The sequence below is a fragment of the Mesorhizobium sp. 10J20-29 genome, assembly GCF_054130485.1.
On record NZ_CP199156.1, the window covers coordinates 111,960 to 221,542 of the forward strand.

The following is a 109,583-nucleotide window of genomic DNA, read 5'->3' on the forward strand; positions in this document are numbered from 1 at the left end:
CGCTGAAGCGGTTCCACCTGACGGCCTTACCGCAAGGTGAAATGCGGCTATCCCTACCCGGCGTGGTGCCCGATGTATCTGCAGATTGATCGAACGCACGCTGCTCGGAATGTGCCATCGACCTGTAAGGAAGTTCAGGCCGACGCCGAATTGAGCTGTCCGGTCCGAAAGCGCCGGGGCTGGAACCCGGAAGCAACGCCTTGCGCAGCAACGCCTCGTCCGCTATAGCACCGCCACCCGCGTAGACACCCTTGGAGGCAACGCGGCTGAGAGCCGCCCTATCCGGCGGCTTTCGACGTTTTCGGTCGGCCCCGGCTGTCCGCGAGCGCTCCAGTTGAAACGAAAAGGAAATGCCATGAGCAACGCAAGTTACGAGCTCAAGGCCGAAGCACGCGAACAGGTCGGTAAGGGGTCCGCCCGTGAAGTTCGCCGCAACGGTAAAGTGCCTGCAGTAATCTACGGCGACAAGCAGCCTCCCCAGGCGATTGCGCTGTCCTACAAGGAAATCTACTACAAGATTCATGGTGGCGGCTTTCTGACCACCGTGGCGACCATCGACGTCGGAGGCAAGAAGATCCAGGTCCTGCCCAAGGACTACCAGCTGGATCCCGTGCGCGACTTCCCGATGCATGTCGACTTTCTGCGTATCGGCAAGAACACCGAGGTCAACGTCAACATCCCCGTGCACTTCATCAACGAGGAGACGTCGCCCGGTCTGAAGCGTGGCGGCGTGCTGAACATCGTCCGTCACGAGGTCGAGTTCCACTGCCCGGCCAACGCCATTCCGGAATTCATCACCGTTGATCTCCACGGTACCGAAATCGGCGACTCGATCCACATTTCTTCGGTTACGCTGCCTGAGGGCATCAAGCCGGTTATCTCCGACCGCGATTTCACCATCGCAACCGTCGCCGGTTCGTCCGCGATGAAGTCGGAAGCCGACGAAGCCGCCGAGGAAGCAGCCGAGGCTGCCGAGGCCGAGGGCGAGGAAGAAGCAGAGGGTGAGACCGAGGAGTAATCCTCGGTTCGCGCCGGGAGGGCCGCCACGATGCTGCTGTTTGCAGGTCTCGGCAATCCGGGAGCGAAGCATGCCGACAACCGGCACAATGTCGGGTTCATGGCGGCGGACGCAATCGCCCGCCGCCATTCCTTTTCGCCCTGGACCAAGAAGTTCCAGGGCCTCGTTTCGGAAGGCACGATCGGTGGCGAGAAAGTCGTCCTGATCAAGCCGCAGACCTTCATGAACAATTCCGGCCAGGCGGTCGGTCAGGCGCTGCGCTTCTACAAGCTCGAGCCTGCCGACCTCACGGTATTCTACGACGAGATCGACCTGCCCGAGGCAAGGGTGCGCATCAAGCGCGGCGGCGGTTCGGGCGGCCATAACGGCATCCGCTCGATCGACAGCCATGTCGGCCGCGACTATCGCCGGGTCCGCATCGGTATTGGCCACCCCGGCAGCCCCGAGAAGGTTCACCACCACGTGCTCGGCGACTTCGCCAAGGCCGACCTGATATGGCTCGAGCCGTTGATCGAGAGCATCGGCGAGCATGCCGACATGGTCGTGAAGGGCAGCGAATCCGAATTCATGAACAAGCTCGTCCTGGCCGTAAAGGGTGGAGCGCCCGCCGAGGCGTCGCGGCCGGTGGCCAGGCAGCAGAGCCACATCCGCCAGGCGAGACAGCAGGCGCCGGCGATCAAGGTACCGGAGGGCGGACCGATGGCTTCCCTACTGAAGAAACTATTCGGCAAGGACTGATCGCGCAGCGCCAGGGCGCGAATGTTTACACTCCCGGCCGGCCAAGCCTTGACGATGGGCGACCCGATCGCCCATAGCCCGGCTACTTCCGATCTCCAGACAGGACTTCAAGGATCATGGGTTTCAAATGCGGCATCGTCGGCCTGCCCAATGTCGGCAAATCGACGCTCTTCAACGCGCTGACCAGGACGGCGGCGGCACAGGCGGCCAATTACCCGTTCTGCACCATCGAGCCGAACACCGGCGAGGTTGCCGTACCCGATCCGCGGCTGAAGAAGCTCGCGGCCGCCGGCAAGTCGAAGGAGATCATCCCGACCCGCATCTCTTTCGTCGACATCGCCGGCCTCGTGCGTGGCGCGTCGAAGGGCGAAGGCCTCGGCAACCAGTTCCTCGCCAACATCCGCGAGGTTGACGCCATCGTCCACGTGCTGCGCTGCTTCGAGGACGACGACATAACCCATGTCGAGGGACGCATCGATCCGGTGGCCGATGCCGAGACAGTCGAGACCGAGCTTATGCTCGCCGACCTCGACAGCCTCGAGCGCCGCGTCGCCCAGTTCCGCAAGCGCGCTGCCAGCAAGGACAAGGAGGCGCTCACCGTTCTGCCGATGATGGAACAGGCCCTGGCGCTGCTGCAGGACGGCAAGCCGGCCCGCCTGCTGCTCGACGGTATAGCGACCGAAGACCTGGAAATCCTGCACGGCCTCAACCTGCTGACCTCGCATCCCGTTCTTTATGTCTGCAACGTATCGGAAGCCGACGCGGCGACCGGCAACGAGCACACCAGGGCCGTGGAAAAGATGGCGGCAAGCCAGGGGGCGCAGACGGTCGTCATTTCCGCCGCCATCGAAGCCGAGGTGGCGCAGCTCCCCGACGAGGAAGCGGCAGAGTTCCTCGCCGATCTCGGCCTGGAAGAACCCGGCCTCGACAAGCTCATCCGCGCCGGCTACGAGCTCCTCCACCTGATTACCTACTTCACAGTCGGCCCCAAGGAGACGCGTGCCTGGACAGTAAGCCGCGGCACCAAGGCGCCGCAGGCCGCGGGCGTCATCCACACCGACTTCGAGCGCGGCTTCATCCGCGCCCAGACTATCGCCTACAATGACTTCGTGACGCTGGGCGGCGAGGTTCCGGCCAAGGAAGCCGGCAAGGCGCGTGACGAAGGCAAGGAATACGTCGTCCAGGACGGCGACGTGCTGCTGTTCAGGTTCAACACCTAGCGTCATCGCCCGCCTGCGCGGCCGGGCCTGCCGGCGGCCGCCGGCCTTGACGCAAATCGGTGCCGGGGCTAAGCGCGGCAGCTGACTGACTGCCGTTTTCAGACACTTTGACACGCACCGGCGGCGTGTCGCTGCAGAGCAAGGGGGTCCGGCGATGATAAGACTATTCGTCGTCGAGAATGAGCGGCTGCGCATCGTTGACGATTTCGAAGCCAACAAGGACCGAATCGTCTGGGTCGACCTTTTCTCACCGACCAAGGAAGAAGACGCCGTCATCGAGGATTGGATCGGCGTTTCCATCCCCTCCCTCGAGGAGATGGAAGAGATCGAGATTTCCTCGCGACTCTATGTCGAGAACGGTGCCCAGATCATGACCGCGACGCTCCCGGCCCATGCGGACGGCGATCGCCCCAAGATGTCGCCGGTGACCTTCGTTCTGGCCGGCACGAGACTGATCACCGTGCGCTATCACGAACCGCGCGCCTTCCAGACCTTTCCGCAGCGCGCCGAGAAGGTCGATACCGGCTGCCACAGCGGCGACACCATCCTGATCGGGCTGCTGGAAGCGATCGTCGACCGGCTGGCCGACGTGCTCGAGCGGGCAAGCACCGAGGTCGTTGCCATCTCGCACGACATCTTCCATCCGTCCGAGAAGAAGGCGTCCAAGCGTGACCGCGATTTCCAGCTGGTCCTGCGCCGCATCGGCCGCAAGGAAGACCTCGTGTCGAAGATCCAGGACAGCCTGCTGACCCTGCAACGCCTCTCCGGCTTCCTCGCCAACGCCGCGATCCAGCACAAGAACCCCAAGGACATGCGCGCGCGCATCAAGACGCTGTCGCGCGACATACTTTCGTTGAGCGACCATGCCTCCTTCCAGACCCAGAAGATCAACTTCCTGCTCGACGCGACGCTCGGCATGATCAACATCGAGCAGAACGCCATCATCAAGATCGTCTCGGTCGCCGCCGTGGTCTTCCTCCCACCCACCTTGGTGGCCTCGATCTACGGCATGAACTTCGAACTCATGCCGGAACTGCGATGGATTCTCGGCTACCCGCTGGCGCTGACCTTGATGGTGGTGTCGGCGGTTCTGCCCTTCTGGTTCTTCCGCCGCAAGGGCTGGCTCTGACCGGAGGGCTTGCCTTGCCCGTTCTGCCCCGCCATCACAACCGCTCAATGTCGGACAGGGATCGCCATGCCAGCTAAGAAGTGGGCCTTCGAGGACTTCGTCGTCGGCGATGTGATCGAACTCGGCTCGAAGCGCGCCGTCGCGGAAGAGATCGTGGCATTTGCCGGCGAGTTCGACCCGCAGCCGATGCATCTCGACGAGGAGGCCGGCGCGGCGAGCATTCTGGGCGGGCTGTCGGCCTCTGGCTGGCACACCTGTGCCATGTTCATGCGCCTGTTGTGCGACGGGCTCCTCCTCGCTTCAACCTGCGAGGGCTCGCCCGGCATCGACTACGTGAAGTGGAAGAAGCCCGTGCTGGCCGGCGACGAGCTGTTCGCGGCGGTAAAGGTAGTCGCAACGCGGGAATCGAAGTCCCGACCGGCGATCGGGCTGGTCACCATCCATTCCGAGATGAAGAACCAGGACGGCGTCATCGTACTCGAAATGGAAAACACGATCATGTTCGGCAAGCGTGCGGCCGGAGCGGCAGCATGACGCTCGACAGCTATCTTGGCGTCGGCATCGTCCGCGAGCTCGGCACCCACCTCTTCGAGGCGGAAGCAATCAAGGAGTTTGCCCGCAAATTCGATCCGCAGCCGTTTCACGTCGACGAGGCGGCGGCCGCCAGGAGCGTTCTTGGTGGCCTTTGCGCCTCGGGTTGGCATACGGCAGCGGTATGGATGAGGCTGAGCGTCGACGCCGGCATGACGGCCCGCGACACTCCGTGGGACGGCCCCGGACCCGAGCCGGTCTTTGGCCCCTCCCCGGGGTTCAGGAACCTGAAATGGCTGAAGCCGGTCTATGCCGGCGAGACGATCCGCTTCACGCGCACGGTCCTCAATCACCGTGCGCTCGCGAGCCGGTCCGGCTGGCTCGTGCTGACCGTCCGGGGCGAGGCTTTCAACCCCAAGGGCGACAAGGTGCTGGAGTTCGACAGCGGTGTCATGGTGAGGGCGGGATGAAGCTACGCACGATATTTGAGGCGCTGGGTTTTCGCTCGCCGCCGAGGACCTACGGCCACCGTGTCGCCACCTTCCAGCTTGAGCGCGAGGGCAGCGTGCAGTTCGCACAGTGGCTTCATCCGAAATGTGCGCCCACCAACTTCGACCAGGCAGAGGTCGACGAGCTTCGCAATTACCTCCGGCCGGGAGACGCAGTGATCGATGTCGGAGCACATTCCGGCGACACCACCGTCCTCTTCGCACTGGCGGCGGGCGCCGAAGGCCGTGTCTTCGCCGTGGAGCCAAACCGCTACGTGCTTCCGGTGCTCCAGGCGAACGCAGCCTTGAACCCGAAGGCGGCGCCGATCGAAATCCTGCCTTATGCTGCGACCAGCGAGACGATGCCGCTCGTCTTCAACTACTCTGACGCTGGCTTCTGCAACGGCGGCGACCTGTCCGACAAGGGCATCTTCCGGGCCGGGCATCTCTACCAGCTTGATGTAGAAGGCCGAAATATCGCAGACGAACTGGCGGCAACGGCGCCCGAATGGATTTCCCGGGTTCGCCTGATCAAGACCGATACGGAGGGCAACGACCAGTCGGTTATCGAGTCACTCGCGCCCATCATCCGCGAGACGCGCCCCTACCTGATCAGCGAGATCTACAAGCGCTCCACGGAGGCTGAGCGACGCGCCTTCCATCGCCTGCTGACACAGGACCTTGGCTACCGCGTCTACCGGGCCGAACTCTATACAAGGCTCAGGGCCGAAGAGCTCGGCGCTGACGACATGATGAAGTTCGAGCATTTCGACATCTTCTGCGTGCCCGCAGACTGATCAGTGCCCTTCGAAGCCGACCAGGGTGCGCACGGTGACGCCCAGGTCCTCGAGCTTCTTGCGACCGCCGAGATCCGGCAGATCGATGACGAAGCAGGCGGCGACTATGTCGGCGCCCATCTGCCGAAGCAGCTTTACCGCGCCTTGCGCCGTCCCCCCAGTAGCGATCAAATCGTCGACCAGAATGACCTTCTCGCCTTCCTTGACGGCGTCCTTGTGCATTTCCATCTCGTCCAGCCCGTACTCCAGACTGTAGGCAACGCGCACCGTCTCGTGCGGAAGCTTGCCCTTCTTGCGGATTGGAATGAAGCCGGCCGATAGCTGATGCGCCATGGCGCCGCCGAGGATGAAGCCACGTGCCTCGATGCCGGCGATCTTGTCGACCTTGAGACCCGCATAGGGATGGACCAGTTCGTCGATCGATCGCCGGAAAGCCCCGGCATTGCCAAGCAGCGTAGTGATGTCGCGAAACATGATGCCGGGCTTCGGATAGTCCGGGATGTTTCGGATCGAAGACAGCAGCGTCTCTTCGAGGGATGATTTCATGTCTGTCGCCCCATTGCCCTTTATTGATGCCGGTGAACCCGGCAAAAGAAAAGGGCGCACGCGGCGCCCTTGTTCCCTTGCGATCGGCCGCGCGTCAGTGCGCGACGTCGCTCCAAACCTTGCGCTTGGTTAGATAGACCAAGCCGCCGAACAACAGCAGGAACACCATGACGCTGAAGCCGGTCTTCTTGCGGTCCTCGAGGTGCGGCTCGGCGGTCCACATCAGGAAGGCCGACACGTCGCGCGAATACTGGTCGACCGTCTGCGGCGTGCCGTCGTCGTAGGTGATCTGGTCGTCCGACAGCGGCGGCGCCATGGCCAGCGACTTGCCGGCGATGAAATACGGGTTGTAGTAGGTCCCCTCGGGTATCTGCATGCCCGCCGGCGGCTCCTCGCCGTAGCCGGTCAGCAGTGCGTGAATATAGTCCGGACCGTTCTCCGCATACTGCGTGAAGACATCGAAGATGAAGGTCGGAAAGCCGCGCTCGACGCCGCGCGCCTTCGCCATGAGCGACAGGTCCGGAGGGGCTGCGCCATTGTTCGCGGCAGCGGCCGCGATCGCATTGGGAAACGGCGCGGGGAAGTGATCCGATGGAATGCCCGGCCGGTCGAACATCTCGCCGTCATTGTTGGGCCCGTCCTGGACCGTGTATTCGGCGGCGAACGCCTTCACCTGGGCCTCGGAATAGCCGAGATGCTCGAGCGTGCGAAACGACACGAGATCCATCGAATGGCAGGCCGAGCAGACCTCCTTGTAAACCTTCAGGCCGCGCTGCAGCTGCGCCTTGTCGTAGGTCCCGAAAGGACCGGCGAAGCTCCAGCTTTCCTCGGTCGGCTTGTGGATCGGGAAATGCGTCGGTTCGGCCGCATTGTGTGCTTCCTCGGCCCGGGCAACCCCCGCTGCGCCAGCGGCGGCAAGACCTGCGGCCACCAGAACGCTGAGAATCCTGTTCATGCGAAATATTCCTCTCAACATTCTCGTCCGATCAGCCTTTGGTCTCGGGCGCAGCAACCGCGCCCTCCGGATGGCTTATCGCGCCGACACGGTTCTTTGCCAGCACGGCCTCGGTAATCGAATTCGGCAAGCGGCGGGTCGGCTCGATCAGGCCGAGGAGCGGCATGATGACGACGAAGAAGCCGAAATAGTAGAGCGTCGCCAGCTGCGACATGATCACGTAGACGCCCTCGGCGGGACGTGACCCGAGCCAGCCCAGGAAGATGGCATTGGCGGCAAACAGCCAGAAGAACAGCTTGTACCAGGGCCGGTAGACGGCCGAGCGCACCTTCGACGTGTCGAGCCACGGCACGAAGAACAGCACCGCGATGGCACCGAACATGGCCAGCACGCCGCCGAGCTTGGAATCGATCGGCCCGATGTTGAAGGTGATGGCGCGCAGGATCGCGTAGAACGGCAGGTAGTACCATTCGGGCACGATGTGGGCCGGTGTCTTCAGCGGATCGGCGATGATGTAGTTGTCGGGGTGGCCGAGATAGTTCGGGATGTAGAAGACGAAGTAGGCGAAGAACAGCAGGAACAGCACCATCGCGAACGCGTCCTTGATGGTCGCATAGGGCGTAAAGGCCACGGTGTCCGTCTTCGACTTCACCTCGATGCCGGTCGGATTGGTCTGCCCAACCACGTGGAGCGCCCAGACGTGCAGGATCACCACGCCGGCGATCATGAAGGGCAGCAGGTAATGCAGCGAGAAGAAGCGGTTGAGCGTCGGGTTGTCGACTGCGAAGCCGCCCAGCAGCAGCTGCTGGATCCACTCGCCCACCACCGGAATGGCGGTGAAGAAGCTGGTGATGACGGTTGCGCCCCAGAACGACATCTGGCCCCAGGGAAGCACGTAGCCCATGAAGCCCGTCGCCATCATCAGGAGATAGATGATGCAGCCGAGGATCCAGAGAAGCTCGCGCGGCGCCTTGTAGGAGCCGTAGTAGAGCCCGCGGAAGATGTGGATATAGACGGCGATGAAGAACATCGAGGCGCCGTTGGAATGCAGGTAGCGCAGGAGCCAGCCCGAATTCACGTCGCGCATGATCTTCTCGACCGACTGGAAGGCGAGGCCCGTGTCGGCGGCGTAATGCATCGCAAGCACGACGCCGGTCAGGATCTGCGAGACCAGCATGATGGCGAGAATGCCGCCGAATGCGTAGGCGTAGTTCAGGTTGCGCGGCACCGGGTAGGCGACGAAGGAATCGTACACCAGGCGGGGTAGAGGCATGCGTGCGTCGACCCAGCGGCCGAGACCGGAGGCGGGCTTGTAGGTAGAGTGTCCACCGCTCATTGGATAATTCCCTTCTGCCTCAACCGATCAGAATCTTGGTGTCGGACGTGAACTTGAACGTCGGCACGATCAGGTTTTCCGGCGCCGGGCCTTTCCTGATGCGGCCGGCCGTGTCGTAGACCGAACCGTGGCATGGGCAGAACCAGCCATTGTACTCGCCGGCCTGGCCAAGCGGCACGCAACCGAGATGCGTGCAAACGCCGATCATCACCAGCCAGTTTTCCTTGCCCTCGCCCGCCGAGCGATCGAGGTCGGTAGCCTGCGCCGACGCGTCGATGTTGGCGTTGCGCGCGAGCGGATCCTTGAGTTCCGAAATCGGCACGCTCTTGGCGGCTTCGACCTCTTCCGGCGTGCGGTTGCGGATGAACACCGGCTTGCCGCGCCATTTGACCGTCAGGGACATGCCGGGCTCGACCGCCGAGACGTCGACCTCGATCGTCGCCAGCGCCAGCGTCGAGGCGTCGGGCCGCATCTGGTCGATGAACGGCCAGGCAAAGGCAGCAGCGCCGACGGCGCCGGCCATTCCGGTAGCGATGTAGAGAAAGTCGCGGCGATTGGGGTCGTGGGTTTCGGTTGCGCTCACGGCACTACGTTCCTTTCACCTCATCCTGACCGGTGGGCGGGATTCCCCGCTCCCCTGCGACAGACCGCATGCGCATGGCAAACGGCCGGCCAATCCCCCGGCAATTTCGAGTTTGGTTTATGCGGGCAGCCCCTTTTTGTCCAGTCGCCAGCAGGGGGAAGGGCAGATTGTCGCGGCGCTCCTGTGGACGTGTTGGCCGCGGCTCTCAGGACGGCAACCGGCGGCACTTCGCCGCCCCGCGTTTTCCGGGCTTTGGCTCGATGCCGTGGCGCGTGTTTGCACCGTAGCCGAGGCCGGCCAGGACCGTTGCGTCCGGTTGGCTAGCGGGCTCCGAGCCGCACCAGCACGGCCCGCGGAATGGCTAGCTCCCGGATCACCGAATCATGGCGCCGAAAGCCGCAGAGTTCGCGCTGGATGAAATAGGCATGTACCGCATCCGCCGCGGCCTTCAGCAGGGCCTCTCGCACCTCGCCGTCCCCGACATGTTCCTGCAGTCGCGCAAGGCTCGTTTCCACCTTCGCGCCGGCGCGGCCGAGGGCAGCAGCCTTCTCGGCGAGTATCTCGTGGCCGAGCAGGTCGAGCCCGGCATCGGCCGGCAGGCCCGGCCACATGGACGACATGCGTGTCGACAAGGATGCCTCTCGTTCTTGCTCTATTCGGCCGCCACCTGGTCGCCCAGAAAGCCCCCCGACTGGCGCTTCCACAGTTGGGCATAGAGCCCGCCCTTCGCAAGCAGCTCGTCGTGTGTCCCCTGCTCCACGACCCTGCCCTCGTCGAGCACGATCAGCCGGTCGAGCGCTGCGATCGTCGACAGGCGGTGGGCGATGGCGATCACGGTCTTGCCCTCCATCAGACGGTAGAGATTGTCCTGGATCGCCGCCTCGACCTCCGAATCGAGCGCGGAGGTCGCCTCGTCGAGAATCAGGATCGGCGCATCCTTGAGCATCATCCGCGCGATCGCGATGCGCTGGCGCTGGCCGCCCGACAGCTTGACGCCGCGCTCGCCGACATGCGCCTCGTAGCCGCGCCGGCCGCGCGGATCGACGACGTCGGCGATGAATCCGTCGGCCGATGCACGCTTCGCGGCATCGACGATGGAAGCATGCGAGGCCCCTGCCCGGCCGTAGCCGATATTGTCGGCGATCGAGCGGTGCATCAGCATCGCGTCCTGGCTGACCACGCCAAACTGCTGCCGCAGCGACGCCTGCGTCACCAAGCGGATGTCGTGCCCGTCGACGAGGATGCGTCCGCCCTCGATGTCGAAGAGCCTGAGCAGCAGGTTGACCACCGTCGTCTTGCCGGCGCCCGACGGGCCGATCAGCGCCACGCGTTCGCCCGGCCTGATATGAAGGTTGAAATTGTCGATGATCCCGTCGGTCTTGCCGTAGTGGAACGAAACATTCTCGAACCGGATGTCGCCCCGTGCCGGCGGCAGGACCTCCGCGTCGGTGGCATCGCGCAGCGCCGGGCGCACCGAGATCGTGCGGGTGGCGTCCTGCACGGTGGCGTAGTTGCGCACCAGACCGTTGATGTTGAACATCATCCAGCCCGACATCTGGTTGAGGCGGAATACCAGCCCGAGCGCGGCCGCGATGGCGCCGGTCGAGATTCCGCCTCCCGTCCACTTGACGATGCAGATCGCCGCGATGGTGCTCATCATGATGCCGTTGATGATGGCGATCGCCGAGCGCACCGTGGTGATGGCGCGCGTCAGGCGCACCACCGCCAGGAAATAGCTCTGCAGCCCGTCACGCACATAGGCGTGCTCGCGCCGTCCGCTGTCGAACAGCTTGACCGACATTATGTTGGTGAAGGCATCGACCAGGCGGCCGTTGAACACGGACCGTTCGTCGGCGGTCGCGCGGCCGGCCCGGCGCATCTCCGGCAGCAGGTACCAGACGATGCCGGCATAGCTTGCCACCCAGAGTGCCACCACCAGCCCCATCCACGGATCGACCGAGCTCAGGATGGTGATCGCAAGGATGACAAAGGTCACGAAGGCCCACATCGTCTGCAGCACGTTGACGATGAAGTCGCCGACGGCCTCGCCGCCCTGCATGATCTTGGTGGCGATGCGTCCGGCGAAATCGTTCTGGTAGAAGTCGTAAGGCTGCTCGATAACGCGCCGGAACGACTGCCAGCGCACCATCGCGTAGAAGCCCGGCACGATAACCTGTTGTTCGACCAGCGCCGAGCCGATCAGGACGGCGGTGCGGATCACCAGCAGCAGGGCCAGCAGGCCGGCGAGCTCGTGCCAGTGATCGGCAAACAGCGTCTGCGGCGTGGCCGAGTCGAGCAGGTCGATCAGCCAGCCGATCGACCAGTAGAGCGCGGCATCCACGGTGCCGACCAGTCCGCCCATGACGAGGAGCAGCGCGAACGGCCCCTTCGCCTGCCTGGCGAAGTAGAGGATGAACTGCCAGGCTGTCGCGGGAAGCACCTCGCGGTCGGTATCGTGAAAGGCGTCGACGGCGCCTTCGAAGCGCCGCCAGAGGTTTTCGCGAAAGCCGGGCTCGTTGATCATCACTCTGCCGCCTGGCCGGTCTCGGCCGTCACGAGGCCCGCCTCGGCGGCGTCGTCGAACAGCAGGAATCCGCCCGACTGGCGCGCCCAGAGCTGTGCGTAGAGCCCACCCTTGGCCACGAGCGCGTCATGCGTGCCTTCCTCGATGATCTCGCCCTGGTCCATCACCACAAGCCTGTCCATGGCGGCGATGGTGGAGAGCCGGTGCGCGATGGCAATCACGGTCTTGCCTTCCATCAGCCTGTAGAGGTTTTCCTGGATCGCCGCCTCGACTTCCGAATCGAGCGCCGAGGTCGCCTCGTCGAGGATGAGGATCGGCGCGTCCTTCAGCATAACGCGGGCAATCGCGATGCGTTGCCGCTGGCCGCCCGACAGCTTGACGCCGCGCTCGCCGACATGCGCGTCGAGGCCCTTGCGTCCCTTGGCATCTGCCAGCCCGGCGATGAAGTCGAGCGCCTCGGCCCGCCGGGCCGCCTCGATCATCATCGCTTCGGTCGCGTCCGGACGGCCGTACAGGATGTTGTCGCGCACCGACCGGTGCAGCAGCGACGTGTCCTGCGTCACCATGCCGATCTGCGCCCGCAGGCTGTCCTGCGTCACGCCGGCGATCTCCTGTCCGTCGATCAGGATGCTGCCCTTCTCGAGGTCGTAGAAGCGCAGCAGCAGGTTGACCAGCGTTGACTTGCCGGCGCCCGAACGGCCGACGATGCCGACCTTCTCGCCGGGCCTGACGGTGAGCGACAGGTTCTCGATGACGCCCTTGCCCTTGCCGTAGTGGAAGCCGATCGACTGGTACTCGATCTTGCCGGCCGAAACCGAGATCTCCTTGGCCCCTGGGCGATCCTCGACCAGGCGCGGCAGCGATATCGAGCTGATGCCGTCCTGCACCGTGCCGATGTTCTCGAACAGCGCCGAGACCTCCCACATGATCCATTGCGACATGCCCCAGAGCCGCAGCACCAGTCCGATCACCACGGCCACCGCGCCGATCGTGACCAGCTCGCCAAGCCACAGCCAGATCGACAGCGCCGTCACCGAGAACAGCAGCAGCGAATTGAGCAGGTAGAGCACGCCGTAGAGCTGCGTGACCAGGCGCATCGAGCGGTAGACGGTGTCGAGAAAACCCGTCATCCCGTCCCGCGCGTAGCTCGCCTCGCGGCGGCTGTGCGAGAACAGCTTCACGGTCTGGATGTTGGTGTAGCTGTCGATCACCCGGCCCGTCATCATCGAGCGCGCATCGGCCTGCTGCTCGGCCACCTTGCCGAGCCGCGGGATGAAGTAGCTCAGCAGCAGGACATAGCTGACAAGCCACACGGCGAGCGGCGCGGCAAGCCGCCAGTCGGCCGTCCCGACGATGACCAGCATGCCGAGAAAATACACCGAGACGTAGTTCAGCACGTCGAACAGCTTGATGATGCATTCGCGCACGGCCAGCGCGGTCTGCATCAGCTTGGTGGCGATGCGTCCGGCGAACTCGTCCTGGTAGAAGCTCATCGACTGCTTGAGCAGGTAGCGATGCACCTGCCAGCGGATGCGCATCGGATAGTTGCCCATCAGCGTCTGCTGGTTGAACAGCGAGTGCGCAAAGACCGTGACAGGCAGGGCAATCAGCACGATGGCGGCCATTCCGGCGAGCCGCCAGCCCTCGGTCTGAAGGAACGTCTCGCGGTTCTGCACCGACAGCCAGTCGACGATCGAGCCGAGGAAGCCGAACATCCACACTTCCGTCAGCGCAATCAGCGATGTCAGCAGCGCCGACACGGCGATGTAGGGCCAGGCGCCCCGCGTGTAGTGCAGGCAGAAGGCAACCAGCGTGCGCGGCGGCTCCACCGGCTCCTGCGGCGGGAACGGATCGAGGCGTGCTTCAAACCAGCGGAACATAATCTGTCTCTTTATCCGTGACGTGATCCCCGCGCTGCCTCAGGCAGCGCGGGACTTCGAATTGCGTTGGTTCTCGCCGACCCGCATGGGCACACGCGATTCTTCCGCGTCACTGTTGCCAATGTAGGTCACCGAGGCGAATTCGCCGACAGGCGTTTCGGATTCTCCTGCCAAGGCTGCGCTGCCGGCGGCCCCTGCCGGAAAGAATCCGAGCAGCCGACCGACCATCTCGACGAAGATGCCGATGGTCGGCAGCGGCGCGAGTTCGGGCGTTTCCGGCATCGGCAGGTCGTCCAGCATGCCGCGATGCTGGCGTCTTTGCCGATCGGACCGGTCGGCCGGGTGGCGGTTCGCGCCAATGGCTATGTGCCAGGCATCGAACTTGGCGCGGTGCAGGCGTACCGCGCTTGAGGGTGGTACGGATGGGTAGTCATGCGGGGCGCGTCGCCCGCGCGAAAAGAGGCGCAACATGGCTTGATTCCTTCGGGAACGAAAAAATGTTCCGGCGGAAATCGAGACGAGGATGCTCTAGGATGTCAGAGGATGCGTCGAACCGAAGCCGCCGTCAGGCAGTAAGCCCACGGGTGGGGCGGTGAATATCAATAGTCATCATGAATTCCATTGACCCCTCCATCGGTTCGAGTTGACACGGCGCGTCCTATAGACCCGACAGCGTGAATTGGCTACTGGCCAGAAACGCGATTTGCGACGTTCCGTCGCAGCTGTTGCGTCTCTGCCACAGATGGAAGACCGATGAACGTCAAGTCCGGCATCCGCGTCGCACTCTATCAGCCCGACATTGCCGGCAACACCGGCACCATCCTGCGCATGGCCGCCTGCCTCGGTCTGGCTGTCGACATCGTGGAGCCGGCGGGCTTCGACCTCTCGGACCGCAACCTCAGGCGCGCCGGCATGGACTACTTGGAAATGGCGGCGCTGACCCGGCATGTCGACTTCGACAGCTTCGAGGCATGGCGGCGGGAAGGCGGGCGTCGGTTGCTTCTGTTTTCGACCCGCGCCACCCTGCCCTATTGCGATTTCACCTACGAGGACGGCGACATCCTTTTGTTCGGCCGGGAATCGGCCGGCGTGCCGGATCGCGTGCACGAGTTGGCAGACGCCAGCCTCTTGATCCCGATGAAGGGCGGAGGCCGCAGCCTCAACGTGGCGCTGTCGGCTGCCATGGCCGCCGGCGAGGCGCTGCGCCAGGTCGGCTGACCCGGTCAGGTCGGCTGGCCAGTTCGGTACTGCATTGCCGGCCGATCCGGCTCTTTCGGCATCCTCGGGCATCCAAAATCCTCCGCTTTGCACAGTCGAGTGTCTCTTGCTACAACCTCAACCAAAGTTGAGGTCAAGCGGGAATGTCATGCTCAAGGAACTGACGGTTGGCGAAGTGGCGCGTCGCAGCGGCGTGGCCGTTTCCGCGCTGCATTTCTACGAGCGGCGCGGCCTGATCGAGAGCCACCGCACGGCCGGCAACCAGCGCCGCTACGCGCGTGACGTGCTTCGACGCATCGCCATCATCCGCGTCGCGCAGGATGTCGGCATTCCGCTGGCCGAGATCGCCGAGGCACTGTCGGCCCTGCCGGATGGACGCACGCCGAGTCGCGAGGACTGGAGCGAGATGTCCGCGGGCTGGGCGAAGCAGCTCGACCGCCGCATCTCCCAGTTGAAGAAGCTGCGCGACGGTCTTGCCGACTGCATCGGCTGCGGCTGCATGTCGATCGACAAGTGCCCGCTGCGCAACCCTCAGGACCGCCTTGCCGGCAAGGGACCCGGAGCCCGCCGTCTGCAGCTCTAGAAGCCGGAAGGCGCGACTTCCAGGCGCTGGAATCGCGATCGGTTTTGCCGCGCGGAGGGCCTGAAAATTTTTGCTCGGGCACCTCTTGAAACGGCAAAATTCCGCTATTAGCTCGATTGCGCGCGATGCCGGAAAACCGGGTCGCGCACCCCGCATCGGCCGATACTGCCGGTTCGGTGCGGAGGAACCTCAACAATCTGTTTGTCCTTGAAGGAGAACGACATGGCGTTCCGTCCATTGCACGACCGTATCCTGGTCCGCCGCATCGAAGCCGACGAAAAGACGGCTGGCGGCATCATCATCCCCGACACCGCAAAGGAAAAGCCGCAGGAGGGCGAGGTTCTCGCCGTCGGCCCCGGCGCGCGCAACGAGTCCGGGCAGCTGGACCCGCTCGACGTGAAGGTCGGCGACCGCATCCTGTTCGGCAAATGGTCGGGCACGGAGATCCGGCTCGATGGCGAGGACCTGCTGATCATGAAGGAAAGCGACGTGATGGGCATCATCGAGAACGTCGCCGGCATGAAGAAGGCCGCCTGATAGGCGACCCGGGCTGTTTAGAGAAGCTGCCTTAGAAGGAGTGTTCCAATGGCTGCAAAGGAAGTGAAATTTCATACCGACGCGCGCGAGCGCATGCTGCGCGGCGTCGACATTCTGGCCAACGCCGTCAAGGTGACGCTCGGCCCCAAGGGCCGCAACGTGGTCATCGACAAGTCGTTCGGCGCGCCGCGCATCACCAAGGACGGCGTGACTGTCGCCAAGGAGATCGAGCTCGAGGACAAGTTCGAGAACATGGGCGCCCAGATGGTGCGCGAGGTCGCCTCCAAGACCAATGACCTGGCCGGCGATGGCACCACCACCGCAACCGTGCTCGCCCAGGCGATCGTGCGCGAAGGCGCCAAGGCGGTTGCCTCGGGCATGAACCCGATGGACCTGAAGCGCGGCATCGACAAGGCCGTGGACGCCGTGGTCGCCGAGCTGAAGTCCAAGGCCCGCAAGGTCACCCGCAACGACGAGATCGTCCAGGTCGGCACCATCTCGGCCAATGGCGATGCCGAGATCGGCCGCTTCCTGGCCGAGGCCATGGAGAAGGTCGGCAACGAGGGCGTCATAACTGTTGAGGAGGCAAAGACCGCCGAGACCGAACTCGAAGTGGTCGAGGGCATGCAGTTCGACCGCGGCTACCTGTCGCCCTACTTCGTCACCAACCAGGACAAGATGCGCGTCGAGCTCGAAGAGCCCTACGTGCTGATCCACGAGAAGAAGCTGTCCAACCTCCAGGCGCTGCTTCCGGTCCTGGAGTCGGTCGTCCAGTCCGGCAAGCCCCTGCTGATCATCGCCGAGGACGTCGAGGGCGAGGCACTCGCCACGCTCGTCGTCAACAAGCTGCGCGGCGGCCTCAAGGTTGCCGCCGTCAAGGCACCGGGCTTCGGCGATCGCCGCAAGGCAATGCTGGAGGACATCGCCATCCTGACCGGTGGCACCGCCGTCTCCGAAGACCTCGGCATCAAGCTCGAGAACGTCACGCTGCAGATGCTTGGCCGCGCCAAGAAGGTCGTCATCGAGAAGGAGAACACCACCATCGTCGATGGCGCCGGTTCGAAGAACGAGATCAACGGCCGCGTCACGCAGATCCGCGCCCAGATCGAGGAGACGACCTCCGACTATGACCGCGAGAAGCTGCAGGAGCGGCTGGCCAAGCTCGCCGGCGGCGTCGCCGTCATTCGCGTCGGCGGCTCGACCGAGGTCGAGGTCAAGGAGCGCAAGGACCGCGTCGACGATGCGCTGCACGCCACCCGCGCGGCGGTCGAGGAAGGCGTGCTGCCCGGCGGTGGCGTTGCCCTGATGCGGGCGGCTAGCGCACTCGACAGCCTGCAGGCCGACAATGCGGACCAGAAGACCGGTATCGACATCGTACGCCGCGCCATCGAGGCGCCGGTTCGCCAGATCGCCGAGAATGCCGGGGCCGAGGGTTCGATCATCGTCGGCAAGCTGCGCGAGAAACCGGATTTCGGCTTCGGCTGGAATGCCCAGCTGAACGAGTTCGGCGACCTCTACAAGCAGGGCGTCATCGACCCCGCCAAGGTCGTGCGCACGGCGCTGCAGGATGCCGCATCGGTGGCTGGCCTGCTGGTCACCACCGAGGCGATGGTGGCCGAGAAGCCGAAGAAGGAAGCTCCGATGCCGGCAATGCCCGGCGGCGGCATGGACTTCTGATGAAAGGGCGCCCGCGCAAGCGGGCGCCTTTTTTCACGTACCCAAGGATCGGAGGGGAAATGGAAGGACTGGAAAACATTCCCGCACCCAGTGTGCCGGTCACCGACATGGCCTACGAGGTGCAGCTGCGCGCCGCACTCGGACCGGTGCTGGAACGCGTTCTGGACATGGCTGAATCCTGTGGATGGGACCGCCGCAAGGCCGCCTATACGATGATGTTCCTGGCTGCACGCGCCCTGCCCGACGGCAAGGCCAGGCAAGGCTGACGACGCAAGGGTCCGCCTCGCACGCACCTGAACCCAGTCGGGCCATGGGATTGCGACGGCGCGCTTCCCATGCTGACATCGGCCTCTGCAGGAGGTCTGACCGGTGAGCGAGCGCGACAGGATGAAGGCGGGTGAGTGGTACACCTGCATCGACGACGAACTGGAGGGCATGCGCGTCCTCGCGCGGCGCGCCGTCTTCGAGCACAACCAGATGCATCCCGATGCGCGGGGCGACATGGCGCCCTCGCTGCGCGACCTGCTCGGCGATGCCGGGACCGGCGCGCGCATCGAGGCGCCCTTCCATTGCGCCTACGGCTTCAACATCGCGCTCGGCCGCAACACAATCCTCAATGCCGGCTGCACGATCCTCGACACCGCGCCGGTCTTCATCGGCGACCAGACGCTGCTCGGTCCAAATGTTCAGATCTATTGCGCAGAGCACCACAAGGACGCGGCCGAGCGCGCCGCCGGGCTGGAGATCGCCCGCCCCGTGCACATCGGGCACAATGTCTGGATCGGCGGCAGCGCCATCATCCTGGGCGGCGTCACCATCGCCGACGGCGCCATCGTCGGCGCCGGCTCCGTCGTCACCCGCGATGTGCCCGCCGGCGCGACGGTCGTCGGCAATCCGGCACGCATACGGCCGGTCGGCAGCTAGCTATCCTGTTCCCGAAAAGCTCAGGGCCGCCCTGCATGGCAAGGCGGCCCTGAAAAAGCTGAACTGGGAGACGGTGAAGCCTAGAACAGGCCCTCGATCTCGCCCTTCGCGTTGAGCATGATCTTCTCGGAAGACGGCACGCGCGGCAGCCCGGGCATGGTCATGATCTCGCCGCAGATGGCGACCACGAAGCCGGCGCCTGCCGACAGCCTGACCTCGCGCACCGGGACCGTGTGGCCGGTCGGCGCGCCGCGCAGGTTCGGATCGGTCGAGAAGGAATACTGCGTCTTGGCCATGCAGACCGGAAGGTTGCCGTAGCCGGCCTTCTCCCAGGCATGCAGCTGGTCGCGCACAGACTTGTCGGCAATCGCTTCCGAGCCGCGATAGATGCGCTGCACGACCGTGTTGATCTTCTCGAACAGCGGCATGTCGTCGGGATAGAGCGGCGAGAACTGCGCCGAACCGGATTCCGCGATCTCGACCACCTTTCGGGCAAGGTCCTCGATACCGGCCGAACCCTTGGCCCAATGCTTGCAAAGAATTGCCTCGGATCCCTGCGAGGCGACGAAATCCTTCATCGCCTGGATCTCGACTTCGGTGTCGGTGGTGAAGTGGTTGATCGCAACCACCACCGGCACGCCGAACTGCTTCACATTCTCGATGTGACGGCCGAGATTGGCGCAGCCCTTCTTCACCGCCTCGACATTCTCAGCGCCGAGGTCTTCCTTCTTGACGCCGCCATTCATCTTCATGGCGCGCACGGTGGCGACGATGACCGCTGCCGCCGGCTTCAGGCCCGCCTTCCGGCACTTGATATCGAAGAACTTTTCGGCACCCAGGTCAGCGCCGAAACCAGCTTCGGTGACGACGTAGTCGGCGATCTTCAGCGCCGTGGTGGTGGCGACCACCGAGTTGCAGCCATGCGCGATATTGGCGAACGGGCCGCCATGCACGAAGGCCGGGTTGTTCTCCAGCGTCTGCACGAGGTTTGGCTGCATCGCGTCCTTGAGCAGCACGGTCATGGCGCCATCGGCCTTCAGGTCGCGGGCATAGATCGGCGTCTTGTCGCGGCGATAGGCCACGATGATGTCGCCGAGGCGCTTTTCCAGATCCTTGAGGTCAAGCGCCAGGCACAGGATCGCCATGACTTCCGAGGCGACCGTGATGTCAAAGCCGGCTTCGCGCGGAAAACCGTTGGCGACACCGCCAAGCGACACGTTGATCTGGCGCAGCGCGCGATCGTTCATGTCCATGACGCGGCGCCAGACGACGCGGCGGCTGTCGATGCCGAGTTCGTTGCCCCAATAGATGTGGTTGTCGATCAGGGCCGACAGCAGGTTGTGCGCCGTGGTGATGGCGTGAAAATCGCCGGTGAAGTGCAGGTTCATGTCGTCCATCGGAACGACCTGCGCATAACCGCCGCCCGCAGCGCCGCCCTTCATGCCGAAGTTCGGCCCGAGCGAGGCTTCGCGAATGCACACCATGGCCTTCTTGCCAATGCGGTTCAGCCCGTCGCCGAGACCCACGGTCGTGGTCGTCTTGCCTTCGCCGGCAGGCGTCGGGTTGATGGCGGTGACGAGGATCAGCTTGCCGTCCTTGTTGCCCTTCACGGACTGGATGTATTCAGCCGAGACCTTCGCCTTGTCGTGGCCGTAGGGCAAAAGCTGTTCGTGCGGGATGCCGAGCTTTTCGCCAACTTCCATGATTGGCTTCTTGTTGGCGGCGCGCGCGATCTCGATGTCGGATTTCACTTCGGCCATAACGGCTTGTTCCTCGGTCTGGACGGTTGGGACGATCGGTGGATTGTCTGGTTCAGGCGGCGCCAGGCCGGCGCGCACCCGATGCACGATGTAACCTTCTCATGGCGTCAAGGTCAACCAACATGCAACATTGTTTCCTGTAAAGAAAATTCGACGTGCTGACCATTGGCTTGCGGCTCGGTTTTATCCGGGACGGACGCGCGTCGCAAACAAGCCAGAGCAAGGCCCGCCGCGCCGTCTCAAAACAGCCGCCGAATGCGCGAAATGCGACCCACCCAAAACAATCTACACGTATTTGGTGTATTTTTGCCATTTACAAACCTGAGTTGAAGTTGCAACCTTCCTTTACGGCAACCTTTGGTTTGGCGAGGGCGATGATGGAAAGGGAAGTTAAACCCGCGGATACCTATGCGGAACGCGTCAAAAAGCTCATTCCGGCGGAGGTGAGCGCAGCGTTTCTGGCGATCAACGCGATGATACCACTGGACGATGACTACCTCATCTATGTGATCGGATTTTTCGTTGCGCTGGTATTGATATCCATCGTGTACCTCCGTGCGCTGGAGCAAGTGAAGAGTGCTGCCCAGATCGGCTTCGTCAGTCTGGTTGCCTTTCCGGCATGGGCGCTCAGCATCTCTGTAGACCGCTTCGATTTCATGCAAAACAAGCTGTTTCTCGCATCCGGGATTCTCGTCCTAGTGACCCTCATCATTCCACTCATCTTGAAGAATCCGAAGCCATGAGAACCCTTCGCAATGCGTTTCTCATCGGCACGGTGCTCTCCGTCTTGATGGTCCCGAATTCAGCCGATGCGCAACGCAGGGCCCGTGCTGGCTTTTACGCCGACACCGCATTCGGCTCGCTTGCCTGGATAAGTCGCGTGGCCACCAGATCGGCTGCGCGCCGCTCGCGCATTGTTTTCGATCTCTCCGGGGAGAATTGCACTTCGGTCCCCGCCAAGGGTCCGCAGTGGTTTCTCATCAACCACAGCAGCGAGGATCAGGTCGGCAAAACCGGCTATTTCTCGGTCAGGATTCTCTATTCTTTCGAACCCGATGCCCCGCCTCCGGCCGGCTATGCCGGCATCCATCTGCACCGCAACAGCAACTGGTTCGACGCGAACAACAAGCTGGCAAGCGAGGAGTTCGAGCGTGATTCATTCCAGATACCACTGAACGACGAGGCCTTTATCGCGCTGCACAGTCCCTATGAAGGCATGAAAGACGAAAACCTTGCCAAGCTGGAGAAGGCGATAGGGCGATGGCACATGAAACCAACGCCCGATCAGGAGAGCAGTTGGGCCGACCGACACCTCTACGGTACGATGCTGCGGGCCTATTCAAGCGCAAAGACCGGCGCCATTAGCGCCCGTCTGATCCGCTTCACACCCACAGCAGGCAACGACAGTTCGGATCCGGTCGTGTTCTGGCTCGACCCAAGGGGCGCGACCTTCGCCACGATACTGGTAGAGGCTCCACGGAACCCGGGTTCCTATGTGCAGCGCGTCTACACAATTCGTTTCGATGACAGATGTCAGTAGCCGGCGGGCCGAATCTCCTGACTGACCGTCCTACCGGTCGAGAACCGAGCGCAGTTCGACGAGATTGGCGCGCGCGCCCAGAACATAAAAGCCCATTGTCGCCAGATGCGCGGGCATGATCCAGCCCGATTCATTTCCGTTCGAAATGATGAAAGGCATGATGTTGAGGGCGGCGCGCAGGCGTTCCTCGCTGCGATTCCACAACGGCGTCAGGCCGCGCGTCGCAATCACTTCCTGGAAGTCCGCGCGCGAGGCATGGATGATGCCGTAATAGGCGTAGAGCTGGCCGTAGGCGAACCAGAAGCGGTCGTCGGCCCGCGTGTCGAACCAGCCGGAATTGTATTCCTCGGAACGGATCCTGAGCATGTCGGAGGTCGAGCCGATGTCGCTGGCGATACGATCGAGGAATGTGACCAGATTGTCGGCGCGCGCGTCGAAAGTGGCGTTGCAGGCCTCCAGCCGCTGGTTGAAGGCGCGCAGATTGCCGATGGCCGAGCGATAGAAGCTGGGCGTCGGCGTCTTCGGGCCGAACGGGCTGATGCCGAAATACCAGGTCTCTTCGTCGAAGGTGACGGCACCGCGCGCATCCTGCAGGTCCTGGTCGATCTGCGATGTGCCGCGCACGCGGCCGAGCGTGTCGACCAATTCGATGGCGGTGCGCCGGATCGCCTGGTTGACGCCGAGCTGGAAGGCCGCCTTGTTGTCAAAGAAGGGCGTGTGGCGCCACGGCACGCCGAAGAAGCCCGCCTTGGAGAGGATCATCGACGGCACCCAGGCATTCTGGTTGACGTTGAAGTCGATCAGGTCCGCGGTGACGTCGGTGATGGCCGAGCGCGTGCAGGTCTTGGCTGCGCCGGCCGTGGCAGCCGCGCCGGCGACCGGGGGAGCTTCCTCTCCGGCCGAGGTCGCGCGGCCGGAGAGGTCGTAGGCAACGACATAATCCGGGTTGAAATTGGTCCAGCGCTGGGTGACCCAGAAGAAGTAGGCATAGAGGCCGACCAGTACCACTAGGGCAAGACCGAGGATCGACTTGAGGATCCAGCCGCGCTGCGTGTACCAGCGCCCGGCCCACAGGAATGGCCACAGGATGATACCCACGACGAAGCCGATGCCGCGTCCGATCCACTGGAAAATCCGGGTGAAGAAGTTCACGATCGGATCAAGCATTCTGTCACCCCCTAGTCGACTAGCCCGTAGAGACGCGCGCGAAGACCCGCCTTGTCCTTGAGATATGTACTTTTCAGCGTGTCCACAACATGGCGCCGCCAGGGTTCCGGAAAGCCCTTGTAGTCCGCGTAGAAGCCCTGCTTGTTGAAGATATAGCGCGAGACGAAGTCGCTCGGCACGAAATCGGAAATCAGCCGGTTGGTCAGCCAGGCGTCCGGATGGTCCGGCCTCGCGCGCACCACGAGGAAGCGGTGCTGCGGAAACACCTCATCGATCTTCAGCTGCCCGAGCTGCGCGATCTCGCGCTTGGCGGCATTCAGAAACGGAAAGATGCCGTCCTTGTTGATCAGTTCGGCATGGTTGAGAATCCAGGCCTGCAGCCAGACCTTGTCGACCTCGGTCAGGTCGCGCTTGGGCTCGGTCCTGCCGATCAGTGAGCGGATCGCCATTTCGGCGCGGTGCTCGAGATAGTTCGAGGTCTCGATCCACGATCCGCGCGGCAGCTCGATGCGCCCTGTCGACGCGAGAAAGCCGAACACCCGGTCGGCGTCATGGATCGACAGATAGCTCACCTGCCATGGCCGAGACCGGCGAAAGCCCGGCGCCGCCGGGTCGCTGATCACCGTCGTCATGTCGGGGTCGACGAAGACGTACACCCCGCCGAAATGGCTCGTCCAGAAAGCGTTGTGCCGGAAGATCACCTGATCGGGGACCAGGGCATTCTCGCGGATGTCGCCGCAGACCTTGGCCAGTTCCACCATGCGGTTCAGCATCGCGTCGTCGCGCCAGGCGTCCGGCTCCTGCTCCAGCCTGTCGGTCAGCTTGCCGAGTTCGGCGGCCTTGCCCAGCACGTCTTCCGCCGACAGCACGCGAAACTCGACCTGGTTGATCGACAGCAGGTCCTCGATATCTTCGACCCGCGCGACCGAATCCTCGATCTCGCCGTAAATGACATCCTTGATCGTCAGCGCATTGATGGCGCGCGCGTTCTTCACGAAGAACTCGTAGACCAGTTGCGAGGTGTTGGAGAATGCCGTGTGCACCACCGGCAGGTCGGCCTGCGCCGGCGTCAGGATGATGAAGCGGCGGTTGATTTCGTAGGGGTCGAGATACAGGAGATCTCCGAGTTCCTCAGCGATCTGCGGCGAGAACCCGGTACGATCGATCTCGAAGCTGTCGAGCTTCGTCGGCTGCAGCCCGAACGCCACCATCGCCTTGTTGTAGCGTTCGATCAGATGCGGCTGGTCGACCGTCAGCAGCCGGCCGTAGATCAGTTCGTTGTCGCGCAGCAGGTCCATGATTGGCTCAGCCATCCTGCCATATGCGCCGGCAAGGGATCAGGGCAGCGTCACGCATTCCACTGCCCCTTGGCCTTCATCGTTTCCATCTCGCGGACGGCGCGTTCACGCAGCCGCGCGTCGCGCAGAAGGTTGGAGACCGCCACGTCGTCGGAACGGTCCGAGTAGCGGAATTCCGAATCCGCGTAGCGGTTGATCTCCTGCATCACCATGGCCATCGAGAACGGGCCGCGCAGTTCCTCGATCATCGCCTTCTTGTCGTCGTAGCCCTTGTGCATGAAGGTTTCGGGCTTCTCGAACCACTCGTCCGGAAGTTCGATGTCCATGGCACGCATCTTGATCGCATCGGTGACGTTCTTGATCGCGCGGCCGGTAAAGCGCGGTTCGGCCTCCTTGATCAGGTGCAGGTAGGCGCCGATGTCCGACATCGTCTTGGGCTCGCCGAATTCGTCGAGATAGCGGTCATAGACCTTCTTCAGCCCCTCTTCCTGCGGCTTGGAGTGTTCCTCGTAGGCAGCCGTGACAGCCTTCTGGATGACCTGCGCCTCGAAAAGTTCATGGTCGCCGAGCGGGATCTTGTGGTTCTTGCCGGCGAGCAGCACGAAGATGTCGATATAGTCGTCGCGCGTCTGCGGGCCGTCGACCAGCCACCGGGCGCCGGCGCGCTGGCGCAGTGCGTCGTCGACGTTTTCGGGGTAGTTCGAGAACATGCCGAAGGAACAGTTGCCGCGCACCACGGTGGTGGCGCCGGCAAAGCTTTCCATCAGAACGCCGGTTACCTCCTGCTGGCCGGCCGAGGCGCGGTCGTCCGAGCGCTTGGCGGCGACCTGGTCTATGTCATCGATCGTGCCGAAGCCGATGGCGCGCGGATTGATGACGTTGGTGACGAACTGCTTGCAGTTCTGGCCCGACTTGCCCTGGTAGGACGAGATCTGGTCGACGCCGAAATTCTCGTAGTGGAACGGGTAGCCTGCGACCTGACAGTAGTCGTTGATCAGCCCGGCGAGCATCTGGATCAGGATCGTCTTGCCGGTGCCCGGTGCGCCGTCGCCGATGAAGGTGAAGAGAAAGCCGCCGAGCTCCACGAACGGGTTGAGCTGGCGGTCGAAATCATGTGCCATCAGCATCTTGGCAAGCTTCATCGCCTGGTACTTGGCGATGTGGTTTCCGATGATCTCGTTTGGCTTCTTGAAGGTCATCACCAGCTTGGTGCGCTTCTGGCCGGGCGCGACGTCGAAGCCGTCGAGCGTGAAATCGTCGGACTCGATGCGGATATGCGCATTCTCGAAGGTGCCGAGCCCGTCGAAGCGGCCCTTGCGCGAGAGCAGTCCCTCGATCGCCGTCCGTGCGAAGCTCTTTGCCCGGACCGAAAGTTCGGCGTCGCTCTTGGCGCCTGCTAGGGCGCTGTCCAGCCCGGCAATCAGCGACTTCAGCGCGTCCTGCGGCGTGTCGAACAGGAAGTCGGGCTCCTCGATGTCGTTCGGCGCCTCGCCATCCGCCTCGATGAGCTGCAGCAGGTAGGATGCGAAGCTGAACGCCGATATGTAGGCCGACGCCGACAGAAGCTTCTTGAAAACCGAGGCATCCTCGCCTTCGAGCGGTGCGCGCGCATTGCGCGCCTGAAGGCTTTCCAGGTCGGAGCCTTCCGCAAAGACCGCGGCGACGGCCAGCGCGACCGAGATGCCGCGCCGCGCCCGGTAGAGCAGCGTATGCTGAGGGATCGACATCAGCTGGTCGTCGGGCCGAATGGCCGCGACCGTCTTGCCGAGTTCAACCTCGCGGGTACGGCGCACCGAGCCGGTCGAAACCGTCGACACGAAACGGCGGCCGGTGCCGGCGATTTCGGTTCCCGACCGTCCGGAAGAATCCTCCAGCACGACAATGCGCGTGATCATCGACTGCGCGGTCGCCCGGTGCTTCTCGATGTCGGCTTCGGAAATCGTGGTCAGGCCGGTGTCCATGTGAGTTTCCTCAGATTGCTCCGTCGCGAGGCACGATATGCGCCGGGTGCTCAAACATCGCTGATCACCTGCCCGTTCGACAGGATGTGAACCTTGTAGTCCGCAAAAATCTTCTGCGCCTCGCCCACCGCGTAGAGCGCCTGGTAGGCCTCGTGCGGTATCAGCGCATGCTTCTCGTAGCTCGATACCCCCTGGCGCGCGGCTTCCAGGTCATCCGTGTTGATGAAGAATTCCTCGCTCGCCTGTTCGCTCGAGAACAGTCCCTTGCGGCCTGGCTTCTCGGCCTTGGAGAACATCTCCTGAATGGTCCAGGTCAGCAGCCAGGCGCTCTCGGGTTTGCGTACTTTCGACAACACCTCGGTGACCGTCGAATTGTTTTGCGTGATGCCGGCCGAATAGAACGGCCCGAGCACGATGCGGCGCACCTGCTTGGGATGCAGCTCGGCAAAATCCTTGTCGAGATTGACCGCGATGGTCGCCGGCGACAGCGTGTAGGCCGAGTTCTTTTCGGTGAAATCGTCGAACCGATGGGCGAGTTCCGGGTTGAGCAACCCGTCGACCGGCAGCGGTATCTCGACCTTCTCGTTCATCTTGCCGCTGTCGGTGACCAGCTGGCGCACCATCGCTTCGGAGGAATCCTCCACCGTCGCCATGTAGATCAGCGGCAGGTTGGCGCTGCCATCGAAACTTGCCCAATGGACGAGATAGAAGGGCCGCCTGGTTTTCGGATTGACCGAGACCTTCGCCGTCTGGGCCAGCGTCATCGGCCCGAAGGCGAGCTCGGCGCTTACGTCCTCGAGATAGAGCCGCTCGGCCATTGACCGTCGCAACGCGGTCGGGAATTCCTTGTGGCGCAGGATGAAATCGACCATCTCTGCGCGCAACTCGTCGGCCTTGGGGATCTTGGCGAGACGCTCCGGTGCCGTGCGCCGGTCGTTCTCGAGCTCGAGGAGGTTCTGGAAGACCGGAAACCCGCTCTCTGCGCGCGAGATCCGGAAACTGTCCATGAAGCCCAGCCGGTTACGCCAGCAGGTGAAGGAGATTTCCAGCCGCGCGATGTATTCGGCGACGATCTTCGCCACGATGCCGTGCCGGTAGAGCGGCGAACGGTCGTCGCGCATGAAGATCTCGAGTCCCCGCAGGGCCGCGGAGATCGCCTCGAAATAGCGCGCGGCGGCGTCATTCTCGGGTGTCATTCAGATCGATCCGGCCCAGGCTTCGAGGCCTCAGGGCTGCACGTAGTTCGAGGCATTGTGCTTGCGCATCACCTCTTCGAAGCGGCGGGCGAAGGCGTCGTCGGCCAGCTTTTTGCGGCGCTGGATATCGGCGGTGGCCACCATGTTCTTCTCGTGCAGTTCGAGCAGGTCGCCGATGTGCTTCTGCGAGGCTGCGCCGATGCCTGCCATGGTTTCTTCGGCAGTGTTGTCCACCTTGCTGCCCAGCGTGTTGATCTTGTGCGCGACGTCCTGCTGGGCGGCGGTCTTCAGCGAGTCTTCCAGCGCCTTGTACAGCACGATTCGCTGCTCGGTATCGATCGTAAGCTTGTTGATCAGCGTGTTCTGCGCGGCGATCTGGTTGTTCAGCGAATCCACGAAGGTCTGGAACATCGAGGTGTAGCGCTCGAGGGTCTGGCTCTCGGCCAGCAGCTCCTGTTCCTTGGCCTGCTTTTCGTTGTATTCGGTCGCCAGCTTGGAGCGTTCGCTCTCGAGGTCGGCGCGGTCCTTCTGGCTGGTCGAGGCGGCGATGCGGTTCTCCACGTCGAGCAGCATCGGGTTCAGCTCCTCGATCCGCTTCTGCACGGCTTCCAGCGTTGCCATCGTCGTCTTGCGCCGCTCGATCACCTGCGACAGGCTGGTTTCGGAGGTCTTGTAGCGCTGGTCGAGCACCTCCTTCTGCGCCTTCAATATGCCGACGATCGTGTCCGACTTCGCCAGCAGTTCCTGCAGGTTGCCGGCGAGCGACATGTTGCGCACCCGCTCGGTGCGCATGCGCTGCTTCGATTCCGCCGAGAAGATGCCGATGAAGGTCTCCCAGCCGGTGAAGCTCTTCATGTTCTCGAACTCGGCGCCGAACACGTTGGTAGCATCCTCAAGCCCGATGATCAGGTCGGCAATGTTGCCTTCCATCACCTTCTGCTGCTTCAGCACGTCCTCGATGCGGGCATTCTCGATGTCGAAGTCGACCGAGCCGATTTTCTCGTCAGACTTGGCGAACTGCTCCAGAACGATACCGGACTTGTCGATCTTGGAGCGCATCTCCTCGACGACCTTTTTGGTTTTGGCAATTTCGGCGTCGAAGTTCTGCAATGTCGCCATCTTGGCTCTCCCCGGCTTCTTTGGTGAGCGGAATATATGGGCGGGGCGGAGCGATTGAAAGCCAAGAACCGAGCCGCATGCTCGAAAACCGGAATGCCTTCGGACATGGAGGCCGGCAGTCCGGGGACGGGCCTTTGTCGCTATGCGGTCAGGCTGTGCCGCAAAGCGACCCGTCGTAACGCTTGAAACAGCGGGAAAATGATGTTTGGCTTGCGCGATCCGGCCGGACGGCGAACACAGGACCGCCAGGCCAGAAGAATTTCAATGGGAGAATCCACATGTCGCGTATGAACTCACTAGCCGCGGGCCTCGGCCTTGCGGCCTTTCTATCGTCGGGCGTGGCTTTCGCTGCCGACCCGGAAAGCTGCAAGGAAGTCCGGCTCTCGGACGTCGGCTGGACCGACATTCAGGCGACCACCGGTGTCGCCTCGGTCCTGCTCGAAGCTCTCGGCTACGAGCCGGACGTCAAGGTCCTGTCCGTGCCTGTCACCTATGCATCGCTGAAGAACAACGACCTCGACGTCTTCTTGGGCAACTGGATGCCGTCGATGACGGCCGACATCAAGGAATACACCGACGAGGGCTCGGTCGAGACCATCAGCCAGAACCTCGAGGGCGCCGGCTACGGCATCGTTGTTCCGACCTATGTTGCTGAGGGCGGCGTCAAGAGCCTGAAGGACATCGGCAAGTTCAAGGACAAGTTCAACGGCAAGATGTACGGCATCGAGGCCGGCAATGACGGCAACCGCATCATGCTCGACATGATCGCCGACCCGGAGAACGGGCTGGATGGCTTCGATCTCGTCGAATCCTCGGAAGCCGGCATGCTCACGCAGGCCGAGCAGTCGATGAAGAACAATGAGTGGATCGCCTTCCTCGGCTGGACCCCGCATCCGATCATGGGCGAGATGAAGATCACCTATCTCGACGGCATGGGCGATTCGGGCTTCGGCGCCGCCACCGTCCACACCAACGTGCGCAAGGGCTATCTCGAGGAATGCCCGAACGCCGGCAAGTTCATCGGCAATCTGAAGTTCACCCTGTCGATGGAAAACGAGATGATGGACGAGATCCTCAAGGGCGGCGACGCCAACACTGTCGCCACAGCCTGGCTGAAGGCCAACCCCGACGCCATCACGCCCTGGCTCGAAGGCGTCACCACCTTCGATGGCGGCGATGCATCGGCTGCCGTCAAGTCGGCGCTCGGCATGTAGGCCAACCAACCCGGAGACGGGAATGATCAGGGCAGCCGGGAGATGTTCCGGCTGCCCTTTCCGTTTAGCCATGCAATGATAAGCTAATGGACGTCGTCCCAAAAATGGTAGGGGGCTTTGGGCTAGCGACGTGAAAGAGCACGAGTTGGGCCGCGTCGCATGAATTCGTTTCGTAGCGACGCGCTTTAGCGTGCATGGGGCAATCCGCGCGAGGGGGCGATATGGATCCGGTTTCTGAATTTCTGGTCGATTACAAGATTCCCATTGGCGCCTGGGGCAAGGACTTCTTCGAGTTCCTGACCGACAATTTCAACACCTTCTTCCGCGCCTTTTCCAACGGCCTGAACTTCCTGCTCGAAGGCATGGTGGACATCCTCCTGATGATGCCGCCGGTCGTGCTCGCACTGGTCATTGCCGGCATCGCCTATCTGCTTCAACGGTCGAAGCCCCTGGCGCTCGGCGTCTTTCTGGGCCTGGCCTTCATCATCAATCAGGACCTCTGGAAGCAGACCGTCGAAACGCTGGTGCTGGTCGTCGCCGCCGCCGCCATGTCGATGGCCATTGGTGTGCCCATGGGCATCTGGGCCGCGCACAAGCCGAAGGTCTACCGCGTGCTGCTGCCGGTCCTCGACCTGATGCAGACCCTGCCGACCTTCGTCTACCTGATCCCGGTGCTTACCCTGTTCGGCCTCGGCAACGCGCCGGGCCTGATCGTCACCATCATCTTCGTCATCCCGACCTCGGTCCGGCTCACCCACCTCGGCGTCACTTCGGTGCCGACCGCCATCATCGAAGCCGGCGAAGCCTTCGGCGCCACCAAGCGGCAATTGCTGTGGAAGGTGGAACTCCCCTCTGCCCTGCCCACCATCATGGCGGGCCTCACCCAGTCGATCATGCTGTCGCTCTCGATGGTGGTCTTTGCCGCCCTCATCGGCGCCGGCGGCCTCGGCACCGAGATCAACCGCGCACTGGGTTCGCGCAAGATCGACCTCGGTCTTGAGGCGGGGCTGGCCATCGTCATTCTGGCGATCATTCTGGACCGGGCCACCCGGATCGGCGTCGGAGGCAAGAAATGAGCGTCGCGGTCGAATTCAAGAACGTCGACATCATGTTCGGCGACGACACGACCAAGGCGGTCGCCATGCTCGACAGGGGCGCGGACCGCGCCGAGATCCTGGAGGCTACCGGTAATGTGCTTGGCTGTGCCGGCGCCAACCTGACCGTTCAGGAGGGCGAGATTTCCGTCCTGATGGGCCTGTCCGGCTCCGGCAAATCGACCTTGCTGCGTGCTGTCAACGGCCTCAACAAGGTCACCCGCGGCGAGGTCATTGTGCATGACGGCGACTGGGCGGCCGATGTTGCCTCCTGCTCTGCCCAGGAGTTGCGCAAGATCCGCCGTGAATGCGTCGCCATGGTGTTCCAGCAGTTCGGTCTGCTGCCCTGGCGCACGGTCGAGGAAAATGTCGGCTTCGGCCTTGAACTTGCCGGCGTGCCGGAAAAGGAACGCAAGGAGCGCGTCGCCAAGCAGCTCGAACTCGTGCATCTCGACCAGTGGGCCAAGAAATACGCCCATGAACTGTCGGGCGGCATGCAGCAGCGCGTCGGCCTCGCGCGCGCCTTTGCCACCGAGGCGCCGATCCTTCTCATGGACGAGCCCTTCTCGGCGCTCGACCCGCTGATCCGCACCAAGCTGCAGGACGAGTTGCTGCAGCTGCAGGACGAACTGAAAAAGACCATCATCTTCGTCAGCCACGATCTCGAGGAGGCGCTGAAGATCGGCACCACCATCACCATCATGGAAGGCGGCCGCATCGTGCAGAGCGGCACGCCCGAAGACATCGTGCTGCAGCCCGCCAATGATTACGTGCGCGACTTCATCGCCAATGTGAATCCGCTCTCGGTGCTCACCGCCTGGAACGTCATGCGCGACAAGCGCGACCTCGAAAGCGCCGGCGAAGGCGGCTGGCTGTGGCTCGACCGGCGTGAAACGACACGCTTCAAGATCGATGAGAAGGGCCTAGTCGTCGCCGCCGAACGCAACGGCCAGCCGGCAATCTGGGTGTCCTGCGATCCGATAGAAAAACTGCCGGAGGATTCGCACGAGGTCTACTGGGCCAATCCCGGCACCTCGCTCAAGGCCGTCATGCTTGCGATGCACCGCTCGCAGACCGCGCCCGTGGCGCTGTTTGACGAAGCCTCCCGCTTCATGGGCTCCATCGGCGTCCGGGACGTACTGTCGGCGGTTCTGCGGAGGTAGCTCGCCCGGTGAAGGATCGGCCGCTGCGATCTTCGCTGGCGGTCGATGAGCAGTTCAATGCCAGCATCTGAAAAAACCCCTCCGGTCTGCAATGCGCTATGGATCGGACCGACTCTCGGTCCGGTCGAGGCCGCCTGCCTGTCCTCATTCGTTGATGCCGGTCACCGGGTCGACCTGCATGTCTACGACGAGCCGGCGGGGGTGCCGCCCTGCGTCCGCCTGGTCAACGCCGCACTGACCCTGCCGCGAAATCATCTGGTCAGGCATCGCAGGACGGGCAGCTACTCGCTCGTCTCCAACCGGTTTCGCTACGCGCTGATGGCCGCCGGTCGGGGCCTGTGGATCGACAGCGATGTCGTATGCCTGCGCGCCATCGAGGATCGCCCGTACCTTTTCGGCCGCGAGGACGAGACCACGATCAACGGCGCGGTGCTCAAGCTGCCCGCGAATGCCGCCGTGCTCGAGGATCTCCTCGGCGTTTTCGAGACGCGCCGCTGGGTACCACCCTGGATCCGCAGCCGGAAGCGGTTGCAATACCGGCTGCTCTATCGGCTGGGTGGCCGCTTCGGCCTGGCCGACATGCCGTGGGGAACGGCAGGGCCCCGCGCGCTCACGCATTATCTCGCCCGACACGGTCTCAGCGGCCACGCCACCCCGCCACACATTCTCTACCCGGTCGGACCGAACGAAACCGACCTGCTCCTTCGGCCGGACGCCGCCGTGCTGCGCCCCCGCATCAAGCCCGACACGCTGTGCATACATCTATGGAGCATAGCTGCGCGCCGAAACCGGCCCGGCAAGCAGTGGCTCGCTCGTCTCGCGCCTCGCCGACGGCACCTGGCGCCAGGCCCTCGGACTGGCCGATCCGGTTCGGCCGATGGCTTGGTAGAGGTCCTTTCGCAGAGCGCGCCTAGAGCTTGCGGCAGGCCTCGCTCTGATAGGCGACACGCGCACAATATTCCTGCCGCGCCTTGCTGACCAGCGCCTCGCCTTCGCTGACCATGCTGCGCCCGTCCGCGACGTGATCGTCGCCGCTGTCTGCCAGCTTGCGCGCGCGCTTCTGCTCTTTCTCGCCGAGAGCAATCTCGTCGGCGCCATCGGCAATCATTTTCTGGCCGCGTTGCAGGTCGGCAGTCGTTTGCGCGCTGAATTCTCCGCTCGCGCGAATCTGCTCATCAAGTGGATGGGCGCGCGTGCCGCAACCGGCCAATATGGCGATCACGAGCATGAGCGCAGGGAGTTTGCCGGAAAATTGCATGATCGAATCTACCTTCCTCTTTGGGGAGGCGGCAGATCGCAAACGTGCATCAATCTGTAAAGCTAATAATTGTCATGCTTTAAGTGAGTTTCTCTCATTCTTTCGTGCATCCTCCGGTACGCTGACACCGAAATGCCTCCGGCGGCCTACTCGCTTTCAACCAGGAACGTGCCCAGCCTGAACGCCTCCTTTTCCTCGATCCCGGCATCCTCGAGCAGGTCGACCTGATCGTCGTCGACCTTCTCGGCCACCCTGCGCAACAGCTTCAAGGCAGGCGCGATGATCTTCGTGTCCTTCTCGGGATTCCAGACGGTATAGACCGGAAACGGAAAGGCCGGCGCACCACTGACAATGTGCAGCGTGCCGTTCGCGATGAGGTCCTCGATGAAGCGGGCCGGAAAGTAGCCTGCCCGCTGGTGCTCGACCACGTAGCGCGCCGCGAGCGTGCCAAGCGCCAGGCTGACATGGGTGGAGCGGAACTCGGGGTATTGCATCTGGTGCGCCTGCACGAACTCCGGGCCCCAGTCGATGAAGACGTAGTCTCTGTCGAGGTTTGCGTCGTAGTTCGGATTGGTCGAAGCGAGAACCAGCGTGTCCTCCATCAGCACCTCGACCTCAAGACCCGGCCTCAGTTGCGGCGTGTACATGATCCCGATGTCGAGGACACCGTCGAGCATCATGCGCAGCAGCCGGTCCGGCATCCCCATTTCGGCGCGCAGCGAGACATGCGGAAACTGGCGTTCGAGCAGGCGCAGCCAGCGCATGGTCAGCTTCGGCCACAGGCTGTACTGGCTGCCGATGATGAGCATGTCCTGGAACCCCTCGGGCACCGCAACGTGATAGCGGGCCTCCTCCCAGACCTTCAGCAGGGAGCGGGCGAAACGCTCGAACTGCTGGCCGGCGGGTGTCAGTTCCGCCCCCGTCTTTGTGCGCAGGAACACCTCGCGCCCAAGTTCTTCCTCGAGCCTCTTGATACGCAGGCTTACCGCCGATTGCGTGACATGCAGGCGCCGCGACGCGTTGACGAAGTTTCCCGAAGTCAGGACTTCGAGGAACGTCCGGGCGAGTTCGATGTCCATGTCTGCTCTCCTGTCATGAGCACGCCGGCTGAGCGCCCGCGTGCGCGCGAACAACCAACCTCTATCAAGGATTTCTCGTTTAACCCATATGAATTATTCGTTTTCCTCGTTCATCTCCATCGACTAGTGCTGCACTCCTCAACAGGAGTTTTCACATGACCAATTCAACACACCGCAGCCATTTCCTGGCATTGACCCTGGGTGCAGCGGCCCTCTCGGCCGTCACGCTCAATGGCGGAAACGCAGCTGGAGCGGTCGATGCATCGAAGTTCATCAAGCGCGGCACGCTTACCTGCGACGTTGCAGCCGGCGTCGGCTTCGTCGTCGGGTCGTCGAAGGCGCTAACCTGCTCCTTTGACGTGAAGGGCGAAAAGTCCCCGCACCGTTACAGCGGCAAGATCAGCAAGCTCGGCCTCGACGTCGGCTTCACCGGCGAAGGCAAGGTTGTCTGGGGTGTCTATGCCGACCCCAAGACCAAGCTGAAGGGCAAGCTTGCCGGTTCCTACAGCGGGCTTTCGGCTGAAGTGACCGCCGGCCTCGGCCTTGGCGCCAAGGCGCTGGTCGGGACCCAGCAGGAAATCGCCCTGCAGCCGCTCAAGCTCGACGGCCAGACCGGCCTCAACCTCGCCGTTGGCATCGCAAGCGTGACGCTTGCCATCGCAAAGTAGGTCGATCGTACCTGCGACGGCCGCCTCCGCCTCCATCGATCCGGCAGGCTGGTTCTCGCCTGGGTCCTGAGGGAAGCGGCACCTTTTTGCCCTCCGCGTTGCATGCGGAGGGCATTTTTGTTTCAGCGGAAAGAACCGGGCCGCACGGGCGCAGTCCGTCGTTGTGCAACCGGCAAGCCTGGCCTATCGATGAGCTCGATAGGATCAGGAATTCCAGCATGACCTTTATCAATACCGTCGCCTATGAAGACGCCAGCGGGCGGCTGAAGCAACTCTACGATCGCATCAAGGGGCCGGACGACAACGTCGACAACATCATGATGGCGCATAGCCTCAGGCCGCACACCATGGACGGCCACATGACGCTCTACAAATACGTGCTGCACCACTCGGCCAACACCGTGCCGAAATGGTTCCTCGAGGCACTCGGAGTTCTGGTCAGCCACCTCAACGCCTGCAAATACTGCGTCGAGCATCATTTTGCCGGCATGCGTCGCCTGCTCGGCGACGAGGCGCGCGCCGCGGGCATCCGCGCGGCCATCGAAAGCGGAGATTCTGCAGGCGCATTCGACGCGCGGGAGCAGGCCGCCCTCGCCTATGCCGCAAAGCTTACCCTCAGCCCTGCCGAGGTCACCAGCGGCGATGCCGAGGCCCTGCGCAAGGCAGGTTTCGACGACGGACAGATCCTCGAAATCAACCAGGTCGTCGCCTATTTCGCCTATGCCAACCGCACGGTCCTTGGGCTTGGCGTCACAACCGACGGCGACATTCTTGGCCTGTCGCCGGGCAATTCCGCCAATCCCGAGGACTGGTCGCACCGCTGACAGCCGCGCCCGTGGCGCTGTTCGACGAAGCCTCCCGCTTCATGGGAGCCATTGGCGTCAGGGACGTGCTGAGCGCGGTGCTGCGGAGATAGGGAGCTACTCCACGATTAACCTCAATGAGACCTGATCGCTCCAGACAGTGGAGCGGACGTCGCTGATCGCATACCCGGCCTCAGCTGCGAGCGGCGAGAATACGCCGATGCCGCGCGGAATGATCTCGAACTGGCTGGCGCCAATCAGTTTGGCCCGCGCTTCGTCGTTACGCGTCACCGAGCCGGCGATGCACCGCGCGCCGACTCCATCCGCTCGAAGCGCCTTCAGATTGGCGACGATGGCCGCGTCGCTGCCATATTCGAACAGACCGCCCTCCGACGAGGCCACGAGGACCGCGTCCTGTAACCGTTCGACGATGGCCGAAAGCGCAGATGTGCCGTTCCAGTCGTAGGATGTGTGGGCGAAATCGATGTCTAGCCCGCATAGCGGCGCGCCCTCTGCCGTCAGCTGCAGAAGGGCATTGTTACCAAAGCGCGGTCCGGCATCATCAAGGTCTAGAACATGGAGCGCGATGCGCCGGCGCAGGAGATGCGGCGCATCGCGCGCCATGAGGATAAGCGCGTTCATGCTGTCAATCGCTGGCCCGCCAGCAATGTTGAGCAGCACGAGTGGCCTGTCGCCTGCACCAGCCAGTTCGCGCACTAGGCCGTCGGCCAACAGCCCGGCGATCTGTTGCGTGCGCAACCGCATGTAGATGGCATGTGGTGATGCGGCAAACTGCCGGTCTGTGGGCGTGTCGTAGGGCGCCAGCAGATTGTCCGGGCCAGTCTTCATCACATAGGTGCTCATGCCATCGAGGAACGCCGAATCTCCACTTCCGAACATGGCATTGACGAGCCGTGATCTCTTTGCCGCCGCCTTCAGCATGAAGCGCATCAGGAAACCCGGCACCATGCGATGTCGACGTTCGTGCCGCACAAGGGCTGCATGCAGGCTCGCAGCACTCGCGGCGTCCTCGGCGATCGCAAACCTCGGATGGGTCACATCTATGACCGGCAGATCGAATCCTTCGTCTGTCCGGGCAACCGCAATGCCGATCTTTCTGAGTTCCTCAGCCATAGCAGGCATGCTGATTTTTCCTTGCTGCGAGTGCGCACCGGGCCTCATTGGCGTGGTGGCCAAATCTTATGTCGGCGATTTCTACCCGGATAATAAACTGCAGTCAATTATACCCGGGTAAAATTATCCGGTGCAGCAGATATTCGACCTGCATCGTGGCGATCGTCGGATCGGCCCCAGATATCTGGTCCGAGCGTGATTGAGGGGTCCCGGCGTGGATGAATTGTGTGGTTCCGAAGCTGGCAAGACGTGCACGGCGAGGCCTTTCTTCGGCAGCGATCATCATTTCATCCACACCCCCGCGACCTCCCGCATAATGCTGGCATCTCCTGTACGGGAACGCGGGGTCGCGAACCGGGCGAGCGTGGCAGGGGACGGCGCCGGGTGGCTGCGCGAAACGGTGGCGCGGTTTGGACATTATCATCCGAAGACCCGGGCCCTGGCTGAGGCATGTGCGTGAAACTCGTTGCTCCCTCGGGCAGGGCAAGAACGTCGGCGGGGCGCAGAAGCTGCGCCACATATTTACTTAGAGAGGCTCGGCCAAGCGCCCCGCTTCCCGACTTCTCCCTCCGTGGCTGGGAGCGTTCTTTGACAAAAGCCAGACGGTGTGTGCCGGGCGTGGCAACGGGAAACTGTAACCTTCCAGCCGTCACGCCCTCGCCAGAGGAGCGTCGTCCTGTGGCATCAAACTTCCTACGCCGCCGGCTTGACGTTCTGGTTCAGCCGGAACTGGTTCTTCGGGTCGTAGCGCTTCTTGATCGAGGCAAGCCGCTTGTAGTTGCCGCCATAGGCTGCTTCGACCCTGCCGCCCTCGTCATCCGGCATGAAGTTCACATAGGCCGTGCCCGCCGCATGCGGCTTCATCGCGTCGAACAGGCTGCGCGCCCAGCCGATGAAGGCCGCATCGTCACTGGCATCCCGCCAGCGCGTATGCACGTTCATCACGAAATGCGCATTGCGCTGCGGAAACGCCGTGGCGTCCGGCGCCACACGGTCGGCCTGGCCGCCGACATGGGCGAGAAACACTTCGCATTCGGGGCCAGGAAGCGCCCCTACAGCCGCCAGCAACACCCCGAGCGCCGCGTCCGACAGTTCGGTCAAATCGTGGCTCTTCCAGTAGTTGCGCGCGCCGGGTGTCAGCAGCGGATCGAAGGCCTGCTGCCAGCCGGCGAAGGGATTGGGGCCGACGACATCGACGATCGGCTTGCCGATCGAGCGCAAGGCAGCCGTCGCCTTCTCGCCGGCCTGCATGTCGCCGCAGTAGCACATGGCAAGGATCAGGACTTCCTTGCCATGCCACTCCTCGGGCAGGAAGGGCAGCGGCGGCGCCTGGCGCATGACCACCCAGCAGGTCAGTTCGTCCGGCGCGGCCGCCACCACCTTCCGGTACTGTTTCAGCACCGCCTCGGCATCGGCGAAGGGATGCACCACCAGCCCCGCGAGTACTTCCGGCCCCATCTTGTGAAGCTTGAACTCGAAGGAGGTAACGACGCCGAAATTGCCGCCGCCGCCCCGCAGCGCCCAGAACAGGTCGGGATTCTCGCTTTCGCTGGCGCGCACGGCTTCGCCATCGGCCGTCACCACCTCGGCCGAGACCAGATTGTCGATGGTCAGTCCGAACTTGCGTGTGATCCAGCCGAAGCCGCCGCCGAGCGTCAGGCCGGCGATTCCCGTCGTCGAATTGATGCCGGTCGGCACGGCGAGGCCGACGGCCTGGGTCTCCCGGTCGACATCGGCGAGCGTAGCCCCCGGCTGGACGACGGCGCGCTGTGCGGCCTTGTCGACGCGGACTGCCTTCATCTGCGAGAGGTCGATCATCATTCCGCCGTCGCAGACGGCGTTGCCGGCAATATTGTGTCCGCCGCCGCGCACCGCGACCAGCAGTGCGTTGTCGCGGGCAAAGCGCACGGCCTGCGCGACGTCGCCGGCATCCTTGCACTGGACGACAAGACCGGGCCTGCGGTCGATCGTGGCATTCCAGATGGTGCGCGCATCGTCATAGCCGGCATCGCCGTCGGCAAGGACGCTGCCTCTCAGCCTGCCTGCCAGCGCATCGATCTTGGCGGCAGAGACTGCCGCGGTTCCCGAGTCGAGGGTCGTAAGGTTGAGGTCGTTCATGACAGTTTCTCCCTTTGCGGCGGTGAACTTGTGTCCGCCGCGCACGCAATACTGCCCCTAGGGAAGAATGACGCAAGTTCAGGAACTGAACCGGGCCTCCCGGCTGGACGATGCTGCCGCTTTGTGCAACGCTTTCCGGGTTGCGCTCCTGCCGTCAGCACGCCAGATGCCCCAGACCGTCACCACACCCGGCGTCAAGCCCAAGCCGAAAGTCGAGCGGCCGAAGCTCTTCAAGGTCATCCTGATCAACGACGATTTCACGCCGCGCGAATTTGTCGTGCGGGTGCTGAAGGCGGAGTTCCGGCTGTCGGAGGACCAGGCCCACAAAGTGATGATCACCGCGCACAGGCTCGGCGTCTGCGTGGTTGCCGTCTATACGCGCGACGTCGCCGAAACCAAGGCGACGCGCGCGACCGATGCCGGCAAGGCGGAAGGCTATCCGCTGATGTTCACGACGGAGCCCGAGGAGTAGCTACCGCCCCTCGCGGTACCACATCGAGCCGAGCGCCAGAAGCAGTAGTCCGAGCCCGAAGAAACCGCCGAACAGCGGCACCCGGGAGACGGACTTCAGCACGCTGTCGTTTGTGGTCCTGAGGCCGATCCAGTCATTGCCGGAGGCGTTGGATGCCCCCCGCACGGGCACGATGCCCGGCAGCGATACGCCGGTCAGGCCGGCGATGCGCCGCACCGAGCCGCCGGTTTCCTTGGCGACGGGACCAAGCACCTCTTCGGTCGAAACGGTATCGGCGAATTCCGGCGCATTGACGGGACCGACATGCGCCAGCGCGCTGAGGTCGCCATTCCCGATCTGATAGAGGCCGATCTCATCGACTTCGGCGCTGCCGGTGAACACGCCGGGCGATGACGACGCCAGTGGCACGGTCAGCGTCTTGCCGGACGGCATGATGACCTGCGCAGGACCGGCCTCGTCACGCATGGTCTGGCGGATGATGTCGAGCGTCATGCCGCGGCCACCTGCGGTCAGCCGCTCTTCCTCGAGTTCGGGCTCCTTCATCAGCCAGTGCGCGATGCGGCGGTAGAGCGCGACATGCGGGCCGCCGCCTTCGAAGCCCCGCGCCCACAGCCAGCCCTGGTCGGACAGAAGCATGCCGACGCGGCCCTCGCCCTTGCGGTCGAGCAGCAGCAGCGGCCTGTCGTCCGGCCCCTTCATTACCGCCTCGCCTTCCGGCTGGTCGATGCCAATCAGCCTGAACCAGCGGCTCCAGTGCGGCGGTTCGGAGGCTGAACCGTCCAGCCCTCGTGTCACCGGATGACGCTGCCCGAGCTCGGTCAGCCGCGGGTAGAAGGCCTGTTCGATCACCTGCCCGGTCGGCATGGCAGGCAGCGCCGACATCAGCGGCGTGCGCGCGATCGACTGCTCGCCGGCATATTCCGGGCCGGCGGCGATCAGCAGCGCGCCGCCCTTTTCGACATATTCCGCGATGTAGTCGTAATAGAGGATCGGCAGCACGTCGCGGTGCTGGTACCGGTCGAAGATGATCAGGTCGAAATCGTTGATCTTCTCGACGAAGAGTTCACGCGTCGGAAAGGCAATCAGCGACAGTTCGTTGATCGGCGTGCCGTCCTGCTTTTCCGGTGGCCTGAGGATGGTGAAGTGGACGAGGTCGACCGAGGCGTCGGATTTCAGCAGATTGCGCCAGGTGCGTTCGCCGGCATGCGGTTCTCCCGAGACGAGCAGGACGCGCAGGTTCTCGCGGATGCCGTCGAGAATGGCGATGGCGCGGTTGTTGGTGTCGGTGATCTCGCCATCGGCGGCGTCGATCGCCAGTTCAACGATATTGCGGCCAGCCCCGGGAATGACGATGTCGAGGACCATCTCCTCGCCAATCACCGCGCGTTCCGTCGATACCGGCTGTCCGTTGATCGACACCCGGACGTCGACCGTTCCGCGCTCGCCGTTGGCCGACAATACGCGGTAGCTCATCTGCAGCGGCTTGCCGACCAGACCGAAGCGCGGCGCGTTCTCGAAGCGGATGCGACGGTCGCTTTCGTCCTCGTCGCCAGTGATCAGCGCATGCAGAGGCGCCGGGAAATTCTTGGCCGATTCCGGCACGTCATGCACCTGGCCGTCGGTGATCATCACTGCACCAGCGATGCGCGAGGGTGGCACGTCGCGGAACGCTCCGTCCAGCGCCGAAAATAGCCGCGTCTCGGCGCGCTCGTCGGCTGCATCAGCGCGCCCTGCTTCGATAACGCGTACCTCGAACTGCTTGAAGCGGGCGAGGCGTTCCCGAAGGCCGGCAAGTGCCGCACTCGTCTCCTCCTGCCGCGCGCCGATGTCCTGGCTCTGGCTGCGATCGACAATCACCGCGACCACGCTCTTCAGCGGATCGCGCTCCTCGTCGAGCAGAACCGGATTGATCAGCGCCGCGGCAAGCGCGGCGAGTGCTGCTAATCTGAACAGCGCGCCACGCTGGCGTAGCCACAGGCCAGCCAGGACGATGACCGCGAGGGGCACAAGGATGGCTGCCAGGAGCGGCCATGAAAGCAGGGGTTCGAAGGAGAGCGAATAGTTCATGATGTGGCGCTCACTGCCCGAGCCGTTCGAGCAGCACCGGCACGTGCACCTGGTCCGACTTGTAGTTGCCGGTCAGCATGTACATCATGATGTTGACGCCGGCACGCAGCGCGTAGATTCGCTGCATCGGGTCGGACGGCACTGTCGGCAACAGCGGGTCGCCGTTCTCGTCGATCGCCCAGGCCCCGGCCAGGTCGTTGGCGGTGATCATGATCGGTGAGACTCCGTCGCCGGTACGCACCGGGCGGTTGTCGTCATTGCTGGCTTCCAGCGACGCCTCGACCCAGAGCGGGCTGCCGTTGAAGCGCCCGGGAAACTCCGGAAGGATGAAGAACGCCTTGGTCAGCACGTGATCTTCTGGCACTGGCTCGAGCGGCGGAACGTTGAGGCTGCCAAGGATATCGCGCAGCCGCTCGGTGGCAGAGCTTGCAGAGCCCGCCGAAATCCCGGTCGAGAACTGGTCGCGCGTGTCGAACAGCACCGTGCCGCCGGACTGCATGTAGGCGTCGACCCGCGCGATCGCCGCTTCGCTCGGCATCGCGGCCCTGGCATCGATCGGCCAGTAGATCAGCGGATAGAAGGATAGTTCGTCGGTGGCGATGTCGACGCCGGCAGGCAGGCCGGGCTCCAGCGCGGTCTTCTCGATCATGAAGCGCGACAGGCCGGCAATGCCGGCGCGGGTGACCGCATCGACACCTGGATCGCCCGTCAGCACATAGGCGATGCGGGTGGTCGAGATGGCCTCGACCGCTTCGGCGTCGCCGGGTTTGGCGTCCTGCGCACGGGCATGGTCGGGGAAGAACGCGAGGCCCAGCGCCAGGAGCAGCGCTGCGGCCGGCGCCCCTGCCGAACGCATGGGGCGGCGCGGGCGCCGCGAGAAGACACCGCCCATCCAGAACACGGCGAGCGTGTCGAGGAGCATCAGCAGGAGCGCGATTGCCACCAGCGGTCCCTTCAGGTCACGCGAATCATCCAGAGCATAGCGCAGTTCGGTAAGCGGCGCCGAAACCGACGGCCTCACCAGCGGTTCCAAGGTCGCGTCGGTGGGCAGCAGGTTGTGCGCCACGACGCCCTCTTCCGTGCCGTAGAGACCGGGCGGGTTTTCCAGCGTCACCGGAGCGGACGCGGCATTGACCTGCAGCGGCCTTGTATCGGGCGACGGCGGCGTCAGCGTGCCGTTTGCGGCGATCATGCGGTAGGGTGCCAGCGACGCGACTTGCCCGTCGGCACTGTTGGCCACCGCGCCCTGGTTGCGCGACAGTTGTACGATGCGACGCAGCATCTCGACGAAGCTGCCCGAGATCGGCAGGTTTGACCAGGTCGCCTCGGGCGTGACGTGGAACAGCACCAGCGTTCCCTTATCGCGCTTGGCGCCGGTGACCAGCGGCGTTCCGTCGCCGAGGCTCGCCCAGGTGCGTTCGACGATGTCCGACGTCGGCTCGGCCAGCACCTGGCGCGAAACCGTGACCTCGGCTGGAGGTGGCAGGTCACCGAATGGCCCGGTCGCCGGGAAGTCTGTCACTGGCTGAGGGGTCGTCCAGGAAAGCGCGCCGCCCATGGAGCGTTCGCCGATCCGCAGCCGGACCGGCAGCAGCTCGTCGTCATTGCCTGCGGCCGCGAGCTTCGAGCCGGCAAAGCGCACCAGCGTGCCGCCATTGTCGACCCAGTCGATCAGTTGCGCGCGCGCCGCGTCAGGGATCGTCCCCACATCGGCCAGCACGATCATCGCCGGCTTCTGCTCCAGAAGCGCCGGAATGGCCTCGGCGAGATCCTGGCTCTCCGGTTCCACAAGATCGGCAAAGGGCTGCAGCGCCCGCCGGATGTAATAGAGCGGCGACAGCAGCGGCTGTGCCTGATCGGCCTCGGATTGCGACAGCAGCCCGACCCGCCGCCGCTTGGCGTTTTCGTCGAGCACGCGGACCGCAGCCGCCTGGGCCTCGCCGTCAATCGCTATATGGGAGAAGTCGTTGCGCAATTCGAAGGGCACGGCCATCTCGCCGCTGCCGACCGTGTCACCTGCGCCGAACGAGATCGTCGCATCGGCGATGCGGCGTCCCCTATCGTCAAAGGCGCCGGCCGTCACCTGACGCGGCGCCGGATTGCCGGGCGCGCGCGTTGCCGACAACGTGAACCCCGACACTTCGTTTTCCGCGGACGTCAGCCCGACCATCCCGAGACTGTCCGGCACGGCCCAGAGCATGCTCGCCGGCTCCTCGTCGAGCAGCGTCGCAAAGGCTTCCCGGTCGCCCGGCGCCGCCAGCCCGTCGGCCAGCACTGCGATGGAGGCGCCCGGCAGGGCGTGCAACTCGCCGGCAACCCGCGCAAAGACGGCCGGCCTGTCGACTGGCACCGGGCGCGGCTCGGCGACATTCAGCTTGTCGAGTGCCGCAGCAGCGTCAAACGGCCCGATATCGGCATTGGGTTTTTCGGCTGTAAAGGCGAGGACCACCGGCACGCCATTGGAATTGGCATCGGCGATCAACCGTTTCGCGGTGGCGACCCGGCGATCCCAGTCGGGGGCGCTGGCCCAGCCATTGTCGACGACCAGCGCCAGCGCCTCGCCGCCGGTCGGCAGCTTCTCACGCGGGTTCCAGATCGGCTCGGCCAGGGCCGCCACGATGAGGGAGGCCATCAGCAGCCTGAGCAGTGTCAGCCACCATGGGCTCTGGTGCGGCGTCTCTTCCTTCTTCAGCACCCGGGCAAGGATTCGGAGCGGCGGGAAAACTTCCGTCTGCGGCTTCGGCGGCGTCAGGCGCAGAAGCCACCAGATCACCGGCAAGGCAAGCAGGCCCCAAAGGATCGCCGGAAAGCCGAAACTGAGCGGGAGCCAGCTCATGCCGCGTTACCGGAGGCAAAGCCGCTTTCGGCGGACATGGCCATGTGCACCCGCACCAGCGCATCCGAGGCCAGCCGGTCCGTATGGTTGACCGTGTAGCTCCATCCGAGGCGCTTGCACCAGCGCACCAGTTCTTGCCGGCGCGCCGCATAGGCCAGACGGTAATCCTCGCGCACGTTCTCGGCGCGCCCGGCGGTAAGCTTCTGGCCGGTTTCGGGGTCGGAAAACTCGGTGCGGCCGGCATAGGGAAAGGCTTCCTCGGCCGGGTCGGCAACTTCGATGAGATGCGCACGCACGCCGTGCCGGGCCAGCACGTCGAGCCAGGCCATGGTTTCCTCGGGCGGATCGAGAAAATCACTGGCGATGATGATGTCGGAAAAGCGGCGGATGCCGGAAAGCTCGGGCTTGGCGGGCAACTCGATGGCGTGGCTGAGATGCGAGGCCAGCCGCTCGGCGCCGTTGCGGGCGGTGAACGGATCGGTCAGTCCCGGCCAGGCGATGCGCTCGCCGCTGCGCGACAGGAGTTCGGCCAGAGCGAGGATCAGCACAAGCGCCCGCGATTCCTTGGAAACCGTCGCGCTGGATGACTTGTAGAGCATCGAGGGCGAAGGATCGGCCCACAGCCACACCGTGTGCGCTGCCTCCCATTCGCGATCGCGCACATAGGTGTGGTCGTCGCGGGCCGAGCGCCGCCAGTCAATGCGCGACATGGCCTCGCCCTCCACATAGGGCCGGAACTGCCAGAAATTCTCGCCGATGCCGCGCTTGCGGCGGCCGTGCCATCCGCCGATCACCGTGTTGACTATGCGCCTTGCCTCGACCAGCAGGTCGGGCACCAGCGAGGCGCGGACACGGCCACGGGCAAGCGCGTCGCGTGTCGAAACCGGGGCGGAGGCTTCGCCGATGCGGGCCATCAGGAGATCCTCGCCGCGGATGTCTCCATCGTCAGCCCTGCGCCTTGACGAGCCCGGCGATGACGTCGCGTACCGTCATGCCCTCGGCGCGGGCTGCGAAGGTCAGCGCCATGCGGTGCTGCAGCACGGGCTCGGCAAGTGCATGAATGTCGTCGATCGAAGGCGCGAGCCGCCCGTCGTAGAGTGCTCGCGCACGCGCGCAGAGCGTCAGCGCCTGACTGGCGCGTGGCCCGGGGCCCCACGCAATATGCTTGTCGGCATCGGCGTTGCCCTGCCCCGGCCGTGCCGAGCGCACGAGCTTCAGGATCGCGTCGACCACGCTCTCGGGCACCGGCATGCGCCGGATCAGGGTCTGGATTTCCTTAAGCCGCTCAGGGTTGAGCACGTTCTGGGCCTTGGCGTCCTCGACGCCAGTGGTCTCGAGCAGGATGCGCCGCTCGGCCTCGATCTCGGGATAGAGAATGTCGATCTGCATCAGGAAGCGGTCGAGCTGCGCCTCGGGGAGCGGATACGTACCCTCCTGCTCCAGCGGGTTCTGCGTTGCCAGCACGTGGAAGGGCGACGGCAGGTCGTGCCGCGCGCCGGCTACGGTGACATGGTACTCCTGCATCGACTGCAGCAGGGCCGACTGGGTGCGCGGGCTGGCCCGGTTGATTTCGTCGGCCATCAGCAGCTGTGCGAAGATCGGTCCCGGAATGAAGCGGAAGGAGCGCTTGCCGCCCTCGTTCTGTTCGAGTACTTCGGACCCGAGGATATCGGACGGCATCAGGTCGGGCGTGAACTGGATGCGGTTGGAGTCGAGCCCGAGCACCACGCCGAGAGTTTCGACCAGCTTTGTCTTGGCGAGACCCGGTACGCCGACCAGCAGCGCATGACCGCCCGCAAGCAGGGCCACAAGCGTGCGCTCGACGACGCTCTCCTGACCGAAAATGACGCGCCCGACGCCGTCCCTGATACGCGAAATATCGGCGAGCGCCTTTTCGGCCTCGGCGATCATTTCCTTCTCGCTGATCGGAGCCTGCTTGACCATTATGCTCATGCCGTATCGATCCTCGATTTGTCTGGAACGCCGGCCGGCAAGTTTCCAGTGCCGCGATTCGCGCCTTGGCCTGGCGCTCGACTTGAACTTAATTCACTGCCTCCGGCTGACAAGCGGAATAACAGTGACTATTTCGTGACCATGACTGATGAGAAACCACCGACTGAAACGGGACTTGCAGAGGCTGGCGACACCGCCGGTCTCTCGGCGCTGATCGGCCGCGCGACGCGCGCCGGCAAGGGCCTGCCGCCGGTCGAGCGCTGGAATCCCCCGTTCTGCGGCGACCTCGACATGGAGATCAGGCCTGACGGCACCTGGTTCTACCTCGGCACGCCGATAGGTCGCATGCCGCTGGTGCAACTCTTCTCGACCGTGCTCCGCAAGGACGATGACGGCAAGACCTACCTCGTAACGCCAGTGGAAAAGGTCGGCATCCGCGTAATCGATGCGCCATTTCTGGCCGTGGAGATGAACGTTTCGGGCGCGGGCGACGCACAGATCATCACCTTTCGCACCAATGTCGGCGACGTGGTGGAGGTGGGGCGCGAGCATCCGCTGCGGTTCGTCGACGAACCGGATACCGGCGGGCTGAAGCCCTATGTGCTGGTGCGCGGGCGGCTGGAGGCGCTGGTTGCAAGACCGGTCATGTATGAACTCGTCGCGCATGGCGAGGAATTGGAGATCGACGGCAGGACCATGTTTTCCGTGCGGTCCGGGGGTGAGACCTACCCGATCATGCCGGCCGAAACGCTGAAGCGGCTCAGCGCGTGAAGGACAATGCCACCCTGCCGTTTTCGGCGCAGGACTTTCGCCTTCGCGCCGCCCGCGAACGCGCGCCGCTCGATGGCGATGATTCCTACGGCGACCACCGCTTCAACCCGCAGCATCCCAGGCTGGCATTGCAGCGCGAATTGCGCGACGCGGCGGTTCTGATCCCGGTCGTCGATCGTGGCAAGGATGCCACCGTCATCCTGACCAAGCGGGCAGAGAGGCTTAAGAACCACTCCGGCCAGGTCGCCTTTCCGGGGGGCACGATAGACCCGACCGACATTTCGCCGGAAGCAGCCGCCCTGCGCGAAACCGAGGAGGAGATCGGCCTCGATGGCAGACATATCGAGGTCATCGGCCGCCTGCCGGACTACGTCGCCGGCAGCGGCTATCGCATCGTGCCCGTGCTCGGCATCGTCGAGCCGCGATTCGACCTGTCGATCAATGCCGACGAGGTTGATGCCGCCTTCGAAGTGCCGCTGAGTTTTCTCATGGATCCGGTCAACCACCGCCAGGACAGCCGTATGTGGAATGATCGCGAGTGGTTCTTCTACGACATGCCCTATGGTGGCCAACGCATCTGGGGCGTGACGGCGGGCATCATCCGCACGCTCTACGAAAGGCTTTATCTGTGACGGTCAGCATAGCGGGACGCGCCGAATGGCTTGGGGACGACCGGCTGCAGCGCCTGCTTGCTGCGCTCGGGGCCGATGGCGACGAGGCCATGGTGGCTGGCGGCGCGGTGCGCAACGCGTTGCTTGGACAGGAAGTCGCCGACATCGACATCGCCACCACCACGCCGCCGGCCGAGACGATAAGCCGGGCCGAAGCCGCGGGCTTTCGCGCCATCCCAACCGGGATCGAGCATGGCACCATCACCGTGGTCGCCGACAGCCGCCCCTTCGAGGTGACGACCTTGCGCGCCGACGTCGCGACCGACGGCCGTCGCGCCAGGGTCCGCTTCGGCCGCGACTGGAAGGCAGACGCAGAGCGCCGCGACTTCACCATCAACGGCCTCTATGCCCGCGCGGACGGCACGGTGGTCGACCTCGTCGGCGGCCTGGCCGATCTCGAAAGCCGTACCCTGCGCTTCATCGGCGATCCGGAAGCCCGCATCCGCGAGGACTACCTGCGCATCCTCCGATTCTTTCGCTTTTTCGCCTGGTACGGCTCCGGTCGGCCCGATGCGGAAGGGCTCAAGGCCTGCGCCCGGCTCAAGGAAGGTCTCGGCCAGTTGTCGGCGGAACGCGTCTGGGCCGAACTCAGGCGCCTGCTCTCGGCGCCCGACCCGTCGCGCGCACTGCTCTGGATGCGCCAGGCCGGCGTGCTGACACGGGTGCTGCCTGAAAGCGAGAAATGGGGCATAGACGGCGTGCATCCGCTGGTTGCCGCCGAGGACGATCTGGGCTGGCGCCCCGATCCCTTGCTCCGGCTGGCGTCCATGGTGCCGCCCGATGCCGCGCGGATGGACGCGATGGCCAAGCGCCTCAGACTGTCGAACGCCGACGCCGAGCGCCTCAGGTTGTGGGCTTCGGCCCGGCAACCGGATCCGAAAGCCACTGAGGCAAGCCTCGCTGTCGAACTCTATGCCGGCGACAGGCAGGCGACCGTCGACAGGCTTCGCCTTGCGCTCTCATCGGCGCGCAACCGTGCGCTTGAAAGCAATGACGCCATGATGGAGGCGGGCGGCTGTTCCCGACTGCTGAAATTTGCCGAAGGCTGGCACCGGCCGGAATTCCCGCTGGGCGGGCGTGACCTGCTTGCCCTCGGCGCCACACCGGGCCCAGAGGTCGGCGGAATGCTAAGAACCCTGGAAGATCGATGGGTCGAAAGCGGATTTGCGATGGATCGTGACGCGCTTCTCCAGCGCGCCACGGATATTATGAAGGACAAGGGTCGCGCGGGAAAACCCGCCTAGGCGGCGTCGCGGACCTTTTCGATGCGCGAACGGATCGCCTCGATCATCGTCTCGCGGATCACCGTTTCGCCATGCGTGACCCGCATGTGCTCCGCGGCGCGGCGCATGATCTCTGCTTCTTCCTCGTGGCGTGTGTGCCAGTCACAACCCGGGACGAGCGACCCGCATTGAAATTCTTTCATCGGATATCTCCTTTCCTGGTTCGTCGGAGGGGAAGCTTAGCACAGAATCTGGCAAAAGCGTGCAATCGATGCCGAAAAGCAGAGCGCGTCCGCTCCGCTTTTCGACCGGCCGTCACTTGATGATGGTTACCGTGTCAGCCATCTTCTTGGTGCCGTTCATCTCCCAGTTGATCGACACTTTCTCGCCGGCCTTCAGGCCGGGATTCTTGAGCGTCTTGCGCAACTGGTAGGTGTCGCCGCCGGCGAGGGTCAGCGTCATCGCCTTCGAATCGAAGGCCTTGACCGTTCCGGTCGCATGCTGGACCGCCGCGAGGGACAGCGCTGAGGTTGCGAGAAGGGCAGCGACGGCTGCCGGGACAAGAAGCATGCGCATGGCAGGCTCTCCTGAAAGTGCGGTAGCGCCCGACTAGACGCCATACCGCGTCTGCTGTGGGCCGTCCGGTCGCGTCGTGTCGCGGTCAGGGGGATGATCCGCCGGCGCTTCCCGGCCCGGCATTAGAAATAAACCTGTCGTGGCAATGGGATACTAGACGAAAAAGAAAATCTGCGCCGCCGCCACGGCCACATTCGGCCGCCATTTCCGACCTTTGTGGCGCGATCGCGGCGGCCGGGATCGCGGCTTTCGGCCGCAGATCGTTCCGGTCGCGTCGGAGGAGGCTTCCTCAGGCCTTGGCAGGCCGCTTCTTAGGCTTGAATTTCTTCTTTGGCCGGTCGGCCGGAGCGCCGTCATCGGGCTGCCGCGGCGCGTGGCTCGCGGGTCCCTTGCGGTGCTTCTTTTTCTTGCCTTCCCAGGTACTCGTCGGTTCAGGGGCCCTCTCCGGGGCGGGGGACCGCTCCGGGGCACCGGCCTCGCCTGCAGGCTGGATCACGACACCCTTCTCGCCGGTGCCATGCGCCTTGACCGCCTTGGCAAAGCCTTCGGCGCGGTCGGAGACGATCTCGAAACGCGATTCAGTATCGAGGATGCGGATCGAGCCGATCTCGCGCTTTGTGACATGGCCGGCCTTGCAGATCAGTGGCAACAGCCAGCGCGGCTCGGCGCGATGCTTGCGGCCGACCGAGATCGTGAACCAGACGCCGTCGGTAAAGCGCGTATCCGGCCGCTCGCCCTTGGCCGGGTCGAACTTCGGCGCCGGCCCGTCGGACAACTCTTCGGCCGATGGCCGCGCCGCAAGCTGCTGGCGCAGGAACGCCGCCGCCACCTGTTCGGGGCTGTGGGTGGAAAGCAGTTCGCGGACGAACTCCATCTCGTCCTCGCCGGGCGCCTCGGTCAGCACCGGGTCGGCAAGGATACGCTCGCGGTTGCGGGCGTCTATCTCGGTCGGGCCGGGTGCCGGCTGCACCGTCGCCTCGAGCTTGGCGAGCTTGAGCAGGCGGGTGGCGCTTCCGCGTCGATGGAAGGGTACGATCAGCGCGCAGACGCCCTTGCGCCCGGCGCGACCGGTCCGGCCGCTGCGGTGCAGCAGCGTCTCGGGATTGGTCGGCAGGTCGGCATGGATGACGAGGTCGAGATTGGGCAGATCGATACCGCGTGCGGCAACGTCGGTCGCCACGCAGACGCGCGCGCGGCCGTCGCGCATTGCCTGCAGGGCATTGGTGCGTTCCGCCTGGCTTAGCTCGCCCGACAGCGACACGACCGAAAAGCCGCGATTGGCGAGCCGGCTGGTCAGGCGCCTGACCGCTTCGCGCGTGGCACAGAAAACCAGCGTGTTCTGCGCATCGAAGAACAGCAGCGAATTGATGATGGCGTTCTCGCGCTCGGACGGCGCAACCAGGATGGTGCGGTACTCAATGTCGTCGTGCTGGTCGCCTTCGCCGGTAGCGGTGATGCGCAGCGCGTCGCGCTGGAAGCGCTTTGCCAGTTGCGCGATGGCTTTCGGCACCGTCGCCGAGAAAAGCAGCGTGCGGCGGTCGGCCGGTGCGGCGGCCAGGATGAACTCGAGATCCTCGCGGAAGCCGAGGTCAAGCATCTCGTCGGCCTCGTCGAGCACCACGGCGCGCAGGGCCGAAATGTCGAGCGAACCGCGCGTGATGTGATCGCGCAGGCGGCCGGGCGTTCCGACCACGATATTCGCGCCCTGTTCCAGCGCGCGCCGTTCCTGGCGCATGTCCATGCCACCGACGCAGGACGCGATGCGCGCCCCCGTATCGCGGTAGAGCCATTCGAATTCGCGCCGTACCTGCACCGCCAGTTCGCGTGTCGGGGCAATGACCAGCGCGCTTGGCGCGTCCGCGCCCTCGAACCGCTCCGCGCCGTCGAGCAGCGTCGGTGCGATGGCGATGCCGAAGGCGACCGTCTTGCCGGAGCCGGTCTGGGCCGAGACCAGAAGGTCGGCGCCGTTGGCTTCAGGCGCCAGTACGGCGGTCTGGACGGCGGTGAGCGTGTCGTAACCACGCGCTGCGAGCGCCCCGGCCAATGCCGGAGCCATGTCTGGGAGATTCGTCAAAAGAAGTCTTTCCTGAAGGTGCGGGGCGGCCATCAAAGGGCTATGCGCCGGCAATTGCTGCTTCACCTAGTAGTTGGCGGCACTAACGTCAATGCGTGGAAGCGCCGCATCGGCCCGGATCAGGGCCACTTGACCGCGGGTGGCATGCTCGACAGGATCGAGTTCACATTGCCACCTGTCTTCAGCCCGAAGATCGTGCCGCGGTCGTAGAGAAGGTTGAATTCGACGTACCGGCCGCGCCGGATCAGCTGTTCCTCGCGGTCGGCTTCCGTCCAGGCGTCGTTGAAATTTCGCCGCACGAGGCGCGGATAGATGTCCAGGAAGCCGCGTCCGACATCCTGCACGAAGGCGAAGTCGGCATTCCAGCCACCCTTTTCCTCGCCCGAATGCAGCCAGTCGAAGAAAATGCCTCCGGTGCCGCGCGGCTCGTTGCGGTGCGGCAGGAAGAAATACTCGTCGCACCATGCCTTCAGCCGCGCGTAGTCGGCGATCGGAGCATGGTCGTCGCAGGCCTTCTGCATCGAGGCATGAAAGGCAACCGTGTCGGGATCCTCCTGGGTGCGCCGGCGATCGAGCACCGGCGTCAGGTCAGCGCCGCCCCCGAACCATTGCCGCGAGGTGACAACCATCCGCGTGTTCATGTGCACGGCGGGAACGTTGGGATTGCATGGATGGGCAATCAGGGAGATGCCCGAGGCCCAGAAGCGCGGATCCTCCTCGGCGCCCGGAATCTGCTTGCGGAACTCGGGCGAAAATTCGCCGTGCACCGTCGAGGTATGCACGCCGACCTTCTCGAAGACGCGGCCGCCCATCATCGACATCGTGCCGCCACCGCCCTTGCCGTCGTCGCGCTGCCACGGCGTCCTGACGAAACGCCCCGGCTCCCCCGCGGCGCCCGGGCCAGTCAGTTCATCCTCGCAGTCCTCGAACGCAGCGCAGATCATGTCGCGCAGCTCCTCGAACCAGGCCCGCGCCTCGATCTTCCTGTCTTCGATATCGGCCGGCAGGCCAGTTGGGATTTCGGGGCGTTCCATGAACTGTCTCCGTCGGTAAGCCCCGCGCGAAAGGGCTCGTCTTTTGACTCGTAATTTTCTGGGCGATCCCTAATCTGTTGAACGGATGGGTCAAGGAGTTCGTTATGCGCACGCCGGCCAGACCACCACTCGACGGGCTGAAAAAGCGGCTCGACCGTTCGCGCGCCGAACGTGAGCGAATGCCTCGCGACGGCTTCCTGCGCGAAACCTTCGTGCTGCCGCGCCCCGATGCGCGCGACAAGGCGCGCGAATGGTTCGACCGCTGGCCCAAGCAGGCCTACTGGACCGAGATCGAGAGCTGGTTCGAGCGCCCGGGCGGCGTCATCGAGTTCACCATCCGCCGACTGCCGGCCGCCGACTGAGCGGCCAAACGATTCGGCCTGCCGGGTCAGGCCGGACTGGCGCGCCACGCAAGTTTCGCGACATGCTTCCGGATGTCGGCCGGCCAGCCGCCGCTGTGCTCTCCGAACGCTTCGCGGTCATCAGCAAAGAGCGCGCGGCTCGCTTCCTCAAAGCCTGGCAGGTCGCCCGCCATTGCCGACATGAAGCGGTAGGCGGCCTCCCGGTCCGCCCGGGCGCGGCCCTTGCCCTCTTCCGAGCGCATCGCCGCCTCCGTCAGGCGCCTGAGCGCATTCGACGCGCCGCCGGGCTGCGCCGACAGCCAGGCCCAGTGTCGCGGCAGCAAGGTCACCTCGCGGGGGACCACTCCGAGCTTCGGCCGCCCACGCCCCGGCGACTTCACCTCATCGCTTTGCGGAGCATTTCGCGCCTTAAGCCGGGCCAGGACCTCCGCATCGGAGCCACGAAGATCAAGGTCGATAACGCCGCCAGTCTCGTCATCGAAGACCAGCAGCGGCTTCTCCGGGTCGCACGCGACAGCCTGCCTCGCCGCGACGGCCACCTCGGCAAGCGGTCCCGCCGCAATGGCTCTTGTGCCCTGGAAGGCGATACTGGGCGTTGACGGCGATACGGACATGAACTGGTTCCTCAATGAGGCTCCTTCTACCCGGATAAAAATTATTGCGTCAATATTACCCGGGTGATATTCCCCCGCCACTAATTGACGCGGCAGGTCGCCGCCAGCGGGAAACGCCATGAAGAACGAACGCAAGAAGGCTGCCATCGCGGCCTACAAGGAACGCAAGGTGGTCGCCGGCATCTACGCCGTGCGCTGCAACCCCACAGGCGAGCGCTGGCTGGGTGCCGCGCCGAACATCGCGACAGTGCAGAACCGCGTCTGGTTCGGCCTGCAGATGGGAACCAGTCCGCACCGACGCCTGCAGACTGCCTGGCGTGAGCATGCCGCCGACTTCGCCTTCGAGGAGATCGAACGCATTCCCGAGGAGGAGGACGCCTACTTCCGCGACCGCAACCTGAGCGACCGCCTTGCCCACTGGTGCGAGGCCTTGGCTGCCCGGCCGCTGGGCTGAGGCTGCCTCTCGACGCTAAAGCTGCCCCCTTAACGAGACCACTCTGGCTCAAGCCCTGCCCGTTGCGGGCGCGAGGGACTTTGGGCATGGTTCGGCCGAATTCAGGACGGACTCATGCAAAAATCAGTTGAAGAACTTCCCGGCGACACCGAAGGCGTCGTCTACCGGATTCCCGTGTACCGGTTCGCCGGATCGTCGGCCGGTGCGCCATCGTCCTATATCCAGGCAGCGCTCCATGCCGGCGAGCTGCCGGGCGTGGTGGCCATCCATGCGCTGATGCCCAAACTGCGGCAGGCCGAGGCCGAGGGCCGCATTCTGGGCGACATCACGGTCGTGCCGGCTGCCAACCCGGTCGGGCGCGCGCAATATCTGTTCGGCGATCTCGAGGGCCGCTTCCATCTCGGCACCCGCACGAACTTCAACCGCGACTTCCCGCTGCTCGACCGGCCGGAGAAGAGCGCGCTGCCGCCGGCGACGCCCGCCGCAACCGCTGACGTGCGCCTAAAGCGCCTGCTGGTGGAATTGTCGGTCGGCCACGATATCGTGCTCGACCTGCATTGCGACGACGAAGGCGTGCCCTACTTCTATGTCCCGGCCGAGCTGTGGCCGGCCATGCAGGATTGCGCGGCAGCGATGGGCGTCGAAGCCGTTGTCCTGTGGAAAGGCTCCTCTGGTGCCGCCTTCGAGGAAGCCGCGATCCATCCCTGGCTGCAACTGCCGCCTGAAGAAGCCGATCTCGACCGCCGCGTCATCACCACCGTCGAGTTTCGAGGCCAGCGCGATGTCGACAGTGCTTATGCCGAGTCGGACGCGCAGGGCATCTATCGGCTTCTCGCCACGCGGGGCGTTATTGCCGACAAGGAGGCCGCGGCGCCGAACAACTTCGATGGCGTGGTCGCGCCCATCGAGAATGTCGAGATGATCTCGATGCCGCGCGCCGGCGCGATCCTGTTCCATGTCGAGCCCGGACAGCGCATTGCGAAAGGCGCGCCGCTCGCGACCATCGTGCATTCACCGGGCGAACCGGATGGCGCGATCGAGATTCAGGCGCCGCAGGCCGGCTACATCCTCACCCGTTCCATGCACCGTTCCGGCCGCGCCGGTGACGACATCATCAAGCTGGTCGGAGAAGCGCGCAGCACCAAGCCTAAGGACGGCGCGCTGGAAGACTAGGCCCGAATGCAGGAAAGCCCGGGGCAGTGACCCGGGCTTTCTCTTTGGTTCAGTTTCCGGCCTTCGTCAGATGACAAAGAACCAGTTCGAGATCAGCACCACGGCAGCACCCGCCGCGAGCGTCAGGTAGGGCAGGATGCCCGCCTTGCGCACGACCAGATCGGACTGCCTGATGCCGAGATCATCAAGCATGTGCGTCGGGAACTTGCCGCCATCCTGAACGTAGTGGCGGTACCAGAACACCGGGATGATCAGTGCCGCTGCGATGAGACCCGCCCACAGTGCCCAGGGATTCCAGACCTTGGCGCCCGCTCCCATGAACATGGCATTGACGTAGGACAGCATCGCGCCGATCGCGATCAGCACGGTCGGTGCCTTCCACGGTCGGACGATGTGGCCATTGTCCATGCGATGGATCCAGCCGGCATTGAGGTTGAGGAAGTTGAAGATGATGTAACCGCAGTTCGAGACGGCCAGGATGAAGAAGTAGCTGGTCGCGTCGGCAGCGGCGATGGCAAGCAGGCCAAGGTTGAAGACCAGGTCGGTCCACATCGCGGCGGTCGGCGCGCCATGCGGATTGACATGGCTGAGGTAGCGCGGCAGCCAGCCGTCCACCGAACCCTGGTAAAGGGTACGCGAGGAACCGGCCATCGCCGTCATGATCGCCAGCATCAGCGCCAGGATCATCAGCATGATCATGATGGAGGTAATGATGCCGGCGCCGCCGACCATCTGGGCCATCGCATTGCCGACGCCGGATCCATCGACGATCGGACCGGCCAGCATGCCCTCAAGTCCAAGCACGCCCTGGAAGGTGAACGGCACCAGCGTATAGAGCAGCAGGCAGAGCAGGCCCGAATAGAGGATCGCACGAACCGTGTCGCGGCCCGGATCCTTGAACTCGCTGGTGAAGCAGATCGAGGTCTCGAAGGCATAGGCCGACCATGCGGCGATAAACATGCCGCCGAAGACCAACGTCCAGCCGCTGATGCTCCACGTACCTGGCTCGGGGGCATAGGCCTCCGCCAGCGGAACCAGCGGAGAATAATTGTCCCAGTTGATCTGGCCGGTGATGATCGGGACGATGCCGACGATCAGCATCGGGATGATGACGATCAGGCCGATGTATTTCTGCACATTGGCCGTGCCGAGAATACCGCGATGCTGGATTGCGAAGACGATCAGCATCAGCACCACGCCGATCCAGAACACGGCGTTGAGCGAGAAGCTGACCGGGCCGAGCGAGCCGCTGTAGAGTGTCCAGTCTCGGATGGCCGGCGTCCCGGATGCGGTCAGCGCCGCGATGGCGTCGGCCGCGGACCTGCCGGCATTGGCAGGATCGCCAAGCCAGGCAACGACCTCGGCCGAGCTTTCGGAGAAGCCGGGGATCGGTGCCAGGGCACTGAGGATGTAGGCCGCTGCGATGGAGCAGCCGAGGGACAGCACGGGCGTCCAGGCCAGCCAGTTGCACCACACCGACAGCGGCGCGATGAATTTCGAATAGCGCAGCCAGGCCGTCGCGCCATAGACCGAGGCACCGCCTGATTTGGACGGAAACAGCCCGGCTATCTCGGCGTAGGTGAAGGACTGGATCAGCCCGAGAATCACCGAGCAGGTCCAGATCACGAAGGCCAGCTTGCCGGTCGTTCCGGCAATGCCGCCAATGGAGAACAGCACCAGCGCGGGCACGCCGCTTGCGACCCAGAATGCACCCGTCCAGTTGATGGTTCTGTGCAACTGGCCCGGCCCAGGCGCTCCAGTCGCAGTCGCGGTAACCGTCGTACTACTCATTTTCCTACCCCTCCAGATGCGCACCAGGTGCGCTGGTCAATCCGCCCTGATGCAAGTCGCCATCCCCGGACCGGCAACAGGAATTTTCCACAGATTCCATTTATTTTCTTCTGAGTGAAGATTGACACAGGCATCGGCAAGGTCAAGCCTTTGTTCGCGTGATCAACCGAAGCTTGATCCGCGACCCGAATCCCGTTGCGCGGATCGTCAATCGCCGCTATGGGAAATTCATGACCGCGCACGTGAACGTATCGACTTGGTGGTGGGCCTGCTGACAGCGGCCTGAAAGCGTGTGCGCGTGTAGTTTTGGTGGCCGCAACGGAATATCCGGGCGGCCATTTGTGTTTCAGGTGCGTGCCCGACCCCGCGCGGGAACGGTTGGAGACGGGAATGACGATCGAGCAGCTTGAAGACGGTGGGGAGCGTTTCGTCACGGCCGGTGGCGTGGCGATCACCCGGCAGCGCCATGAAACACCCTATGCCGGCGCCATCGAGGCCTATATCGACGGGCTGAACGGCCGCCGCGGCGCGGTCTTCTCCTCCAACTACGAGTATCCCGGCCGCTACACGCGTTGGGACACGGCGATCATCGATCCGCCGCTGGTCATCTCGGCACGCGGCCGCGCAATGCGCATCGAGGCGCTGAACGAGCGCGGCGAGGTTCTCCTGCCGCTCGTCCTCGACACTGTTTCGAACCTGGACGACGTCACGGTTGCGGAGTCGTCTGCAACGCTCGTTCGTCTGGACATTGCGGCGCCGGGCCGCGTATTCACGGAAGAGGAGCGCAGCCGCGTTCCATCGGTGTTCACCGTGCTGCGTGCCCTCACCGGTCTCTTCCGGACGGACCAGGATTCGAACCTCGGCCTTTACGGCGCCTTCGGCTACGACCTTGCCTTCCAGTTCGACCCGGTCGATTTCTCGCTGCAGCGCGCCGACAGCCAGCGCGATCTCGTGCTTTATTTGCCCGACGAGATCCTCGTCGTTGACCATCACCAGGCGCTGGCCTGGCACGACCGCTACGACTACGCCGGCGACGGCTTCACTACGGAAGGGCTGCCGCGGGGCGGCAGGGAAGAGCCTTTCAGGCCTTCCTCCAGAATCCCGCCGCGCGGCGACCATGCACCCGGCGAATATGCAAAGCTCGTGGAGAAGGCCAAGGAGAGTTTCCAGCGCGGCGACCTCTTCGAGGTGGTGCCGGGCCAGATGTTCTACGAACGCTGCGAGACGCCGCCCTCCGAGATTTCGCGCCGGCTGAAGCAGATCAACCCGTCGCCCTACTCGTTCTTCATCAATCTCGGCGAAGGCGAATACCTGATCGGCGCCTCGCCCGAAATGTTCGTGCGCGTCAACGGACGCCGCGTCGAGACCTGCCCGATCTCCGGCACCATCAAGCGCGGCGACGATGCGATTTCGGATTCCGAACAGATCCTGAAGCTGCTCAACTCGAAGAAGGACGAGTCCGAACTGACCATGTGTTCGGACGTCGATCGCAATGACAAGAGCCGTGTCTGCGAGCCGGGATCCGTGCGCGTCATCGGCCGGCGCCAGATCGAAATGTATTCGCGCCTCATCCACACCGTCGACCATATCGAGGGCCGGCTGCGCGAAGGCATGGACGCCTTCGATGCCTTCCTCAGCCATGCCTGGGCGGTGACCGTTACGGGCGCGCCGAAACTCTGGGCGATGCGCTTCATCGAAAAGAACGAGAAGAGCCCCCGCGCCTGGTACGGCGGGGCGATCGGCATGGTGCATTTCAACGGCGACCTCAACACCGGCTTGACCTTGCGCACCATCCGCATCAAGGACGGCATCGCTGAAGTCCGCGCCGGCGCGACGCTGCTGTTTGACAGCTCGCCCGAGGAAGAAGAAGCCGAGACCGAACTGAAGGCATCAGCCATGCTCTCCGCCATTCGCGACGCCAAGGCCGGCAATGCCGCCACTGCCGAACGCCAGACCTCCCGTGTGGGCGAAGGCGTCAACATCCTCCTCGTCGATCACGAGGACAGCTTCGTGCACACGCTGGCGAATTACTTCCGCCAGACCGGCGCTACCGTTTCAACGGTCCGCTCGCCGGTCGCCGACGAGGTGTTCGACCGGCTCAAGCCCGACCTGGTCGTACTGTCGCCCGGCCCCGGCACGCCGAAGGACTTCGACTGCGCGACGACCATCCGCAAGGCGCGCGACCGGCACTTGCCGATCTTCGGCGTCTGTCTCGGCCTCCAGGCGCTCGCCGAGGCCTATGGCGGCGAACTGCGCCAACTTCACGTTCCCATGCATGGCAAGCCCTCGCGCATCCGCGTGTCGAAGCCGGGCATCATCTTCTCCGGCCTGCCGAAGGAAGTGACCGTCGGCCGCTATCATTCGATCTTTGCCGACCCGGTCAGGTTGCCGGCTGAATTCGAGGTTACCGCCGAGACCGAAGACGGCATCGTCATGGCCTTCGAGCACCGCAAGGAGCCCATCGCCGCGGTGCAGTTTCACCCGGAATCGATCATGACGCTCGGCCAGGATGCCGGCATGCGCATGATCGAGAACGTCGTCGCCCACCTGCCGCGCAAGGCCAAGGTCAAGGCGGCCTGACCGGCCGATGCCAGCCAAGCGGAAGGTCGCGGCTCTCGCCTTTTGGTCGATCATCATCGCCTTCGCGGTGATGGGGCTGAAATTCGTCGCCTGGCGGATGACCGGCTCTGTAGCGCTTTATTCCGACGCGCTGGAATCGATCGTCAATGTCATCGCCGCGCTTGCTGCCTTCTGGGCCATCCGCATCAGCCACAAGCCGGCCGATCAGAACCATCCCTTCGGCCATCACAAGGCGGAGTATTTTTCCGCCGTCCTGGAAGGCGTCCTGATCGTCCTGGCGGCAATGCTGATCCTCGCCGAAGTCTGGCGCGCCTGGCAGACGCCGGTGCCGATAGACCAGCCGTGGGAGGGACTGACGATCAACGGCCTGGCAGCGGCCGTCAATCTCTTCTGGGCGCAGCTTCTTATTCGTACCGGAAGCGCCGGGCGCTCGCCCGCACTGGTTGCCGACGGGCGTCACATCATGACGGACGTCGTCACATCGGTCGGCGTCATTATCGGGCTTGTCGGGGCAGTGCTGACAGGCTGGACAATCCTCGACCCCGCGCTCGCCATCATCGTGGCTCTCAACATCCTCTGGCAGGGCTGGCAGGTAATCGGAAATTCGATGCAGGGTCTGATGGACCGTGCAGTGGACAAGGACGAGCACTTCCGCATCCGCGACATCATCTCGCTCAACTCGAAGGGCGCAATCGAGGTGCACGACCTCAAGACCCGCATCGCCGGCCGCGCCACCTTCATCGAGTTCCATCTCGTGGTCGATGCGGGCATGACCGTTGCCGAGAGCCACGTCATCTGTGACCGCATCGAGGAAGCGCTCAAGGCCGAGATCCCGAGCGTGCGCATCATCATCCATGTCGAACCTGACGACGAGGCAAAGTTGCCTCTGGGGACCGGAGCCGTCCCCTTTGCCTAGCGCTGCCGCGAAACCTTGCACTAGAGACGATTGCACCTGACATTTCCGGCCTGCCGGGTTTAAGAACACTCCAGATGCAAGCGCCCGCCCCGCCCTCTCCACCGCAAAGTCTCGGAAAACTGCCAGCCGTCGCGCAGTGGATCGTGCTGCTGCTCGTCTCGCTTGTGTTCGCCGCCATCCTCGAATTCGCCGGCATGCCTGCGGCAATGCTTATCGGCCCGATGCTGGCGGCGATCCTCGCCGGCACCAACGGCGCGACGGTCAGGGTGCCGAGCTATGGCTTCGCCGGCTCGCAGGCACTGGTCGGATGCCTTGTCGCAGCGTCACTCTCGCCTGCCATCTTCGCGACCTTCCTGCACGAGTGGCCGCTCTTCATCGGCGTCGTGACGGCCACCCTTGTCGCCTCGAGCTTTCTCGGCTGGTTCATCAGCCGCTTCAAGATCCTGCCCGGAACCACCGCGGTCTGGGGTTCGGCCCCCGGCGGCGCCACGGCCATGGTGCTGATGGCCGGTGCCTTCGGCGCGGACGCCAGGCTCGTCGCCTTCATGCAGTATCTGCGCGTCATCTTCGTCTCGATCTCGGCGGCGATGATCGCGCGCCTTTGGGTTGACACATCGGGAGTCGAGGCGCCGCCGAGCGTCTGGTTTCCGGCCATCGAGTGGCCCGCCTTCGCCGCGACGCTTGCAATCGCGGCGGCCGGCGGCCTCGCGGGCCGGCTGTTGCGCCTGCCTTCACCCTATTTCCTGGGTGCTGCCATCCTTGGCGCCATCATCCATCTCGGGCTCGGTGCGCCGATGCAATTGCCGGTCTGGCTGCTCGGCACGTCGTACATGCTGATCGGCTGGGCGATCGGACTGAACTTCACCCGCGCGATCCTTCACCATGCCGCGCGCGCCCTGCCCCAGATCGTCGGCTCCATCGTTGCGCTCATGTCGTTTTGCGGCGGTCTCGCCTGGCTGCTCAGCCACGAGCTCGGCATCGATCCGCTGACAGCCTATCTCGCAACCAGCCCCGGCGGCATGGATTCGGTGGCGATCATCGCCGCCGCCTCCGACAGCGTCGACCTGTCCTTCGTCATGGCACTGCAGAGCGCCCGGCTGGTGATTGTATTGGCCCTCGGCCCGTCGCTGGCGAGGCTTGTCGCACGCTGGATCAAGACCTGACCGGCTGGCCCCGAGGCGCACTCTTGCCACGTCACCGGCCCTGATGTAATAGACGCGCCATGTCAAAGCGCCAGGCCATTGCCATGTCCCGTCAGTCCGCCTTCGCGGTCGAGACCGTTCGCGCGCTTTCCTCGGCCCTTCTGCTGCTCGGTCTTATCGGCGATCGTCGGGCCAGCTGAAGGAGCGCCCGGCGGTCGACCAAGCCGCCCCGCGCAGCAAGCTCCTTGCCAGTCACAATTTCCTGCATGAAGATTTGATAGGCCTCGCACGCTTTGAAGGCGGCGGTGCCGGGAGCAGACAAGATGGACGCAAAGACTGAATCAACGCCGGTAAAGGGCATGCCCGACGCCAGCAGCAAGTACCAGCCCTACCCGGCGGTCGGCTTGACCGACAGGACCTGGCCCGACAAGCGCATCGAGAAGGCGCCGATCTGGTGCTCGGTAGACCTGCGCGACGGCAACCAGGCGCTGATCGACCCGATGGGGCACGACCGCAAGGCGCGCATGTTCCAGCTCCTGCTCGACATGGGTTTCAAGGAGATCGAGATCGGCTTTCCGTCGGCCTCGCAGACCGACTTCGATTTCGCCCGCTGGTGCATCGAGGAAGGCGGCGTACCGGAAGACGTATCGCTTCAGGTGCTGGTGCAGTGCCGGCCCGAACTGATCACGCGCACCTTCCAGTCGCTCGAAGGGGCGACCCGGCCGATCGTGCACTTCTACAATTCGACCAGCGAGTTGCAGCGCCGCGTCGTCTTCGCCAAGGACGTCGCCGGCATAAAGCAGATCGCCACCGACGCGGCCAAGATGATCACCGACATGGCTGCCAAGGCCGGCGGCGGCTACCGTTTCGAATATTCGCCGGAAAGCTTCACCGGTACCGAACTCGAGGTAGCGCTGGAAATCTGCAACGCCGTCACCGAGATCGTGCAGCCGACGCCGGACAACAAGCTGATCATCAATCTGCCGGCAACCGTCGAAATGTCGACGCCCAATATCCATGCCGACCAGATCGAATGGATGTGCCGCCAGCTCGACAACCGCGAGAATATCCTGGTCTCCTTGCACCCGCACAATGACCGCGGCACCGGCATCGCCGCCACCGAACTCGGCCTCCTGGCCGGCGCCGACCGCGTCGAGGGCACCCTGTTCGGCAATGGCGAGCGCACCGGCAATGTCGACCTCGTCACCCTGGCGCTCAACATGTACACGCAGGGCCTCGACCCGATGCTGGACTGCTCGGACATCAACCGCATGAAGGGTGTCTACGAGTATTCCAACCAGCTGCGCATTCCCGAGCGCCATCCCTATGTCGGCGACCTCGTCTACACCGCCTTCTCGGGCTCGCATCAGGACGCGATCAACAAGGGCATGAAGGCGATCAAGCAGGCCAACAAGCCCTACTGGGAAGTGCCCTATCTGCCGATCGACCCCAAGGATGTCGGCCGCAGCTACGAGGCCATCATCCGTATCAACTCGCAGTCCGGCAAGGGCGGAATCGCCTATGTCCTGCAGGCCGACTACGGGCTCAACCTGCCGCGCAACCTGCAGGCCGAATTCAGCCAGGACATCCAGTCGATCACCGACGTGGAGGGCAAGGAGGTGCCGGCCAAGCGCATCCACGACCGCTTCCTCGAGCTCTATGTCGACCAGCCGGGCGCCCGCCTGAAGTTCCTCGATCACCAGACCTTTCCCGATCCCGACAGGAAGGGAAATCGCATCGTCGAGGCAACGATCATCGACAACGGCAAGGAAGTCACGATCTCGGGCACGGGCACCGGGCCAATCGACGGCTTCGTCGACGCGCTGTCGCGTCACATCGGCGCTGCGCTCTCGGTGCTCGACTATTCCGAGCACTCCATGCAGCGCGGCTCGAATGCGGCGGCGATCTGCTACATGGAGGTCGAGCATCCGGGCGGCAAACTCTTCGGTGTCGGCATCAACACCAACATCGTCGCCGCCTCGCTCGAGGCCGTCACCTCGGCCGCCAATCGCGTAATCGGCCAGGCGTGACGCTGGCTCCCCCGCCTTTTGCATCCGACTCCGGCGGGGGAGATACGGCCCTTGTGCTGCTGCACGGCTTCGGCGCCTTTCACGGCGTCTGGGACGAAGCCGTATCCAGGCTTGGCGGCGCCGTGCGTACGATCGCCTATGACCTGCCCGGCCACGGCGGCTCGCTGTCGCTTGCGGCCGGCAAGGCGAGCAGCACCGCCCGTCTGCTCATGGCCGACCTCGCCGGCCGCGGCATCAGGCATGCGCATCTCGCCGGCCACTCGATGGGTGGTGCGATCGCAACGCTCGCCGCCCTTTCCCATCCCGACGCCGTTTCCTCGCTGACGCTCCTCTCGCCGGGTGGCTTTGGCGTAGAAATCAATGGCCCGCAGCTGCGCCACTATGCCCAGGCCGTTTCGCGCGAAGACATTCGAGCCTGCCTCGCGGCAATGTCGGCTCCCGGATTTGACGTACCCGAACTGGCGGTCGAGGCCCTGCAGCAGATGCGGAAGGTCCCCGGCCAGACGGCGAGCCTCGTCGAGATTGCCGGGATGATAACGCGCGGCAACCGTCAAGGCGAAATCCCGCGCGAGGCCATCGGCGGCCTCCCTATGCCGGTCAGGCTGCTCTGGGGCGATGCCGACCCGGTGCTGCCTTTCGCACAATCGAACGGGCTGCCGCCGCGCTTCGACGTGCTGCGCGCGGCCGGTGCCGGCCACATGCTGATCGAGGAGCGGCCGGGCGAGGTGATCAGCCTCCTCGCAGCCTCAACCGGCGCGGCAATGCCTGCCGGCGACTGAGCCTGCAACCATACGCCGCTTGAGTGCCGGCACAAAACCACTATGTTAACCATACCTTAACCAAGCCCCGCGGGGCTGGAGCCAACGCCATGAGTGACCCAGGCGACAATCGGAAGGCCGACGCGCCGGTGCTGCGCCTGGCCGACGTGATCCGCGATGTGAAGAACGCGGCGGCCGACCGCGACGACGTCGTCGTGGAACTGCGCGAAGCGAGCCGTACGCGCCTCGAACTGCTGGCTGCCGAACTGGCGCCCGTCTTCGGAGAGGTGCCGGCTGACATCGACCTCTTCGATTTCACCATTTCATCCGGCCTGCAGCCGCGCCTGTGGATCGACGCGGTGAGCCATGTCGCGATGGGCCGCGACCGCCGCACCTATCGCTTCGTCAAGGACACGCGGCGCGGTCGAGTCGTGCTGTCGGAGTCGGCCGCCATAGGACCCGTCGCCGAGCAGGTGGCGCGCTATGTCGCCGAGCGCATCATCGACCGCGAACGGTTGCTCGACGGCTCGGCGGAGCCGGCACTGCACGGGCTCGTCCGCCCCGAACATGCCGAGACGCCCGAAGCATCCGCCGACACTGGCTGGCGCTCCTTCCTGTCGGGACTGGGACTGGTTGCCGCCGGCGCCCTTGTCGGACTCATCGCCTCCGTCATGGCGCTCTGGGACCGTCTGATGGCGAGCTTCGGCTCCTGACCGACCTGCGCTAGAGCACCTCCGAGGGCGTCAGCAGCCGGGCACTGGAAATCTCGCAGATCGGTACGGTCGGCCCGGTCAGGCCGCGGCGTTTCAGAGTCAGCTTCCAGGCTCCCGCCTCGCCGGAAATCTCGAGCAGGTTCCATTGCGCCGGCGCCTTCGATCCGCCGACCGATTGTCCGGCCGCCGATACGCCGACCACCGGCATCTTGCGCTCCTTGCCCTCGATCCAGTTCAGCGACGGGTCGTGCGAATGGCCATGCAGCACGAGCTCGGCGCCGTGCTTGCGCACCGTTTTCTGGAAATTGCCGATGCCGAACAGGCGCTTGTGCGCCGCCACTGCCCCGCGCACGGGCGGATGGTGGATCATGACGACCCGGAACAGGCCCTGCCTTGCCGCCTCGTCGAGCAGCCGCGCCAGACGATGCGCCTGGACCTCGCGAAAGAAGCCGCTCGCCATGAAGGGCGCGGTCGCGCGCGCACTCGACACGCCGATCAGCGCGACCTTGTCGCGCACGCGCATGTAGGGAAAGTGGTTCCTGTCGGTCGGTGCCTGCAACCCGTCGCCGGTCATCCAGGGGCCCCAGGAGCGGCACACCTTGTCGAAGGCGCCGGGTACGTAAGCATCGTGGTTGCCCGGAACCACCGAGACATCCTCGGGCGCGCCGAGCGCCGTCAGCCATGCGCGCGCTGTCGCGATCTCGCCGTCGAGAGCCAGGTTGACGAGATCGCCAGTGATCGCCAGGTGGTCCGGCGCGTTGGCCGCAATGTCGGCGGCAATCTGGTCGATGACGCCGTCATGAAGGTTGCGGCGCCGGTTGCGTTGCCAGTTCACGTAGCCGATCACCCGCTTGGATGCGAGGTCGCGATAGGTTACAGCGGGAAGCGGCCCCAGATGAACGTCGGAAATATGCGCAAGCCTGAACATCATGCCTTTGTAGGGTACGCCGCGCCTGCTTTCCACCCGCGGCCGGCCCCATGACGGAGAAGAAATCCGCGGCCGATCCGTTCCGCCAGACCGGCTGGCCCGGCCTGCGCGCAAGGCTCTTTCATTTTTACTTTCTCATGGCGCGGCCCATGACGGTCGGCGTGCGCGGCCTGGTCTATGACGGCTCGAACAGGTCGGTTTTCCTCATCCGTCACACCTACGTGCCTGGCTGGCAGTTGCCCGGGGGCGGCGTCGAACTGGGCGAGACGGCGGGCGAGGCGCTGGAGCGCGAGTTCGAGGAGGAAGGCAATATCCTCTTCACGGCGCCGCCTGTGCTGAAGTCGCTTCATTTCAACCGCGGTGCCAGCCGCCGCGACCATGTCGCCTTCTACCTGATCGAGGCATTCCGGCAGACCGAGCCGAAGCTGCCCGACCGCGAGATCGCCGAGGCCGGGTTCTTTCCGCTCGACGCATTGCCAGAGAGAACGACCCCGGCAACGCTGAGGCGCATTGCCGAGATCTTTGGCGGAGAGCCGGTCTCGCCGCACTGGTAGCGTCAGGCCGCCTTGGCCAGCCTTCCGCGATTATGCGGAGCGGAAAAGTCGAGTTCCGGACCAACCGGCACGATGAGCGTCGGGTTGATCGTCTCGTGGCTACCGTAGTAGTGCGACTTGATATGGTGCATGTTCACCGTGTCGGCGACTCCTCGAACCTGGAACAGTTCCCGCAGGTAGTTCGACAGGTTCGGATAGTCGGCGATGCGCCTCAGATTGCACTTGAAGTGGCCGAAATAGACCGCGTCGAAGCGGATCAGCGTGGTGAAAAGCCGCCAGTCTGCCTCGGTCATGTCGCTGCCCGCAACGTAGCGCTGCCGCGACAGGATCGTGTCAATGCGGTCGAGCGCCGAGAAGACTTCGCCGAAGGCTTCCTCATAGGCTTCCTGGCTGGTCGCGAAGCCGGCCCGGTAGACGCCGTTGTTGATCGACGGATAGACGAGCGCGTTGATGCGGTCGATTTCCGGCCTCAGCCTTTCGGGATAGAGATCGATCGAGCCGTCGCCCCACTCGTCGAAGGCCGAGTTCAGCATGCGGATGATTTCCGAAGACTCGTTGGAAACGATTGTCTCCTCCTGCTTGTCCCACAGCACCGGCACGGTCACGCGTCCGGAATAGTGGGGATCTGCCTTGGTGTAGATCTGGCGCAGGAAGTCGAGGCTGTAGAGCGTGTCGCCAGTGGCGCCGTCCTCCGCCAGGAACGTCCAGCCCTCCTTGCCCATGAAGTGGTGAACGACCGACACGGAAATGACATCCTCGAGCTTCTTCAGCTTGCACAGGATCAGTGTGCGGTGTGCCCAGGGGCAGGCCAGCGAAACGTAGAGATGATAGCGCCCAGGCTCGGCCTTGAATCCGCGTTCCCGGCCCTCGGCCGGCTTGCCGTCGGCGCTGATCCAGTCACGCCACTGCGCTTCCGAGCGAACGAACTTGCCCCCCGTTTCCTTGGTGTCGTACCATTTGTCGGTCCATTTGCCGTCAACGAGCAGGCCCATGATCATTCTCCTGTTTCCCGAGATGTAGGGCGCCACGGCAAGCATCGAAACCCCGCAGCACTGAACAGTTCGTCAACCGGCCGGCAAGACCGCAATGGACGCGCTGCCGATTTGGTGCTAGCGGAAACGTCCCATGACAAGCATCTTTGCCGAATTCCGGTTTGACCGACGACGAATGGAAGCCCGCGCCTGAACGGCGCCGATTGGCCTACGCCGCCGCTTGGCGGTCACCTTCCTTGTCTGACCGGAACGCAAAGACCATGACCCCTGCCGACGTGACTTACCTGCCGGAAGCTCCGGCGCACGATGCCGAGATCGAAGACATCAACGCGGAGGCCTTCGGGCCGGGCCGCTTCGTCCGCGCCGCCTACCGCATCCGCGAGGGCGGTCCGCACGAGCGCGACCTCTCCTTCGTCGCGTTGAATGGCGGCGTGGTCATCGCCTCCGTAAGGCTGACTCGTATCGCTGCAGGCGCTGGTCGCGCCCTGTTGCTAGGGCCGCTCGCCGTCCGCCCCGCCTTCAAGAATGTCGGCATCGGCCGCAAGCTCGTTAGGATCGCGCTGGAAGCCGCCGAAAAGGCCAAGGCGCCGGCGGTCCTCCTGGTCGGCGACGAGCCCTATTACGGACCGCTCGGCTTCAGCAGGATACCCCGCGGTCAGATCGTCATGTCCCGCCCGGTCGACCCCAACCGGCTGCTCGCCGTCGAATTCGTCCCCGGCGCTGTCGCGCGCCTCGCCGGCGAGGTCTGTCACGCCGATCTCGCCAGGGTTGCGGAAGACGAGCCGCTGGCCGAAACTGCTGCAATGCAGTCAAAGGCAATGGCATGAATCCAAAGGGTCACACGGCAATCGTAACCGGCGGCGGCTCCGGCCTCGGGGAGGCAACCGCTCGGGCGCTTGCCGCAGCTGGCGCCAGCGTCGCGATCCTCGACCTCGGCCTCGACGCAGCCGAAAAGGTGGCGTCGGATATCGGCGGCATTGCGCTGAAATGCGATGTGGCCGACGCAATCAGCGTGGAAACGGCTCTAGCCCAGACCATCGAGCAACTGGCCTCGCCGCGCATTCTGGTCAACTGCGCCGGCATCGCGATCGCGTCGAAGACGCTCGGACGCGACGGCCCCCATCCGCTCGATGCCTTCCGCAAGGTTGTCGAGGTCAATCTGATCGGCACGTTCAACACGATTCGGCTGGTCGCGGACCGCATGGCCTCGCTCGATCCGCTCGACGGCGGCGAACGCGGCGTCATCGTCAACACCGCTTCGATCGCCGCCTATGATGGCCAGATCGGCCAGGCGGCCTACGCCTCGTCAAAGGGCGGCGTCGTCGGCATGACGCTGCCGATCGCGCGCGAATTTGCCAAGCTCGGCATCCGCGTCATGACGATTGCGCCCGGCATCTTCAGCACCGCGATGCTGCGGGGCCTGCCGCAGGAGGCGCAGGATTCGCTCGGCGCCTCCGTGCCCTTCCCGTCCCGGCTCGGCGATCCTTCGGAATATGCCGCCCTTGCGCTCCACATCGTCGGCAACCAGATGCTGAACGGCGAGGTCATCCGCCTCGACGGCGCGCTGCGCATGGCGCCAAGATAGGCTCGTTCTCGCGCTCGGCCTTCCGAGACATGCGGCAGCCGATTGGGCGGCTGGACTAGATTTTTGGAGCAAGCGTGACCAAGGACAGCAAGGACGTCATTCGCGAGACCGACGCGCAAGCCATCCGGCTGGCGCATCAGTTGGTGCGCACGGCGCGTTCGGGGTCGCTCGCCGTGCTCGATCCCGCTACCGGTTATCCGCTCGCCAGCCGTGTCGGCGTCGCTACCGATGCCGACGGCGCGCCGCTCATCCTCGTCTCGCAACTCTCGGCCCATACCCCGGCGATTACGGCAGATCCGGGCTGCTCTCTCCTTCTCGGCCAGCCCGGAAAAGGTGATCCGCTTGCCCATCCGCGCGTCACGCTAGTCTGTCGCGCCGAACGACTCGAACCCGGTTCGCCGGCCGGCACCCGGGCCAGGCGCCGCTACCTGAACCGCAACCCCAAGGCCCGTCTCTATATCGGGCTCGGAGATTTCGCCATCTTTCGCCTTGAGCCCGAGCGCGCCAGCCTCAATGGCGGCTTTGGCAAGGCTTATTTACTCGACCGCGACGACCTGCTTCTCGCCGGGCCGGCGGTCGACGCCTTGGCTGAAGCCGAGCAGGACGCGCTCGATCACATGAATGCCGACCATCTCGATGCGATCGCTGCGATTGCCCGTCACCTTGCCGGTGCCGCAGACGCCGACTGGCGGATGACCGGCATCGACGTCGAAGGCTTCGACATTGCGGCCGGCGACGATATCGACAGGGTCTTCTTTCCCGAACCCCTCGCCAATGCCGGCGCGCTACGAAGCGTGCTTGTCGATCTCGCGCGCAACGCGCGCGGGCAGTAGCAATCCGCGCCGCATCCTGCATAGTCTTCCCATGCAAGCCATCCGCATTGACGACCCGGCCGATTCTCGCGTCGCGCCCTACCTCTCCATCCGCGAGCGCGATCTTGCCGGCAGGCACGGCCGCTTCATCGCCGAGGGCAAGGTTGTTCTGAACGTGCTGTTTTCCTCCGCGCGCTTCACGCCGGAATCCGCGCTGGTACTGGAAAACCGGCTGCCCGGCCTGGCTGGCACCCTGGAACAGGCGCCGCCCGACATGCCCGTCTATGCCGCCTCTCAGGCCGTGATGGATGCCATTGCCGGCTTCCACATTCACAGGGGGATTCTTGCCGTCGGCAGGAAGCTGCCGCCTCAGCCGCCTGAGGAACTGATCGCGGCGCTGCCTGCGCAGGCCTTGGTCCTGGTGCTGGTCGGGCTCGCCAATCACGACAATGTCGGCGCCATCTTCCGCAACGCGGCGGCCTTCGGCATCGACGCCGTCCTGCTTGACCGAGCTTGCTGCGACCCGCTCTACCGCAAGGCGATCCGCGTCTCGGTCGGGGCCGCGCTGAAAATTCCCTTCGCGGTCGGCGAAGACGCGGCAGGCCTTGCCGGAATGCTCGCCGGCAACGGCTTCGAGCAACTCGCCCTGTCGCCTGCCGGCGCGGCAGATATCAGGGCTATTCCGAGGCCGGAGCGCCTGGCGCTGTTCCTCGGCACCGAGGGCGAAGGACTGCCCGAAGCTCTGCTCTCACGCCTCGCGACGGCGCGAATCGGCATGTCGCCGGGCTTCGACAGCCTCAATGTCGCCGCCGCCTCGGCCATCGCCCTGCACCAGTTCAGCCGTTATTGAGCCTCAGCCGCCGCCGCGGCCTTTTGCAGCGCGCGCACCCGGTCGGCCAGGCTGACAACCTTGCCGTCGCCATTGGCCGCGTGGGCCCCGGATCCGCGGATCGACTTGGCGATCGGTGATTCCGGCCCGTCGAGCGCCGCCGTCAGCCGCACCACTTCCGCCGCCAGATCGTTCATCTGCTCGCGTAGCATCTCGCTGGCGCGCCGCTCGCCAGTCCAGTCCTCAGACTTCGTGCGCTCGTGCACTGCGATGTCCACCTTGAGCTTCCGGTTCTCGCGCGTCAGCAGCTTCAGCCGTTCTTCGAGCAGATCGCGGTCGGCCGATACCTTGGCGAGCGTCTTCTCCATGTCCTTGTGCTTTGCACCGGAGAGATAGGTCGCCATCTTGGCCTGCAGTTCGGAGTAGTCGGCCTCGACCTTTGCCTTTTCGGCCTGCGTTGCCACGAGTTTGGCATTGACGCGATCCTCCGTGGCGCCGCTGCTCTTCACGCCCTCGCGCAACCTTGCCATTTCGCGTTCCTGGCGATCGAGCTTGTCGTCGCGGTCGGCGATCGTCGCGAGCAGCCGCTCGATCCGCGCCTCCAGCGCCAGCGCGCGCTCCTGTTCCGTCTTCAGTGCCTCGCGCGCCGACCTGCTCTCGGTGGCGACTTCCTTGTTGCGGCGGTCCATGTCGCGCCGCTCGCTGCGCAGCGTCGCCATGTCGGCCGACAGTTTCTCGATCTCGCCCTCGCGCGCCACCAGTTCGAGCTGGCGGTTCGAGGCGGTGAACGTCGCCTCATCATACATGCGGCCGAGCTTCTCGATTTCCTCGGCCCGCTGCTCGAGTGTCTGCTCGGCCTGGGCGAGTTGTTCGGCCAGCACCTGCAACTGGTCTTCGCGCTTGCGCAGCTCGGCGCGCACCTCGCCGGCCTGGGCTTCGAGCCGGGTCAGCGCCTCATGGCGCTCGTCGCGCTCAGACATCAGCCGCTTGAGTTCTTCGCGGTTGCGGTTGATCTCGACGATCTGGGCGGCGGCCTTCTCCCGGAAAGTCTTGAAGTTGATTTCCAGCCGGCGCGTCGCCATCGCGAACTCCGCCCGCATGCGGTCCTTGTCGGCCTGGATTTCCGCCAGCGTCAACGGCACCGACGCCTCGATGCGCTTGCGCGTCAGGAAGGCGGCGCGGCGCCAGACGGCCGGCGCAACGATCAGGGAGATAAACCCGGCAGACAGGAAGCCGAGTACGAAGAACAGGACAGACTGCATGGCTGAAGCATTTTCCGTTTCGGCCGGCGACAACCGGCCTCAACCGATTGTGCCACGCCGCACGGTGCAAAATCCAGTGCCATGCTGAAACGCGATGGGCGCGAACCGTGCCGCACCCGCTCTTCTCTGAGCGAGCTGTTCAGCCTGGAGCGACAGCCATCCCGTTCTCCGAGGCGGCGTTTTGCCTCAGAACGGGTTCCATGTCGGCTTCTCGGTCAGCTTCAGATAGCCGACATTGACGCCTAGACGCGCACCGACACCGGTGCGTACCGGAACGAGCAGCATGTTGCCGTTCTTCAACACGTTGAAGCCGACGCCTGCCACCACATAGGCCGAGCCCGCCACGCCGCCGAACCTGTTGTAGAGGTTGGAAACATCGTCGAGATTGTAGACGAGGATCATGGTGCGCGAACCCTGCCCGCCGAAATCCCAGCCGAGCGAGGGTCCCTGCCAGAAGACTTTGTGGTCGCCGGCGTTCTTGGTGTAGAGCGTGCCCTCGCCGTAGGTCAGGCCCCCGACGATCGCGCCCGAGCCTTCTTCGCCGAGGACATAGCCGTTCGGCAGACCATAGGAGGAGAATATTTGCTCGATCACGCTGGCCAGCCCGCCTGACGTGGCGCCGAAGAAGCGATGGCCGGAATCGACGATCTCTTCAGCCGTGTAGGCCTGCGCGCGCGTCGGCGACGCAGACAGCGCCAGAATGCACGACAGCGCAAACAGTGACGCGATGAGCCGGAAAACGATCCGGTCGTTCAGTCGGGAAAACATGCTTCCAATCTCCGTCCGGGGAGCCGATTCGCCGACGCCATGCCCTGCTGCGGCTCTTGTGGCCGCTTGATCTCGGATCAGCCGCCAAACTAGGCCGCAATCCTTTTTCAACCATTAAGCATACCCGAAATCATGGCGGTTCAAGGGCCGTTCCCGGGCGATCGGCGCCAGGCCCCGCTGCCGGTGTTAGCAAGTCGTCGCCGATGGGCCGGGTTTCCTTGCCGCGACGCGGCGTGCTGTGTACCAAAGTATTCGCTGCAAGCCTTGATTCGCGGTTTGGGGAGGCGATCCGCGGCTTTCTTTGACCTCTAAGGGGACCATTGCGCATGTCAGAACTTTTCACCCTCACCGCACCCGACCTGGCCGCCCTTCTGTGCAGCCGCGTCTGCCACGACATCATCTCGCCGGTGGGCGCCATCAACAACGGTCTCGAGTTGCTGGACGAGGGTGGTGCCGACGAGGACGCCATGAGCCTGATCCGCCAGAGCGCGCGCAACGCGTCGGCAAGGCTGCAGTTTGCCCGCATCGCCTTCGGCGCAGCCGGTTCGGCCGGCATGCAGATCGATACCGGCGACGCCGAGGCCGTTACCACGGCTTTCATGCGCAACGAAAAGCCCGAGCTCGTCTGGAAAGGCGAACGCGCCCTGCTGCCCAAGAACCAGGTCAAGCTGTTGCTCAATCTGGTACTCGTGGCGCTCGCGGCCATACCGCGTGGCGGCAAGATCGTCATCTCGCTGGAGGACGTCCATACCCACCCGAAGTTCACGCTGTCCTCAAGCGGCCCGATGCTGCGCGTGCCACCGAAATTTCTCGAACTTCACTCCGGCCGCAAGCCCGAGGAAGCGATCGACGCGCATGCGGTGCAGCCCTACTACACGCTGCTCCTCGCCCATGAGGCGAACATGACCGTCTCGATCCACGCAAGCGCCGATGAAGTCGTACTGACAGCAGCGGCAACCCAGGCGTAGTATTGACGCCCGGTTATCGAATAAAGGCGCTACGGGCAGCGGGTTTCCGAAAATTTTACCTTACCGGTTTTATGGTTGTTCATACAGATGGGCTACCGTCCAGACTAATGACGCCCGAGCCTCTGGCCTAACGGGCGCGACCATGAGGACCGGATAATGAAGCGCTGCATGTTCGTCGACGACTCGGCTGTGATCAGGAAAGTCGCCAAGCGGATCTTGGGCGGCCCGGACCTGCAGATCATTGAGGCCTCGACGGGCTTCGACGCCATAGCGCTGTGCACCAATGACATGCCCGAGATCATCGTCGTCGACGGCGCTTTGCCCGACATGTCGGCGGTCGAGTTCATCCGTCGCGTTCGCGCCATCGAGACGCCGGTCAAGCCGCAGATCGCGATTTGCCTGACCGAGGTCGACATTGGCGCCATCATGCGTGCCAAGCGCGCCGGCGCCCAGGGTTATCTGCTTAAGCCGTTCAACCGGCCACAGCTGCTCGACCGTTTCCGCAGCCTGCAAGACGCAGCCTAGAGCCGCATCCCAGCAACCACTTCTTCCATTCCGACACGCTTCCCGGCACGTCGCGGCCATCCGCTGCGACCACGCTTCGCAAACAGCAAAAACCCGGCAGAGCCGGGTTGAAGCCTTTGAATCTTCCTGAGAACTATCAGGCGCTGACGCGAATTTCTTCCGGTTCCCGCAGCACATAGCCGCGTCCCCACACCGTCTCGATGTAGTTCTGTCCGCCGGATGCGGCATCGAGCTTCTTGCGCAGCTTGCAGATGAAGACGTCGATGATCTTCAGTTCCGGTTCGTCCATGCCGCCATACAGATGGTTGAGGAACATTTCTTTGGTGAGCGTAGTGCCCTTGCGCAGCGAGAGCAGCTCCAGCATCTGGTATTCCTTGCCGGTGAGGTGCACGCGCTGGCCGCCGACCTCGACCGTCTTGGCGTCGAGATTGACCACCAGGTCGCCAGTGGTGATGACCGACTGGGCGTGACCCTTCGACCGGCGCACGATGGCGTGAATTCGGGCGACGAGCTCGTCCTTGTGGAACGGCTTTGTCATGTAATCGTCGGCGCCAAAGCCCAGGCCGCGCACCTTGTCCTCGATGCCGGCCATGCCGGAAAGGATAAGAATTGGCGTCTTCACCTTTGAAAGGCGCAGTGTCCGCAAGACTTCATAGCCTGACATATCAGGCAAATTCAGATCCAGCAGAATGATATCATAGTCATAGAGCTTACCCAGATCGACGCCTTCTTCGCCCAGGTCCGTCGTATAGACATTAAAACTCTCCGACTTCAGCATCAACTCGATGCTTTGTGCGGTTGCACTGTCGTCTTCTATCAGCAGAACGCGCATGCTATTCCCCTTATCCTGCCGTCGGACCGATTTCGCGAGCCTTCCGGTACCGGAGCAGTGTGTGCCTGTTTCGCAGGCTGCCACCGAATGGTTAACAAAACCTAATCCCCCGCAGCTCGCGATAACAGATTCTTCAGCCCCAGCATATACCCTGTTGAATCTAAAGCGGATTCATTCCGCCATCTTCTTAACGTGCAACATTAACAATCCAAACTAACCAGCTCGGCGTACAATCTGCGCGTCACCCGGGATTTTTACCCCGCCTTAAGTCCTGACCCGTATGATTAACAATGCGCGTAAACGAATGGTTACCGGGGCCGAAAAATCTTAGGAGTCTGTTTCCTATGATGCCGGCCGCTTCGATTAACCGCGTAGTGGTAGTGAGTATGAGTATCTGCGTATCCGGGAGTTTCAGACGATGAAAACACGTGAGAACCTGGTTCGGCTGAAACAGTTTCAGGTGAACGACAAGCGGAGGCAGCTTCTGCAACTCGACATGATGATTGCCGAGTTCGAGCGCATGGCGGGTGAACTGGAGGTCCAGATCCTCGCCGAGGAAAAGAAGGCCGGCATTACCGACATCACCCATTTTGCCTATCCGACCTTCGCAAAGGCGGCCCGCCTGCGGCGCGACAACCTGAAAAATTCACAGCATGATCTCCTGCAGCAGAGGAACGCTGCCGAATCATTACTAGCCGAAGCTGAAGCGGAGCTTTCCAAGGCGGAGATGCTCGAGTCGCGTGACGCCAAGAATCGCGACCACGACAGCGGCGCGCGCAGCGCCATGATCGGCTAGCGGCAACCCGCCCCTCCACTTTCGCGGGACCGCCTGATCGGCTAAGGCTCGGCCATGCGCCTTGCTTTCCCGCTCGTCCTGTTTCTGGCAACCTTCTGTCTTGCGCTCGGCATCGTGCTGCCATTGGTGCGCATCGAACGATTGTTCGTATTTTCCGACCAGCCCTCGCTGATCGCCATGATCGCGGGCCTGTGGATTGAGGGCGACCGGCTGCTCTCGGCCTTGATCGCATTGTTTTCGGTGATTTTTCCCTGCACCAAGCTCTGCCTGCTGCATCTTGCCGCCCATGGCAGCGAGGGCCAGGGCGCGCGCGTTCCGGCCTGGGTCAGGGGCATGGCAAACTGGTCCATGCTCGACGTCGTGCTGGTGGCCCTGGTTATCTTCGCGGCCAAGACCAGCGGCCTCGCGACCGCCTTCACGATGCCTGGCCTTTGGTTCTTCGCCGCCTCGGCGGGTCTAACCGCCGCGGCGTCGCAGATGGCCAGGCGGCCGGGTCATGCTTCCTAGGAGATCGGGACGGCGTCCCGCGGGTGTCAGTGGCGGTATTGCTGGATGCGCGTGGTGCGCAGGCCGGCCAGGCCGTATTCGTCGATCGAGGCCTGCCACGACAGAAACTCTTCCGTCGTCAGCTTGTAGCGCTGGCAAGCTTCTTCGAGGCTGAGCAATCCGCCCCTGACGGCAGCCACCACTTCTGCCTTGCGCCGGATAACCCAGCGCCGGGTGTTGGTTGGCGGCAGGTCCGCAATTGTCAGCGGGCTGCCGTCCGGCCCAATCACATATTTGACGCGAGGTCTAATCAGATCGGTCATCGTACTCTCTACACAACCACAAAACTCTAAGACGCAATCGAAGTCACATTACCGCCACAGCTTTAAAAATTGCCTAAGCGAGCCCTAATGGATAAGTAACGATCCTGAATCCCCCGTTAGTAAATTCACCGGCAGTTTAACCGTCCCGGCTTTCGGCCGCCAAAATCTGTCCGGCTGGCAACCGGGCGCGGCCTGTCCTATATTCGGCCGGACGGGCTCAAAGCCCATGAACAATGCGGAATGTCATGCAGATCAACAGCCTAGACCTGCCAGGAAGGCCCGAGGACACGCGAGTCGTGGTTGCCATGTCGGGCGGCGTCGATTCCTCTGTCGTCGCCGGCATCCTGAAGCGTGAGGGCTATGACGTCGTCGGCATGACGCTGCAGCTTTACGATCATGGCGCCGCCACCCACCGCACAGGGTCGTGTTGCGCGGGCCGCGACATCGACGATGCAAGGCGCGTGGCCGAGAAGCTCGGCATTCCGCACTACGTGCTGAACTACGAGGAACGCTTCCGCAAGGCGGTGATCGATACGTTCGCCCAGAGCTATGTTGCCGGCGAGACTCCCATCCCCTGCGTTTCCTGCAACCAGACCGTCAAATTCGCCGACCTCCTGACCACCGCGCAGGAACTTGGCGCGGCAGCACTCGCCACCGGCCACTATATCCGCTCGCGGCAGAACGGCGCGCACCGGGCGCTCTACCGTCCCGTCGATTCCGACAGGGACCAGAGCTACTTCCTGTTCGCCACCACCCAGGAGCAGGTCGACTATCTGCGCTTTCCGCTCGGCGGCATGCCCAAGCCGCAGGTGCGCGCCATTGCCGAGGAAATGGGGCTGGTCGTCGCCGACAAGGCCGACAGCCAGGACATCTGCTTCGTGCCGCAGGGAAAATACGCCGACATCATCGCCAAGCTGCAGCCGGCCGCCGTCACTCCCGGCGACATCGTCCACATAGACGGCCGCACGCTCGGCCGCCATGAAGGCATTCTGCGCTACACGGTCGGCCAGCGGCGCGGCATCGGCGTCTCGGCTGGCGAGCCGCTCTATGTCGTGCATCTCGATGCCGAGCGGGCCCGCGTCATCGTCGGTCCGCGCGAGGCGCTGGAGACCCGCAAGGTTTTCCTGCGCGACGTCAACTGGCTGGGCGACGGTTCGCTCGATGCCATCCCGGCCGACGGGTTAGAACTCTTCGCCAAGGTGCGCTCGACCCGGCCTCCGCGCCCGGTCATCCTGCACCATGGCGACGGCGCGACCTGGGTGGAGCTCAGCGAAGGCGAATCCGGCATCGCGCCGGGCCAGGCCTGCGTCCTCTACGCCGGCGAGGAGAATGATGCCCGCGTGCTCGGCGGCGGCTTCATCGAGCGCTCCGAGCGCGGCAGGGAAGCCGAGGCGATGCTGTCGAAGCTTGCAGGCATTCCCGCGGAATAGCCTTTCCCGCGTTTTACCACCTGCGAAGCGTTTCGCGATGGCCGGCCAAACGTTCTCGCCCTTCAGGAGTGGCCGACCGTCCCGGCCGTCAGGATGCGCAGCACGGCGACCGCTTCCTCGCCGCTGGTGCGCGGCGCTGATCGCGTCTTCATGCAGGACAGGAAGTGCTCCAGCTCACGCGTCAGCGGCATGCCCTGCTCGACCTCGACATAGGACGGCTCATTGTTGGTGAAGGCCCACTGGCCGCTGTCCTGCCATACCGCGTGGCGGTAGACGGCGAGCTTCTTCTCCCACGGCTCGACGTCGTCGAACACCGCCATCGACTTGGTACCCACGACGGTGAGGCGCCGTTCGCGGTAGGGGTTGAGGCGCGAGGTGAAGAGATGGCTGCGCATGCCGTTGGGAAACCGCATGTGCAGATGCGCGAAGTCGGACAGGTGGTCGAGCAGCGCCGCGCCCTCGCCGCGCACCTCGATCGGCTCGCTGCCGGTTATCGCCAGGATCATCGACAGGTCGTGCGGCGCCAGATCCCACAGCGCGTCGTTCTCGGTGTGGAACTTGCCGAGCCCCAGCCGGTGCGAATGGATGTACTTGACCTCGCCGAGTTCGCCGGCGTCGATCAGTTCCTTCAGCCGCTCGAAGGCCGGGTGGAAGCGCAAGACGTGGCCGACCATGAAGACGCGCTTGTTGGCGTTGGCCGCGGCAACCGCCCGTTCTCCGTCTGCGACGGTCAGCGCGATAGGCTTCTCGACAAGCACGTCCTTGCCGGCCTCAACGGCGCGGATCGCGAGATCGGCGTGATACTGCGGCGGCAGCGCCATGACGATCCCGTCGACATCCTCACGCGAAAACAGTTCGTCAGGACTGATGGCAAGGCAGGACTGCTCGCTGGCAAAGCCTTCCGCACGCGCGCCATTAGCGTCGGACACGGCGTGCAGCGCGCCGAGTGCCTTCAGGGTGCGGATATGGTTGGAGCCCCAGTACCCGCATCCAAGGACTGCAATACGCGGTTTCATCAATTGCCAACTCAGGATTATGCTGCGGACACATAAAGGCGCGGGGCCGCTAACTCAAGCCCACCGTGGCAGCCGGACCGCTCCCGGTCGATTTGCCGCGCAAAGTGATGACTGCATCGCCGTTGCGCGCTTGACAGGCTCGCCGCTCCGCCACTATATCCGCCCGACCTTGGCGAACGCCTCGACATGCCCCCTCCACCTTGGGATGCGTTTCGGGCCTTCCGCCGCCCTGGCGGGGTAGCTCAGTTGGTTAGAGCACGGGAATCATAATCCTGGGGTCGGGGGTTCAAGTCCCTCTCCCGCTACCACTTCTCACAACAATACCTTGCGTCTTGCGCCGCTTGCTCGTTCCCCGGATCGGGCACGGTCGTCATCGGCCAAGATTCGCATACCTCAGTCTTCCTACGCGGTGAGAGCCCGCTCAAGTGAGGCGCCAACTAGCTGTAGTTCCGACAGGGTAATCATAACTTCACCCGACAGTGTTCGACAGACTACGGCCGGCTCTCTGTATTCTCACGGATTTCCCCTAGCTGAAGCCAACCCGTGAGCAATCGAGTTCCGTGTTACGGAAATGCGCGCGATCTCATCGTACAACGCGAGGAATTCCGGCGTGGGATCCTCCGCACCAAGCCACCGGCGAAAGATCGGATCCTTCGATGGCTTCGTCGTTGACGGCTCGATCTCCGTGAGACGCACCTTGATGGCCTCCTCGAGCCAGCCCCAGGCAAGAAGCAATTGGCCGACAGCGGCCAGCAGGTCACGCAAGTCACGTCCTGGGGTTTCTCGCTCGCTCATCTTGGTCCGTTCCACCGGGCGCAGTATTGTGCGCGTCGGCGAACAATTTGCATCGACGGGTGATGTACCGATTGTCGATGCCCTCTCGAGGGGGCGGCAGATGGACACAAGGCAACTCAGGGAAGTCGGCAGGCGGGCCGGCAAGGCGGCGGAGCAGCGCCAGCTTCTGGAAACCGGCCGAGCTTCGGCCGGCAGGGCCAGGCATCTCTTTCTGCGCTACACCCTGTTGGCCGGCGCTGTACTCATAGTGATCGCCGGGCTCTGGCTCGTGGTTTCCATGCTTGCAAATTGATGCCAGTTCGGGGCCGTCTGCGGCAAACAGAAAGACCCGCTGCCGGAGCAGCGGGTCTTAGCGATTCACACGCGAGGCGAATTTACCAGGGCCTGTACCAGCCGGCCACCATGACCTGCTTGTCGCGATGGTTGCCGCCCAGAGTAGCGCCGAAATAGGCGCCGATGGCACTGGCAAACAGCGAAGCAGCTGTCAGGAAGGCTGCGATCAACCCGACACGACGGGCAGTTTCGGCCGCTTCCTCGGCTACTGCGCGAGCCTGCTGAGCCTGTGCCCAGGTCTCGTCGACACGCGCCTGTGCCTCTTCCTGCGTCAGGCCGGAGCGTGCGGCCACGATGCTGGCGAGATACTGCCTGTCGGCGTCCGCAAGCTCGTCGTCTTCAAGCGCGCCGGCGATGATACGGCCAACCTCACCGCGGTTATCGGCGGTTGTCGGCTGGGCCGTAGCATTCGTCGAGCGAAGCAGCCGATCAACCAGAAGGCTGTCGCCCTCGCCGAGCATTTCGTCGGCATTGCCGGCCGCACCCGCTGCCGCACCGGCGGCGACCGTGCTTGCCGCGCCCGTCGCAGTCGCTACCACGGCCGATATGCCGGAGAATGCGATCAGCGCCCCCAGCAGAACGCAAACGGCCCACATGATCAGCCCGTGCGAGCCGTCGCGTATGTCTGATTCATATTCGGTAGCGTCGTAGTTGCGCCGGCGCATGCGGCCGGTCAGGTAGCCACCCGCCATGAAGCTGGAAATCTGCACCCAGAGCATCCAGAGCGCAGCGGCAATGGCGAACCAGAACAGCGTCATTCCGCGTCCCTCGTAGGCCGAGGTAAGCGTCAGGCCGATCGCTGAGCCGAATGTCATGAGAACAAAGGAAATTGCTGTTGCCAGCACCGTGCCGGCGATGATTGCCGGCCAGTCGATATAGGAATGGTCGCTGTCGCCTGTGGCGAGGACCGTGCGGTCTTCGGCTAGTGCCATGTGGTGCCCTCCTGAAAAATGCGCTGGGTTGAAATGGTTGTTCGCGTTCAGCGCAGCCCGAACAGGGAAAGCACCGCCATGATGACCACGATCAGGCCGACGATATAGATAATGCCATGCATAGTTTTCTCCCGCGTTTTGAGTTGCGCTGGAATAAGCCGGATGTCGGCGAAAGGTTCCGGCAGGCGGACGGGCGTTTCTGGCCGAAACTCGCCTGAATGTGAAAAATTCCTCTGAACCATTCAGCACCCGCCGCGTTGAGGTGCGAGGCGAAAACAGCGCCTGAAACGTGAAAGGAAGAAGTCATGGATTGGAACCGCGTCGAAGGTAACTGGAAGCAGTTCAAGGGCAACGTGAAGGAGCAGTGGGGCAAGTTGACCGACGACGATCTCGACGAGATCGCCGGTCGCCGAGACCAGCTCGAAGGCAAGATTCAGGAGCGCTACGGCATCGAGAAGGACCGGGCCCGCCGCGATGTCGACGACTGGTTCGGCCGTCAGAACTGAGCCATCATACTGAAAAAAAGCCGCCTCTCTTCGAGGCGGCTTTTTTTGTGCCGTGTTGCCAGCTTGGCGTGGCGGCTATCTAGCGCTGCAGCTGCTGCGGCAGCGGCTCGCGCACCGCCGCTTCCTTCGGAAGACTGTCAAACGGTGGCATGTATTCCTTGCGCTCGTAGAGCTCGCGCGGCACCGCGCCCGTGCGGTGGCCGTAATCCACTTCGGCCCAGCCGTCGCTGGTACGATAGAGGCCGACTGCCGGTCTCGGCGTCGGTCGGTAGGGGCGCGCAGCGCCCGGCGCAGCCTTCTCGATCTCGACGCCGGTCCTGCGGAAGACCTCTTCCATCGACCCATAGGAAGCCACTTGGCGTGGCGCCAGCGCGGCTGTCCGGGTCAGCGCGTAAACGGTGCTGCCGCCCTCGGTTGCTGACCAAATGTGATAGTTTACGCACCTGTGGCGAACGACGCGGTCATAGACCCAATTCATGCTAGCCTTCACTCGTTGCGACCAGCCACCACCCGTCGCAACCATCTCCGTATTTCATGGCACCAGTATGGTGTGAATCAGATTCGCGCCGGCTTGGGTAGTGCATGTGCCGTCATTGCCGGTGCGTACTTCGCCCCGAAACGCTCTCGCCCACTCCACACACACAGAAATCGGGCTTGCCGGGCCCTGTGAGTCTCGTCGCGGAGTCGCCTTTCGATTTTTTGTCAATATGGGTTTGATGTCGGATTCGAGTGCAGGTAGATTAGACCCGAATCAGCCGCTGCTCGGGGGCGCGGCGAGCCACAAATGCCTGATGTTGCGGGGTTTTTCCGTAATGAGGCACGACGTGTTTCGTACGAGGCACCCGGATTCGGCCGATCGGCAGTAGCCGAGTCCGTAGACCGTGTTTTCCATTGTGATCGCGTATTTTCAGGTTCGTCCGCTGGCGTCGCCAGGGGTCGGGCACCCAGATTGATTCCGCCGAAAACGAGTTCATGACGAGCCTTGCCACCCAGATAGAACCGGACAGCTTTGCCGGCCGACTTTCGTCCAGGGGCGACCTCACGAGCTTTTTCATGACGTTGACCGCCGACATCGGCGCCGACGCCTACATGCTGGTCTCGATCCAGCACGACCAGGACCAGAACACGGCACGCATTCTTGCGTCCAACTGGATTCACGACGCCATTGAGCTGGTCGGCCACCGCCTGATCGCCAGCCTCGCCCAGGCACCCGCCGCGGCGCCCGGCGTCAAACCGCGCGGTGTTGCGCCTGCCGAGGCGCCAAGTGCCGCCTGCGTGATGAACGGCGAGGAGGCCAAGCTCCTCGACGTGCTCGGCCATTCGGAGATCTTCTCGCTCAGGCTTTATGTCGGCGGCCAGCGCTTCTTTCTTCTCTTCTCGGCCGCCGAGACCGGCCGGATCGCGCAGGACATGCTGACCGGCGCCCAACTGCGCTGCTGTTACGCGCTGTCGCAACTGCCCGCCCTGTTCGGCGCGGCAACCGCGCAGGACCGTCTGTCGGAGCGTCAGCGCGAGTGTCTGGTATGGGTTGCCGAAGGCAAGACCACCGACGAAGTCGCGCTCATTCTGGGCGTCTCCAGCAACACCGTCAGCAACTACATCACCCACGCGATCCACAAACTGTCGGCCAACAATCGTGCCATGGCGATAGCGACCGCGATCAGGAGCGGCATCATTTGACCGATCCGGCCGAAAACGCGTCGCAAGGCGGCGACCCAATCGGCGAGCACCGCAATCCCTTCGGAGCATTCTCGCCGGGCGTGGAGCCTTTCCATCCCGTCACCGTGCCGGACGCCGTGCGCCGCTGCCGCTGGATCGCCGTCGACATCAACGCCGTGGCCTTCAGCGTCTTCCTGATCGGTCCGTCGCTGGACCGGCACTTTCTTGCGCCCTGCTTCGATTCTGCATACCCGTCGCTCGCACCGGATACCGAACTGATCCAGGGCAACGACCGCTCCGGCATCGTCAAGCACGCGCGCACCTCGACAGTCCCCTGCTGGTGGAGCGACGGCACGCCGGCCCGCGAACAGCAGGCAAAGCCAGGCTGGTGCAAGCAGATCGAGCCGCTGTCACCCGGCACGTCGGGAATGGCCTTCCCCGTGCATGCCGACCGTGGATGCGGACTGGTCATGTTCTTCGGGCCGGATATCACGCTCGAACTTCCCGCCCTGTTCGACATCCACGCCCGCTGCTTCGCCCTCTTCGAGGCCGTCACCCGCATCAGGCGCAGCGAAAGCGCGCGTGTCCCGCTGATCTCGAAGCGCGAACTCGAATGCCTGAAGCTCACCGCCAACGGCTATACCAGCGATGAGATCGCCAGGCTGCTCAAGCTGTCGGTCCACACCGCCAACCAGTATCTTTCCAACACCACGCAGAAGCTCGATGCCGTCAACCGCATGCACGCGGTGGCCAAGGCCCTGCGCATGGGCCTGATCGACTAGGCGCTTGTCCGGGCTATCCGAGGTCGGCCGGCTCCGTCCTGCGCGGCTCCGTCTTGCGGATGCGCGCTCGCTCGAGCGACGAGCGCAGGAAGGCCGTGTTGGCGTGCGGATCGGGGTCGGGCCTTTCGAAGGCCACGTAGTTCACCTCGATCGACGCGGCATGGGCGTCGAGCGATAGCGCGAAGTAGACGCAGGCACCCGAGGGCCGCAGTTCGAGGTCGAGCACGATCCGCGCGGTTTCCGTCCAGGTGACATGCGCCTCGCCGCCATGGCCGAGCCTGAGCGTTCCCGGCATCAGGAACATCTCGGCCGCCGAGTCGACGATGTCGGAGATGGTCGCGAAATGCTCCAGCCGGATGAAGGCGATGTAGTCGGCCACGTCGACCAGACGCAGCTCGCTGACGACTTCCTTGATGGCTTCGGCGACGATCATTTCGCGCGGCGCGGCGTGCGGCTGTCGGATCATGAAAGCTCTTTGCGCTTGGGCTTGCTGGAATAGACGATACGAACCAGTTCTGCGACGGCCTGGTAGAATTGAGCTGGTATCACGCTATCGACCGAAACTTGCTTGTACATGGAACGGGCGAGCGCCACGTCCTCGAACACCGGGATATTATTCGCCTCCGCGATCTCCCTGATCTTCAGCGCCACGAGATCCTGGCCCTTCGCCAGCACCAGCGGCGCACTGTCTTCGTCGCGTACGTATTTCAGGGCGATCGCGTAGTGGGTTGGGTTGGCGATCACCAGCGTGGCGCGCGGCACCGCCGTTATCATGCGCTTGCGGGCCCGGTCGCGTTGCAGCGACCTGAGGCGCGCTTTGACGATCGGGTCGCCTTCCGACTGCTTGTTCTCGTCCTTGACCTCCTGCTTCGTCATCCGCAGGTCCTGCTTCCAGTGAAAGCGTGACCAGACGAGATCGACGGCCGCGATCAGCGCCATCACGAGCACGATCGACAGGATGATCGAAATCGCCATCTCGCGGATGACGTGTGAGAAGTCGGCAGTCTGCGTCAGCATGCCCGAAAGGAAGCGCCGGTGGCTGTCCGAAAGGGTGAACACCAGGACGGCCGCGGCGAAAGTGAGCTTGCCGAGAGACTTCAGGAATTCGGCAAAGCCCTGCGCGCCGAAGAGCCGGTTCCAACCCTTGGAGATCGAGATACGCGATGCCTGTGGGCGGATGCGTTCGCCGACGAATTGCGGCAGGTTCTGGAACGCCGATGCGCCGACGCCGGCCACCACCAGCAGGATCAGCAGCGCCGCCACCGCCTTGCCTATCTCGAGCGTCACGATGCGCGACAGGGCCACCACGTCGTCCACCGTGGCCATCGGCCACGCGTCGGGCTTTTCGAGGAAGATCGCCAGGAAGCTGCCAACACTGGCAATCGTATCGCCGGCGAAAAAGACGGCGAAGACCAGGATTGCCACGAAGGAACAGAGGATCGTCGTCTCACGCGAATGAGGCAGCTTGCCCTTTTCGACCGTGTCGCGGATCTTCTTCTCGGTGGCTTCCTCTGTTTTGCTGTCTTTATCGTCGGACTCGGCCATTCCCGTCAGGCCGCCGCACTCTGCATGGTCGGCAGCTCAAACGCGCCCTCGCGCGCCATGCGGATGGCAGCGGCGGCGATTGCCTTGCGGGCCCGCACGATGTCGGTGGCTGCAATGCCGTCCGCACCCTGCGCGAGTTCGGACTCGACCATGCGCCGCGAGCGCGCGCCGATCGACGACAGCACGGCCTCGGCCAGCGCGGCCTGCGAATTGCGCAGCGCCAGCGTCACCAGTTCGGTCGACACGCTGTCGAACAGCGCCACACGGGCCTTCTGGGTCAGCAGCAGCACGTCCTCGAAGGCGAACAACCGCGCCTTCAACTCGGCGAGGTCCGGTGTGCCCGACTTCTCGAGATCTTCCATCATCTCGTCGAGCTGTTCCTTCTCGAGTTCGTTGAGCACGCTGGCGACGCGAATCTGGCCGGCTGACGTGTCGCGTGTCGAGCTCTCGGCGAGCAGGCGGCTGCGCAACTGGTTCTCGACGATGCGGGTTGCGGCCTCCGGGATCTTGGCCATCGACATCATGCGCTTGACGATTTCGCTGCGCACCGATTTCTCCAGTGTCAGCAGGGCCGCGGCCGCCGCCGCAGGTGAAAGGTTGGACAGCACCAATGCTGCGGTTTGCGGATGCTCCTCGGTCAGGAACGTGCCGAGCCTTGCCGGCTCGACCTGCTCGATCTGCGGCCAGACCGGCGGCGGACCGCTCGGCTCCACGGACTCTTCCCCGGTGCCCATCAGGGCGCTCATTTCTTCCGGCGACAGCGATTCCGTGAGGATGGTGTCCATCCGGTCGGCGGAGTCCAGCAGACCGGCGCCCTCCGTGAATTCCGCCTCGAACTCGGCGACGATCTTCTCGAGGTCCGCCTGATCGATGGTGCGCAGAAGCCGCGCTCCCTCGATCAGCGCCTTGAGTTCTTCCTGCTTGAAGAAGCGCAGCAGCTTGCTGGCCGAAGGCTTGCCCATTGCAACGAGAATGGCTGCAGCCTTCTGCGTGCGGGTCATGTTCGCGGCGGTGCTCATCTCGGCTTCTTCCACGCGAACCTCATCCGGCAGGTTTCGCCGAAGCGATGATTTCAGTCAGCTTGATGCCGAAGCGCGAGGAATCGCCTTCGAGCACGGTGATTTCGCCGCGCGCGATCCGGCGTCCGTTGACCACCACGTCGACCGGTTCGCCAATCCGCCTGTTGAGCGACACGGTAGACCCCTTCTGCAGCGCCATCAGGTCCGAAACGGGCATTTCCGTGCTGCCGAGCACGATCTGCACCTCGACGGGAATGTTCATGATCAGCGCCGAATTCATGCCGCCTGGCGCGGTAGCGACGCCCTCGGAAGCCGCACTCGGTTTCGCGGGTGTGGCCGCAGCAGCCGCGGGCTTGCTGCCGGGATCCTTGTCGTCCTCGTGCAGGGCCCCCCGCAGCTCTTCGATCGCGCGGTTCAGCTCGTCGTTCGGAGAGGCCTTTTCGGCTGCCGGGCTGGTCTGTGTCATCGATCTTCTCCGGTTCTTCCCGAGCCGCTCGGCGCCCTAGGCGCTGAGCAGTCCTTCCATGAGTTCCTGCCCGGCATCGAAGGGATGCCTGATGCGAACGGTATAATTCTTTCCGAGCTTGCCGAATTCGCAGACGTAGAGCGGCTTCTGCCGCGCCGACAGCATCGCCTTGGATTGCGCCAGCTGCTCGATCTCGATCACCTGCCCCTCATGCAACTGGGCAACCTCGCCGAGCGTCATGCTGGCGAGAGGCATCGTCGCCTCGAGTTCGACGGCCGACCGCATCACCTCGTCGCTGAAGCGCTGCCGCCACTGGCCGGGTGCGGCGTCGTCATTGCCGCCACGATGCTTCAGCAGGACACGTTGCGGCATGGTCAGCGCAAACGTCCCGGAGCCTGCCGGCATCGACATGCAGAAGACTGCACGGACACCCGGGCCATCCCGGATGACATGCTTCTCGAGCTCGACTCCGCTCATTGCCGGCGACAGCGGCATCTTGAATTCGAAGGCCCGCTCACCCGAGCCGTTCATCGCCTTGGCAATCGCTTCGAAGAACAGCGTCGCCACCTCGGTCTCGGTCGGCGACAGCGGCCGCGAGATCGGTGCGACCTTGGCATCGGGATCGCCGCCGAAGAAGGCGCTGACGATCACCGCCACCGCATTGGCGTCGACCGACAGGATCATCGCGTCGGGGGACGATGCCGACGCCGCGACTGTCATCGCGTGGCCCTTGCCCTTTGGGCGGGCGTCCGCGAAACGCGTCAGTTCCACTGTCTTCAGCTCGATGGCGACGGTCAGCGACAGCGATTCCGTCAGGCCCTCGATGATTGCAGGAACCGCCCTTTCGGCGAGTTTGCGGGCGGATTCGGTTACATGATCCGGCTCGCCGGTTTCGCCGACCAGGCGCTCGATGATGTAGGCGCGCATGTCGGCGGGACTGGTGGGGACTGGTCCAGCCATGTCAGCGAATTGTCCTGCTGGTGCGCATGGCTCAGGCAGCCTTTTCTGCCGGCGCCGCGCCGCTGCTCATCGTGCTCTGCTCGACCGAATCGATCGACGGCCGGTCGTAGGCGGAAATCGTCTTGCGGCCGAACTCGATCGCTACCTGCGGCAGCGAGCCGTTCATGTAGGCAAGCAGCGTCTGCTTGACGATGATGTATAGCCTGTTCTGCTTTTCGCGCACCGACTTCACCTTGGTCGCCAGCGGGCCGACAACGCAGTAGGACATGAAGATGCCGAGGAAGGTGCCGACGAGAGCGGCGCCGATCAGGCCGCCCAGAATCTCGGGCGACTGGTCGAGTGCGCCCATCGCCTTCACGACGCCGAGCACGGCGGCCACGATGCCGATGGCCGGGAAGCCGTCGCCCATCGCGGTAAGCGCGTGATAGCACTTCAGCTTGTCGGTGCGGATCGTCTGGATCTCTTCGTCCATCAGCGCCTCGATCTCGTGCGAGCGGGCATTGCCGATGATGATGATGCGGCAGTAATCGCAAATGAAATGTGTAAGGTCGTGGTTCTTCAGGACCGTGGGGAACGCCTGGAAGATCGTCGACTCGTCAGCATTGTCGATATGGGCCTCGACCTCGCTGCGCGACTTGGTTTTCAGTTCCCGCATTAGCGAATGCAGGACCCCGAGCGTTTCCAGGTAGTTCTGCTCCTTCGGCACCGCATTCTTGAAGGCTTCGAGGGTGGCCTTCCCGGTATCCTTCACCACCTTCATCGGGTTGGCGATCAGGAACGAACCGAGCGCGGCGCCGCAGATGATGACGACTTCCCAGGGCTGGATGAGCACCTCGATGTGTCCGCCCATGGCCATGAAGCCGCCGAGGACGCAGCCGAGCGTTACAACGAATCCGATCAGGATGCTCAATGCACGTGTCCTTCCAAGACGCAACGATGCGACCAGAGGTACAAGCCGTGCCTTGTGTGAGGCTTGAATCGGAGCCGCCTCGCACCATTAAGCTTCGCGCAAGCAAACGCGCCTAGTTTCGGCTCCTGATCAGGTCGGGAACCACGCCCTTGCTAAGCACCTATCTCAGCTACCAGCTCATCGCGAGGGACCTGCCGAAGGCCATCGAGCGCGTTGGCGACCAGCCGGTCATCGATCGCGAGACCAAATATTACCAGGAGAACATCACCAAGGTTACGTCCATCGACGAGTTCGTGAAGGACGACCGTCTGTTCCGCTATGCCATGAAGGCGCACGGCCTCGAGGACATGGCCTATGCCAAGGCCTTCATGGTCAAGGCCCTGAAGGAAGGCGTCTCCGACCCCGACAGCTTCGCCAACAAGCTCTCCGACAAGCGCTACGCCGAGTTTGTCACGACATTCAATTTCGCGGCGCGCGGCACTCTCGCCACGGTCTACAACAAGGCGCAGCACGAGACGCCGGCCAACTACGCCCTGCAGGCCGAAATCGCCGGCATCCCGCGCGATTCCGAATTCGTGAAGACCGAGACCAACTACTACCTTTCCAACATCGGCAAGGTGAAGTCCGTCAAGGAGTTCATGTCCGACTATCGGCTGCTGACCTACGCCATGGCGGCCTACGAACTCGATTCCTCGACGGAGGACATGGACCAGATCGAGAAGCTTCTGGATGGCGGTACGCGCGACCCCGACAGCCCCGCCAACAAGTCGGACAACCTGAACTACAAGGCCTTCGTCGCTGCCTTCGACTTCGAGGGCATGGGCGAGACGGCGACCACCTACAGCCGCGCCCAGCAACCCGCCGTCGACAAGTATCTGCGCCAGACCCTGGAAGAGAATGCCGGCGAGCAGAACGAGGGCGTCCGCCTGGCGCTCTATTTCGAGCGCAAGGGTCCGAGCCTGACGTCGTTCTACGAGGTTCTCGCCGATCCCGCGCTTGCGCGCGTCATCCGTACCGCCCTGTCGCTGCCCGACGCCTTCGCCTCGGCCGACATCGACAAGCAGGTCAAGTTCTTCGAACAGAAATTCAACATCGAGGATTTCTCCGACCCCGAAAAGCTGGGGGAATTCCTGACCCGCTTCACCAGCCTGTGGGAGATTAACAATCCCACCTCTCCGGCGCTCACCTCGGCGAGCATCCTGTTCAGCCAGCCGGTCGAGTTCGGCATTTCCACCGATGCGCTTTTCGCGATCCAGTCAATGAAGAGATAGCCATGGCAATGCAGGACGGGCTCTATGTGGCCCTGTCATCCCAGATCGCGCTCGAGCGCCGCCTGGAAACGATCGCCGACAATGTCGCCAACAGCTCGACCGTCGGCTTCCGCGCCACGGGCGTCAAGTTCGAGGACGTCGTCTCGGGTCTGGGCGACAAGTCGATCTCCTTCGCCTCGTCGGGCGACACCTACATATCCAACACCAGCGGCCCGATGCGCGAGACCGGCAATCCGTTCGACTTTGCGATCCGGGGCGACGCCTGGTTCGGCATCGAGACCCCGGCCGGCACCGTGATGACCCGCGACGGGCGCTTCACCATGTCCGACGCCGGCCAGCTCGTCTCCATCGAGGGCTACAACGTGCTTGACGCTGGCGGCGCTCCGATCCAGCTCGATCCGCGCAACGGTCCGCCGACGGCGGGTGCCGACGGTACGCTTCGCCAGCGTGACCAGCAGGTCGGCGCTCTCGGTCTCTTCACCTTCGACCCGGGCGGCGAATTCGTCCGCTTCTCCAATTCCGGCATCGTCCCGGCCGGCGAGCCGGAGCCCATCGTCGACCGGCTCGATGCCGGCGTGGCGCAGGGCTTCCTGGAAGAATCCAACGTCAATCCGATGCTGGAGATGACGCGGCTGATCAAGGTTCAGCGCGCTTTCGAAAACGCGGCCGCCATGCTGCGCAGCACGGAATCGTCCTACACGGACGCCATCAAGACGCTCGGTTCCAAATAGCGCGCGATGACGATTACCCTGCCCACCGCGGCCTTTGCGCCCTCCAGGCCGCAGGACAATCCGCTCGAGGCGCTCGACCGCGCCTGGCGCCGCATCGTCGAGGACCGGACGCTGGTCCGGCGCGGCGGCCGCATCACCGAGGTCTCGCCGACGCACTACCGGGTGCGCGGCATTTCGAGCGTTGCCCGCCTGGGCGACATGGTCGAACACCGCAGCCACGCCGGCATCCGGCACGGCGAGATCGTTCAGATCTCGCCCGGCGAGGTTCTCGTCGCTCCCTATGAGCGCGCGGGCGACGCCGGCGTCTCCGACCCGGTCTTCAACCTTGGTCCCTTCAGCGTCCTGCCGCATGCCGGATGGCGCGGCCGCGCCATCGACGCCCTCGCGCGGCCGATCGACGGCGGGCCTCCCTTGCCGCAGGGCGATCCGCTCGACGCCGCGAGGGCGACACAGCCTTCCGCCCTCGCCCGCCAGCGCGTCGGCTCGTCCTTTCCGACCGGCGTCAGGGTCATCGATGTCTTCACGCCAATCTGCTTCGGCCAGCGGCTGGGCATTTTCGCCGGCTCCGGCGTCGGCAAGTCGACGCTTCTCGCCATGCTCGCCAGCGCCGAGGCCTTCGACACCGTTGTCGTCGCGCTGGTTGGCGAGCGCGGCCGCGAGGTGCGTGAATTCCTGGAGGACACCATCGGTCCCGCCTGCATGGCCAAGACCGTCGCCGTCGTCTCGACAAGCGACGAGAGCGCCATGATGCGCAAGCGCGCGCCCGACACAGCCATGCGCGTCGCCGAGCATTTCAGCATGAAGGGCGACCGCGTCCTGCTGGTTCTCGATTCCATCACCCGCTTCGCCCATGCGCTGCGCGAAGTCGCCACCGGCACCGGTGAGCCGCCGGTCGCGCGCGGCTACCCGGCCTCCGTCTTTACCGACCTGCCCAAGCTGCTCGAGCGCGCCGGGCCCGGCACCGAGGGCGCGACGGGATCTGTCACAGCGATCATTTCGGTGCTCATCGACGGCGACGACCACAACGACCCGGTCGCCGATTCCGTGCGCGGCATCCTCGACGGCCACGTGGTGCTCGACCGAACCATTGCCGAGCAGGGCCGCTATCCCCCGGTCAACCCGCTGGCGTCGATCTCGCGCCTCGCCTCCAAGGCCTGGAGCGAAGACCAGCGCAAGCTGGTGACGCAGTTGAAGGCGATGATTTCCCGCTACGAAGACACCCGCGATATCCGCCTGCTCGGCGCCTACCAGGCCGGCGCCGATCCGGACCTCGACGCTGCCGTCCGGCAGGTCCCGCTGATTTACGAGGCGATGACGCAGACGCCGCGCGACAAGCCTTCGGCCGACGCCTTCGCCGATCTCGCCCGCCATCTGAAAAACAGGGACAAGCAGAATGCTGTTCAACCGGGCTGAAAGGCGCATGAAGGCTCTGGTCGAGAAGAACCGGCGCATAGCGCTCGGGGAACCTGAACCGGTGCGCCGCGGCATCTTCGGTCCATTTCGGCGCCAGCGCGTGCGCGTGCCCTTCACCGCCGAGCCGACCCCCTCGAAGCGCGACCGCCGCAGCGACCTGACAGTAGCGGCCCTCGGCATCACGCTCGGCCTGATCTGCGCCCTGTTTCCCTGGTACATCTTCTTCAACCAGGACGATTTTGGCGTGCGCGCCATGCGGTTCGAGGGCAGTGAGGGCGAGAGCGGCCCGATCCTGCTGGGTTCGCAGCCGCAGCGCATCGGCGCACCAGTGGCGGCCGTCGAAATCCCGCCGATGGAGCTCGACCTCCTCGCGACCGGCACGGCGACCAAGGATGCCGAAGAGGACGAGCACGGCACGCCCGGCCTGACCGCCCAGCCATTTCCTCCGCTGCCGGTTGACTTCCGGCTGGTCCACGTCGCCAACGGACGCGCCCTGATCGAGGACGGCAGCGGACTGTTTGTCGTCCAGCGCGGCTCGCTGCTGCCCGATTCCACCCGCGTCGAATCGATCGAGGAAAGCGACGGACACTGGAAGCTGGTGACCGACGCGGGACTGGTCATCGACCTCGCGCAGTAATCCACGCAAGGCCCACGCAAGACTGGTCTCCTATCTTCTGGGCACTGCCCGGAGATTGTCATGGAGCCTGTCAACCTTTTCCAACTTGCTGCACAGCAGTCGCGCTGGCTTGCCGTGCGCCAGTCTGCCGTTGCCGGCAACGTAGCGAACGCCAATACGCCCGGTTACGGGACGGTTGACGTCGAGCCGTTCGAGAAGGTGCTGGACAAGAGCTCTGTCACTCTGGCGGCAACCCAGGTCGGCCACATCATGGGCCGCACGACAGAATCCGGTTTTTCGCTGCGCCAGGAAGATGCCAACGAGTCCATGCTGCCTTCCAAGAACACCGTGGTACTCGAAAACGAGATGCTGAAGGCCGGCGAGATCCGCCGTGACTTCGAGCTCAACACGGCCATCGTCAAGGCGTTTCACCGCATGATCATGCTGAGCTCGAAGAGCTGACCATGGATCCGCTAGCCACAGCCCTCAAGGTCGCCTCTTCCGGTCTCAGCGCGCAGTCCGAGCGCCTCCGCGTCGTCTCCGAGAACCTTGCCAATGCCCAGTCGACGGGCGACGTACCTGGTTCCGATCCCTACCGCCGCAAGACCATCACCTTCGCCGCGGAGCTCGATCGCGCCAGCGGTGGTTCGCTGGTCGAAGTCGGCTCCATCGATCGTGACCGCACCGACTTTCCGATTGAATTCATGCCCGGCCACCAGGCCGCCGACGAGCGCGGCTACGTCAAGATGCCAAACGTGAACGTGCTGCTCGAAATGGCGGACATGAGCGAGGCCAATCGGTCCTACGAGGCCAATCTCCAGGTCATCAAGCAGGCTCGTGACCTGATCTCGATGACCATAGACCTGATGCGAGGCCAGTAATGATCGGTGCAGTCGGAGCGTTAGACTTCAAGTCGATCGGCGGCGCCTCGGGCGCCTCCGGCAGCAATATCGCCGGTGCCGCCGCGGGTGCCAGCCCGACGGCCTCCTTCGCTTCGGTTCTTTCCGACATGGCGTCGCGCACGGTCGAGACAATGAATAATGCCGAGCATGTTTCCATCAAGGCTTTGCAGGGCGATGCCGATCCCCGCGAAGTCGCCGATGCGGTGATGAGCGCGGAACAGTCACTGCAGGCGGCCGTCGCCATCCGCGACAAGATCATCAGCGCCTACATGGAAATCAGCCGGATGGCGATCTGAAGGGACCGATAAGATGAAAGCACTCGCCATTGCCGCCACCGGCATGAACGCCCAGCAGACCAATCTTGAGGTCATCGCCAACAACATCGCCAACATCAACACCACGGGCTTCAAGCGGGCCCGCGCCGAATTCTCCGACCTTCTCTATCAGGTCGATCGCATGCAGGGCGTTCCAAGCCGCGCCAATTCAAGCATCGTGCCGGAAGGCGTCTCGATCGGCCTCGGCGTCAAGACGGCGGCCGTGCGCAATGTCCACATCCAGGGCGGCCTCACCAGCACCGGCAACAATCTCGACCTCGCGCTGACCGGCAATGGCTGGTTCCAGATCGAGGGACCGGACGGCCAGACGCTCTACACGCGCTCCGGCGCCTTCAACACCAATGCCACCGGCCAGCTCGTCACGGTCGACGGCTTCACCGTCAGCCCGGCGATCACCGTTCCGGCCGACGCACTCGAAGTCATCGTCAACAAGTCGGGCCAGGTCTTTGCCCGGCTTGACGGCCAGATCGAGCTGCAGGAACTCGGTCAGCTGACGCTTGCCTCCTTCGCCAACGAGGCTGGCCTTGCGCCACTCGGGGACAACCTCTTTCAGGAGACCGCGGCTTCCGGCGCTGCCAATGTCGGCGTCCCTGGCGACCTCGGTTACGCCACCATCGAGCAGGGCTACCTCGAGAACTCGAACGTCGATCCGGTCAAGGAAATCACCGAACTGATCTCGGCCCAGCGCGCCTATGAAATGAACTCCAAGGTCATCCAGGCCGCCGACGAAATGGCTGCGGTCGTCTCCAAGAACATCAGGTGACGACGATGGTCTGGCGCTCGATCTGCAAGCTTGCACTGGTCACCGCCATCGCCATGGCGGCGTGGGCCGGCGCAGCTATGGCGCAGGAGATCGTCTTTATTCCCAACCGCGTTATCTATCCTGGCGAAACCATCACCATGGACGCCCTCAAGGAAGTCACGCTGAAGCCCGGCAAGATCATCCCGCCGGCCGTCGCCATCGCTCCGATCGAGCTCGACGGCAAGATCGCCGTCCGGACGCTGCTGCCCGGCCGCTACATCCAGGCGAATGGAATTCGCGAGCCCTGGGTCGTCGAACGCGGTGCCTCTGTCCAGATGATCTTCGTTTCGGGCGGACTGACCATCTCGGCCGCCGCAATCACGCTGCAGCCGGGTGCTGCAGGCGACTTCGTCAAGGTGCGCAATGTCGATAGCGGCAAGGTGCTGACCGGCACCGTCATGGCCGACGGCTCAATCAGGGTCAGCGCTTCATGAACAGGCTTGCCGTGCTCATGTTCTGCGGAGCCCTCTCCATCCTTCCTAACACGGGATGGGCCGCCGACATGGAAATCCAGATGCCGCCGCAGGGCGGCCTTTCGCAGTTTCCGGCGCATGCCGATGGCGTTCCCATTGGCCAGGAAGGTGCTTCCGGCCAGCTGGTCCGCTACACGCTGGGCGACAGCAATCTGCCCTCAAATGGCGGTACCGTCGCGCGCATCAAGGACATCGCCCAGTTGCAGAGCGCGCGCGACAATCAGCTTGTCGGCTACGGTCTCGTCATCGGCCTTCAGGGCAGCGGCGACAGCCTGCGCAACTCTCCCTTCACCGAGCAGTCGATGCGGGCCATGCTGGAAAACCTCGGCATCGCCAGCGAAGGCGGCCGGGCGCGTTCCAAGAATGTCGCCGCCGTCATCGTCACCGCCAACATGCCGCCCTTCGTCCAGTCGGGCGCACGCATCGACGTCACCATCTCCTCGCTTGGTGACGCCTCCTCCATCTCCGGCGGCACCTTGGTGATGACACCCATGAAAGCCGCCGACGGCGAGATCTACGCCGTCGCCCAGGGTCCGGTCATCTCCGGTTTCAACGCGCAAGGCGCGGCCGAACAGCTCAGCCAGGGCGTGCCGACCGCCGGGCGCATCCCCAACGGCGCCATCATCGAGCGCCAGGTCGATGCCAGCTTCGCCAACCAGTCGACGATGGTGCTGCAGCTGAGGAATGCCGACTTCTCGACGGCCGTCAGGGTCGCCGACGCCATCAACACCTATGCCGGCGTTCGCTTCGGCGCCCGCGTCGCCCAGGAACAGGACTCGCGCACGATCGTCATTCAGAAGCCGAAGACCATCTCGGCCGCGCGCTTCTATGCCGAGATAGAGAACCTCGCGGTGGAATCGGACGCGCCTGCCCGCGTCGTCGTCGACGAGCGCACCGGCACGATCGTCATCGGCAACGACGTCCGCATCTCGCGCGTCGCCGTCAGCCATGGCGCGCTCACGGTGCGCGTTACCGAGGCGCCGCGTATTGTCCAGCCCGAGCCCTTCTCGCGCGGCGAAACCGCGGTCGAGCCCTACACAGCCATCGAGGCCACCCAGCCCGACGCCAAGGTCGCCGTACTGGACGGACCCAATCTCGAAACACTCGTCTCGGGCCTGAATCGGCTGGGCGTCAAGCCGGACGGCATCATCGCCATCCTCCAGGGCATCAAGTCGGCCGGCGCCATGCAGGCCGAACTGGTCATGCAATAGAGGCCGCCCATGTTGTTCTCCTCATCCAACCCGACCAGGACCGCAGCCGGCGCAGGCGCGACTCTCGCTATCGCGATCGCCGCTCTTTTCGCCCTCGCCGGCCCGGCGGCGACCGAATCGGCGAGCCATGCCGAAGCGCCGGCGCACGAGGCTGCCGCGCCGGAGCCCGCGCCTGTTCGCCAGATATTCGAGTCCCCCAAGACCGGCACCGAGATCGAGCGCTTCTGCTCCAACATCGCAGATGCAGCGCGCGACCGTCGCTATGTGCTGCAGACCAAGGAGCTGCTCGCCCTCCAGCAGGAGGTCGACAAGCGCATCAAGGTGCTCGAGGAAAAGCGTGCCGAATACGAAGACTGGCTGAAGCGCCGCGAGGAATTTCTCGCCCAGGCCGAGGACGGCGTCGTCAAGATCTATGGCGGCATGCGCCCCGACGCTGCCGCCGAACGCCTGGCCGAACTCGATGCCACGCTGGCAGCCGGCATTCTGATGAAGCTCGACGCCCGCAAGGCCGGCGTGATCCTCAACGAAATGGAACGCAAAGCGGCAGCGATGCTGACCGGCGTGATGGCAAGCGCAGCGCGCAGAAACGACCCGACATGAAGCGTACCGGTATCCTCGTCGCCGCGACGCTTCTGCTTTCGGGCTGCGCCTCTGGCGTCTTCAAGGAGATCGGCCAGGAGCCGGCCCTGTCGCCGGTCGGATCCGGACTCGACACCGCGCCGCCGGCCCAGAACGCAAGCTACGACGCCTACCCGTCACCGCCGGTCAAGCGCTTCTCGCTGTGGAACGACCGCCAGAGCCGACTCTTTACCGACCCGCGCGCGCTGTCGCCGGGCGACATTCTCACCGTGCGCATCAAGATCAACGATCGCGCCAAGTTCAAGAATGAATCGCAGCGCAGCCGCACTGCCGACCGTTCGCTCGGCGGCGACCTCGCCTTCGACTGGGATGGCGTCGGCTCCAGCGGCACCGCTGACGGCACCATCGGCTCCAAGACGTCGACGGCCGGTGACGGCGCGACGTCGCGTTCGGAAAATCTCGAGCTGATGGTCGCGGCGGTTGTCGTCGAAGTGCTGCCCAACGGCAATCTCATCATCAAGGGAACGCAGGAAGTGCGCGTCAACGCGGAACTGCGCATCCTGACGATCGGCGGTATCGTGCGGCCCTACGACATCGGACCGGAAAACACGATCTCCTACGAGCGCATTGCCGAGGCCCGTATTTCCTACGGTGGACGCGGCCGGCTGACCGAGGTGCAGCAGCCGCCTTACGGTCAGCAGGTGCTCGACCGGTTGTTGCCCTTCTGATGGCGGCGGCAGCCGAAGCAGCGGCCGGCGCGGCCGACGAGGTCCCCCAGAAGATGGGACCGTCGATCGTCGTCCAGCTCGGCGCTCTGCTTTTCCTGACGGCGGCGGCCGCCGGCATGGGCTGGGTTTCGGGCGGCATGCTGACCAGCGGCGGCTCGGGGTCTGACGGCCACGCGCCGGCCGCCGGACACGGGGAAAAGGCGAACGCCCAAGGCGAAGCCAAGGACGGCCATGGCGAGGCGCCGGTAAGCGACACGGTCATCCCGCTCGAAGCCATTACCACCAATATCGGCGCCCCTACCGACGTGTGGGTGCGCATGGAAGCCTCGATCGTACTCGACGCGCCGCAGGCCCCCGAACTCGCCGGCATCATCCAGCAGGACCTCCTGGCCTATCTCAGGACCGTCAAGCTTTACCAGGTCGAGGGAGCCAGCGGCTTCCGCCACCTGAAGGCGGATCTCGAGGAGCGGGCGTCGATCCGCAGCGACGGCCACGTCAAGGGACTCTTGATCAGGACCCTGCTTTTCGAATGAAGCGCCTCGGCCTAGCACTCCTGATCCTGCCCGCGACCGTGGTCGCGGCTTTCGCGCAGCAGCTCGACCTCGGAGCCATCGGCCAGGCCGACGGCACGACGATCGGCTACATCATCCAGATGTTCGGCGTCCTGACGATCCTGTCGGTTGCGCCGGGCCTGCTGATCATGGTGACGAGCTTCACCCGCTTCGTCATCGCCTTTTCCATCCTGCGCGCCGGCATCGGCCTGCAGACGACGCCCGCCAACATGATCCTGATCAGCCTGTCCCTGTTCATGACCTTCTATGTCATGGCACCGACTTTCGATCAGGCCTGGAACAATGGCGTTCGCCCTTTGATGGACAAGCAGATCACCGAAGTCGAGGCCTTCGAGCGGATCTCCGATCCGTTCCGCGTCTTCATGGTCAAGAATGTCCGCGACAAGGATTTCGACCTTTTCGCCGATCTCGCGACCGAGCGTGGCGAGACGGTTGCCCGCGACACCGTCGACCTCAGGGTGCTCGTTCCCGCCTTCATGATCTCCGAGATCCGGCGCGGTTTCGAGATCGGGTTCCTGATCGTCCTGCCCTTCCTGGTGATCGATCTCATCGTCGCCACCATCACGATGGCAATGGGCATGATGATGCTGCCGCCGACCGTTGTGTCGCTGCCCTTCAAGATCCTGTTCTTCGTCCTGATCGACGGCTGGAACCTGCTCGTCGGAAGCCTCGTCCGTTCGTTCAACTGAACGCGCAGATTTTATTCAAATTAGATTTTGTTAACTACGTTTGTTAGCCAATTCGCAGCATCCCGGATGGCATAGTCAAACCGTTAACTATGACGGGTGACCGGGCTTTCTCGGTCATGGGCATGATGTCTTACCGTCATACCGGTCGAGCCGGATGCAAACAATTTCCTGAGTACTGGGTACCTGTAACATGGCGAGTATCATGACCAACGCCGCGGCGTTGACGGCTCTTCAGAGCCTGAATTCCACCAACAAGAACCTCGAGGTCACGCAGTCGCGCATTTCCACAGGCTACCGTGTGGCCGATGCAAGCGACAATGCCGCCTATTGGTCGATCGCCACCACCATGCGTTCCGACCACAAGGCGATGTCCACCGTTCAGGACTCGCTCGGCCTCGGTGCTTCCAAGGTCGACACCGCCTACACGGGCATGAACAAGGCGATCGAGACCATCAACGAACTGAAGGTCAAGCTCGTCGCCGCCGTCGGTTCCTCCGATTCCGACAAGGCCAAGATCCAGACCGAGATCAAGTCGCTGCAGGGCCAGCTGAAGAGCTACGCCGACTCGTCGACCTTCTCGGGCGCCAACTGGCTGGCAGTCACTTCCGACAAGACCGCTGCGGGCGCGGCGGCCGGCACCGACGACGCCGTCCAGCAGGACGTCAAGATCGTCGCTGCCTTCAACCGCTCGGCCACTGGCTCCATATCGCTCGGCACCATCGACGTTAAGGTCGAGGGCCTCAAGCTGTTCGACAATGGCGTCGTCGGCGAGGTCAAGAACCAGGGCATTCTCGACCGGACCACCCAGGTCTGGAGCTCGACGGCCGCACAATCCGCCTATGATACGACCTATGCCACGCGCCTGGCTGCAGGCGATGATGACGGCGCTGCCGACACGGCCGCGGCCACTGCCGCGGGCACCGCGGACGGCACGGCTACGGCAATTGCAGGCGTATCGGTCTACAACCTCGACATAACTGCGGTGGGCGTCAACGACAACTTCATCACAAGCATGATTGCCAAGGTGGAAGTCGGGTTGAAGGAGATGACGACGGCTGCGACCAACCTTGGCGCCGCCAAGAGCCGCATCGATCTGCAGAAGACCTTCACCACCAGCCTGATGGACTCCGTCGAGCGCGGTGTCGGTCAGCTCGTCGATGCCGACATGAACAAGGAATCGACCCGCCTCCAGGCCCTGCAGGTTCAGCAGCAGCTCGGCATCCAGGCGCTGTCGATCGCCAACGGCAACTCGCAGTCGATCCTGTCGCTGTTCAGGGGCTAGCCAACTCGCCAGTCGGACAAGTGAAACGGGTCGCGCCTTGGCGCGGCCCGTTTGCATTTTGCAAGCCGCATTGAGAATCCGTCCGTTAATCGAGAAAATCCTTTCATGGCAAAGCGTTAACCATGCTCCTTATCCATTTCGCAGGGAGTGGGTGACACGGTTGCAGGCTATGGCGGGTTGATCCGAATTCAGTGGTCATTGGCATGATGCCGTACCGTCATACCGGCGAGCCGGTATGCAAACTTCCCTGAGTTCCGGGTACGAGTATCATGGCGAGTATTATGACCAACGCCTCGGCGTTGACGGCTCTTCAGAGTCTGAATTCCACCAACAAGAACCTTGAAGTCACGCAGTCGCGCATCTCGACCGGCTACCGCGTCGCCGACGCCAGCGACAATGCCGCCTACTGGTCGATCGCGACCACGATGCGTTCGGACCAGATGGCGATGTCTACGGTTCAGGATTCGCTCGGTCTTGGCGCTTCCAAGGTCGACACCGCCTACACGGGCATGAACAAGGCGATCGAGACGGTCAACGAGATCAAGGTCAAGCTCGTCGCGGCCAACGGTGCCTCGGCAGCCGACAAGCAGAAATATCAGATCGAGATCGACGCGCTGCAGGGCCAGCTGAAGAGCTACGCCGACGCTGCGACCTTCTCGGGCGCGAACTGGTTGTCGGTAACATCCGACAAGACGGCAGCCGGGGCAGCCGCAGGCACCGACGATGCCGTACAGCAGGACGTCAAGGTCGTCGCTTCGTTCAACCGCAATGCCGCCGGTTCGGTTTCACTCGGCACGATCGACATAAAGGTCGAGGGCATCAAGCTGTTCGACAATGGCGCCGTTGGCGAGGTTAAGAACCAGGGTACCCTCGACCGGACTACCCGGATCTGGAATTCCACCGCCGCCCAGTCAGCCTATGACACGACCTATGCGACCCGTTTGGCTGCTGGCGACGAAGACGGCGCTGCCGATCTGGCGGCGGACACGGCTGCACACACCGCAGACGGTGCAGCGGGCGAGGTAACGGGCATTTCCGTTTACAATCTCGACATCACCGCTCCTGGCATCACCGATGGCTTTATCACCGGCATGCTGGGGAAAGTTGAGGGCGCGTTGAAGGAGATGACGACGGCCGCCACAAACCTCGGCGCCGCCAAGAGCCGCATCGAGCTGCAGAAGGCCTTCACCACCAGCCTGATGGATTCGGTCGAGCGTGGCGTCGGCCAGTTGGTCGATGCCGACATGAACAAGGAATCGACCCGCCTCCAGGCCCTGCAGGTTCAGCAGCAGCTCGGCATCCAGGCGCTGTCGATCGCCAACGGCAACTCGCAGTCGATCCTGTCGCTCTTCCGTTAGGCGACCAACGATCTCTGAGCGGGGCCTCGACCCCGCCTCAAAGGGCCGCGCAAGAGCGCGGCCCTTTTGCATACGGGCCGCGCTGAAGAATCCGGCCGTCCTCGAGAAAATCCTTTCCGGACAAAGCGTTAACCATGCTGCTTATCCCTTTCGCAGGAACTGAGGTGCCATGGTGCAAACAGATGGCGGGTGATCTTTTTCTTTGAGTGGTCATTGGCATGATGCCGCACCGTCATACCGGTCGAGCCGGTATGCAAAGAGTACAGTTGTGTAAAGGGTACGAGTACCATGGCAAGCATCATGACCAACGCTTCGGCGTTGACGGCTCTCCAGAGCCTGAATTCCACCAACAAGAACCTTGAAGTCACGCAGTCGCGCATCTCGACCGGCTACCGCGTCGCTGACGCCAGCGACAATGCTGCATACTGGTCGATCGCCACCACCATGCGTTCGGATCAGATGGCCATGTCCACCGTGCAGGATTCGCTCGGTCTGGGCGCTTCCAAGGTCGACACCGCCTACACCGGCATGAACAAGGCGATCGAGACGGTCAACGAGATCAAGGTCAAGCTCGTTGCCGCCAACGGCGCCTCCACAGCCGACAAGGAAAAGATCGACATCGAAATCAAGGCGCTCCAGTCGCAGCTGAAGAGCTACGCCGACTCGGCCACCTTCTCAGGCGCCAACTGGCTTTCGACCGACACTACCTCGGGTCACGCAGTTGCCGGCACGTTCGACGACGTCAAGATCGTTGCGTCGTTCAACCGCAACGCCGCCGGTTCCGTTTCGCTTGGCACCATTGACGTCAAGGTCCAGGACATCAAGCTCTATGACGCCTTCGCAACGGCCACAGGCCTCAACGATGGCATCCTGGACGCAGCGCGCCTCGGCACGACCGGCGCTCGTTCCGCGACGGCTCAGGTGCCGACCGGAGGTGCCGCAGTCGTGGCTGGTGACACCTATACCGTCTCGTCGCTCACGGTTAAGGGTCACAGCGATGCACAGATCTCTCAGCAGCTGACGGTTGTCGAAGCCGCTCTGAAGGACATGACGACGGCCGCGACCAACCTCGGTGCCGCCAAGAGCCGTATCGACCTGCAGAAGACCTTCACAACCAGCCTGATGGACTCCGTCGAGCGCGGCGTCGGCCAGCTGGTTGATGCCGACATGAACAAGGAATCGACCCGCCTCCAGGCCCTGCAGGTTCAGCAGCAGCTTGGCATCCAGGCGCTGTCGATCGCCAACGGCAACTCGCAGTCGATCCTGTCGCTCTTCCGTTAAGCGACAGACCGTTACTCGGCGGGCCTCCAGCCTCGCCTCAACGGGCCGCGCGAAAGCGTGGCCCGTTTTTCGTTTCGGCGCGATCCGGCCCCCGCACGGGGTGTTCTTACTCAACGGAAGCCCCTGTTAACCATGCCGCTTATCCCTTTTGCAGGGAGTGGAATGGCATAGTTCGCAGAGATGGCGGGTGATCCCTCGACGAGAGGTCATTGGCATGATGCCGCACCGTCATACCGGTCGAGCCGGTATGCAAAGAGTACAGTCGTTTAGAGGGTACGAGTACCATGGCAAGCATCATGACCAACGCTTCGGCGTTGACGGCTCTTCAGAGCCTGAACTCCACCAACAAGAACCTCGAAATCACGCAGTCGCGCATTTCGACCGGTTACCGCGTCGCCGACGCCAGCGACAATGCCGCCTACTGGTCGATCGCAACAACCATGCGCTCGGACTATAAGGCAATGTCGACCGTTCAGGATTCGCTCGGACTGGGCGCTTCCAAGGTTGATACGGCCTACACCGGCATGAACAAGGCGATCGAGACCGTCAACGAGATCAAGGTCAAGCTCGTTGCCGCCAACGGCGCCTCGGATGCCGACAAGGCCAAGATCAACATCGAAATCTCGGCCCTTCAGTCTCAGTTGAAAAGCTATGCCAGTGCCGCAACCTTCTCGGGCGCCAACTGGCTCGCGACGGATACGACAACCGGTACGTCTGCTGCCGGCACGTTCGACGACGTCAAGATCGTCGCCTCGTTCAACCGCAACGCCGCCGGTTCCGTCTCGCTCGGCACCATCGACGTCAAGGTCCAGGACATCAAGCTCTACGACGCGGGTCAGACCAGCGAAGCAAATGCTGGCATCCTTGACGCCACGCGCAATGCAGCTGGCGCCCGTACGGCGGCCTCGACGGCCACTCTTGGCACCTATAATGCTGCCAACACCTTCACGGTCGCCTCGCTCGCGCTCACCAATGGCACGCTTTTTGCCAACGACCAGCAGGTGACGCAGATGCTGGGTGTCGTCGAAGGCGCCCTCAAGGACATGACGACGGCTGCGACCAACCTCGGCGCCGCCAAGAGCCGCATCGACCTGCAGAAGACCTTCACCACCAGCCTGATGGACTCCGTCGAGCGCGGCGTCGGTCAGCTCGTCGATGCCGACATGAACAAGGAATCGACCCGCCTCCAGGCCCTGCAGGTTCAGCAGCAGCTTGGCATCCAGGCGCTGTCGATCGCCAACGGCAACTCGCAGTCGATCCTGTCGCTCTTCCGCTAAGCGACCAACGATCTCCGAGCGGGGCCTCCAGCCCCGCAGCCACGGGCCGCGCGAAAGCGCGGCCCGTTTTCGTTTATCGACGAAAAATGAATTTTGCTCGCATCACCCCGCAGGCTTTAATTCCGCATTAACCATATCGCCTGTAGTTATGGTTAACCAATGCCTTAGGCAGGCAGACCGAGCGCGGTCAGTAGGCATGATGCCGCTTCGCCTGGTTGGTCGGGATACGGCACGCGCAAGCCTGCCGACACAAAGAGGGGTGAGTAATCGTGTCAAGCATCATGACGAACGCTTCGGCGATGACGGCGCTTCAGACGCTCAGTGCGACCAACAAGTCGCTCGAGACGACGCAGAGCCGGATCTCCACCGGCTATCGTGTCGCGGAAGCGAAGGACAACGCAGCCTACTGGTCGATAGCGACCACCATGCGATCCGACAACAAGGCGCTCTCGGTCGTCCAGGATGCTCTGGGCCTCGGCGCTTCCAAGGTCGACACGGCCTACACCGCTATGAACAAGATCATGGAGCGGGTCGACGAAATCAAGGTCAAGCTGGTCGCCGCGGTCGGCGCAAGTGCCGAGAACAAGGACAAGATCCAGTCCGAAATCTCCGCCCTCCAGCAGCAGCTCAAGAGCTTTGCCGAATCGGCCAGCTTCTCAGGCACCAACTGGCTGTCGGTCGACTCGACCGTTGCCGCAGGCAATCCTTCCGCCGGCACCCACGCAGACGCCGAGATCGTTTCCTCCTTCACCCGCGATGCCGCGGGCAATGTGGTGCTGTCGAAGATCAAGATCGACGTCCAGTCGATCAAGCTCTACGACGCCGCAGCCACGACGGAAGAAACCAAGGGCATCGTCGAGGGCCTTCGCCTCGCGACGACCGGCGTTCGCGACGACACGGGAACCGCGGGTGTGGGCGGCACGATCGCCGGCACCGACGCCTACTCGGTTTCGACGCTCACCGTTGTGGGCTTCACCGACGCGCAGGTCACCCAGATGATCACCGTGGCGGACCAGACGCTTTCCGAAATCGCCGATGCCGCCACCAAGCTTGGCGCGGCAAAGAAGCAGATCGACCTCCAGAAGGAATTCACGACCAGCCTGATGGACTCGATCGAGCGCGGTGTCGGCCAACTCGTCGACGCCGACATGAACAAGGAGTCCACCCGTCTCCAGGCCCTGCAGGTCCAGCAGCAGCTTGGCATTCAGGCGCTCCAGATCGCCAACAGCAACGCCCAGCGCGTGCTCTCGCTGTTCCAGAACTAGCGGCCCGCGCCACTCCGGGGTCCGCCATTTGACTAGAGCCCGTTCCACGCCGGAAGTTCCGGCGAGGAACGGGCTCTAAGCTTTTGTATCACCTGACTTTTCAAGACCGGGAATCAGCCGCTTTCTGCACCGACTTTTTCGGTCCGAACGGCCCGTCCTATCATTTTCGCACAAGCTTCAAGCTCTAACCTCGGATGGTGCGTCTATCCGGGAGTCGAACCGTGCCAGAGCAGTTGAAGCCAATCGTCCAGAACCTGCTCGACTTCGGTCCGCGCCGGCTGGCCATGATGGGCGCCGTTCTCGCTCTGGTGCTTGCCGTCATCGCCGTCGGCTCGATCTATCTCAACCGCCCCGCTTACGAGACGCTGTACGTAGGCCTGGAACGGTCGGACGTGAACCAGATCGGCCTCGTGCTGGGCGAGGCCGGCATCGGCTTCGACGTGGCATCCGACGGCACGACCGTGCTCGTCCCGGCCGGCAAGACCGCGCAAGCCCGCATGATGCTGGCCGAAAAGGGACTGCCGACCAGCGCCAACGCCGGTTACGAGCTCTTCGACAATGTCGGCTCGCTCGGCCTGACCTCCTTCATGCAGCAGATCACCCGGGTGCGCGCCCTGGAAGGCGAGATCGCCCGCACAATCCAGTCGATCGCCGGCATCCGCGCCGCCCGCGTCCACATCGTGATGTCGGAACGCGCCAACTTCCGCCGCGACGAGCAGAGGCCGTCGGCTTCCGTGGTCATCCGCTCGAGCGGTATGGACGCCGCCCGCAGCGCGGTGTCCATACGCTATTTGGTCGCCGCTGCCGTTCCGGGCCTCAACCCGCAGGACGTCACCGTCCTCGATTCGACCGGGACGCTGCTCGCCGCCGGCGACGATCCTAACAACAACAGCGCCAGCCAGTCGCTCAACGTCGAGCGCAACATCGAGCTGCAGATCGAGGACAACATCCGGCGCGCCCTGGCCCCCTACCTTGGCCCGGACAATTTCCGCGCCAGCGTCAAGGCCGACGTGAACACCGACTCGCGCCAGACCCAGGAGACCATCTTCGATCCTGAATCGCGGGTCGAGCGGTCGATCCAGGTGGTGAAGTCGAACGAGAACGCCAGCCAGAAATCGGCCAGTTCGCCGACCACCGTCGAGCAGAACCTTCCCGAGGCCGACCTCGCATCGGCTGACGGCCCGCAGTCTTCCGAGCAGAGCGAGCGCAAGGAAGAGACCACCAACTACGAGATGAACTCCAAGCGCATCGAGACCGTCAGCAACGGCTACACCGTCACCAAGATGTCGGTCGCCGTCGTCGTCAACCAGCAGCGGCTGACCGCCATCCTGGGCGACACGGCCACACCCGAACAGATCGCCGCCCGCGTTGCAGAGATCCAGAAGTTGGTCGCTTCGGCAACCGGCTTCAGCGAAATCCGCGGCGACGTGATCAGCGTTTCGGCGGTCGAGTTCATCGACGGCCTCGACGGCGAAGAGACCGCCGCGCCCGGCATGCTGGATTCGATCGGCCGCCACGCCGGCACGATGATCAACGCCGCTTCCTTCATCGTCGTCGCCTTCCTGCTCGCCTTCTTCGGCCTCAAGCCGATGGTCGCGGCGATGAGCCAGCCGACCCCCGCGCTTGCCGCGCCCGGAGCGTCGTCAGCGGCCGACGATTCGCAGCGCACCCTGCCGAGCCCGCAGGCCGCCAACTCCCCGGGCACTCCGGAATCGGCGGCGGCTTCGATCCCCGGGGCGCGCGCCGGTTCGACACCGCTCGACGAGCTGCGCCAGAAGATCCGCCCGGCGCCGCAGGACAGGCTCGCCCGCATGGTCGACCTCAATGAGGAGCGCACCGCGCAGATCCTGCGCAAGTGGTCGCATCAGGAGGCCTCCTAGTGGCAGTCGTCGACCTTTCCGACCTGCTACAGGATTTTGGTGCAAGCCCGCTGCCCCTGCCCGCCGCGATGGCGGAACCGCGCCCGGTCGCCAGGGCAGAAACGCCTCCTCCCGTCGACTGGCCGAAGGCCGATCCCGAACAGGACGTCCAGGCCCAGATCGCCAAGGCGGAAGCTGCGATCGAGGAGCGCCTGACGCTCGCGCACAACGCCGCGCTCGATGAACTGAAGCTTGCGCACGCCACCGAACTGGAGGCCATGCTGCAGAACTTCGGCAAGTCGGCCGCAGAGACCATCGCCGCCCGGATGGACGAAATGGAAAGCCGCATCGGCGAGCAGTCGGCCTCGGCGGCAACACGGATTTTGGGCGCCTTCCTTAGCGAGGAATTGCAGAAGCGCTCGCTTGAAAGCCTCGCGCAGTCGATCCGCGCCGCAGTCACCGACCGCGAAGCCGTCCGCATCGAGGTGCGCGGCCCGCAGTCCCTGTTTGCAACGTTGAGCGAGTCGCTCGGCGACCGCGCCGGCGAGTTCGACTTCATCGAGGCGCCGGGCTTCGACCTCGTCGTCAACATCGACGGAAATCTCTTTGAGACGCGCCTGTCCGAATGGGCAACCGTGCTTTCGGACATCCTCTCATGAGCATCACCGCCGACGACGAACCAAAACACGAGATCATCATCGTCAAGCGTGGTCATGGCGACCACGATGAGGGCCATCACGGCGGCGTCTGGAAGATCGCCTTCGCCGACTTCATGACGGCCATGATGTGCTTCTTTCTCGTCATGTGGCTGATCAACGCTTCGAATGAGCAGACCCAGGCGGCCGTTGCCAGCTACTTCAATCCGGTCAAGCTCATCGACCGCAACTCGTCGAAGAAGGGTCTCGAGGATGTCGGCGACGGCCCCCATTCGGCTGGCGCCTCTTCCGACACCTCCGCGTCGGAGCAGGTCAAGCCGACCGAGGGCGTTCTCACAGCCAACCCGTCGACCCAGAAGGAGGACGACGCCTCCAAGAGCGAGAACCATTCCGACAAGTACCTGTTCGCCAATCCCTACGCTGTCCTGTCGGAGATCGCCGAGGAGACGGGCGTGCTGCAGAATATCAGTGAAAAGGGCGACGGCGGCGCGCAGCTATCCGGTCCCTCGAGCGGTGCATCCGGCGGCGAAGCCTACCGCGATCCCTTCGCCCCCGACTTCTGGACGCAGCAGGTCGCATCGGCGCCCGAAACAGCGCAGGGCGCGGTTCGCAAGCCGAAAATGGACGGCGACAATCGCACCGAGACGCCCGAGGACGTCATGATGGAGGCCGTCCCGTCCGATACTGCCCCCTTGCAGGAGCTTGCCGGCAAGAAACCGAAGGCGGCGGCGGCAGAGGACCACGCCGACCCGGCCAAGACGGACGAGCACGCCGAGCCGGTCGACAAGGAAGAAAAGGCGCCGA

The 109,583-nt window shown here is 63.9% G+C and carries 115 protein-coding genes and 1 tRNA gene (1 of these 116 only partly in view); 70 read left to right on the forward strand and 46 right to left on the reverse strand.

Annotation, left to right across the window (positions count from 1 at the left end; all coding sequences use genetic code 11):
• The first annotated feature begins 355 nt into the window (after window positions 1–355).
• From ACT2BZ_RS00530 to ACT2BZ_RS00560, 7 genes are all read left to right on the forward strand, one after another.
• Window positions 356–1,018 (forward strand): 50S ribosomal protein L25/general stress protein Ctc, encoded by a 663-nt coding sequence (locus ACT2BZ_RS00530; RefSeq protein WP_457938507.1) that lies wholly within the window; start codon window positions 356–358, stop codon window positions 1,016–1,018.
• 30 nt (window positions 1,019–1,048) lie between these two features.
• Entirely contained in the window at window positions 1,049–1,756 is a 708-nt protein-coding gene (pth, locus tag ACT2BZ_RS00535) for an aminoacyl-tRNA hydrolase (RefSeq protein ID WP_457938508.1), read from the forward strand.
• A gap of 116 nt (window positions 1,757–1,872) precedes the next feature.
• A complete protein-coding gene (gene ychF / locus ACT2BZ_RS00540) occupies window positions 1,873–2,976 on the forward strand; it encodes a redox-regulated ATPase YchF (protein ID WP_457938510.1) in 1,104 nt (367 codons plus the stop codon).
• Between the two features lie 154 nt (window positions 2,977–3,130).
• Complete coding sequence (locus tag ACT2BZ_RS00545) at window positions 3,131–4,105, forward strand: magnesium transporter CorA family protein (RefSeq protein WP_457938512.1); 975 nt, start codon at window positions 3,131–3,133, stop codon at window positions 4,103–4,105.
• A 66-nt stretch (window positions 4,106–4,171) separates the two neighbouring features.
• On the forward strand, window positions 4,172–4,639 hold the full coding sequence (locus ACT2BZ_RS00550; protein ID WP_457938514.1) for a MaoC family dehydratase: 468 nt from the start codon (window positions 4,172–4,174) through the stop codon (window positions 4,637–4,639).
• Window positions 4,636–5,106 carry a MaoC family dehydratase gene (locus tag ACT2BZ_RS00555; RefSeq protein WP_457938515.1) on the forward strand — a complete coding sequence of 157 codons (471 nt, stop codon included), beginning with the start codon at window positions 4,636–4,638 and terminating at the stop codon, window positions 5,104–5,106. The genes ACT2BZ_RS00550 and ACT2BZ_RS00555 overlap by 4 nt, the downstream gene beginning before the upstream one ends.
• Complete coding sequence (locus ACT2BZ_RS00560) at window positions 5,103–5,921, forward strand: FkbM family methyltransferase (RefSeq protein WP_457938517.1); 819 nt, start codon at window positions 5,103–5,105, stop codon at window positions 5,919–5,921. The genes ACT2BZ_RS00555 and ACT2BZ_RS00560 overlap by 4 nt, the downstream gene beginning before the upstream one ends.
• Here the strand turns inward: ACT2BZ_RS00560 and ACT2BZ_RS00565 are convergent, their stop codons facing one another.
• The 8 genes from ACT2BZ_RS00565 to ACT2BZ_RS00600 form a co-directional block, all read right to left on the reverse strand.
• Window positions 5,922–6,467, reverse strand: coding sequence for an adenine phosphoribosyltransferase (locus ACT2BZ_RS00565; RefSeq protein ID WP_457938518.1), 546 nt, complete (start codon window positions 6,465–6,467; stop codon window positions 5,922–5,924).
• Window positions 6,468–6,561: 94 nt separating this feature from the next.
• Complete coding sequence (locus ACT2BZ_RS00570; protein WP_457938519.1) at window positions 6,562–7,422, reverse strand: cytochrome c1; 861 nt, start codon at window positions 7,420–7,422, stop codon at window positions 6,562–6,564.
• A 31-nt stretch (window positions 7,423–7,453) separates the two neighbouring features.
• The gene (locus ACT2BZ_RS00575; protein WP_457938520.1) at window positions 7,454–8,758 is read right to left on the reverse strand and encodes a cytochrome b; all 1,305 of its coding nucleotides are present in this window, start codon (window positions 8,756–8,758) and stop codon (window positions 7,454–7,456) included.
• A gap of 19 nt (window positions 8,759–8,777) precedes the next feature.
• Complete coding sequence (gene petA / locus ACT2BZ_RS00580; RefSeq protein ID WP_457941430.1) at window positions 8,778–9,281, reverse strand: ubiquinol-cytochrome c reductase iron-sulfur subunit; 504 nt, start codon at window positions 9,279–9,281, stop codon at window positions 8,778–8,780.
• 380 nt (window positions 9,282–9,661) lie between these two features.
• Window positions 9,662–9,961, reverse strand: a complete 300-nt coding sequence (locus tag ACT2BZ_RS00585) for a DUF6665 family protein (RefSeq protein ID WP_457941431.1) — start codon at window positions 9,959–9,961, stop codon at window positions 9,662–9,664.
• A 32-nt stretch (window positions 9,962–9,993) separates the two neighbouring features.
• Window positions 9,994–11,865, reverse strand: coding sequence for an ABC transporter ATP-binding protein (locus ACT2BZ_RS00590; RefSeq protein WP_457938521.1), 1,872 nt, complete (start codon window positions 11,863–11,865; stop codon window positions 9,994–9,996).
• Window positions 11,865–13,745: an ABC transporter ATP-binding protein gene (locus tag ACT2BZ_RS00595; RefSeq protein WP_457938523.1), complete on the reverse strand. Its 1,881-nt coding sequence runs from the start codon at window positions 13,743–13,745 to the stop codon at window positions 11,865–11,867. The genes ACT2BZ_RS00590 and ACT2BZ_RS00595 overlap by 1 nt, the downstream gene beginning before the upstream one ends.
• A gap of 39 nt (window positions 13,746–13,784) precedes the next feature.
• Window positions 13,785–14,045 carry a hypothetical protein gene (locus ACT2BZ_RS00600; protein WP_457938525.1) on the reverse strand — a complete coding sequence of 87 codons (261 nt, stop codon included), beginning with the start codon at window positions 14,043–14,045 and terminating at the stop codon, window positions 13,785–13,787.
• Window positions 14,046–14,498: 453 nt separating this feature from the next.
• On the opposite strand from ACT2BZ_RS00600, the gene ACT2BZ_RS00605 reads away from it, so the two are divergent.
• The 6 genes from ACT2BZ_RS00605 to ACT2BZ_RS00630 all read left to right on the forward strand — a co-directional run bounded on the left by ACT2BZ_RS00605 (window position 14,499) and on the right by ACT2BZ_RS00630 (window position 18,684).
• A complete protein-coding gene (locus ACT2BZ_RS00605; protein WP_457938527.1) occupies window positions 14,499–14,963 on the forward strand; it encodes a tRNA (cytidine(34)-2'-O)-methyltransferase in 465 nt (154 codons plus the stop codon).
• 148 nt (window positions 14,964–15,111) lie between these two features.
• Window positions 15,112–15,546: a redox-sensitive transcriptional activator SoxR gene (gene soxR, locus ACT2BZ_RS00610; protein WP_457938529.1), complete on the forward strand. Its 435-nt coding sequence runs from the start codon at window positions 15,112–15,114 to the stop codon at window positions 15,544–15,546.
• A 222-nt stretch (window positions 15,547–15,768) separates the two neighbouring features.
• On the forward strand, window positions 15,769–16,083 hold the full coding sequence (locus ACT2BZ_RS00615; protein WP_457938531.1) for a co-chaperone GroES: 315 nt from the start codon (window positions 15,769–15,771) through the stop codon (window positions 16,081–16,083).
• Window positions 16,084–16,131: 48 nt separating this feature from the next.
• Window positions 16,132–17,760: a chaperonin GroEL gene (gene groL, locus ACT2BZ_RS00620; protein WP_457938532.1), complete on the forward strand. Its 1,629-nt coding sequence runs from the start codon at window positions 16,132–16,134 to the stop codon at window positions 17,758–17,760.
• Window positions 17,761–17,819: 59 nt separating this feature from the next.
• Window positions 17,820–18,026, forward strand: a complete 207-nt coding sequence (locus ACT2BZ_RS00625; RefSeq protein WP_457938534.1) for a hypothetical protein — start codon at window positions 17,820–17,822, stop codon at window positions 18,024–18,026.
• A gap of 121 nt (window positions 18,027–18,147) precedes the next feature.
• Entirely contained in the window at window positions 18,148–18,684 is a 537-nt protein-coding gene (locus tag ACT2BZ_RS00630; protein WP_457941432.1) for a sugar O-acetyltransferase, read from the forward strand.
• Between the two features lie 80 nt (window positions 18,685–18,764).
• On the opposite strand, the gene ACT2BZ_RS00635 is transcribed toward ACT2BZ_RS00630, so the two are convergent.
• Entirely contained in the window at window positions 18,765–20,444 is a 1,680-nt protein-coding gene (locus tag ACT2BZ_RS00635) for a formate--tetrahydrofolate ligase (RefSeq protein WP_457938536.1), read from the reverse strand.
• Window positions 20,445–20,599: 155 nt separating this feature from the next.
• Here ACT2BZ_RS00635 and ACT2BZ_RS00640 point away from each other — a divergent pair, with 155 nt between their 5' ends.
• Window positions 20,600–21,187, forward strand: a complete 588-nt coding sequence (locus ACT2BZ_RS00640) for a hypothetical protein (protein WP_457938537.1) — start codon at window positions 20,600–20,602, stop codon at window positions 21,185–21,187.
• Window positions 21,184–21,984 (forward strand): hypothetical protein, encoded by an 801-nt coding sequence (locus ACT2BZ_RS00645; RefSeq protein WP_457938538.1) that lies wholly within the window; start codon window positions 21,184–21,186, stop codon window positions 21,982–21,984. Before ACT2BZ_RS00640 ends, ACT2BZ_RS00645 begins: the two co-directional genes overlap by 4 nt.
• A gap of 30 nt (window positions 21,985–22,014) precedes the next feature.
• Here the strand turns inward: ACT2BZ_RS00645 and ACT2BZ_RS00650 are convergent, their stop codons facing one another.
• From ACT2BZ_RS00650 to ACT2BZ_RS00670, 5 genes are read right to left on the reverse strand one after another with little or no spacing between them, the layout of a single operon-like run.
• Window positions 22,015–23,151: a DUF2333 family protein gene (locus ACT2BZ_RS00650; protein ID WP_457938540.1), complete on the reverse strand. Its 1,137-nt coding sequence runs from the start codon at window positions 23,149–23,151 to the stop codon at window positions 22,015–22,017.
• An 11-nt stretch (window positions 23,152–23,162) separates the two neighbouring features.
• Entirely contained in the window at window positions 23,163–24,449 is a 1,287-nt protein-coding gene (locus ACT2BZ_RS00655; RefSeq protein WP_457941433.1) for a DUF6638 family protein, read from the reverse strand.
• A 50-nt stretch (window positions 24,450–24,499) separates the two neighbouring features.
• Window positions 24,500–26,410 carry an AAA family ATPase gene (locus tag ACT2BZ_RS00660; RefSeq protein ID WP_457938541.1) on the reverse strand — a complete coding sequence of 637 codons (1,911 nt, stop codon included), beginning with the start codon at window positions 26,408–26,410 and terminating at the stop codon, window positions 24,500–24,502.
• Between the two features lie 50 nt (window positions 26,411–26,460).
• Complete coding sequence (locus tag ACT2BZ_RS00665; RefSeq protein ID WP_457938542.1) at window positions 26,461–27,606, reverse strand: hypothetical protein; 1,146 nt, start codon at window positions 27,604–27,606, stop codon at window positions 26,461–26,463.
• A 30-nt stretch (window positions 27,607–27,636) separates the two neighbouring features.
• A complete protein-coding gene (locus tag ACT2BZ_RS00670; protein WP_457938543.1) occupies window positions 27,637–28,725 on the reverse strand; it encodes a hypothetical protein in 1,089 nt (362 codons plus the stop codon).
• Between the two features lie 278 nt (window positions 28,726–29,003).
• On the opposite strand from ACT2BZ_RS00670, the gene choX reads away from it, so the two are divergent.
• The 3 genes from choX (at window position 29,004) to choV (ending at window position 32,196) form a co-directional block, all read left to right on the forward strand.
• Entirely contained in the window at window positions 29,004–29,939 is a 936-nt protein-coding gene (gene choX / locus ACT2BZ_RS00675; RefSeq protein WP_457938544.1) for a choline ABC transporter substrate-binding protein, read from the forward strand.
• 221 nt (window positions 29,940–30,160) lie between these two features.
• Window positions 30,161–31,015, forward strand: coding sequence for a choline ABC transporter permease subunit (gene choW / locus ACT2BZ_RS00680; protein WP_457938545.1), 855 nt, complete (start codon window positions 30,161–30,163; stop codon window positions 31,013–31,015).
• A complete protein-coding gene (gene choV / locus ACT2BZ_RS00685) occupies window positions 31,012–32,196 on the forward strand; it encodes a choline ABC transporter ATP-binding protein (RefSeq protein ID WP_457938547.1) in 1,185 nt (394 codons plus the stop codon). Before choW ends, choV begins: the two co-directional genes overlap by 4 nt.
• A 144-nt stretch (window positions 32,197–32,340) precedes the next feature.
• Here the strand turns inward: choV and ACT2BZ_RS00690 are convergent, their stop codons facing one another.
• From ACT2BZ_RS00690 to ACT2BZ_RS00700, 3 genes are all read right to left on the reverse strand, one after another.
• Window positions 32,341–32,814, reverse strand: coding sequence for a hypothetical protein (locus ACT2BZ_RS00690; protein ID WP_457938549.1), 474 nt, complete (start codon window positions 32,812–32,814; stop codon window positions 32,341–32,343).
• Between the two features lie 292 nt (window positions 32,815–33,106).
• Complete coding sequence (locus tag ACT2BZ_RS00695) at window positions 33,107–33,454, reverse strand: hypothetical protein (protein ID WP_457938550.1); 348 nt, start codon at window positions 33,452–33,454, stop codon at window positions 33,107–33,109.
• Window positions 33,455–33,600: 146 nt separating this feature from the next.
• Window positions 33,601–34,533: a LysR family transcriptional regulator gene (locus tag ACT2BZ_RS00700; protein WP_457938552.1), complete on the reverse strand. Its 933-nt coding sequence runs from the start codon at window positions 34,531–34,533 to the stop codon at window positions 33,601–33,603.
• A 155-nt stretch (window positions 34,534–34,688) separates the two neighbouring features.
• Between ACT2BZ_RS00700 and ACT2BZ_RS00705 the strand changes: the two genes are divergently transcribed.
• Both ACT2BZ_RS00705 and ACT2BZ_RS00710 read left to right on the forward strand, forming a co-directional pair.
• Window positions 34,689–35,201 (forward strand): DUF992 domain-containing protein, encoded by a 513-nt coding sequence (locus ACT2BZ_RS00705; protein WP_457938554.1) that lies wholly within the window; start codon window positions 34,689–34,691, stop codon window positions 35,199–35,201.
• Between the two features lie 218 nt (window positions 35,202–35,419).
• The gene (locus tag ACT2BZ_RS00710) at window positions 35,420–36,025 is read left to right on the forward strand and encodes a carboxymuconolactone decarboxylase family protein (protein ID WP_457938556.1); all 606 of its coding nucleotides are present in this window, start codon (window positions 35,420–35,422) and stop codon (window positions 36,023–36,025) included.
• Between the two features lie 96 nt (window positions 36,026–36,121).
• Here the strand turns inward: ACT2BZ_RS00710 and ACT2BZ_RS00715 are convergent, their stop codons facing one another.
• Both ACT2BZ_RS00715 and ACT2BZ_RS00720 read right to left on the reverse strand, forming a co-directional pair.
• Window positions 36,122–37,138, reverse strand: a complete 1,017-nt coding sequence (locus ACT2BZ_RS00715; protein ID WP_457938557.1) for a hypothetical protein — start codon at window positions 37,136–37,138, stop codon at window positions 36,122–36,124.
• Between the two features lie 693 nt (window positions 37,139–37,831).
• Complete coding sequence (locus ACT2BZ_RS00720) at window positions 37,832–39,256, reverse strand: FAD-binding oxidoreductase (protein ID WP_457938558.1); 1,425 nt, start codon at window positions 39,254–39,256, stop codon at window positions 37,832–37,834.
• A gap of 166 nt (window positions 39,257–39,422) precedes the next feature.
• On the opposite strand from ACT2BZ_RS00720, the gene clpS reads away from it, so the two are divergent.
• The gene (gene clpS / locus ACT2BZ_RS00725; protein WP_457941434.1) at window positions 39,423–39,728 is read left to right on the forward strand and encodes an ATP-dependent Clp protease adapter ClpS; all 306 of its coding nucleotides are present in this window, start codon (window positions 39,423–39,425) and stop codon (window positions 39,726–39,728) included.
• On the opposite strand, the gene ACT2BZ_RS00730 is transcribed toward clpS, so the two are convergent.
• The 4 genes from ACT2BZ_RS00730 to ACT2BZ_RS00745 are packed head-to-tail and all read right to left on the reverse strand — an operon-like array spanning window position 39,729 to window position 46,584.
• The gene (locus ACT2BZ_RS00730; protein ID WP_457938560.1) at window positions 39,729–41,795 is read right to left on the reverse strand and encodes a hypothetical protein; all 2,067 of its coding nucleotides are present in this window, start codon (window positions 41,793–41,795) and stop codon (window positions 39,729–39,731) included.
• 10 nt (window positions 41,796–41,805) lie between these two features.
• Window positions 41,806–44,631 (reverse strand): DUF4159 domain-containing protein, encoded by a 2,826-nt coding sequence (locus ACT2BZ_RS00735; RefSeq protein ID WP_457938562.1) that lies wholly within the window; start codon window positions 44,629–44,631, stop codon window positions 41,806–41,808.
• Window positions 44,628–45,545 (reverse strand): DUF58 domain-containing protein, encoded by a 918-nt coding sequence (locus ACT2BZ_RS00740; RefSeq protein ID WP_457938564.1) that lies wholly within the window; start codon window positions 45,543–45,545, stop codon window positions 44,628–44,630. The genes ACT2BZ_RS00735 and ACT2BZ_RS00740 overlap by 4 nt, the downstream gene beginning before the upstream one ends.
• 31 nt (window positions 45,546–45,576) lie before the next feature.
• Window positions 45,577–46,584, reverse strand: a complete 1,008-nt coding sequence (locus ACT2BZ_RS00745; protein WP_457938565.1) for an AAA family ATPase — start codon at window positions 46,582–46,584, stop codon at window positions 45,577–45,579.
• Between the two features lie 141 nt (window positions 46,585–46,725).
• Here ACT2BZ_RS00745 and ACT2BZ_RS00750 point away from each other — a divergent pair, with 141 nt between their 5' ends.
• Genes ACT2BZ_RS00750 through ACT2BZ_RS00760 form a run of 3 tightly spaced genes read left to right on the forward strand, consistent with a single transcriptional unit; the run spans window position 46,726 to window position 49,270 of the window.
• The gene (locus ACT2BZ_RS00750) at window positions 46,726–47,355 is read left to right on the forward strand and encodes a DUF1285 domain-containing protein (protein ID WP_457941435.1); all 630 of its coding nucleotides are present in this window, start codon (window positions 46,726–46,728) and stop codon (window positions 47,353–47,355) included.
• Window positions 47,352–47,987 (forward strand): CoA pyrophosphatase, encoded by a 636-nt coding sequence (locus ACT2BZ_RS00755; protein WP_457938567.1) that lies wholly within the window; start codon window positions 47,352–47,354, stop codon window positions 47,985–47,987. Before ACT2BZ_RS00750 ends, ACT2BZ_RS00755 begins: the two co-directional genes overlap by 4 nt.
• Entirely contained in the window at window positions 47,984–49,270 is a 1,287-nt protein-coding gene (locus ACT2BZ_RS00760; protein ID WP_457938568.1) for a CCA tRNA nucleotidyltransferase, read from the forward strand. Before ACT2BZ_RS00755 ends, ACT2BZ_RS00760 begins: the two co-directional genes overlap by 4 nt.
• On the opposite strand, the gene ACT2BZ_RS00765 is transcribed toward ACT2BZ_RS00760, so the two are convergent.
• From ACT2BZ_RS00765 to hemF, 4 genes are all read right to left on the reverse strand, one after another.
• Window positions 49,267–49,452 (reverse strand): DUF1059 domain-containing protein, encoded by a 186-nt coding sequence (locus ACT2BZ_RS00765; protein ID WP_457938570.1) that lies wholly within the window; start codon window positions 49,450–49,452, stop codon window positions 49,267–49,269. The two genes, ACT2BZ_RS00760 and ACT2BZ_RS00765, sit on opposite strands and share 4 nt — an antisense overlap.
• A 112-nt stretch (window positions 49,453–49,564) precedes the next feature.
• Complete coding sequence (locus ACT2BZ_RS00770) at window positions 49,565–49,825, reverse strand: DUF1344 domain-containing protein (protein ID WP_457938572.1); 261 nt, start codon at window positions 49,823–49,825, stop codon at window positions 49,565–49,567.
• Between the two features lie 289 nt (window positions 49,826–50,114).
• The gene (locus tag ACT2BZ_RS00775; protein WP_457938574.1) at window positions 50,115–51,932 is read right to left on the reverse strand and encodes a DEAD/DEAH box helicase; all 1,818 of its coding nucleotides are present in this window, start codon (window positions 51,930–51,932) and stop codon (window positions 50,115–50,117) included.
• An 86-nt stretch (window positions 51,933–52,018) separates the two neighbouring features.
• Window positions 52,019–52,933, reverse strand: a complete 915-nt coding sequence (gene hemF, locus ACT2BZ_RS00780) for an oxygen-dependent coproporphyrinogen oxidase (protein WP_457938576.1) — start codon at window positions 52,931–52,933, stop codon at window positions 52,019–52,021.
• Window positions 52,934–53,037: 104 nt separating this feature from the next.
• Between hemF and ACT2BZ_RS00785 the strand changes: the two genes are divergently transcribed.
• Window positions 53,038–53,295 carry a hypothetical protein gene (locus tag ACT2BZ_RS00785; protein WP_457938578.1) on the forward strand — a complete coding sequence of 86 codons (258 nt, stop codon included), beginning with the start codon at window positions 53,038–53,040 and terminating at the stop codon, window positions 53,293–53,295.
• A 26-nt stretch (window positions 53,296–53,321) separates the two neighbouring features.
• On the opposite strand, the gene ACT2BZ_RS00790 is transcribed toward ACT2BZ_RS00785, so the two are convergent.
• A complete protein-coding gene (locus ACT2BZ_RS00790; RefSeq protein ID WP_457941436.1) occupies window positions 53,322–53,909 on the reverse strand; it encodes a DUF2239 family protein in 588 nt (195 codons plus the stop codon).
• Between the two features lie 118 nt (window positions 53,910–54,027).
• Here ACT2BZ_RS00790 and ACT2BZ_RS00795 point away from each other — a divergent pair, with 118 nt between their 5' ends.
• Together ACT2BZ_RS00795 and ACT2BZ_RS00800 are read left to right on the forward strand one after the other, a co-directional pair.
• Window positions 54,028–54,363 (forward strand): GIY-YIG nuclease family protein, encoded by a 336-nt coding sequence (locus ACT2BZ_RS00795; RefSeq protein ID WP_457938580.1) that lies wholly within the window; start codon window positions 54,028–54,030, stop codon window positions 54,361–54,363.
• Window positions 54,364–54,477: 114 nt separating this feature from the next.
• Window positions 54,478–55,536, forward strand: a complete 1,059-nt coding sequence (locus ACT2BZ_RS00800; RefSeq protein WP_457938582.1) for a peptidase M14 — start codon at window positions 54,478–54,480, stop codon at window positions 55,534–55,536.
• A 66-nt stretch (window positions 55,537–55,602) separates the two neighbouring features.
• Here the strand turns inward: ACT2BZ_RS00800 and ACT2BZ_RS00805 are convergent, their stop codons facing one another.
• Entirely contained in the window at window positions 55,603–57,327 is a 1,725-nt protein-coding gene (locus tag ACT2BZ_RS00805; RefSeq protein WP_457938583.1) for an APC family permease, read from the reverse strand.
• 390 nt (window positions 57,328–57,717) lie between these two features.
• Here ACT2BZ_RS00805 and ACT2BZ_RS00810 point away from each other — a divergent pair, with 390 nt between their 5' ends.
• The 6 genes from ACT2BZ_RS00810 to ACT2BZ_RS00835 all read left to right on the forward strand — a co-directional run bounded on the left by ACT2BZ_RS00810 (window position 57,718) and on the right by ACT2BZ_RS00835 (window position 65,466).
• Complete coding sequence (locus tag ACT2BZ_RS00810) at window positions 57,718–59,907, forward strand: anthranilate synthase (protein ID WP_457938584.1); 2,190 nt, start codon at window positions 57,718–57,720, stop codon at window positions 59,905–59,907.
• Between the two features lie 7 nt (window positions 59,908–59,914).
• On the forward strand, window positions 59,915–60,823 hold the full coding sequence (locus tag ACT2BZ_RS00815) for a cation diffusion facilitator family transporter (RefSeq protein WP_457938586.1): 909 nt from the start codon (window positions 59,915–59,917) through the stop codon (window positions 60,821–60,823).
• 74 nt (window positions 60,824–60,897) lie between these two features.
• Window positions 60,898–61,986, forward strand: coding sequence for an AbrB family transcriptional regulator (locus ACT2BZ_RS00820; RefSeq protein ID WP_457938588.1), 1,089 nt, complete (start codon window positions 60,898–60,900; stop codon window positions 61,984–61,986).
• A 338-nt stretch (window positions 61,987–62,324) separates the two neighbouring features.
• Window positions 62,325–63,995: a 2-isopropylmalate synthase gene (leuA, locus tag ACT2BZ_RS00825; protein WP_457941437.1), complete on the forward strand. Its 1,671-nt coding sequence runs from the start codon at window positions 62,325–62,327 to the stop codon at window positions 63,993–63,995.
• A gap of 53 nt (window positions 63,996–64,048) precedes the next feature.
• The gene (locus ACT2BZ_RS00830) at window positions 64,049–64,774 is read left to right on the forward strand and encodes an alpha/beta fold hydrolase (RefSeq protein ID WP_457938590.1); all 726 of its coding nucleotides are present in this window, start codon (window positions 64,049–64,051) and stop codon (window positions 64,772–64,774) included.
• An 89-nt stretch (window positions 64,775–64,863) separates the two neighbouring features.
• A complete protein-coding gene (locus tag ACT2BZ_RS00835) occupies window positions 64,864–65,466 on the forward strand; it encodes a hypothetical protein (protein WP_457938592.1) in 603 nt (200 codons plus the stop codon).
• 10 nt (window positions 65,467–65,476) lie between these two features.
• On the opposite strand, the gene ACT2BZ_RS00840 is transcribed toward ACT2BZ_RS00835, so the two are convergent.
• Entirely contained in the window at window positions 65,477–66,394 is a 918-nt protein-coding gene (locus ACT2BZ_RS00840) for a metallophosphoesterase family protein (protein WP_457941438.1), read from the reverse strand.
• Window positions 66,395–66,444: 50 nt separating this feature from the next.
• On the opposite strand from ACT2BZ_RS00840, the gene ACT2BZ_RS00845 reads away from it, so the two are divergent.
• Window positions 66,445–66,948, forward strand: coding sequence for an NUDIX domain-containing protein (locus ACT2BZ_RS00845; RefSeq protein WP_457938594.1), 504 nt, complete (start codon window positions 66,445–66,447; stop codon window positions 66,946–66,948).
• A gap of 2 nt (window positions 66,949–66,950) precedes the next feature.
• Here ACT2BZ_RS00845 and ACT2BZ_RS00850 read toward each other — a convergent pair whose 3' ends face one another.
• On the reverse strand, window positions 66,951–67,940 hold the full coding sequence (locus ACT2BZ_RS00850; protein ID WP_457938596.1) for a glutathione S-transferase family protein: 990 nt from the start codon (window positions 67,938–67,940) through the stop codon (window positions 66,951–66,953).
• Between the two features lie 260 nt (window positions 67,941–68,200).
• Between ACT2BZ_RS00850 and ACT2BZ_RS00855 the strand changes: the two genes are divergently transcribed.
• The 4 genes from ACT2BZ_RS00855 to ACT2BZ_RS00870 all read left to right on the forward strand — a co-directional run bounded on the left by ACT2BZ_RS00855 (window position 68,201) and on the right by ACT2BZ_RS00870 (window position 71,187).
• The gene (locus ACT2BZ_RS00855; protein WP_457938598.1) at window positions 68,201–68,767 is read left to right on the forward strand and encodes a GNAT family N-acetyltransferase; all 567 of its coding nucleotides are present in this window, start codon (window positions 68,201–68,203) and stop codon (window positions 68,765–68,767) included.
• A complete protein-coding gene (locus ACT2BZ_RS00860; RefSeq protein WP_457938599.1) occupies window positions 68,764–69,525 on the forward strand; it encodes an SDR family NAD(P)-dependent oxidoreductase in 762 nt (253 codons plus the stop codon). Before ACT2BZ_RS00855 ends, ACT2BZ_RS00860 begins: the two co-directional genes overlap by 4 nt.
• Before the next feature lie 74 nt (window positions 69,526–69,599).
• A complete protein-coding gene (locus ACT2BZ_RS00865; RefSeq protein ID WP_457938601.1) occupies window positions 69,600–70,358 on the forward strand; it encodes a HugZ family pyridoxamine 5'-phosphate oxidase in 759 nt (252 codons plus the stop codon).
• Between the two features lie 31 nt (window positions 70,359–70,389).
• Window positions 70,390–71,187, forward strand: coding sequence for a TrmH family RNA methyltransferase (locus tag ACT2BZ_RS00870; protein ID WP_457938603.1), 798 nt, complete (start codon window positions 70,390–70,392; stop codon window positions 71,185–71,187).
• Here the strand turns inward: ACT2BZ_RS00870 and ACT2BZ_RS00875 are convergent.
• Window positions 71,181–72,428 (reverse strand): hypothetical protein, encoded by a 1,248-nt coding sequence (locus ACT2BZ_RS00875; protein WP_457938605.1) that lies wholly within the window; start codon window positions 72,426–72,428, stop codon window positions 71,181–71,183. The two genes, ACT2BZ_RS00870 and ACT2BZ_RS00875, sit on opposite strands and share 7 nt — an antisense overlap.
• Window positions 72,429–72,614: 186 nt before the next feature.
• Window positions 72,615–73,196: a DUF1134 domain-containing protein gene (locus tag ACT2BZ_RS00880; protein WP_457938607.1), complete on the reverse strand. Its 582-nt coding sequence runs from the start codon at window positions 73,194–73,196 to the stop codon at window positions 72,615–72,617.
• A 326-nt stretch (window positions 73,197–73,522) separates the two neighbouring features.
• On the opposite strand from ACT2BZ_RS00880, the gene chpT reads away from it, so the two are divergent.
• Both chpT and ACT2BZ_RS00890 read left to right on the forward strand, forming a co-directional pair.
• Window positions 73,523–74,164, forward strand: coding sequence for a histidine phosphotransferase ChpT (gene chpT, locus ACT2BZ_RS00885; RefSeq protein ID WP_457938609.1), 642 nt, complete (start codon window positions 73,523–73,525; stop codon window positions 74,162–74,164).
• Between the two features lie 156 nt (window positions 74,165–74,320).
• On the forward strand, window positions 74,321–74,689 hold the full coding sequence (locus tag ACT2BZ_RS00890) for a response regulator (RefSeq protein WP_457938610.1): 369 nt from the start codon (window positions 74,321–74,323) through the stop codon (window positions 74,687–74,689).
• 136 nt (window positions 74,690–74,825) lie between these two features.
• Here ACT2BZ_RS00890 and ctrA read toward each other — a convergent pair whose 3' ends face one another.
• Window positions 74,826–75,521, reverse strand: coding sequence for a response regulator transcription factor CtrA (gene ctrA / locus ACT2BZ_RS00895; protein WP_457938611.1), 696 nt, complete (start codon window positions 75,519–75,521; stop codon window positions 74,826–74,828).
• A gap of 418 nt (window positions 75,522–75,939) precedes the next feature.
• Between ctrA and ACT2BZ_RS00900 the strand changes: the two genes are divergently transcribed.
• Window positions 75,940–76,317, forward strand: coding sequence for a flagellar export protein FliJ (locus ACT2BZ_RS00900; protein ID WP_457938612.1), 378 nt, complete (start codon window positions 75,940–75,942; stop codon window positions 76,315–76,317).
• Window positions 76,318–76,371: 54 nt separating this feature from the next.
• Window positions 76,372–76,824 (forward strand): paraquat-inducible protein A, encoded by a 453-nt coding sequence (locus tag ACT2BZ_RS00905; protein ID WP_457938614.1) that lies wholly within the window; start codon window positions 76,372–76,374, stop codon window positions 76,822–76,824.
• A 26-nt stretch (window positions 76,825–76,850) separates the two neighbouring features.
• Here ACT2BZ_RS00905 and sciP read toward each other — a convergent pair whose 3' ends face one another.
• Complete coding sequence (gene sciP, locus ACT2BZ_RS00910; protein WP_023679563.1) at window positions 76,851–77,126, reverse strand: CtrA inhibitor SciP; 276 nt, start codon at window positions 77,124–77,126, stop codon at window positions 76,851–76,853.
• 251 nt (window positions 77,127–77,377) lie between these two features.
• Here sciP and mnmA point away from each other — a divergent pair, with 251 nt between their 5' ends.
• Window positions 77,378–78,556 (forward strand): tRNA 2-thiouridine(34) synthase MnmA, encoded by a 1,179-nt coding sequence (gene mnmA / locus ACT2BZ_RS00915; protein WP_457941439.1) that lies wholly within the window; start codon window positions 77,378–77,380, stop codon window positions 78,554–78,556.
• A gap of 62 nt (window positions 78,557–78,618) precedes the next feature.
• On the opposite strand, the gene ACT2BZ_RS00920 is transcribed toward mnmA, so the two are convergent.
• Window positions 78,619–79,572, reverse strand: a complete 954-nt coding sequence (locus tag ACT2BZ_RS00920; RefSeq protein WP_457938616.1) for a Gfo/Idh/MocA family protein — start codon at window positions 79,570–79,572, stop codon at window positions 78,619–78,621.
• A 231-nt stretch (window positions 79,573–79,803) separates the two neighbouring features.
• Here ACT2BZ_RS00920 and ACT2BZ_RS00925 point away from each other — a divergent pair.
• Window positions 79,804–79,880: transfer RNA gene (locus ACT2BZ_RS00925), tRNA-Met, on the forward strand.
• Window positions 79,881–80,085: 205 nt separating this feature from the next.
• Here ACT2BZ_RS00925 and ACT2BZ_RS00930 read toward each other — a convergent pair.
• Window positions 80,086–80,367, reverse strand: coding sequence for a hypothetical protein (locus tag ACT2BZ_RS00930; RefSeq protein ID WP_457938617.1), 282 nt, complete (start codon window positions 80,365–80,367; stop codon window positions 80,086–80,088).
• 100 nt (window positions 80,368–80,467) lie between these two features.
• On the opposite strand from ACT2BZ_RS00930, the gene ACT2BZ_RS00935 reads away from it, so the two are divergent.
• Window positions 80,468–80,659: a hypothetical protein gene (locus tag ACT2BZ_RS00935; protein WP_457938619.1), complete on the forward strand. Its 192-nt coding sequence runs from the start codon at window positions 80,468–80,470 to the stop codon at window positions 80,657–80,659.
• Between the two features lie 82 nt (window positions 80,660–80,741).
• Here the strand turns inward: ACT2BZ_RS00935 and ACT2BZ_RS00940 are convergent, their stop codons facing one another.
• A complete protein-coding gene (locus ACT2BZ_RS00940) occupies window positions 80,742–81,632 on the reverse strand; it encodes a hypothetical protein (protein ID WP_457938621.1) in 891 nt (296 codons plus the stop codon).
• Between the two features lie 47 nt (window positions 81,633–81,679).
• Window positions 81,680–81,874, reverse strand: a complete 195-nt coding sequence (locus ACT2BZ_RS00945; RefSeq protein ID WP_457938623.1) for a hypothetical protein — start codon at window positions 81,872–81,874, stop codon at window positions 81,680–81,682.
• Between the two features lie 63 nt (window positions 81,875–81,937).
• Between ACT2BZ_RS00945 and ACT2BZ_RS00950 the strand changes: the two genes are divergently transcribed.
• Entirely contained in the window at window positions 81,938–82,138 is a 201-nt protein-coding gene (locus ACT2BZ_RS00950; protein WP_457938624.1) for a CsbD family protein, read from the forward strand.
• Between the two features lie 79 nt (window positions 82,139–82,217).
• Here the strand turns inward: ACT2BZ_RS00950 and ACT2BZ_RS00955 are convergent, their stop codons facing one another.
• Window positions 82,218–82,616, reverse strand: coding sequence for a hypothetical protein (locus ACT2BZ_RS00955; RefSeq protein ID WP_457938626.1), 399 nt, complete (start codon window positions 82,614–82,616; stop codon window positions 82,218–82,220).
• A gap of 494 nt (window positions 82,617–83,110) precedes the next feature.
• Here ACT2BZ_RS00955 and ACT2BZ_RS00960 point away from each other — a divergent pair, with 494 nt between their 5' ends.
• On the forward strand, window positions 83,111–83,818 hold the full coding sequence (locus ACT2BZ_RS00960) for a helix-turn-helix transcriptional regulator (RefSeq protein ID WP_457938627.1): 708 nt from the start codon (window positions 83,111–83,113) through the stop codon (window positions 83,816–83,818).
• Window positions 83,815–84,579: a helix-turn-helix transcriptional regulator gene (locus tag ACT2BZ_RS00965; RefSeq protein ID WP_457938629.1), complete on the forward strand. Its 765-nt coding sequence runs from the start codon at window positions 83,815–83,817 to the stop codon at window positions 84,577–84,579. The genes ACT2BZ_RS00960 and ACT2BZ_RS00965 overlap by 4 nt, the downstream gene beginning before the upstream one ends.
• A gap of 13 nt (window positions 84,580–84,592) precedes the next feature.
• On the opposite strand, the gene ACT2BZ_RS00970 is transcribed toward ACT2BZ_RS00965, so the two are convergent.
• The 6 genes from ACT2BZ_RS00970 to motA are packed head-to-tail and all read right to left on the reverse strand — an operon-like array spanning window position 84,593 to window position 89,479.
• Window positions 84,593–85,045 carry a hypothetical protein gene (locus ACT2BZ_RS00970; protein ID WP_457938631.1) on the reverse strand — a complete coding sequence of 151 codons (453 nt, stop codon included), beginning with the start codon at window positions 85,043–85,045 and terminating at the stop codon, window positions 84,593–84,595.
• On the reverse strand, window positions 85,042–86,124 hold the full coding sequence (gene flhB / locus ACT2BZ_RS00975) for a flagellar biosynthesis protein FlhB (RefSeq protein ID WP_457938633.1): 1,083 nt from the start codon (window positions 86,122–86,124) through the stop codon (window positions 85,042–85,044). The genes ACT2BZ_RS00970 and flhB overlap by 4 nt, the downstream gene beginning before the upstream one ends.
• 5 nt (window positions 86,125–86,129) lie before the next feature.
• A complete protein-coding gene (locus ACT2BZ_RS00980; protein ID WP_457938634.1) occupies window positions 86,130–87,143 on the reverse strand; it encodes a FliG C-terminal domain-containing protein in 1,014 nt (337 codons plus the stop codon).
• 22 nt (window positions 87,144–87,165) lie between these two features.
• Window positions 87,166–87,609, reverse strand: a complete 444-nt coding sequence (gene fliN / locus ACT2BZ_RS00985; RefSeq protein ID WP_457938636.1) for a flagellar motor switch protein FliN — start codon at window positions 87,607–87,609, stop codon at window positions 87,166–87,168.
• Window positions 87,610–87,645: 36 nt separating this feature from the next.
• Window positions 87,646–88,569 carry a FliM/FliN family flagellar motor switch protein gene (locus ACT2BZ_RS00990; RefSeq protein WP_457938637.1) on the reverse strand — a complete coding sequence of 308 codons (924 nt, stop codon included), beginning with the start codon at window positions 88,567–88,569 and terminating at the stop codon, window positions 87,646–87,648.
• A gap of 31 nt (window positions 88,570–88,600) precedes the next feature.
• Window positions 88,601–89,479, reverse strand: a complete 879-nt coding sequence (motA, locus tag ACT2BZ_RS00995) for a flagellar motor stator protein MotA (protein WP_457938639.1) — start codon at window positions 89,477–89,479, stop codon at window positions 88,601–88,603.
• 149 nt (window positions 89,480–89,628) lie between these two features.
• Here motA and ACT2BZ_RS01000 point away from each other — a divergent pair, with 149 nt between their 5' ends.
• The 22 genes from ACT2BZ_RS01000 to ACT2BZ_RS01105 all read left to right on the forward strand — a co-directional run.
• Window positions 89,629–90,750, forward strand: a complete 1,122-nt coding sequence (locus tag ACT2BZ_RS01000; RefSeq protein ID WP_457938640.1) for a DUF1217 domain-containing protein — start codon at window positions 89,629–89,631, stop codon at window positions 90,748–90,750.
• Between the two features lie 8 nt (window positions 90,751–90,758).
• Window positions 90,759–91,481, forward strand: coding sequence for a flagellar basal-body rod protein FlgF (gene flgF / locus ACT2BZ_RS01005; RefSeq protein WP_457941440.1), 723 nt, complete (start codon window positions 90,759–90,761; stop codon window positions 91,479–91,481).
• A 6-nt stretch (window positions 91,482–91,487) separates the two neighbouring features.
• Window positions 91,488–92,894, forward strand: coding sequence for a flagellar protein export ATPase FliI (gene fliI / locus ACT2BZ_RS01010; protein ID WP_457938641.1), 1,407 nt, complete (start codon window positions 91,488–91,490; stop codon window positions 92,892–92,894).
• Window positions 92,875–93,531: a hypothetical protein gene (locus tag ACT2BZ_RS01015; RefSeq protein ID WP_457938643.1), complete on the forward strand. Its 657-nt coding sequence runs from the start codon at window positions 92,875–92,877 to the stop codon at window positions 93,529–93,531. The genes fliI and ACT2BZ_RS01015 overlap by 20 nt, the downstream gene beginning before the upstream one ends.
• Window positions 93,532–93,591: 60 nt before the next feature.
• Window positions 93,592–93,972, forward strand: a complete 381-nt coding sequence (flgB, locus tag ACT2BZ_RS01020; protein ID WP_457938645.1) for a flagellar basal body rod protein FlgB — start codon at window positions 93,592–93,594, stop codon at window positions 93,970–93,972.
• 2 nt (window positions 93,973–93,974) lie between these two features.
• A complete protein-coding gene (gene flgC / locus ACT2BZ_RS01025; RefSeq protein WP_457938646.1) occupies window positions 93,975–94,391 on the forward strand; it encodes a flagellar basal body rod protein FlgC in 417 nt (138 codons plus the stop codon).
• Window positions 94,391–94,708, forward strand: a complete 318-nt coding sequence (locus ACT2BZ_RS01030) for a flagellar hook-basal body complex protein FliE (RefSeq protein WP_457938648.1) — start codon at window positions 94,391–94,393, stop codon at window positions 94,706–94,708. The genes flgC and ACT2BZ_RS01030 overlap by 1 nt, the downstream gene beginning before the upstream one ends.
• A 13-nt stretch (window positions 94,709–94,721) precedes the next feature.
• Window positions 94,722–95,510: a flagellar basal-body rod protein FlgG gene (gene flgG / locus ACT2BZ_RS01035; protein WP_457938650.1), complete on the forward strand. Its 789-nt coding sequence runs from the start codon at window positions 94,722–94,724 to the stop codon at window positions 95,508–95,510.
• A 5-nt stretch (window positions 95,511–95,515) separates the two neighbouring features.
• Window positions 95,516–95,983, forward strand: a complete 468-nt coding sequence (flgA, locus tag ACT2BZ_RS01040) for a flagellar basal body P-ring formation chaperone FlgA (protein WP_457941441.1) — start codon at window positions 95,516–95,518, stop codon at window positions 95,981–95,983.
• A complete protein-coding gene (locus ACT2BZ_RS01045; RefSeq protein ID WP_457938652.1) occupies window positions 95,980–97,233 on the forward strand; it encodes a flagellar basal body P-ring protein FlgI in 1,254 nt (417 codons plus the stop codon). The genes flgA and ACT2BZ_RS01045 overlap by 4 nt, the downstream gene beginning before the upstream one ends.
• 9 nt (window positions 97,234–97,242) lie before the next feature.
• A complete protein-coding gene (locus ACT2BZ_RS01050) occupies window positions 97,243–97,833 on the forward strand; it encodes a MotE family protein (protein WP_457938653.1) in 591 nt (196 codons plus the stop codon).
• Window positions 97,830–98,540, forward strand: coding sequence for a flagellar basal body L-ring protein FlgH (gene flgH / locus ACT2BZ_RS01055; protein WP_457938654.1), 711 nt, complete (start codon window positions 97,830–97,832; stop codon window positions 98,538–98,540). Before ACT2BZ_RS01050 ends, flgH begins: the two co-directional genes overlap by 4 nt.
• The gene (locus ACT2BZ_RS01060; protein WP_457938655.1) at window positions 98,540–99,073 is read left to right on the forward strand and encodes a flagellar basal body-associated FliL family protein; all 534 of its coding nucleotides are present in this window, start codon (window positions 98,540–98,542) and stop codon (window positions 99,071–99,073) included. The genes flgH and ACT2BZ_RS01060 overlap by 1 nt, the downstream gene beginning before the upstream one ends.
• A complete protein-coding gene (gene fliP / locus ACT2BZ_RS01065; RefSeq protein ID WP_457938657.1) occupies window positions 99,070–99,801 on the forward strand; it encodes a flagellar type III secretion system pore protein FliP in 732 nt (243 codons plus the stop codon). Before ACT2BZ_RS01060 ends, fliP begins: the two co-directional genes overlap by 4 nt.
• 190 nt (window positions 99,802–99,991) lie before the next feature.
• On the forward strand, window positions 99,992–101,083 hold the full coding sequence (locus tag ACT2BZ_RS01070) for a flagellin N-terminal helical domain-containing protein (RefSeq protein ID WP_457938658.1): 1,092 nt from the start codon (window positions 99,992–99,994) through the stop codon (window positions 101,081–101,083).
• Window positions 101,084–101,352: 269 nt separating this feature from the next.
• On the forward strand, window positions 101,353–102,441 hold the full coding sequence (locus tag ACT2BZ_RS01075) for a flagellin N-terminal helical domain-containing protein (RefSeq protein WP_457938659.1): 1,089 nt from the start codon (window positions 101,353–101,355) through the stop codon (window positions 102,439–102,441).
• 288 nt (window positions 102,442–102,729) lie between these two features.
• Window positions 102,730–103,722 (forward strand): flagellin N-terminal helical domain-containing protein, encoded by a 993-nt coding sequence (locus ACT2BZ_RS01080; protein WP_457938660.1) that lies wholly within the window; start codon window positions 102,730–102,732, stop codon window positions 103,720–103,722.
• Window positions 103,723–104,006: 284 nt separating this feature from the next.
• Window positions 104,007–104,999, forward strand: a complete 993-nt coding sequence (locus tag ACT2BZ_RS01085; protein WP_457938661.1) for a flagellin N-terminal helical domain-containing protein — start codon at window positions 104,007–104,009, stop codon at window positions 104,997–104,999.
• A gap of 269 nt (window positions 105,000–105,268) precedes the next feature.
• The gene (locus tag ACT2BZ_RS01090; RefSeq protein WP_457938663.1) at window positions 105,269–106,264 is read left to right on the forward strand and encodes a flagellin N-terminal helical domain-containing protein; all 996 of its coding nucleotides are present in this window, start codon (window positions 105,269–105,271) and stop codon (window positions 106,262–106,264) included.
• A gap of 221 nt (window positions 106,265–106,485) precedes the next feature.
• Window positions 106,486–108,144 carry a flagellar basal-body MS-ring/collar protein FliF gene (gene fliF, locus ACT2BZ_RS01095; RefSeq protein WP_457938664.1) on the forward strand — a complete coding sequence of 553 codons (1,659 nt, stop codon included), beginning with the start codon at window positions 106,486–106,488 and terminating at the stop codon, window positions 108,142–108,144.
• Window positions 108,144–108,782, forward strand: coding sequence for a hypothetical protein (locus tag ACT2BZ_RS01100; protein ID WP_457938665.1), 639 nt, complete (start codon window positions 108,144–108,146; stop codon window positions 108,780–108,782). Before fliF ends, ACT2BZ_RS01100 begins: the two co-directional genes overlap by 1 nt.
• Window positions 108,779–109,583 carry the 5' portion of a MotB family protein gene (locus tag ACT2BZ_RS01105; protein ID WP_457938667.1) on the forward strand. It continues 470 nt past the right edge of the window, so the window shows 805 of its 1,275 coding nt (coding positions 1–805); it begins with the start codon at window positions 108,779–108,781; its stop codon lies off the right edge, out of view. The genes ACT2BZ_RS01100 and ACT2BZ_RS01105 overlap by 4 nt, the downstream gene beginning before the upstream one ends.

Excerpts from the sequence above, each read along its gene's own strand:
- ACT2BZ_RS00530 (WP_457938507.1), top strand. The coding sequence starts at position 356 with ATGAGCAACGCAAGTTACGAGCTCAAGGCCGAAGCACGCGAACAGGTC.
- pth (WP_457938508.1), top strand. The coding sequence starts at position 1,049 with ATGCTGCTGTTTGCAGGTCTCGGCAATCCGGGAGCGAAGCATGCCGAC.
- ychF (WP_457938510.1), top strand. The coding sequence starts at position 1,873 with ATGGGTTTCAAATGCGGCATCGTCGGCCTGCCCAATGTCGGCAAATCG.
- ACT2BZ_RS00545 (WP_457938512.1), top strand. The coding sequence starts at position 3,131 with ATGATAAGACTATTCGTCGTCGAGAATGAGCGGCTGCGCATCGTTGAC.
- ACT2BZ_RS00550 (WP_457938514.1), top strand. The coding sequence starts at position 4,172 with ATGCCAGCTAAGAAGTGGGCCTTCGAGGACTTCGTCGTCGGCGATGTG.
- ACT2BZ_RS00555 (WP_457938515.1), top strand. The coding sequence starts at position 4,636 with ATGACGCTCGACAGCTATCTTGGCGTCGGCATCGTCCGCGAGCTCGGC.
- ACT2BZ_RS00560 (WP_457938517.1), top strand. The coding sequence starts at position 5,103 with ATGAAGCTACGCACGATATTTGAGGCGCTGGGTTTTCGCTCGCCGCCG.
- ACT2BZ_RS00565 (WP_457938518.1), bottom strand. The coding sequence starts at position 6,467 with ATGAAATCATCCCTCGAAGAGACGCTGCTGTCTTCGATCCGAAACATC.
- ACT2BZ_RS00570 (WP_457938519.1), bottom strand. The coding sequence starts at position 7,422 with ATGAACAGGATTCTCAGCGTTCTGGTGGCCGCAGGTCTTGCCGCCGCT.
- ACT2BZ_RS00575 (WP_457938520.1), bottom strand. The coding sequence starts at position 8,758 with ATGAGCGGTGGACACTCTACCTACAAGCCCGCCTCCGGTCTCGGCCGC.
- petA (WP_457941430.1), bottom strand. The coding sequence starts at position 9,281 with ATGGCCGGCGCCGTCGGCGCTGCTGCCTTTGCCTGGCCGTTCATCGAC.
- ACT2BZ_RS00585 (WP_457941431.1), bottom strand. The coding sequence starts at position 9,961 with ATGTCGTCCATGTGGCCGGGCCTGCCGGCCGATGCCGGGCTCGACCTG.
- ACT2BZ_RS00590 (WP_457938521.1), bottom strand. The coding sequence starts at position 11,865 with ATGATCAACGAGCCCGGCTTTCGCGAAAACCTCTGGCGGCGCTTCGAA.
- ACT2BZ_RS00595 (WP_457938523.1), bottom strand. The coding sequence starts at position 13,745 with ATGTTCCGCTGGTTTGAAGCACGCCTCGATCCGTTCCCGCCGCAGGAG.
- ACT2BZ_RS00600 (WP_457938525.1), bottom strand. The coding sequence starts at position 14,045 with ATGCTGGACGACCTGCCGATGCCGGAAACGCCCGAACTCGCGCCGCTG.
- ACT2BZ_RS00605 (WP_457938527.1), top strand. The coding sequence starts at position 14,499 with ATGAACGTCAAGTCCGGCATCCGCGTCGCACTCTATCAGCCCGACATT.
- soxR (WP_457938529.1), top strand. The coding sequence starts at position 15,112 with ATGCTCAAGGAACTGACGGTTGGCGAAGTGGCGCGTCGCAGCGGCGTG.
- ACT2BZ_RS00615 (WP_457938531.1), top strand. The coding sequence starts at position 15,769 with ATGGCGTTCCGTCCATTGCACGACCGTATCCTGGTCCGCCGCATCGAA.
- groL (WP_457938532.1), top strand. The coding sequence starts at position 16,132 with ATGGCTGCAAAGGAAGTGAAATTTCATACCGACGCGCGCGAGCGCATG.
- ACT2BZ_RS00625 (WP_457938534.1), top strand. The coding sequence starts at position 17,820 with ATGGAAGGACTGGAAAACATTCCCGCACCCAGTGTGCCGGTCACCGAC.
- ACT2BZ_RS00630 (WP_457941432.1), top strand. The coding sequence starts at position 18,148 with ATGAAGGCGGGTGAGTGGTACACCTGCATCGACGACGAACTGGAGGGC.
- ACT2BZ_RS00635 (WP_457938536.1), bottom strand. The coding sequence starts at position 20,444 with ATGGCCGAAGTGAAATCCGACATCGAGATCGCGCGCGCCGCCAACAAG.
- ACT2BZ_RS00645 (WP_457938538.1), top strand. The coding sequence starts at position 21,184 with ATGAGAACCCTTCGCAATGCGTTTCTCATCGGCACGGTGCTCTCCGTC.
- ACT2BZ_RS00650 (WP_457938540.1), bottom strand. The coding sequence starts at position 23,151 with ATGCTTGATCCGATCGTGAACTTCTTCACCCGGATTTTCCAGTGGATC.
- ACT2BZ_RS00655 (WP_457941433.1), bottom strand. The coding sequence starts at position 24,449 with ATGGACCTGCTGCGCGACAACGAACTGATCTACGGCCGGCTGCTGACG.
- ACT2BZ_RS00660 (WP_457938541.1), bottom strand. The coding sequence starts at position 26,410 with ATGGACACCGGCCTGACCACGATTTCCGAAGCCGACATCGAGAAGCAC.
- ACT2BZ_RS00665 (WP_457938542.1), bottom strand. The coding sequence starts at position 27,606 with ATGACACCCGAGAATGACGCCGCCGCGCGCTATTTCGAGGCGATCTCC.
- ACT2BZ_RS00670 (WP_457938543.1), bottom strand. The coding sequence starts at position 28,725 with ATGGCGACATTGCAGAACTTCGACGCCGAAATTGCCAAAACCAAAAAG.
- choX (WP_457938544.1), top strand. The coding sequence starts at position 29,004 with ATGTCGCGTATGAACTCACTAGCCGCGGGCCTCGGCCTTGCGGCCTTT.
- choW (WP_457938545.1), top strand. The coding sequence starts at position 30,161 with ATGGATCCGGTTTCTGAATTTCTGGTCGATTACAAGATTCCCATTGGC.
- choV (WP_457938547.1), top strand. The coding sequence starts at position 31,012 with ATGAGCGTCGCGGTCGAATTCAAGAACGTCGACATCATGTTCGGCGAC.
- ACT2BZ_RS00690 (WP_457938549.1), bottom strand. The coding sequence starts at position 32,814 with ATGCGTGAGCGCGCGGGGCCCTGCCGTTCCCCACGGCATGTCGGCCAG.
- ACT2BZ_RS00695 (WP_457938550.1), bottom strand. The coding sequence starts at position 33,454 with ATGCAATTTTCCGGCAAACTCCCTGCGCTCATGCTCGTGATCGCCATA.
- ACT2BZ_RS00700 (WP_457938552.1), bottom strand. The coding sequence starts at position 34,533 with ATGGACATCGAACTCGCCCGGACGTTCCTCGAAGTCCTGACTTCGGGA.
- ACT2BZ_RS00705 (WP_457938554.1), top strand. The coding sequence starts at position 34,689 with ATGACCAATTCAACACACCGCAGCCATTTCCTGGCATTGACCCTGGGT.
- ACT2BZ_RS00710 (WP_457938556.1), top strand. The coding sequence starts at position 35,420 with ATGACCTTTATCAATACCGTCGCCTATGAAGACGCCAGCGGGCGGCTG.
- ACT2BZ_RS00715 (WP_457938557.1), bottom strand. The coding sequence starts at position 37,138 with ATGGCTGAGGAACTCAGAAAGATCGGCATTGCGGTTGCCCGGACAGAC.
- ACT2BZ_RS00720 (WP_457938558.1), bottom strand. The coding sequence starts at position 39,256 with ATGAACGACCTCAACCTTACGACCCTCGACTCGGGAACCGCGGCAGTC.
- clpS (WP_457941434.1), top strand. The coding sequence starts at position 39,423 with ATGCCCCAGACCGTCACCACACCCGGCGTCAAGCCCAAGCCGAAAGTC.
- ACT2BZ_RS00730 (WP_457938560.1), bottom strand. The coding sequence starts at position 41,795 with ATGAACTATTCGCTCTCCTTCGAACCCCTGCTTTCATGGCCGCTCCTG.
- ACT2BZ_RS00735 (WP_457938562.1), bottom strand. The coding sequence starts at position 44,631 with ATGAGCTGGCTCCCGCTCAGTTTCGGCTTTCCGGCGATCCTTTGGGGC.
- ACT2BZ_RS00740 (WP_457938564.1), bottom strand. The coding sequence starts at position 45,545 with ATGGCCCGCATCGGCGAAGCCTCCGCCCCGGTTTCGACACGCGACGCG.
- ACT2BZ_RS00745 (WP_457938565.1), bottom strand. The coding sequence starts at position 46,584 with ATGAGCATAATGGTCAAGCAGGCTCCGATCAGCGAGAAGGAAATGATC.
- ACT2BZ_RS00750 (WP_457941435.1), top strand. The coding sequence starts at position 46,726 with ATGACTGATGAGAAACCACCGACTGAAACGGGACTTGCAGAGGCTGGC.
- ACT2BZ_RS00765 (WP_457938570.1), bottom strand. The coding sequence starts at position 49,452 with ATGAAAGAATTTCAATGCGGGTCGCTCGTCCCGGGTTGTGACTGGCAC.
- ACT2BZ_RS00770 (WP_457938572.1), bottom strand. The coding sequence starts at position 49,825 with ATGCGCATGCTTCTTGTCCCGGCAGCCGTCGCTGCCCTTCTCGCAACC.
- ACT2BZ_RS00775 (WP_457938574.1), bottom strand. The coding sequence starts at position 51,932 with ATGGCCGCCCCGCACCTTCAGGAAAGACTTCTTTTGACGAATCTCCCA.
- hemF (WP_457938576.1), bottom strand. The coding sequence starts at position 52,933 with ATGGAACGCCCCGAAATCCCAACTGGCCTGCCGGCCGATATCGAAGAC.
- ACT2BZ_RS00785 (WP_457938578.1), top strand. The coding sequence starts at position 53,038 with ATGCGCACGCCGGCCAGACCACCACTCGACGGGCTGAAAAAGCGGCTC.
- ACT2BZ_RS00790 (WP_457941436.1), bottom strand. The coding sequence starts at position 53,909 with ATGTCCGTATCGCCGTCAACGCCCAGTATCGCCTTCCAGGGCACAAGA.
- ACT2BZ_RS00795 (WP_457938580.1), top strand. The coding sequence starts at position 54,028 with ATGAAGAACGAACGCAAGAAGGCTGCCATCGCGGCCTACAAGGAACGC.
- ACT2BZ_RS00800 (WP_457938582.1), top strand. The coding sequence starts at position 54,478 with ATGCAAAAATCAGTTGAAGAACTTCCCGGCGACACCGAAGGCGTCGTC.
- ACT2BZ_RS00805 (WP_457938583.1), bottom strand. The coding sequence starts at position 57,327 with ATGAGTAGTACGACGGTTACCGCGACTGCGACTGGAGCGCCTGGGCCG.
- ACT2BZ_RS00810 (WP_457938584.1), top strand. The coding sequence starts at position 57,718 with ATGACGATCGAGCAGCTTGAAGACGGTGGGGAGCGTTTCGTCACGGCC.
- ACT2BZ_RS00815 (WP_457938586.1), top strand. The coding sequence starts at position 59,915 with ATGCCAGCCAAGCGGAAGGTCGCGGCTCTCGCCTTTTGGTCGATCATC.
- ACT2BZ_RS00820 (WP_457938588.1), top strand. The coding sequence starts at position 60,898 with ATGCAAGCGCCCGCCCCGCCCTCTCCACCGCAAAGTCTCGGAAAACTG.
- leuA (WP_457941437.1), top strand. The coding sequence starts at position 62,325 with ATGCCCGACGCCAGCAGCAAGTACCAGCCCTACCCGGCGGTCGGCTTG.
- ACT2BZ_RS00835 (WP_457938592.1), top strand. The coding sequence starts at position 64,864 with ATGAGTGACCCAGGCGACAATCGGAAGGCCGACGCGCCGGTGCTGCGC.
- ACT2BZ_RS00840 (WP_457941438.1), bottom strand. The coding sequence starts at position 66,394 with ATGTTCAGGCTTGCGCATATTTCCGACGTTCATCTGGGGCCGCTTCCC.
- ACT2BZ_RS00845 (WP_457938594.1), top strand. The coding sequence starts at position 66,445 with ATGACGGAGAAGAAATCCGCGGCCGATCCGTTCCGCCAGACCGGCTGG.
- ACT2BZ_RS00850 (WP_457938596.1), bottom strand. The coding sequence starts at position 67,940 with ATGGGCCTGCTCGTTGACGGCAAATGGACCGACAAATGGTACGACACC.
- ACT2BZ_RS00855 (WP_457938598.1), top strand. The coding sequence starts at position 68,201 with ATGACCCCTGCCGACGTGACTTACCTGCCGGAAGCTCCGGCGCACGAT.
- ACT2BZ_RS00860 (WP_457938599.1), top strand. The coding sequence starts at position 68,764 with ATGAATCCAAAGGGTCACACGGCAATCGTAACCGGCGGCGGCTCCGGC.
- ACT2BZ_RS00870 (WP_457938603.1), top strand. The coding sequence starts at position 70,390 with ATGCAAGCCATCCGCATTGACGACCCGGCCGATTCTCGCGTCGCGCCC.
- ACT2BZ_RS00875 (WP_457938605.1), bottom strand. The coding sequence starts at position 72,428 with ATGCAGTCTGTCCTGTTCTTCGTACTCGGCTTCCTGTCTGCCGGGTTT.
- ACT2BZ_RS00880 (WP_457938607.1), bottom strand. The coding sequence starts at position 73,196 with ATGTTTTCCCGACTGAACGACCGGATCGTTTTCCGGCTCATCGCGTCA.
- chpT (WP_457938609.1), top strand. The coding sequence starts at position 73,523 with ATGTCAGAACTTTTCACCCTCACCGCACCCGACCTGGCCGCCCTTCTG.
- ACT2BZ_RS00890 (WP_457938610.1), top strand. The coding sequence starts at position 74,321 with ATGAAGCGCTGCATGTTCGTCGACGACTCGGCTGTGATCAGGAAAGTC.
- ctrA (WP_457938611.1), bottom strand. The coding sequence starts at position 75,521 with ATGCGCGTTCTGCTGATAGAAGACGACAGTGCAACCGCACAAAGCATC.
- ACT2BZ_RS00900 (WP_457938612.1), top strand. The coding sequence starts at position 75,940 with ATGAAAACACGTGAGAACCTGGTTCGGCTGAAACAGTTTCAGGTGAAC.
- ACT2BZ_RS00905 (WP_457938614.1), top strand. The coding sequence starts at position 76,372 with ATGCGCCTTGCTTTCCCGCTCGTCCTGTTTCTGGCAACCTTCTGTCTT.
- sciP (WP_023679563.1), bottom strand. The coding sequence starts at position 77,126 with ATGACCGATCTGATTAGACCTCGCGTCAAATATGTGATTGGGCCGGAC.
- ACT2BZ_RS00920 (WP_457938616.1), bottom strand. The coding sequence starts at position 79,572 with ATGAAACCGCGTATTGCAGTCCTTGGATGCGGGTACTGGGGCTCCAAC.
- ACT2BZ_RS00930 (WP_457938617.1), bottom strand. The coding sequence starts at position 80,367 with ATGAGCGAGCGAGAAACCCCAGGACGTGACTTGCGTGACCTGCTGGCC.
- ACT2BZ_RS00935 (WP_457938619.1), top strand. The coding sequence starts at position 80,468 with ATGGACACAAGGCAACTCAGGGAAGTCGGCAGGCGGGCCGGCAAGGCG.
- ACT2BZ_RS00940 (WP_457938621.1), bottom strand. The coding sequence starts at position 81,632 with ATGGCACTAGCCGAAGACCGCACGGTCCTCGCCACAGGCGACAGCGAC.
- ACT2BZ_RS00945 (WP_457938623.1), bottom strand. The coding sequence starts at position 81,874 with ATGGTTCAGAGGAATTTTTCACATTCAGGCGAGTTTCGGCCAGAAACG.
- ACT2BZ_RS00950 (WP_457938624.1), top strand. The coding sequence starts at position 81,938 with ATGGATTGGAACCGCGTCGAAGGTAACTGGAAGCAGTTCAAGGGCAAC.
- ACT2BZ_RS00955 (WP_457938626.1), bottom strand. The coding sequence starts at position 82,616 with ATGAATTGGGTCTATGACCGCGTCGTTCGCCACAGGTGCGTAAACTAT.
- ACT2BZ_RS00960 (WP_457938627.1), top strand. The coding sequence starts at position 83,111 with ATGACGAGCCTTGCCACCCAGATAGAACCGGACAGCTTTGCCGGCCGA.
- ACT2BZ_RS00970 (WP_457938631.1), bottom strand. The coding sequence starts at position 85,045 with ATGATCCGACAGCCGCACGCCGCGCCGCGCGAAATGATCGTCGCCGAA.
- flhB (WP_457938633.1), bottom strand. The coding sequence starts at position 86,124 with ATGGCCGAGTCCGACGATAAAGACAGCAAAACAGAGGAAGCCACCGAG.
- ACT2BZ_RS00980 (WP_457938634.1), bottom strand. The coding sequence starts at position 87,143 with ATGAGCACCGCCGCGAACATGACCCGCACGCAGAAGGCTGCAGCCATT.
- fliN (WP_457938636.1), bottom strand. The coding sequence starts at position 87,609 with ATGACACAGACCAGCCCGGCAGCCGAAAAGGCCTCTCCGAACGACGAG.
- ACT2BZ_RS00990 (WP_457938637.1), bottom strand. The coding sequence starts at position 88,569 with ATGGCTGGACCAGTCCCCACCAGTCCCGCCGACATGCGCGCCTACATC.
- flgF (WP_457941440.1), top strand. The coding sequence starts at position 90,759 with ATGCAGGACGGGCTCTATGTGGCCCTGTCATCCCAGATCGCGCTCGAG.
- fliI (WP_457938641.1), top strand. The coding sequence starts at position 91,488 with ATGACGATTACCCTGCCCACCGCGGCCTTTGCGCCCTCCAGGCCGCAG.
- ACT2BZ_RS01015 (WP_457938643.1), top strand. The coding sequence starts at position 92,875 with ATGCTGTTCAACCGGGCTGAAAGGCGCATGAAGGCTCTGGTCGAGAAG.
- flgB (WP_457938645.1), top strand. The coding sequence starts at position 93,592 with ATGGAGCCTGTCAACCTTTTCCAACTTGCTGCACAGCAGTCGCGCTGG.
- flgC (WP_457938646.1), top strand. The coding sequence starts at position 93,975 with ATGGATCCGCTAGCCACAGCCCTCAAGGTCGCCTCTTCCGGTCTCAGC.
- ACT2BZ_RS01030 (WP_457938648.1), top strand. The coding sequence starts at position 94,391 with ATGATCGGTGCAGTCGGAGCGTTAGACTTCAAGTCGATCGGCGGCGCC.
- flgG (WP_457938650.1), top strand. The coding sequence starts at position 94,722 with ATGAAAGCACTCGCCATTGCCGCCACCGGCATGAACGCCCAGCAGACC.
- flgA (WP_457941441.1), top strand. The coding sequence starts at position 95,516 with ATGGTCTGGCGCTCGATCTGCAAGCTTGCACTGGTCACCGCCATCGCC.
- ACT2BZ_RS01045 (WP_457938652.1), top strand. The coding sequence starts at position 95,980 with ATGAACAGGCTTGCCGTGCTCATGTTCTGCGGAGCCCTCTCCATCCTT.
- ACT2BZ_RS01050 (WP_457938653.1), top strand. The coding sequence starts at position 97,243 with ATGTTGTTCTCCTCATCCAACCCGACCAGGACCGCAGCCGGCGCAGGC.
- flgH (WP_457938654.1), top strand. The coding sequence starts at position 97,830 with ATGAAGCGTACCGGTATCCTCGTCGCCGCGACGCTTCTGCTTTCGGGC.
- ACT2BZ_RS01060 (WP_457938655.1), top strand. The coding sequence starts at position 98,540 with ATGGCGGCGGCAGCCGAAGCAGCGGCCGGCGCGGCCGACGAGGTCCCC.
- fliP (WP_457938657.1), top strand. The coding sequence starts at position 99,070 with ATGAAGCGCCTCGGCCTAGCACTCCTGATCCTGCCCGCGACCGTGGTC.
- ACT2BZ_RS01070 (WP_457938658.1), top strand. The coding sequence starts at position 99,992 with ATGGCGAGTATCATGACCAACGCCGCGGCGTTGACGGCTCTTCAGAGC.
- ACT2BZ_RS01075 (WP_457938659.1), top strand. The coding sequence starts at position 101,353 with ATGGCGAGTATTATGACCAACGCCTCGGCGTTGACGGCTCTTCAGAGT.
- ACT2BZ_RS01080 (WP_457938660.1), top strand. The coding sequence starts at position 102,730 with ATGGCAAGCATCATGACCAACGCTTCGGCGTTGACGGCTCTCCAGAGC.
- ACT2BZ_RS01085 (WP_457938661.1), top strand. The coding sequence starts at position 104,007 with ATGGCAAGCATCATGACCAACGCTTCGGCGTTGACGGCTCTTCAGAGC.